This is a genomic window from Raoultibacter timonensis (assembly GCF_900240215.1).
GTDB classification, from domain to species: Bacteria; Actinomycetota; Coriobacteriia; order Coriobacteriales; family Eggerthellaceae; genus Raoultibacter; species Raoultibacter timonensis.
In genome coordinates this window covers 2,270,729-2,386,071 of the sequence record NZ_LT964679.1, presented here as the reverse complement: position 1 = coordinate 2,386,071, position 115,343 = coordinate 2,270,729, and the positions used below count along the sequence as shown (strand labels likewise).

88 protein-coding genes, 1 tRNA gene and 3 pseudogenes (1 of these 92 cut by a window edge) are annotated in these 115,343 nt (G+C 59.4%); 63 read left to right on the top strand and 29 right to left on the bottom strand.

Going from position 1 to position 115,343, the window contains the following annotated elements:
* Window positions 1-1,695, bottom strand: partial view of a molybdopterin-dependent oxidoreductase gene (locus C1722_RS10450; protein ID WP_102379173.1) — the 5' portion only. The gene continues 861 nt to the left of window position 1, outside the view; 1,695 of the gene's 2,556 nt are visible here — the first part of the coding sequence; it begins with the start codon at window positions 1,693-1,695; the stop codon falls past the left edge of the window.
* A 163-nt stretch (window positions 1,696-1,858) separates the two neighbouring features.
* Window positions 1,859-3,343 carry a helix-turn-helix transcriptional regulator gene (locus C1722_RS10445; RefSeq protein WP_102379172.1) on the bottom strand — a complete coding sequence of 495 codons (1,485 nt, stop codon included), beginning with the start codon at window positions 3,341-3,343 and terminating at the stop codon, window positions 1,859-1,861.
* Between the two features lie 223 nt (window positions 3,344-3,566).
* Here C1722_RS10445 and C1722_RS10440 point away from each other — a divergent pair, with 223 nt between their 5' ends.
* Together C1722_RS10440 and C1722_RS10435 are read left to right on the top strand one after the other, a co-directional pair.
* Complete coding sequence (locus C1722_RS10440; protein ID WP_102379171.1) at window positions 3,567-4,205, top strand: DUF6652 family protein; 639 nt, start codon at window positions 3,567-3,569, stop codon at window positions 4,203-4,205.
* A gap of 380 nt (window positions 4,206-4,585) precedes the next feature.
* Entirely contained in the window at window positions 4,586-6,037 is a 1,452-nt protein-coding gene (locus tag C1722_RS10435; protein ID WP_102379170.1) for an APC family permease, read from the top strand.
* A gap of 243 nt (window positions 6,038-6,280) precedes the next feature.
* On the opposite strand, the gene C1722_RS10430 is transcribed toward C1722_RS10435, so the two are convergent.
* The gene (locus C1722_RS10430) at window positions 6,281-7,195 is read right to left on the bottom strand and encodes a DNA/RNA non-specific endonuclease (RefSeq protein WP_102379169.1); all 915 of its coding nucleotides are present in this window, start codon (window positions 7,193-7,195) and stop codon (window positions 6,281-6,283) included.
* 230 nt (window positions 7,196-7,425) lie between these two features.
* On the bottom strand, window positions 7,426-8,337 hold the full coding sequence (locus tag C1722_RS10425; RefSeq protein WP_102379168.1) for a LysR family transcriptional regulator: 912 nt from the start codon (window positions 8,335-8,337) through the stop codon (window positions 7,426-7,428).
* A 245-nt stretch (window positions 8,338-8,582) separates the two neighbouring features.
* On the opposite strand from C1722_RS10425, the gene C1722_RS10420 reads away from it, so the two are divergent.
* Together C1722_RS10420 and C1722_RS10415 are read left to right on the top strand one after the other, a co-directional pair.
* Window positions 8,583-10,304 carry an FAD-binding protein gene (locus C1722_RS10420; RefSeq protein WP_102379167.1) on the top strand — a complete coding sequence of 574 codons (1,722 nt, stop codon included), beginning with the start codon at window positions 8,583-8,585 and terminating at the stop codon, window positions 10,302-10,304.
* A gap of 167 nt (window positions 10,305-10,471) precedes the next feature.
* Complete coding sequence (locus C1722_RS10415; RefSeq protein WP_102379166.1) at window positions 10,472-11,233, top strand: class I SAM-dependent methyltransferase; 762 nt, start codon at window positions 10,472-10,474, stop codon at window positions 11,231-11,233.
* Window positions 11,234-11,434: 201 nt separating this feature from the next.
* Here C1722_RS10415 and C1722_RS10410 read toward each other — a convergent pair whose 3' ends face one another.
* The 7 genes and pseudogenes from C1722_RS10410 to C1722_RS10380 all read right to left on the bottom strand — a co-directional run.
* The gene (locus C1722_RS10410; RefSeq protein WP_102379165.1) at window positions 11,435-11,620 is read right to left on the bottom strand and encodes a hypothetical protein; all 186 of its coding nucleotides are present in this window, start codon (window positions 11,618-11,620) and stop codon (window positions 11,435-11,437) included.
* 193 nt (window positions 11,621-11,813) lie between these two features.
* A complete protein-coding gene (locus C1722_RS10405; protein WP_102379164.1) occupies window positions 11,814-12,989 on the bottom strand; it encodes a helix-turn-helix domain-containing protein in 1,176 nt (391 codons plus the stop codon).
* An 847-nt stretch (window positions 12,990-13,836) separates the two neighbouring features.
* Window positions 13,837-13,912: transfer RNA gene (locus tag C1722_RS10400), tRNA-Thr, on the bottom strand.
* A gap of 299 nt (window positions 13,913-14,211) precedes the next feature.
* On the bottom strand, window positions 14,212-15,081 hold the full coding sequence (locus tag C1722_RS10395) for a dimethyl sulfoxide reductase anchor subunit family protein (RefSeq protein ID WP_102379163.1): 870 nt from the start codon (window positions 15,079-15,081) through the stop codon (window positions 14,212-14,214).
* Window positions 15,081-15,716, bottom strand: a complete 636-nt coding sequence (locus tag C1722_RS10390; protein ID WP_102379162.1) for a 4Fe-4S dicluster domain-containing protein — start codon at window positions 15,714-15,716, stop codon at window positions 15,081-15,083. The genes C1722_RS10395 and C1722_RS10390 overlap by 1 nt, the downstream gene beginning before the upstream one ends.
* 3 nt (window positions 15,717-15,719) lie before the next feature.
* Window positions 15,720-17,030 (bottom strand): annotated as a pseudogene (locus C1722_RS10385) (molybdopterin dinucleotide binding domain-containing protein); the annotation flags it as partial.
* 19 nt (window positions 17,031-17,049) lie between these two features.
* Window positions 17,050-19,587, bottom strand: a pseudogene (locus C1722_RS10380) (molybdopterin-containing oxidoreductase family protein); the annotation flags it as partial.
* 590 nt (window positions 19,588-20,177) lie between these two features.
* Here C1722_RS10380 and C1722_RS10375 point away from each other — a divergent pair.
* From C1722_RS10375 to C1722_RS10325, 10 genes and pseudogenes are all read left to right on the top strand, one after another.
* Window positions 20,178-21,686: a helix-turn-helix transcriptional regulator gene (locus C1722_RS10375; RefSeq protein WP_102379161.1), complete on the top strand. Its 1,509-nt coding sequence runs from the start codon at window positions 20,178-20,180 to the stop codon at window positions 21,684-21,686.
* A gap of 7 nt (window positions 21,687-21,693) precedes the next feature.
* Window positions 21,694-22,269: a LysR family transcriptional regulator gene (locus C1722_RS10370; protein WP_102379160.1), complete on the top strand. Its 576-nt coding sequence runs from the start codon at window positions 21,694-21,696 to the stop codon at window positions 22,267-22,269.
* Between the two features lie 114 nt (window positions 22,270-22,383).
* Complete coding sequence (locus C1722_RS10365; protein WP_102379159.1) at window positions 22,384-24,270, top strand: DEAD/DEAH box helicase; 1,887 nt, start codon at window positions 22,384-22,386, stop codon at window positions 24,268-24,270.
* Between the two features lie 14 nt (window positions 24,271-24,284).
* On the top strand, window positions 24,285-25,100 hold the full coding sequence (locus C1722_RS10360) for a hypothetical protein (protein ID WP_102379158.1): 816 nt from the start codon (window positions 24,285-24,287) through the stop codon (window positions 25,098-25,100).
* 3 nt (window positions 25,101-25,103) lie between these two features.
* Window positions 25,104-25,769, top strand: a pseudogene (locus tag C1722_RS10355) (TorD/DmsD family molecular chaperone); the annotation flags it as partial.
* A 221-nt stretch (window positions 25,770-25,990) separates the two neighbouring features.
* Window positions 25,991-26,635, top strand: coding sequence for a 4Fe-4S dicluster domain-containing protein (locus tag C1722_RS10350; protein WP_180995144.1), 645 nt, complete (start codon window positions 25,991-25,993; stop codon window positions 26,633-26,635).
* Window positions 26,628-27,806, top strand: a complete 1,179-nt coding sequence (locus C1722_RS17435) for a 4Fe-4S binding protein (RefSeq protein ID WP_244902526.1) — start codon at window positions 26,628-26,630, stop codon at window positions 27,804-27,806. The genes C1722_RS10350 and C1722_RS17435 overlap by 8 nt, the downstream gene beginning before the upstream one ends.
* Window positions 27,807-27,810: 4 nt before the next feature.
* Window positions 27,811-29,079 (top strand): 4Fe-4S binding protein, encoded by a 1,269-nt coding sequence (locus C1722_RS10335; RefSeq protein WP_102379157.1) that lies wholly within the window; start codon window positions 27,811-27,813, stop codon window positions 29,077-29,079.
* Window positions 29,080-29,134: 55 nt separating this feature from the next.
* Complete coding sequence (locus tag C1722_RS10330) at window positions 29,135-29,992, top strand: hypothetical protein (protein ID WP_102379156.1); 858 nt, start codon at window positions 29,135-29,137, stop codon at window positions 29,990-29,992.
* Between the two features lie 717 nt (window positions 29,993-30,709).
* Window positions 30,710-31,768 carry a lactonase family protein gene (locus C1722_RS10325; protein ID WP_102379155.1) on the top strand — a complete coding sequence of 353 codons (1,059 nt, stop codon included), beginning with the start codon at window positions 30,710-30,712 and terminating at the stop codon, window positions 31,766-31,768.
* Between the two features lie 613 nt (window positions 31,769-32,381).
* Here C1722_RS10325 and C1722_RS10320 read toward each other — a convergent pair.
* A complete protein-coding gene (locus tag C1722_RS10320; RefSeq protein ID WP_102379154.1) occupies window positions 32,382-33,074 on the bottom strand; it encodes a putative ABC transporter permease in 693 nt (230 codons plus the stop codon).
* Window positions 33,075-33,356: 282 nt separating this feature from the next.
* On the opposite strand from C1722_RS10320, the gene C1722_RS10315 reads away from it, so the two are divergent.
* The 10 genes from C1722_RS10315 (at window position 33,357) to C1722_RS10270 (ending at window position 42,368) form a co-directional block, all read left to right on the top strand.
* Entirely contained in the window at window positions 33,357-34,091 is a 735-nt protein-coding gene (locus C1722_RS10315; RefSeq protein WP_102379153.1) for an EamA family transporter, read from the top strand.
* A 264-nt stretch (window positions 34,092-34,355) separates the two neighbouring features.
* Window positions 34,356-35,297 carry an EamA family transporter RarD gene (gene rarD / locus C1722_RS10310; RefSeq protein ID WP_102379152.1) on the top strand — a complete coding sequence of 314 codons (942 nt, stop codon included), beginning with the start codon at window positions 34,356-34,358 and terminating at the stop codon, window positions 35,295-35,297.
* An 83-nt stretch (window positions 35,298-35,380) separates the two neighbouring features.
* Window positions 35,381-36,568, top strand: a complete 1,188-nt coding sequence (locus tag C1722_RS10305) for an aldo/keto reductase (RefSeq protein ID WP_219724295.1) — start codon at window positions 35,381-35,383, stop codon at window positions 36,566-36,568.
* A 31-nt stretch (window positions 36,569-36,599) separates the two neighbouring features.
* Window positions 36,600-37,331, top strand: a complete 732-nt coding sequence (locus C1722_RS10300; protein WP_102379151.1) for a carboxymuconolactone decarboxylase family protein — start codon at window positions 36,600-36,602, stop codon at window positions 37,329-37,331.
* 22 nt (window positions 37,332-37,353) lie between these two features.
* Window positions 37,354-38,169 (top strand): ATP-dependent sacrificial sulfur transferase LarE, encoded by an 816-nt coding sequence (gene larE, locus C1722_RS10295; protein WP_180995143.1) that lies wholly within the window; start codon window positions 37,354-37,356, stop codon window positions 38,167-38,169.
* A 142-nt stretch (window positions 38,170-38,311) separates the two neighbouring features.
* Window positions 38,312-39,076: a nickel pincer cofactor biosynthesis protein LarB gene (gene larB / locus C1722_RS10290; protein ID WP_102379150.1), complete on the top strand. Its 765-nt coding sequence runs from the start codon at window positions 38,312-38,314 to the stop codon at window positions 39,074-39,076.
* Window positions 39,077-39,628 carry a nickel pincer cofactor biosynthesis protein LarC gene (larC, locus tag C1722_RS10285; RefSeq protein ID WP_102379149.1) on the top strand — a complete coding sequence of 184 codons (552 nt, stop codon included), beginning with the start codon at window positions 39,077-39,079 and terminating at the stop codon, window positions 39,626-39,628.
* 463 nt (window positions 39,629-40,091) lie between these two features.
* Complete coding sequence (locus tag C1722_RS10280; protein ID WP_180995142.1) at window positions 40,092-40,970, top strand: DUF2797 domain-containing protein; 879 nt, start codon at window positions 40,092-40,094, stop codon at window positions 40,968-40,970.
* Between the two features lie 176 nt (window positions 40,971-41,146).
* Entirely contained in the window at window positions 41,147-41,665 is a 519-nt protein-coding gene (locus tag C1722_RS10275; RefSeq protein WP_102379147.1) for a MarR family winged helix-turn-helix transcriptional regulator, read from the top strand.
* 1 nt (window position 41,666) lies between these two features.
* Window positions 41,667-42,368 carry a pirin family protein gene (locus C1722_RS10270; RefSeq protein ID WP_102379146.1) on the top strand — a complete coding sequence of 234 codons (702 nt, stop codon included), beginning with the start codon at window positions 41,667-41,669 and terminating at the stop codon, window positions 42,366-42,368.
* A 319-nt stretch (window positions 42,369-42,687) separates the two neighbouring features.
* Here the strand turns inward: C1722_RS10270 and C1722_RS10265 are convergent, their stop codons facing one another.
* Complete coding sequence (locus tag C1722_RS10265; protein ID WP_102379145.1) at window positions 42,688-44,211, bottom strand: polysaccharide deacetylase family protein; 1,524 nt, start codon at window positions 44,209-44,211, stop codon at window positions 42,688-42,690.
* Window positions 44,212-44,389: 178 nt separating this feature from the next.
* On the opposite strand from C1722_RS10265, the gene C1722_RS17430 reads away from it, so the two are divergent.
* From C1722_RS17430 to C1722_RS17420, 6 genes are all read left to right on the top strand, one after another.
* Window positions 44,390-45,751: a MurT ligase domain-containing protein gene (locus C1722_RS17430; RefSeq protein WP_102379144.1), complete on the top strand. Its 1,362-nt coding sequence runs from the start codon at window positions 44,390-44,392 to the stop codon at window positions 45,749-45,751.
* Between the two features lie 5 nt (window positions 45,752-45,756).
* Window positions 45,757-46,512: a type 1 glutamine amidotransferase gene (locus C1722_RS17425; protein ID WP_102379143.1), complete on the top strand. Its 756-nt coding sequence runs from the start codon at window positions 45,757-45,759 to the stop codon at window positions 46,510-46,512.
* A 512-nt stretch (window positions 46,513-47,024) separates the two neighbouring features.
* The gene (locus C1722_RS10250) at window positions 47,025-48,329 is read left to right on the top strand and encodes an LCP family protein (protein WP_244902525.1); all 1,305 of its coding nucleotides are present in this window, start codon (window positions 47,025-47,027) and stop codon (window positions 48,327-48,329) included.
* An 875-nt stretch (window positions 48,330-49,204) separates the two neighbouring features.
* Window positions 49,205-50,173, top strand: a complete 969-nt coding sequence (locus C1722_RS10245) for a helix-turn-helix transcriptional regulator (RefSeq protein ID WP_102379142.1) — start codon at window positions 49,205-49,207, stop codon at window positions 50,171-50,173.
* A gap of 258 nt (window positions 50,174-50,431) precedes the next feature.
* Window positions 50,432-51,166: an ABC transporter ATP-binding protein gene (locus tag C1722_RS10240; protein WP_102379141.1), complete on the top strand. Its 735-nt coding sequence runs from the start codon at window positions 50,432-50,434 to the stop codon at window positions 51,164-51,166.
* Entirely contained in the window at window positions 51,163-52,914 is a 1,752-nt protein-coding gene (locus C1722_RS17420) for a Type 1 glutamine amidotransferase-like domain-containing protein (protein WP_244902524.1), read from the top strand. The genes C1722_RS10240 and C1722_RS17420 overlap by 4 nt, the downstream gene beginning before the upstream one ends.
* Window positions 52,915-53,082: 168 nt before the next feature.
* Here C1722_RS17420 and C1722_RS10230 read toward each other — a convergent pair whose 3' ends face one another.
* The gene (locus tag C1722_RS10230) at window positions 53,083-54,600 is read right to left on the bottom strand and encodes an FAD-dependent oxidoreductase (RefSeq protein WP_244902523.1); all 1,518 of its coding nucleotides are present in this window, start codon (window positions 54,598-54,600) and stop codon (window positions 53,083-53,085) included.
* 391 nt (window positions 54,601-54,991) lie between these two features.
* Here C1722_RS10230 and C1722_RS10225 point away from each other — a divergent pair, with 391 nt between their 5' ends.
* Window positions 54,992-56,431 (top strand): helix-turn-helix transcriptional regulator, encoded by a 1,440-nt coding sequence (locus C1722_RS10225; RefSeq protein WP_102379140.1) that lies wholly within the window; start codon window positions 54,992-54,994, stop codon window positions 56,429-56,431.
* Entirely contained in the window at window positions 56,431-56,901 is a 471-nt protein-coding gene (gene rlmH / locus C1722_RS10220; RefSeq protein WP_102379623.1) for a 23S rRNA (pseudouridine(1915)-N(3))-methyltransferase RlmH, read from the top strand. The genes C1722_RS10225 and rlmH overlap by 1 nt, the downstream gene beginning before the upstream one ends.
* A 52-nt stretch (window positions 56,902-56,953) precedes the next feature.
* Here the strand turns inward: rlmH and C1722_RS10215 are convergent, their stop codons facing one another.
* Window positions 56,954-58,762, bottom strand: a complete 1,809-nt coding sequence (locus tag C1722_RS10215; protein WP_180995141.1) for a 4Fe-4S binding protein — start codon at window positions 58,760-58,762, stop codon at window positions 56,954-56,956.
* Between the two features lie 146 nt (window positions 58,763-58,908).
* On the opposite strand from C1722_RS10215, the gene C1722_RS10210 reads away from it, so the two are divergent.
* The 4 genes from C1722_RS10210 (at window position 58,909) to C1722_RS10195 (ending at window position 63,759) form a co-directional block, all read left to right on the top strand.
* Window positions 58,909-61,572, top strand: a complete 2,664-nt coding sequence (locus tag C1722_RS10210) for a molybdopterin-dependent oxidoreductase (RefSeq protein WP_102379138.1) — start codon at window positions 58,909-58,911, stop codon at window positions 61,570-61,572.
* 11 nt (window positions 61,573-61,583) lie between these two features.
* Window positions 61,584-62,165 carry a 4Fe-4S dicluster domain-containing protein gene (locus C1722_RS10205; RefSeq protein ID WP_102379137.1) on the top strand — a complete coding sequence of 194 codons (582 nt, stop codon included), beginning with the start codon at window positions 61,584-61,586 and terminating at the stop codon, window positions 62,163-62,165.
* 113 nt (window positions 62,166-62,278) lie between these two features.
* A complete protein-coding gene (locus C1722_RS10200) occupies window positions 62,279-63,037 on the top strand; it encodes a TorD/DmsD family molecular chaperone (protein WP_180995140.1) in 759 nt (252 codons plus the stop codon).
* Between the two features lie 8 nt (window positions 63,038-63,045).
* Window positions 63,046-63,759 (top strand): ferric reductase-like transmembrane domain-containing protein, encoded by a 714-nt coding sequence (locus C1722_RS10195; RefSeq protein WP_180995139.1) that lies wholly within the window; start codon window positions 63,046-63,048, stop codon window positions 63,757-63,759.
* 100 nt (window positions 63,760-63,859) lie between these two features.
* Here the strand turns inward: C1722_RS10195 and C1722_RS10190 are convergent, their stop codons facing one another.
* Window positions 63,860-65,872, bottom strand: a complete 2,013-nt coding sequence (locus C1722_RS10190) for an FAD-dependent oxidoreductase (protein WP_180995138.1) — start codon at window positions 65,870-65,872, stop codon at window positions 63,860-63,862.
* Between the two features lie 825 nt (window positions 65,873-66,697).
* Between C1722_RS10190 and C1722_RS10185 the strand changes: the two genes are divergently transcribed.
* The 4 genes from C1722_RS10185 to C1722_RS10170 all read left to right on the top strand — a co-directional run bounded on the left by C1722_RS10185 (window position 66,698) and on the right by C1722_RS10170 (window position 70,174).
* Window positions 66,698-67,189: a PhzA/PhzB family protein gene (locus C1722_RS10185; protein WP_102379133.1), complete on the top strand. Its 492-nt coding sequence runs from the start codon at window positions 66,698-66,700 to the stop codon at window positions 67,187-67,189.
* 33 nt (window positions 67,190-67,222) lie between these two features.
* Window positions 67,223-68,890, top strand: coding sequence for an FAD-dependent oxidoreductase (locus C1722_RS10180; RefSeq protein ID WP_102379132.1), 1,668 nt, complete (start codon window positions 67,223-67,225; stop codon window positions 68,888-68,890).
* A 102-nt stretch (window positions 68,891-68,992) separates the two neighbouring features.
* Window positions 68,993-69,568: a TetR/AcrR family transcriptional regulator gene (locus C1722_RS10175; protein ID WP_102379131.1), complete on the top strand. Its 576-nt coding sequence runs from the start codon at window positions 68,993-68,995 to the stop codon at window positions 69,566-69,568.
* 90 nt (window positions 69,569-69,658) lie between these two features.
* Entirely contained in the window at window positions 69,659-70,174 is a 516-nt protein-coding gene (locus C1722_RS10170) for a TetR family transcriptional regulator (protein WP_180995136.1), read from the top strand.
* A gap of 114 nt (window positions 70,175-70,288) precedes the next feature.
* Here the strand turns inward: C1722_RS10170 and C1722_RS10165 are convergent, their stop codons facing one another.
* Together C1722_RS10165 and C1722_RS10160 are read right to left on the bottom strand one after the other, a co-directional pair.
* A complete protein-coding gene (locus C1722_RS10165; RefSeq protein ID WP_180995135.1) occupies window positions 70,289-71,944 on the bottom strand; it encodes an FAD-dependent oxidoreductase in 1,656 nt (551 codons plus the stop codon).
* Between the two features lie 160 nt (window positions 71,945-72,104).
* Window positions 72,105-73,547: a LuxR C-terminal-related transcriptional regulator gene (locus C1722_RS10160; RefSeq protein WP_180995134.1), complete on the bottom strand. Its 1,443-nt coding sequence runs from the start codon at window positions 73,545-73,547 to the stop codon at window positions 72,105-72,107.
* 350 nt (window positions 73,548-73,897) lie between these two features.
* On the opposite strand from C1722_RS10160, the gene C1722_RS10155 reads away from it, so the two are divergent.
* Window positions 73,898-75,346: a helix-turn-helix transcriptional regulator gene (locus C1722_RS10155; RefSeq protein ID WP_102379129.1), complete on the top strand. Its 1,449-nt coding sequence runs from the start codon at window positions 73,898-73,900 to the stop codon at window positions 75,344-75,346.
* Window positions 75,347-75,414: 68 nt separating this feature from the next.
* Here C1722_RS10155 and C1722_RS10150 read toward each other — a convergent pair whose 3' ends face one another.
* The 5 genes from C1722_RS10150 to C1722_RS10130 all read right to left on the bottom strand — a co-directional run bounded on the left by C1722_RS10150 (window position 75,415) and on the right by C1722_RS10130 (window position 81,548).
* On the bottom strand, window positions 75,415-76,827 hold the full coding sequence (locus tag C1722_RS10150) for an SLC13 family permease (protein ID WP_102379128.1): 1,413 nt from the start codon (window positions 76,825-76,827) through the stop codon (window positions 75,415-75,417).
* Window positions 76,828-76,930: 103 nt separating this feature from the next.
* Window positions 76,931-77,179 carry a zinc-ribbon domain-containing protein gene (locus C1722_RS17940; protein WP_102379127.1) on the bottom strand — a complete coding sequence of 83 codons (249 nt, stop codon included), beginning with the start codon at window positions 77,177-77,179 and terminating at the stop codon, window positions 76,931-76,933.
* A gap of 66 nt (window positions 77,180-77,245) precedes the next feature.
* Window positions 77,246-77,590 (bottom strand): oxidoreductase, encoded by a 345-nt coding sequence (locus C1722_RS10140; RefSeq protein WP_102379126.1) that lies wholly within the window; start codon window positions 77,588-77,590, stop codon window positions 77,246-77,248.
* Window positions 77,591-77,593: 3 nt separating this feature from the next.
* Entirely contained in the window at window positions 77,594-79,864 is a 2,271-nt protein-coding gene (locus C1722_RS10135) for a molybdopterin-dependent oxidoreductase (RefSeq protein ID WP_102379125.1), read from the bottom strand.
* A 328-nt stretch (window positions 79,865-80,192) separates the two neighbouring features.
* Window positions 80,193-81,548 (bottom strand): GntP family permease, encoded by a 1,356-nt coding sequence (locus C1722_RS10130; protein ID WP_146040648.1) that lies wholly within the window; start codon window positions 81,546-81,548, stop codon window positions 80,193-80,195.
* A gap of 159 nt (window positions 81,549-81,707) precedes the next feature.
* Here C1722_RS10130 and C1722_RS10125 point away from each other — a divergent pair, with 159 nt between their 5' ends.
* The 5 genes from C1722_RS10125 to C1722_RS10105 all read left to right on the top strand — a co-directional run bounded on the left by C1722_RS10125 (window position 81,708) and on the right by C1722_RS10105 (window position 86,823).
* Window positions 81,708-82,592: a LysR family transcriptional regulator gene (locus C1722_RS10125; RefSeq protein WP_180995133.1), complete on the top strand. Its 885-nt coding sequence runs from the start codon at window positions 81,708-81,710 to the stop codon at window positions 82,590-82,592.
* A 229-nt stretch (window positions 82,593-82,821) separates the two neighbouring features.
* On the top strand, window positions 82,822-83,715 hold the full coding sequence (locus tag C1722_RS10120; protein WP_146040647.1) for a radical SAM protein: 894 nt from the start codon (window positions 82,822-82,824) through the stop codon (window positions 83,713-83,715).
* A 40-nt stretch (window positions 83,716-83,755) separates the two neighbouring features.
* Window positions 83,756-84,940 (top strand): ABC transporter substrate-binding protein, encoded by a 1,185-nt coding sequence (locus tag C1722_RS10115; RefSeq protein ID WP_180995132.1) that lies wholly within the window; start codon window positions 83,756-83,758, stop codon window positions 84,938-84,940.
* Window positions 84,941-84,967: 27 nt separating this feature from the next.
* On the top strand, window positions 84,968-86,014 hold the full coding sequence (locus C1722_RS10110; RefSeq protein ID WP_219724294.1) for a FecCD family ABC transporter permease: 1,047 nt from the start codon (window positions 84,968-84,970) through the stop codon (window positions 86,012-86,014).
* Window positions 86,014-86,823 carry an ABC transporter ATP-binding protein gene (locus tag C1722_RS10105; protein ID WP_102379119.1) on the top strand — a complete coding sequence of 270 codons (810 nt, stop codon included), beginning with the start codon at window positions 86,014-86,016 and terminating at the stop codon, window positions 86,821-86,823. Before C1722_RS10110 ends, C1722_RS10105 begins: the two co-directional genes overlap by 1 nt.
* A 79-nt stretch (window positions 86,824-86,902) precedes the next feature.
* On the opposite strand, the gene C1722_RS10100 is transcribed toward C1722_RS10105, so the two are convergent.
* Together C1722_RS10100 and C1722_RS10095 are read right to left on the bottom strand one after the other, a co-directional pair.
* On the bottom strand, window positions 86,903-87,298 hold the full coding sequence (locus C1722_RS10100; protein ID WP_102379118.1) for a molybdenum cofactor biosynthesis protein MoaE: 396 nt from the start codon (window positions 87,296-87,298) through the stop codon (window positions 86,903-86,905).
* 868 nt (window positions 87,299-88,166) lie between these two features.
* Complete coding sequence (locus C1722_RS10095; RefSeq protein ID WP_180995131.1) at window positions 88,167-88,721, bottom strand: TetR/AcrR family transcriptional regulator; 555 nt, start codon at window positions 88,719-88,721, stop codon at window positions 88,167-88,169.
* Window positions 88,722-88,965: 244 nt separating this feature from the next.
* On the opposite strand from C1722_RS10095, the gene C1722_RS10090 reads away from it, so the two are divergent.
* From C1722_RS10090 to C1722_RS10075, 4 genes are all read left to right on the top strand, one after another.
* Window positions 88,966-91,050, top strand: coding sequence for an efflux RND transporter permease subunit (locus C1722_RS10090; protein ID WP_244902522.1), 2,085 nt, complete (start codon window positions 88,966-88,968; stop codon window positions 91,048-91,050).
* Window positions 91,047-92,807, top strand: coding sequence for a hypothetical protein (locus tag C1722_RS10085; protein WP_102379116.1), 1,761 nt, complete (start codon window positions 91,047-91,049; stop codon window positions 92,805-92,807). Before C1722_RS10090 ends, C1722_RS10085 begins: the two co-directional genes overlap by 4 nt.
* Before the next feature lie 68 nt (window positions 92,808-92,875).
* Entirely contained in the window at window positions 92,876-94,234 is a 1,359-nt protein-coding gene (lysA, locus tag C1722_RS10080; RefSeq protein ID WP_102379115.1) for a diaminopimelate decarboxylase, read from the top strand.
* Between the two features lie 13 nt (window positions 94,235-94,247).
* Window positions 94,248-95,531, top strand: a complete 1,284-nt coding sequence (locus C1722_RS10075) for a homoserine dehydrogenase (RefSeq protein ID WP_102379114.1) — start codon at window positions 94,248-94,250, stop codon at window positions 95,529-95,531.
* Between the two features lie 75 nt (window positions 95,532-95,606).
* Here C1722_RS10075 and C1722_RS10070 read toward each other — a convergent pair whose 3' ends face one another.
* Entirely contained in the window at window positions 95,607-97,943 is a 2,337-nt protein-coding gene (locus tag C1722_RS10070; RefSeq protein WP_180995130.1) for an FAD-dependent oxidoreductase, read from the bottom strand.
* Window positions 97,944-98,154: 211 nt separating this feature from the next.
* On the opposite strand from C1722_RS10070, the gene C1722_RS10065 reads away from it, so the two are divergent.
* Entirely contained in the window at window positions 98,155-99,717 is a 1,563-nt protein-coding gene (locus tag C1722_RS10065) for a helix-turn-helix transcriptional regulator (RefSeq protein WP_180995129.1), read from the top strand.
* A 73-nt stretch (window positions 99,718-99,790) separates the two neighbouring features.
* Here C1722_RS10065 and C1722_RS10060 read toward each other — a convergent pair whose 3' ends face one another.
* Window positions 99,791-100,603, bottom strand: a complete 813-nt coding sequence (locus tag C1722_RS10060; protein ID WP_102379618.1) for a transglycosylase domain-containing protein — start codon at window positions 100,601-100,603, stop codon at window positions 99,791-99,793.
* Between the two features lie 233 nt (window positions 100,604-100,836).
* On the opposite strand from C1722_RS10060, the gene C1722_RS10055 reads away from it, so the two are divergent.
* On the top strand, window positions 100,837-101,490 hold the full coding sequence (locus C1722_RS10055) for an HAD family hydrolase (RefSeq protein WP_102379112.1): 654 nt from the start codon (window positions 100,837-100,839) through the stop codon (window positions 101,488-101,490).
* 182 nt (window positions 101,491-101,672) lie between these two features.
* Window positions 101,673-102,890 (top strand): hypothetical protein, encoded by a 1,218-nt coding sequence (locus C1722_RS10050; protein ID WP_102379111.1) that lies wholly within the window; start codon window positions 101,673-101,675, stop codon window positions 102,888-102,890.
* 85 nt (window positions 102,891-102,975) lie between these two features.
* Here the strand turns inward: C1722_RS10050 and C1722_RS10045 are convergent, their stop codons facing one another.
* Window positions 102,976-103,203, bottom strand: coding sequence for a hypothetical protein (locus C1722_RS10045; protein WP_219724293.1), 228 nt, complete (start codon window positions 103,201-103,203; stop codon window positions 102,976-102,978).
* 3 nt (window positions 103,204-103,206) lie between these two features.
* Window positions 103,207-104,133 carry a homoserine O-acetyltransferase MetA gene (gene metA / locus C1722_RS10040; RefSeq protein WP_102379110.1) on the bottom strand — a complete coding sequence of 309 codons (927 nt, stop codon included), beginning with the start codon at window positions 104,131-104,133 and terminating at the stop codon, window positions 103,207-103,209.
* Between the two features lie 334 nt (window positions 104,134-104,467).
* On the opposite strand from metA, the gene C1722_RS10035 reads away from it, so the two are divergent.
* From C1722_RS10035 to C1722_RS09990, 10 genes are all read left to right on the top strand, one after another.
* On the top strand, window positions 104,468-104,941 hold the full coding sequence (locus tag C1722_RS10035; protein ID WP_102379109.1) for a rhodanese-like domain-containing protein: 474 nt from the start codon (window positions 104,468-104,470) through the stop codon (window positions 104,939-104,941).
* Window positions 104,934-105,347, top strand: coding sequence for an RrF2 family transcriptional regulator (locus tag C1722_RS10030; protein WP_102379108.1), 414 nt, complete (start codon window positions 104,934-104,936; stop codon window positions 105,345-105,347). Before C1722_RS10035 ends, C1722_RS10030 begins: the two co-directional genes overlap by 8 nt.
* Window positions 105,348-105,467: 120 nt before the next feature.
* On the top strand, window positions 105,468-106,850 hold the full coding sequence (locus tag C1722_RS10025) for an FAD-dependent oxidoreductase (RefSeq protein WP_244902521.1): 1,383 nt from the start codon (window positions 105,468-105,470) through the stop codon (window positions 106,848-106,850).
* Between the two features lie 161 nt (window positions 106,851-107,011).
* Window positions 107,012-108,292, top strand: a complete 1,281-nt coding sequence (locus tag C1722_RS10020; RefSeq protein ID WP_102379107.1) for an O-acetylhomoserine aminocarboxypropyltransferase/cysteine synthase family protein — start codon at window positions 107,012-107,014, stop codon at window positions 108,290-108,292.
* A gap of 140 nt (window positions 108,293-108,432) precedes the next feature.
* Window positions 108,433-109,044, top strand: coding sequence for a 5'-methylthioadenosine/S-adenosylhomocysteine nucleosidase (locus C1722_RS10015; protein ID WP_425319353.1), 612 nt, complete (start codon window positions 108,433-108,435; stop codon window positions 109,042-109,044).
* Window positions 108,974-110,185 (top strand): ammonia-forming cytochrome c nitrite reductase subunit c552, encoded by a 1,212-nt coding sequence (locus C1722_RS10010; RefSeq protein WP_102379106.1) that lies wholly within the window; start codon window positions 108,974-108,976, stop codon window positions 110,183-110,185. The genes C1722_RS10015 and C1722_RS10010 overlap by 71 nt, the downstream gene beginning before the upstream one ends.
* Before the next feature lie 127 nt (window positions 110,186-110,312).
* Entirely contained in the window at window positions 110,313-112,475 is a 2,163-nt protein-coding gene (locus C1722_RS10005; RefSeq protein WP_102379105.1) for a heme lyase CcmF/NrfE family subunit, read from the top strand.
* 229 nt (window positions 112,476-112,704) lie between these two features.
* A complete protein-coding gene (locus C1722_RS10000) occupies window positions 112,705-114,168 on the top strand; it encodes an ATP-binding protein (RefSeq protein WP_180995128.1) in 1,464 nt (487 codons plus the stop codon).
* A gap of 41 nt (window positions 114,169-114,209) precedes the next feature.
* Window positions 114,210-114,905, top strand: a complete 696-nt coding sequence (locus C1722_RS09995; RefSeq protein WP_102379103.1) for a response regulator transcription factor — start codon at window positions 114,210-114,212, stop codon at window positions 114,903-114,905.
* A gap of 176 nt (window positions 114,906-115,081) precedes the next feature.
* Window positions 115,082-115,343 (top strand): twin-arginine translocation signal domain-containing protein (locus C1722_RS09990; RefSeq protein ID WP_146040679.1); only part of this gene is annotated, 262 nt, incomplete at its 3' end.

Sequence of the window (115,343 nt, the reverse complement as noted above, 5' to 3'; positions counted from 1 at the left end):
GATGGGCTTGATCGTCTGCTGGTGGAAAACGGCGCTGCGCAAGCCCATGCCCGAAGCGCCCATCTGGGCAACGCTGCCCGGCTCCGTGATGTCCTGGTGCTCGAAGGCGGTTGTGATGGGCAAAACGAGATCGGCGTAGCGGCACTCGCGGTCGAACCAGGGCGCGCATATGACGATCGTTTCGATCGAGGCATCGCGGTATGCGATGATATCGCGCTTGTGATCGGGCGGGTTGGTCATCGTGGATCCACGCTGCCAGATGAAGTGCACCGGCGAGCAGCCCTTCGCGGGGTAGGTGGCCTCCTCCCAGAACATTTCGGCGTTGAAGCTGTCCATGTGCCCGCCCCGCCACTGCTGCGGGGGATTCTTCACGCAGTCGTTGAACTTCTGGAACGTGATGAACTGCCTGACGATGTTGGGCGTGTAGTTGTCCATGACCACGTTGATGCCGCCATCGACGTACCCCGTCGGCCCGATCTGGTTCTGCGCATCGTAAGGGCCGCAGAGCGTCAGTACCGATCCGACCGCGTTGACGCCCGGCTTGCCCAAGCCCTGCATGGCAAGCAGGGTTGCCTGCATGCGGGTGTGCTCGTGGGCGTACTGCCGCCGGCAGGTGCCGCTGAACAGCGACCACAGCGAGGTCGGCTTCGACCCCCATTCGCGTGCGAGCGCTTGGATGGTATAGGCGGGGATCCCGCAGATTTCCGCTGCCCATGCGGGCGTCTTTTCGATCCCGTCCTTGTCGAGCCCGAGGATGTAGCTCTTAAACGATGAATTGGCAGGTGCCCCCTCGGGCAGGTGCTCCTCGTCGAAGCCGATGGCGTGGGTGTCGAGATACGCTTGGTCGTACGTGCCCTCGACGATCCACGTGTGTGCGATTGCGGCTGCGAGCGCCGCATCGGTTCCGGGCACGATGCGCAGCCACTTCGCATCGACGGCGAGCCCGGTCTCGTTGTAGAGCGGGTCGATGAGGACGAACGATTTGCCGAGGTCCTTGAAGTACTTGAGCGCGCGAGCCGTGTCGATGCCGCTGTAGATGTTGTGGAACAGCGGCTCGGTACCCCACAAAACGATGAGGTCGCTGTCTTCAGCAACGTCCTGCAGGAGGTCGGTTGAGGGGATGAGGCCCTTCAGCGGCCAGTATCCCCATACGAACGTTGCGCCCGCCGCCCATCCCTCCCATGAGTTGGGGGAGAACTCGCGGTACGTGCCGCCCACCATGTTCCAGAATCGGTAGAGATCGCTGTAGAAGTAGTGCACCTGCCCCCATTCGGGGTGGGCGCAATGCGACCAGCAGAATGCGGACGGTCCGTACGTGTCGATGATGCGCCGCATCTCCCGTTCGAGGATGTCGTACATCTCGTCCCACGATATCCGCTCGTAGCCGCTGATGCCGCGATTTTCGGGCATCCTGTTTCCCAGCGGCTCCCAGTCGACGCGCTTGAGAGGGTGCTTAACGCGGTTCTCGGAGTATATGATCTGTTTCGAGGCCGTTCCCCAAGGGAGCAGCGGTTGGGTGAGCGGAGGTTTGTACGTCTTACCGTTGACTTCGATGTTCCACGATTGCACCTCCTCTGGATCGAAGTGCATCGGTTGCAAACGGACGATGCGGTCGTCTTCGACGTCGACGAACAATGCTCCGGCTGTCGTGCATGTTGTTTTTCGCTCGATGCCCGTCCCTCGTTTTTCCGTCATAGCATGCTACCCCCTTCCAAGCACCCCTTGGTGCTTTGCCGTTGGTCGGAGAATAGGACGGCATGCAAAATAAGTCGTTACGCTTCCTTGATGATTCGCGCTGAAGAAGCGTCGAGGATTTTGCGTATGCGGGCAACGGTGCGCGTACTGAATTCTTCAGTACTCAATCCACCTGCTGTTTTACACCCTCTTCGACGAGGTTGATCAGCTCTTGTTGCGAGGCGATATCGAGCTTGCGGTAAATGCGGTACGTATGGGTTCGGGCGGTATGGATCGAGATGAACAGTTCCTTGCCGATGTATTCGCTGTTCCTTCCTTTGGCGAGGAGGAAGAACACTTCCCGCTCGCGAGGAGTGAGGGAGGCGTGCAGCGCGATGTCGAGGCAGGTTTGCCGCCATGCGCCGATGCGTCGCCGGTCGTTGTCGGCGCGATCCTTCTCGTCGAGCGCGCCGGGCCTCGTCAGCTGATCGAATCCGAAAGGAGTGATGGCAACGGCGAGGGAGAGCAGGACGATGAGGGCTAAAGCGATAAGGTGGGAGGCGGCCGGAAGGGCTGCGGCGAGACCCGGTTCTAAAGAGGCGAAGCCGACAAGCCACCCGATCGAAACGCCGAGCAGAAGCGGGCCGCGTCCCCTTGAGAAATGGTATATCGGCTGAGCGCGGAACAGCGAGGCGAGCGATGCGAGCGTGCCCCATTCGACTGCAAGGTAGAACCCGAACAGCGCGAGGATCGAAAACCGTAGAGCGAGAACGAGGGGATCGCAATCGACAAGAGACGCCACGAGTTCGCAGATAAGCGCAGGATAGAGCACCCTTTGCGCAAGCTGCGCGCTGACGGGCTTCCCTTTTCTGAGAGCGAGGGCGATTGCGAGCAGTGCCGTTCCCGCAAAAATGCCGAATGGCACGAACAGGTTGGGATCGGTAAGCGTGCGGTCGGTAAGCGATTCTTGCAGCACGAGGCCGAAAACGACTCCGTACAGCACGAGAACCGTCTCGGTTCTGCGAAACAGTTCGAGTCGTAGGCGGGATTCCTCGAGGGGTACGATTTCGGGAAGGGTTCTGTCGCGCGAGAAGAGGTAGCAGCACGCGATCGAGACGAGCAGCGTCGCCTCCTGCATGAAAGGGCTGAGCGGCTGATCGATGTTCGCTATCCCGAGATAGATTCCAGCGCCGAGCACAAAGGATACCGCCGTTGTCGGCATCGCTCGCTTCACCGTGAGCATCGCCGAGTATTCGGCCCAGAAACTCGTCAGAAGCGTTCCCGCAAGGCCGATTCCCGCCCAGCTGACGATGATGAGAGCTGCGGGCACCGACCCGAGCCAGTAGCCGGCAAAGCCGATGGCAGGAGCAAGCGAACCCGTAGTGGCTGCGAGGCAGAGAAATCCGAGCCTGAGTTTTCTTGACGAAAGTGCATCGGAGAACCTTCGTATCAGATAATAGCTTGCGCAGAACGAGACCATTCCGACCGGTCTGCAGATCGCATCGACGGGTGAACCCGCGAGAAGCGTATCCGAAAAGAACGAAGCCAAGAGAAAAGCGGTGGTTAGGGCGAGCCCCGCGGCGCCGACTGCATCGGAAGCCCCCCAAGGCTCGTCCGCGAGCGTTTCACCGAAGATATCGCTCGTCTCATCTGTTACGATGTCGTTCATGGGGCCTCCTGTCGAGGATGGCCGTTAGAATTGTACCCCCTTACCTATTGTAGCAAACAAGAGCATGCAAGGGTAAGCGGCCGTCGAATCCGTTCGATTGAGGCGGTACGGCGAAAGAGCGTAAGGCGAGCGGGACGTTATGAGATAATGCTTTCAATGCGGCGATGCTGCAATGCCGTTCGCCCGACGTGCGGCCGAATACGTCTAAAACGATAGGAGCGCGATGAAAACGGCGAGAAGAATCCTTCTGATCGCGTTCGTGGTGTTGGTGAACGCGTTCACGGCCTCGATGGTCCTGCCGTTTATCCTGATAGACTCCGACCTGTTCAACGATACCGACTTTCTTAATTTCGTTATGACAGCGGGGTTCGGTGCGCTTGCGTTGGCCTTTCTCGTATCCATCGCCTGCATCGTGGTGGCCTTTGCGTCGCTCGGATCCCTCACATCGCGCCCCGATCAGCAACGGGGGTTGGGCCTGCAGGTTTTCGTGTGCAAGCTTCTGATGATCCCATATTTCGTGGTTACGTTCGCCTATGCGCTTCTGCTTGCGTTCGCCAGTTCGCTTCTGACGCTCAGCATTCATCTTGCATCGATGGGCTTCATATTCGGAACCATGATGGTCGTTCTCGTTCCGGTCATGAGCTTGGTGAACTACCTGTTCCTCATGGCGACGAGCTCGTTTGCGATATCGAACATCGTCCTCGCGTATCGCAAGGGCCTCATTGTCTTTTCGACGGCGGTCGTATTCGTTATTCTGCAGCTTTTCCCGATCGCCGATGTAGCGAGTTACGGATTCATCGTTCGGCATTTCCGCACGCTGGAGTCTCAAGCGCAATCTCGGGCGAACCCCGGTTCTCTCTGATTCTGCGTATCTGCGCAAAGCCTGCGTTCGCCCGGCTGTTGGGCTGCGGCGGTCTTTCGGTTTATCCTAACTCTTCTGCATGTCCGCACGGTTCGGGAGCGGAACGTTGCCTGCCCCGGCTTTTTCTCGTTTGGGTTGCGCCCGTTTCTCCCTTTTGATCCACTCGCCGCAGGATAGGGAAAAATAGACACTGCGAGCGCAAATTTTATATAAGTGGGAGTATCATTGATTCCACTTTGGCAACGCCTGGGCAACGGTATCCGAACAGTACTGTCTGCCATGGGGATGGATTCCTTTGACCATAACTCGCTCGACAGATTCCAGGTCGGTCGGATGATGTGCTCAAGCGCCCAAACGGAGCAGATAGGAAAGGATTGGATATGGCTCAAGAAACCGATCACTCAACAGAGCTTCGGCATGGCGTTATCGGCACCGTGCCTCTGGCGTTCCTCGTGATCGCAGCAGCAGCGCCTTTGGGGGCATGCGCTGCAAACATCCCGCTCATCATCGGGCTCGGCAACGGCATTGCCGCGCCGATGGACTTCTTGTTCATCGGAGTGCTGCTCATCCTCTTCGCGGTCGGCTACACCGCGATGAGCTCGCACGTTACCAATGCGGGGGCGTTCTACACCTACATCTCGATGGGTCTGGGCAAGCGTCTTGGAGGCGCGGCGGGGTACCTCGCCGTTGCGGCGTACAACTTCCTCACGCTGTACACCGCTGCGGTGGGCGGGTATTTCGGCTCGGACATCTTGAACCTCGAACTGGGAATCCAGGTTCCTTGGTGGATCATCACCATCGTGCTGTACCTGGCCGTGTTCCTGCTCGGGTACTTCGGCATCGAGGGCGGTACGAAGTTTTTGATGGTGTGCCTGGTGTGCGAGGCCTCGATCCTCGTCGTCACCGATGTTTCCGTGCTCATCCAGGCGGGCCCTGCCGCCTACACGCTCGAATCGTTCGATCCGGGCGTGTTCTTCAGCGGCGCTCCGGGGCTGGGCATCGCTTTCGCGTTTCTATGCTTCATCGGCTTCGAGGCCACGGCCATCTTCGGCGAGGAGGCGAAGGACCCGCGTAAAACGGTTCCGCGCGCGACCTTCTTCGCGGTCATCTTCGTCGGCGTCGTGTACGCCCTGACCGCATGGTCGGTCATCGCGGCGATGGGCGGCGACGAGATCGTCGCCATGGCCCAGTCCGACCAGGCGGGCAACATCTTCTACACGGTGGTGACCACCTACCTCGGCCCCGTAGCCGGCCACATCTTCAACTTCTTCTTCATCATGAGCGCCTTCGCCTGCTGGCTGGCCACGCACAACATGGCTTCCCGCTACCTGTACGCCTTCGGGCGCGCGGGCATGCTGCCCAAGGCGCTCGGGCGCACCCATCCCAAGCACAAATCGCCCTACATCGCCTCGATCGTGCAGCTGGTGTTCGGCTTGGCCGTCGTGCTCATCTGCCTCGTGCTCGGGTTCGATCCCTACACCCAGATCGGCGCGATCGCCTCGGCCATCGCCGTCGTCGGCATCATGACGCTCGAGCTTCTGGTGTGCGCATCGGTTATCGGCTACATGCGCAAGCACAACAGCGAAGAGGGTTACCACTACAACATATTCACCACCACTATAGCGCCTTTGCTCGCCCTCGTGGGCCTGTGCTACATCGCGTTCCTCGTCATCAGCAACTTCGCGCTGCTCACGGGCCTGGACAACATGGTGCTCAACATCGTCTTCGCGTGCCTGATGTGGATCATCGGCATTTGCGGGTTCATCGCCTCGGTTGTGAAGGACAAGCGCGGAACGCTCGCCGATCCCACCACCATCGAGGTGGACGAGTAAGCGTATCCGATCGGGGTCGGGAGCGCGTTGCTGCGCGGCCCGGCCCCGTCGATGTGTTGCGGGGCAGCACGGCGAGCGCCGGCTGTCCCGCCTGCGTTTCCGGCTCGCTCCCGGTTCCCCGGGCGATTGTCTCGATTCGGCGCTCAACGGATAGGTAGGTGCGCGGCCCGGGTATGCGGGGCGTGCAAGCATACGAAGGGCGGGGCGTGCGGCACATGCTGAAGCTGCCCGCCCGGTTTCCTGCTACGGGTCGCAGCGGCCGCAGGGTTCGTATCCCTCTTCGAGCAGTTCGGTGCGCGTGCCGGTGAACTCCTGTTTGTTGTGCTCGGCCATGTCGGCAACCGATTTGCAGTCGGGCTCGTGGAACTTCATGGACCGGGTATTGAGTACGTAGGTTGATTCTTCCGCATCGGCGTCGGTTTCTCCGGCGCCGATTTCGCGGTTGTTCCCGGTGAGGTAGTCGATTTCGACGTTCGGCTGCACGTTGTAGCAGTATTCGTTGAAACGCACGCCCGCTCCGCCGTCTTCGACCGACAGGGCTTCGAGCTGTACGCCGCGGGCGATCAGCTCGTCGTTGTTGAAGATCGGCGTTGCGCGGAAGAGCACGTGGTTGCCCGTCTCTTCGACGTAGTCGGCGACGTCGTTTTCGAGGGGGAGCATGCCCTGGGTGTTCAGGTAGCGCGTGCCGGTGATGAGGTTTCGTTCGTTGGCGTTTTCTCCCGTCAGCTGGAATCCGACAAGGTGGCAGCGGTTGTAGAGATATCTGCCGTCGATGAAGTCGTAGGTGGATATCTGCCAGCCGGAAGGTTTTACCATGCCGATGCCTTCGCGCTTTTCGGTCGGCATGGTTTCGGGGCCTACGAGTACGAAGGCGGCTCCGCAGCGGCCGATTGCATCGAGGTCGCTGTACGATTCGATGCCGCCCGCTTTGGCGGCATCGATGTCCTCGTCGGTGAAGCCGGGTTGACCGCCGTCGATTGCGACGGAAGGCTCGCCTGCATACTCGGGGATTTCCGAGAGTGCGAAGGATTCGGCGCGCTCAAGGCCTTGCGCTTGGTCGGGGGAGACGGGGGTCTGGGAGCAACCTGTAAGGGCGAGCGCCGCGGCAAGGGCGAGTGCGAGCGCGGATGCAAGAAATTGTCGTGCGAGATTCGGCATGGGAGGATTATCTCACACCTGCGTAACGGGCGTGCTCGTGGCCGAGCCGATGTGCCGTCGGTGCTGAGGCGAGCGGTCGGGGACGCGCCGATGGTCGAACCAATTGTCGGCCGAAAAACACGTTTTTCCCGTCAAAACCGTGTTTTTCGGCCGACAATCTGTCGATGGGGACGACGTTAGTCGGTACGCATGCTCAAGGCTCATCCATTCCCGAAACGGAAACGCGGATATCAGCGGGATCGGTGCTTCTTGGAAAACCCCGCAGCGCAATTGGCAACGTAGGCGATGAAGTCCTTTTCGCGCTGGCAAAGGCTCCTTGAGCTGAGATGCGATACGCCGAACCCCCAGGTAAGCCCCTCGACAGGCAGGGCGACGATATCGCTGTTCGCGCTGAACACTTCGAGTTTCGCCAAGTGCGGCAACGTGAACCCCACGCCGCCGCCGTGCAAGACGAACTCGTATATCCAGAATATCTCGGAATGCTCAACGACGTTCGGCTGGCCGAGTCCCTCCTCTTCGAATCGCAGGCGCAGCTGCTGAAAGCACTTGAATTCTCGCCCCGGCGTGGCGATGCGCCGACCGGCGAGATCTCGGATGCTGATGGAGTCCTGCTCGGCGAGCGGGTTGTCCCGTCTCACCCAGTACAGTACCGGCGAAGAGTATATCTCCTGCGTGGTGAAATCTTCGCCGGCAGGCGAGATGGTGAGCGCGAGATCGTAGAGTCCGTCGCGAACAACCGCTTCGCAGAGCGAGTCGGGCAGTTCGTTGAGGGCGACCGAAGCGTCGGGGCAGTCGACGGCAAACCCGTGGGGGAATTCCGGGCCGAGAAGCCCCGGTATGCCGAGCGCCGAAGCTACGCGAATCTCCGCGTAGCCGCTCGACGATATGCGCTCGAAGGCGCTTTCTAGAAGGTTGCGCTCCGTCTGGACGTGTTTGGCGTATTCGTAGAATTCGGTCGCGTAGGGCGTCGGCCGCCTCGTGCCATCGCTATCGGAAGCGAACAGCGGAACCCCGAGTTCGCGTTCCAGGTTGTGGATGGCCTTGGTGAACCCTTGGGGAGACATGGGAACCCTCGCCGCAGCTGCGCTGAAGCTCGGCGAGTCGTAGGCGAGAATGAAGTAGTCGCACTTGTCGCTGTACATTCTGGACCTCCCTCTGTCCATTCCTGCGCATCCGTGCATCCCTACCATTATACGCGCTCCGCTTGTTCTTTCCTTGTATCTAAACGGTTCAGCGTGCAGCTTTTAGCTCAATCTCAAAGCATTGCGGTCAGCCTGTTTCGCGGCCCATACTACGCTCAAGCCGCAAGGGCGGCCATCCGCGGTACATGCCGACAAGGGATGCGGCACTCGTAAGGGACGCGGGTTTTTCGTCAAGGAGGTTTCTCATGTTCGAAAGCACACAGAATCTGAGCAGGCGTTCGTTTTTGGTAGGAGCGGGAGCGCTCACGGCAGGTATCGCAGGCAGTGCGCTTGTTGGATGCTCGCCGAAAGAGACCGAACCGGCGGCGGGGGCAGCCGAGCCTTCTGCTGAAAATACAGCTGCAGCGACGCAGGGCGCCGATGCGGCCGATCCCATCTGGTCGATCCCCGAGCTCGGCGAGCCGTCGGAAACCATCGAAGCCGACGTGTGCATCGTGGGCGCGGGCGGTACGGGAACGGCCGCTGCCATCCAGGCCATCGACCTCGGCCTCAAGCCTGTCGTCATCGAGCGGCTAGACGGATACGGTGGTTCCTTCATCGGTACCGAGGGCATGACGGGCCTTGAAACTCATTTCACCGAAGCGGACGGCGGCGTTTCCTTCGCAGGAGCCTACAACCCCGATGCTCCCTATGGCGTAAAGAACGCCATGAACACCTGCCTGAACTACCATCACTGGATTCCCCAGCACAAGCTCTACGAGAACTTCTTCAGCCAGACCGCCGAAACCATCGATTGGCTTGAGGGTCATGGCATCGTGTTCGAGGGTAACATCTCCATCGGTTCGGGCCCCAAGGTGTGGCACGTGTACGATAAGGGCGATAACGCGAGTCCCGGCGGCTACTTCATGCAGTGCTTCGGAGCGGAGGCCGAGAAGCTCGGAGTCGAAGCGCGTTTCAAGACGTTCGGCCGCAAGATCATCATCGAGGACGGCAAGGTGGCAGGTCTTTTGGCTCAAACGGAGAAAGGCGACGTTATCGAGGTGAAGGCCCCGGTTGTCGTTGTGGGAACGGGCGGTTACGCGAACAACTCCGACATGCTCTACAGCGTATCGGAGACCAAAAACGCCAACATCCAGGCGCTCGGCATGGATTGCCGAGACGGAGATGGCTTGAAGATGGCGAAAGACGCCGGTGCCGATTTCGCCGAGGGTCTGGGCACGGTTATGTGGTGCGGTCCCGTTACCATCGGAGCGGTTTCGGCGACATGGACAACAGACGCGTACTCGGCGGGCGTCCAGCCTACGCTGTGGCTCAACGAAAAAGGGGAGCGCTTCTGCAAAGAGGATCTCTGGATCGATGACTTTGCGGGCGCCGGCATTTGCGTACGCAACCAAGAGAAGACGTTCGCGCTGTTCACGGAAGCCGATATGAAGCGCTGGGAAGAGCGGGGCCCCGACGGCCAGGTGTTCTCGTTCGGAACTCCGGGCACGCCGCTTTCCGAGGCGCGCGCGGTGCTCGAAAAGGCCGAGGGCTGCCATGTGGGCGATACGTTGGAAGCCGTATGCAAGGAAGCGGGATTGGACGCCGATGCCGTCAAGGCGACGGTCGAACAGTACAACGGTTACTGCGATGCTGCTGCGGGTCTTGACGGCGACGATACGAGTGCCGACGAGGAATTCGGCAAGCGGGCGAAGTATCTGCACAAGATGGACGAGGGCCCGTACTGGCTCTGCGAGACCGCCGACGGCTTCTATACAACGTGCGGTGGAATCCGCGTCAACGAGAAGACCCAGGTGCTGGATGCCGAGGGGCAGGTTATCGGCGGCCTGTACGCGGGCGGCTCCGACGCGGGCGGGTTGTACGGTGATTCCTACGACGTGAAGTTCGCTCCCGGATCGCAAGCTGCGTGGGCTGTCAATTCGGGGCGGTTGGCCATGAAGGATGCCAAGGAGTACCTCGGCAAGTAGCCCAGAATCCGATCGCGGCGAGCACGAACCTCCTCCCGTGCCCGTCGCAGCCGAATATCGCCCTGATCGCCGTAGTGCCGACGATCGGGGCGACACCGTTTTGGCTGGTTGTTCGGGTGCGAGCGGCTGGCGCTATGGTATGCTTGGCGAAAAGGAGGATGCGTTCTATGGAAAACAAGCAACCGTCGATACTGGATCTGCTGATCGAAGCCCATGTGGGATTAGAGAGGCAGGGTCCTGGCAGCGCCGAGACGACGTGCAAGGCGCTCGGATTCCTCGGCGACCTCGCGCAAATCTCGCATGCGGCAGATTTGGGATGCGGAAGCGGACCGCAAACGCTGGAGCTCGCCCGCCATGTGCCCGGTAGCATCGTCGGTCTGGACATGTTCCCCGATTTCATCGACGTCCTCAACGAGAACGCCGGCAAGCAGGGCCTCGGGGGCAGGGTGAAGGGAATCGTCGGTTCGATGGATGACCTTCCCTTCGACGGGGAGTCGCTCGACCTGATCTGGTCGGAGGGTGCGATCGACAACATCGGCTTCGAAGAGGGGATCGCTCATTGGCGCGGCTTCCTCAAAAAGGGCGGCTACCTTGCCGTAACCTGCCCCTCGTGGCTGACAGCCGAGCACCCCGAGGTCATCGAGAGGTTCTGGTCGGATGCTGGAAGCGGGTTGGATTCGGTCGAGCACAACGTTGCCGCTTTGCAGGCATGCGGGTATCGGTTCGTCGCATCCTTCGCGCTGCCTGAATACTGCTGGACGGAGAAGTACTTCGCTCCGCGCGAGGCGGCGCTCCAAGGGCTTTTGAAGAAGTACCCCGACAGCGAAACCGTGGAAGCGTTCGTTGCGGAGAATCGGCACGAGGTAAAGCTGTACTCGGAATACAAACGGCACTACGGATACGTTTTCTATATCGGCCAGAAGCGGTAGCAGGCCGATTCGGGCTTTTGGCGCACGCGGCTGGCGCAGGGGGCCTTTGCGGCTCTGAAGAAAGAAGCAGGTCAATCTGGTTTCTCAGACTGACCTGCTTCTTTCTTCAGAAGGCAACGAACGGATTCGAATCGCTGAACTGCGCATTGCAGCTGCATAAACGGATCAGGCGGCGTTCTTAGGGGCGGTCGAGGTACGGAGCTATCCCACCTGGTAGATGGTTTCGAGGGCGTCGCTGGCGACGAGGGTGCACAGCGCATTGCTGGCCTGCTCCTCCTCGATGCCCATGTGCTCGAAGCGCTTCGCAAGCTTGAGGCAGTACGACAGATCGCCCGACTCCAACGACAGCAAGGCGCTTGTGGCCTGTTCGTTCAAATTCCCAAACATGACGTTCTCCTTTCTATTCGGTGCAACCAGCTTACGCGTCGAAAGGGCAGGAGCTTTGAGACGATTGGAAAAGTTCGGCCGTCCGTTTTGGCCGATCGGACAAAACGGGATGAGAGGTGTCGGAGATGCCGGGTCGATGCGCGGCAGGAAAACGGCGTGCCGCACCTTCCGGAAATGCCGTTTCCGTACCGTTCTAGGGTTGAACCAGGGGGTTCGTGTGGTCGAGGAAGACGAGCCCCAGCAAGAACGCGAACTCCCGATCGGGGGAATCGGTCATGCCCAAAACGCTTTTGGCCTTGCGCAGGCGGTAGCGAACGGTGTTCGGATGCTGATGGAGGGCCTCGGCGGCAAGGCGCAGGTCGCCGTATGCGCGCGCCACAGCCTCGCAGGTTGCCGACAGCTCCGTGCCTTGTGCGTCATCGTGCTCTTCGAGCAGGGCGCGATGCAAAGCTGCCGTGCGCCAGAACAGGCGCCCTTCGGATGCGGCAGCGCGGAAGGCGTCGTGGTGCAGATCGGCCCAGCGAACGATGTTGGCTCCTTCGATCTGTGCGGTTTTGAGCGCGGCAAGCGCCTCGCGTATGCTCATGTCGCCGTCGGAGAGAGGTGTTTCTTCGCCCACTCCCAATGAGACCGGGCCGGTGGCGAGCACTCGAGCAACGAGATCGCCCTCTGATCGCGAACGCATGCCCGCAGGCGGCTGCGTATACGATACGAGCGAAAGCAGCGTGCCATGGTAGCGGAAGGCGAACACGGCATCCACCACATCCCAATCGCGTTTGAAGTCCGCGAGTACGGCGGTGAGCGCATCGAGCGTCGCGTACAGCGAGCATTCGTCGAGCGCGCGTGGGGCGACGGCGATGCACTGCACGGTCGATCCTGTGGCTCCTGCAAGCTCGAAGAGCGCGGCGCGCGTGGCCAGCGGGTCGTGACCCGAAAGCAGATTGTCCAGGATCTGGCCCTTGTTGGACTGCTCGCTATCGCGGTGAATGAGGTCGAGCGCCTGGTACGCCACCACTTCGTGATAAGCGCCATCGTAGAAGTACAGGGGCACGCCCGCATCTTCGCTCGCCGCGCGGACGCGTTCGTTCACGATGGGGGTGTACACCTTCTTCAAAGCTATAGCTGACACGCCGCGTTCGATCAGCACCAGCAACGACCGTTCGGACAGCTCGGCGTCGTCTCGCGCAAACCCCAGGTTCGTCACGATGAACTCCCCGGGGATGTACGACAGGTACCCGTCGTCTTTGTCGGGCGAGCAATCGAGAATCCCCACGTTGCGAACCTCGCGCGCTTCGGCGCCAGGGCACCGCACGATGGGCTGCACCCATTCGAAGGCGGGAAGAGCGAGTATGTCCGCAACCGTGATCATGCGGGTTCCTTCCGGGCTATCGGGAGTCAACGATAGCTATCCATCATAGCGAAAATCCGGCTGTTGTGCGCCGTTGCTGTGCCGATGTGCCGAGAACACCGCCATGCGGGACGGCGCTGCAAAGCATTCCAAGAAGCGAATCCGAGGTCGGGGCGCTTTTCCCGAAAGGTAGAAACCTGCGCGTAAAACCCTTCCGAGGCTTTGAGGTCAAAGGTTTTGAAACGGTGATCGGCACCATGATGGCTTAGTCGGAGACTCTTCTTGTTCGAAGGCAAGATCCTCAACCGTAGCAACGAAATGCGAAGCCAGCGGCGAACATAGCAGACGACGATGCGTTGTTGTCGTATGGGACATCCTGCTAGCCTGCCGCCGCGAGTATTAAACTGCAAAAGCGGGCGTCGATGTGGATGCAGTCATCAGGAAGGTAAGCCTGGTAGAGATAGACCAGGCAGACTGGGATAATCCTCGGTCCGACCTTTCATTGCCTCTTGACAATGTTCTGCTCATATTAAATAAAGAAAGCGTCGGAGGAAGTGAAATGCTCACCATTCGGGCGCTTTACTAGTCCATGCTTTAACACGCGTCACTTGATGATGCGAATTCCGACGCGTCGATAACGCTCAACTGGTACGCTCATGCGGTGCCCGAGAACGACGAGAAGGCGGCGAAGCTGATCGGCGATCTGTTCGCGAGCGAGCCGGACGAGCCGCGCATCATCGAAGTGAGAACGGCATGATTTTGCAGGGTATTGTTTGCATTTGCGGAAGATTTGCGGGTGAGTAGCAAATTCGGGCACCTAGAACAGAAACAGGTCACCAGGTTTTACCCCGATGACCTGCACTTTTTCTGGAGCCAACGAGCGGATTCGAACCGCTGACCTACGCATTACGAGTGCGTTGCTCTACCAGCTGAGCCACGTTGGCGCACCGCTTCACAAGTGAAGCGCGAACAAGAAGTATAGCGAAACAACCTTTCGTCTGCAAGCGGTTATTGCAGCGTATTCGGCGCGGAAGGCTTCCTGCGCGGTGCCTGCTCGTATCGCAGTATGCGAGCTCGACGGTAGCGGGACGAGCAGAGTAGTGGGGAGGGTCCCGCTACCGTCGAGCTGCACGTTGTGCGGTGGGGCCGGCCCCCGCAGGCGGCAGCTGCCTGCGGGGTTGGCCTCGGCGGTCGCGCTGAGCGGCAAGCCCTGCGACCTCGGCACCGAAGTGCCGCTCGTGCGTCAGTACAGAAGCACCATTGCAAAGCCGAGCTGGTAGAACAGTACGCGGAACAGGATCGAGGAGGCGATCGCCACGATCACCGCGATGATCATGTAGGGCTTGGACGCCCCGACCTTCTTCTTCGCCGCGATGGCGCACACGAGGGCCACGACGGCGCAGGCGATGGAGCACCAGAACATGAGCGCGCCGTCGCCGGATACCATGATCGCAAGCAGGCTGTCCACGTGCGTGGGGGCGGTGGTCATCGACGTCGGGTCCGCGTAGAAGCCGAAGTCGGCGAACTTGGTCATGGAGCAGGCGATCGTGTAGACGGCCATGGCCGCGAGCTGCACGACGGAGCCGACGAGCGCGAACTGGATGCTCGATCCTTCGGACGCCTCGTCCTTCTTCATGATCGAGATGAGCCACATCGCAACCGCGCCGAGCAGGCAGGCGTTCGCCACGTAGAACACGATGAGCGCGATACCCCATGCCGGGCGTGCGGGCATCAGGTAGGAATGCCCGGTGGCAACCAGCATGAGCACGGCCACCGCGAGGGTGATCCAGGCAAGCGCCTTCGGGATCTCCTTGCCGCCGCGCAGTACGACGAACCAGGCGACGATGATGACGGCGAGCGCCACGCATCCGATCAGCTCTTGGGTGATGCCCGAGGTGATGTGGCCGAAGCCGTTGAAGATGCGTTCCCAATGCTCAAGGTGCAAAAAGGCTCCGAACCCGCCGATCGCAAGCGATACCGTCGCGGAGATAAGCGAGGTGAACTGCAGCTGCCTTCCCTGGCCTTTCAGGGCCAGGATCGACATGGCTCCGAAAATTCCGCAGGTCAAGCAAACGAACAGGGTGAAGATAATAAGAGGCCACTGCGCTTCCATTATTCATCGCCTCCTTCCCAGTGATGATCTCGAAGGATGTAGGAAAACGAGGGCTTGTTCCCCACATCGGGCAGCTTGTGCATATCCGAATCGGAGAATGGCTCGATGAACTCGATCATCTTGCGCTGTTCGCCGGCGGAATCGAACGATCCGACGAAGCTGTCGAGCCCCTGCTCCATATCGCCCACCCAGCGGGCGTTGCCGCCGCATTGGCTGACGCACTGGGGCAGTTCCCCTTGGTTGAGCTTCTGCTCGCACAGCGTGCACTTCTCGACGACCTTCTCTTCCTCGTTGAGGTAGCGAACGCCGTAGGGGCAGCTCATGGCGCAGAACTGGCAGCCGATGCACTTCTCTTTATCCACTTGGACGGTGCCGTCTTCGGCGATGTGGGATGCCTCGGTCGGGCATACCTTCACGCACTCGGGGTTCTCGCAGTGCTGGCAGCTGATGGGCAGAAAGTACATGTACACGTCGGGGAAATCCCCCGAGCCGCCGGGGATCGGGTTCGGTCCCACGCGGACGACCTTGTTCCAGTAATTGCCGATCGGCACGTTGTTGACGGCCTTGCAGGCAACCGAGCAGGCGAGGCAGCCCACGCAGCGGTTCGCATCGGTGATGATGGACATCTGGGTCATGGTTTACTCCCTCCCCTCGTAGGTCGGCAGCCATTCCTTCAGACGGGGGTCGTCGGAGGTATGGATGATGGGCGTGCCGTTGCTGTCGCAGGGCACGGGGTTTCCGTACGGCGAGTTATCGGGCGTCGCCTTGTAGATCTTCACCTGGTAGGCGCGCAGGTTCGAGGTTCCCGAGTGCGGGTCTTGCGCATCGTGGTCGATAAGCTGGTTGACCTGAGAGAACTGCCAACCGTGACCGGCGTCCTTCACCTCGGGGTACCACCAGGTGTGCTCGAGGTTGATCACGTCTTCCTTGACGCCGTAGTACAGATCGGCCACTTCGCGGATCTTGCCCCACTCGGTCTCGATCCACACCCAGTCGCCCTGTTCGATGCCGTACTCGGCTGCGGTTTTCGGGTTGATCTCGACGCGCGGCACGGGCCAGAGCTCGCGGCACCAGGGAAGCTGGCGGTGCTCGGAGTGGAAGTACACCGGAATGCGGCGGCCGGTGGTAGCGGTCAGCGGGTACTCCTTGATGCGGTCGCCGTCTTTCGGGCCGTGCGGGGGTTCGACCCAACTGGGCAGCCACCAGTCGCGGTTCTCGGGGTGGTGCGTTTCCATGACGGTCGACCAGATCTCCTGCTTCATGGTGGGAGTGAACCAGCCGGGCTTCCAGTCGCCGATGCCCTTGCCGGCCGTATAGTCGAGGCGGGCCCACACGCGGTCGCGTGCGCGCATCGCGCCGGTCTGGTAACGGCGGTACGTGCCCCAGTTGCGCGGCTCGATATCCTTGGCCTGCCACCAGCCGTGCTCCTGGAAGGCGGCAACGTACTCGTCCCAGGTCTTGTACTTGGGGGTTACCTCGTCCATGGGAACGCCATGGCGCTCGAAGGTCGGAACGCCGTTCTCGACGTGCCACGTGGTGTAGGTGAGTTCGTCGTCGGTCAAAAGCTTGATCGAATCGTCGAGTTGCCAATTGATGTCGGGCCACTCGTTGCCGGGCTCGCTCGTCCACTGCCAGTTCATGCGCTTGGCGAGGTCCATGACGATCTCGGGATCGTATTTCGCTTCGGCGGGAGGCTGCACGCACTTGACGGTAGCGCCCATGGCGCCTGCGGATCCTTGGCTCGCGCGCGGCGAGTTGAGCTCGATCCAGTGTGCGACGGGCAGGATGATGTCGGCGGTGTCGTTCTGCGGCGTGTGCCACAGGTTGAGGTCGACGAAGAAGTCGAGCGAAAGGAGCGCTTCCCATGCGGTCGTGGAGTTCGACTGGCTCATGAAGTTGCCTGACTCGTTCCACAGGGCGCGTACCGGGTAGGGGTCGTTGGTGAGCACGNTCGGGGTACCACCAGGTGTGCTCGAGGTTGATCACGTCTTCCTTGACGCCGTAGTACAGATCGGCCACTTCGCGGATCTTGCCCCACTCGGTCTCGATCCACACCCAGTCGCCCTGTTCGATGCCGTACTCGGCTGCGGTTTTCGGGTTGATCTCGACGCGCGGCACGGGCCAGAGCTCGCGGCACCAGGGAAGCTGGCGGTGCTCGGAGTGGAAGTACACCGGAATGCGGCGGCCGGTGGTAGCGGTCAGCGGGTACTCCTTGATGCGGTCGCCGTCTTTCGGGCCGTGCGGGGGTTCGACCCAACTGGGCAGCCACCAGTCGCGGTTCTCGGGGTGGTGCGTTTCCATGACGGTCGACCAGATCTCCTGCTTCATGGTGGGAGTGAACCAGCCGGGCTTCCAGTCGCCGATGCCCTTGCCGGCCGTATAGTCGAGGCGGGCCCACACGCGGTCGCGTGCGCGCATCGCGCCGGTCTGGTAACGGCGGTACGTGCCCCAGTTGCGCGGCTCGATATCCTTGGCCTGCCACCAGCCGTGCTCCTGGAAGGCGGCAACGTACTCGTCCCAGGTCTTGTACTTGGGGGTTACCTCGTCCATGGGAACGCCATGGCGCTCGAAGGTCGGAACGCCGTTCTCGACGTGCCACGTGGTGTAGGTGAGTTCGTCGTCGGTCAAAAGCTTGATCGAATCGTCGAGTTGCCAATTGATGTCGGGCCACTCGTTGCCGGGCTCGCTCGTCCACTGCCAGTTCATGCGCTTGGCGAGGTCCATGACGATCTCGGGATCGTATTTCGCTTCGGCGGGAGGCTGCACGCACTTGACGGTAGCGCCCATGGCGCCTGCGGATCCTTGGCTCGCGCGCGGCGAGTTGAGCTCGATCCAGTGTGCGACGGGCAGGATGATGTCGGCGGTGTCGTTCTGCGGCGTGTGCCACAGGTTGAGGTCGACGAAGAAGTCGAGCGAAAGGAGCGCTTCCCATGCGGTCGTGGAGTTCGACTGGCTCATGAAGTTGCCTGACTCGTTCCACAGGGCGCGTACCGGGTAGGGGTCGTTGGTGAGCACGGCGGTCCACAGCGAATGACTGTCGCACCAGTACTGCCACCAGCTCAAAAGCGGGAACTTCTTGGCACCGATCTGCTTCTCGTTCACCTCGGCCGGGGGCGTGGAGGCGCCGGGCGCCCAGGCGCTGAAGCCCTGCAGGTCGCCGTCGATCGGCACGATTGTCGGGCCGCGGTTGCCGCCCGGGGTGTCCATGTTGCCGGTGATGCCCACGAGGTTGTCGAACGCGCGGCAGTTCTGAATGGCGTTGCAGCCGTGCTCGACGGCCAGCATGTACTGGATGCCGCCGTTGCCGTAGCCGCTCGACGGATCGAGGCGGTCGCCGTAGGCGGTGGCTGCGGCCTCGATTTCGGATGCGGGGATGCCCGTGATCTCCTCGGCGGTAGCCAGATCGTACTCGGCTGCGCGCGCCTTGTAGTACTCCCATACGGGCTTGACCTTCACGGTCTTGCCGTCTTTGAGCTCGATTTCAAACTCACCTTCGAGCGCCGGATCGATGGCCGGATCGAACGGCATCGGATCGGGAAGCCATCCCTGCGTCTGGCCGGGCAGCAGGTGATCCTGGCTCGCCTCGCGGCCTTCGCGCGCCTTCTCGGAATCGTAGTTCTCGCCTTCCCAGAAGCCGCCCGTATCGTCGATGTTGCCCTCTTGATCAGCGTTGAACCAGGTGAATGCGCCGTACTGATGCTCGACGCCCTCGTCTTTGAGCTTCTCCCAGTTGTTGTCGTACACGAGGAACTTGTAGGGGCTGCCGCCTTCGACGATATCGCTTTCCTTGAGCAGGATCGTCTGCACGTCCCAGTAGGAGCCGTCGGTGCGAACCGTCGGGAAGCCCGAAGGCTCGATATCCTCGCAGACGAGGAACGGCGCGTTGGTCCATTTCTTCACGTACAGATCGTCGTAGAGCTTCTTCTCGATGATGACGTTCGTCCACGCGAGTGCGAGCGCGCCGTCGGTGCCGGGGCGCAGATGCTGCCAGTAATCGGCTTCTTTGCCCATGTTGGCCATACGCGGATCGCAGCTGATATGGATGTCGGCGCGCGAAGCGACGTCGACGGTGGTGCGGCACGAATCGTCGTAGTTCGAAAGCTCCGAAGCGCCGCCCCATTGCACGTACACGCGCGGACGCGTGATGGTTTCCATCCACGACATGGCGAACTGCGATACCATCGTGGTGGCGAAGTGGCGCGGACCCTTGCAGATCTGCCATGCTTCGACGTTGTTCGGGGTCTCGAGCATGTTCTTCAGGATGGATTCCGAATGCATGCACCAGATGCGCGAGGTGCCTACCTGGCAGGCGATCGCTTCGCCGCCGTGCTTGGCCTTGATCTCCAGGAAGTTGTCGACGATGGTCTGCATCGCCTCGTCCCAGCTGATGCGCTGCCAACCGGGCTCCTCGCCCTTGGGGTTCGTGCGTTTCATGGGGTAGTGCAGACGGTCGGGATGATACGCCGCTTGAACCGACGACTGCGACTTCGTGCAGCAGTTGCCCATGGACTGGAACGCGCCCTCATCGCCCTCGATGCGGATCGCGCGGCCGTTCTGCACGATGACCTTGACGCCGCATTCCATCTTGCCGCAACCGCGGCAGCACGACTTCACTTCGACGGTGTCGTTGCCCGATACCACGCTGTACGTATCTTCGGCGAGCGCGGTGTGCGTTGAAGCGCCGAACGCGGCAACCGCAGCACCGGTGATAGCCGCTGTCTTGACGAACGAGCGTCGTGACATGGTCAGGTTACCCATACTCCTCCTCCTTGCTTCTCGTCTCGTTTTCGTCTTGTGCCGACTTCGAGCGCACAGGCTCGGCCGACGAAGCAACCATACGGATCCGATGGGGCCTCGTACATCGGGCAAAGCCTGGGAGACGGGGATGGACCGCATCATAAATTCTTATGATTTTCGTATCATGAGAATTCTTGACCCGCCTTTGAACAGGAAAAACAATAGATAACTACTTCAATTATTCTTAAATTAGAATAGTACAGGCCGTATCATGGTCGGTGCGCTATTCCCTATAATCGACCTATCCGATAAGGGGTCGGAAAGGCTTGTTTTCGCATGACTCAGGGGAGAATGAGGGCATGGGCGGTCTGCAAACGACATGGGGCGAGACTTGGGGCCGGGGCGTCTCGCTGAAACGCGTGGCCGGGTTCTCGCTCAACTGGGTTTGGGTGCTCATGGTCTTCTACAGTATCGTTCCCTATCTTTCTTCTTCCGATGTGCGAGGATCGCTCTATATCAACCTGTTCGTATCGCTGTGCGCCATGGTAGTCACGATGCTGTTCATCGCCATCCTCGTGCCCCGGGACGAACGCGTGGGGTCGAGCCGCTACGTGGTCGTTGGAGCGGCGCTCATCATGTGCGCGGGCAGTGTGCTCACCATGTTCTCCGATCTGACCACCACGACGGGCATGCTCATGCTCGGCATCAGCAGCATCATGACCGGCACGAGCTCCGCGGTGCTCTTCCTCGCCTGGATCGAGGTGTTTTCCGGGGGAGGAGGTCGCCTCGCCCTCATCGAGATATCATGCGCCATGTGCGCGGCGTTCGTGATCGCGTTCGCGTTGACGATCGTGCCGCCGCTCGCGGCCGATGTCGCCATCGTGCTGCTGCCGCCCGCATCGGCGCTGCTGTTGCTCAGGCTCAAGCGAAACGAGCATCAGGCTCCTTCCGCGCCGCGCGGTGTCATCTCCCGCCAGACGATCGGCCTGTTCGTGAAGGCTCTGCTCGGAGCCGCCCTGTTCGGGGCGATCGAGGGGTTCTTCGACGTTCTCTCGGGCTATCAGACCTACGCGGTGCAGGACATATACGGAACGTATTTGTTCTTGGCGGGCTTTTTGGCCGCTCTTGCAACGGCGCTCATCGCGGTGTTTCTGTTCCGAGACAGCGTTTCGTACACGTATCGCCTCGCCATGCTCCTCTTGTGCGCGGGGTGTCTGTTCACGCCGTTCATGGGCGATAACAGCACGTATTCGACTGCATTCATATTCGGAGGCTACGGATGCTTCACCGCGGCGCTGTGCGTCGTGTGCATCAACGTGTCGCGCAGCTTCAACGTGGGTCCGACCCGCGCTATCGGGCTCGGGTTCGTGGCCCTGTACGGCGGCGAAGTGCTCGGAGCTCTGTGCGCTCATACGATCGAAGCGGTCGGCGTTTCTGAATTCAACCTCGCGGTGCTCACAGTCGTGGCGGTGCTCGTGCTGCTCGTATCCCATCTGTTCCTGTTCACCGAGATCGATCTGATCCGCGTCGGCATCGGGGAACTCGATGCCGTGGTGGTTGCCGACGGCCTCGAGCGTGTGTCTGCGACGGGCGAAGGAGCGGGCGAGGCGGAAGGCGGACCCGATCCGATCGATCCGGGCGCGCTCATTGCCGAACGCTACGGGCTCTCGCCGCGCGAGACCGAAGTGCTGCAGCTGCTCTTGCAGGGCAGGACCATATCGCGCATTCAGGAAAGTTTGTTTATTTCGGCCGGTACGGTGAGCACTCATATTCGCCATATCTACCATAAAGTGGGCGTGGAGAACCGCCAGGGATTGATCGATCTTGTGGAAGAGCTGTTCGATGCGCCGGAGCGGACGAGGGACTGAGCGGGCGATGGAGACGACGTACCTGCAGGAATATGTGCGGGTTGCCGACAGGGGCAGCTTCACGGCGGCTGCACGCGAGCTGCATCTGACCCAGTCGACGCTGAGCAAGCATGTGGCGGTGCTCGAGCGCGAGTTCGGTGCCGAGCTGTTCGTGCGCGACCGGTCGGGCATCTCGATGACCGCGGCGGGAAAGCTTCTCTACGCCCAAGCCCTGCGATTCGCAAACCTGCTTGCGGAAACCGAGGCGCTCGTGCGCAGCGCCCACGAAGGGGTCGAGCCCGCGTCGGCGTCGCGCGCGTCCCGTGCAGGATCGGGTTTCACGGAGCACGCCCAGGGCATGCCCGTTCGGCGCGATACGGCCCTGCGGTGCGCGTGCCGGAGGATGGCGAGCAAGTACGCGCTCGATGAGCGCGAGGTCGGCGCATTGGTTCTCTACCTCGAGGAAAGCGGCTTCGAGGCGATTCAAGCCGAACTCGGCCTATCGCGCGACGAGGTGGCCGAGCTGCTCGGCCGCGTGTACCGTAAGATCGGGGTAGGCGGCAAGCAGGAAGCGCTCGATTTGGTCTATTCCGTTTCGGAATGATCGTAGACGCCCCTCGACGGGTCGGGCATACTGGCAGCATTGAAAGCACGAACATGAAGCTGGGGAGCTTCGGAGCAGAGGGCTTCATCCGATTGTTTAGGATGGAGACCGCAAATGAGTGCTTATCCAATCACGTCAGTCGAAGAGCTGACGCAAGCCTTGCTTGAGCAGGAAGACGGCGCATGCCTGTGCGTCGAACGCGGTGCGTCCGACGACGTAATCAGCGCCCTCATCGCAAAGGCATCCCACCTCGTTCACAACGGTACGCCCGCTCGCATCGTGTGCCCCGATGACGTATCTGCTGCTCGTTACCGCGCGGCGCTTGCCTCGCATCATGGGCTCGGCGGCGATGCGGTGGCGACCGCCCGCGAGCTTGGCGGCGATGCGGTGGTGACCGCCCGCGAATTCGCCCTCGAAGCCATGGCCGACCCGCGCGTGCAGAGTGCCGTCGGACGCAGTGCGCGGGTGCTCGACGAAAACGAGCACGACGTGCTCATGGAAGACGTGAAAGTGAGCGGGCTCAAGCCGGGCCGGCTGCGCGAGATGCTCAAATTCTTCTACAAGAGCATAAGCGATACGGCCGATGAGGACGACGGCTGGCTCGTTACTTCCGAGGAGCAGACCGTGCACGCGATCCTCCTCGAAAACCTCGATGTGCGCCAAGCGCTTCTTCCCTGCGAGGTACCGTCGATGGCGTATCGCGGGCTTGTCGGTGCGGGTATCGAGCCCGAATCCGTTGCGCTCATCGTCGACGATTACGGTTCTCTGAGCAAGGCAACGCAGCGCCTTATCCGCTACCTTGCCACGTCGGGCCTCGTCGCCGTGCGAAGCGCGTTGCCCGTCGCGAACGCCGAGGAGCCGTATCCTCATTTCGATGGTTTCGACGAGCTTGCGGCATCGTGCGATGCGTCGTTTGTGCTCGAAACCGAGAGACGGGTTGCGCCGCGAAAGAGCGTCGTGCTCGATAGCCCCGAAGCGGAATTCGCTTTCGTTGCCCGGGCGGTACGGAAGCGCCTCGCTACCGGCACCCCTCCGGGCGATGTGCTCGTCGCCGTGCCGAACCCCACGTGGGGAAGCCAGATCAAAGCCGCTTTGGCCGAGATCGGTGTGCCGTCGAACTTCGAGCGCGGCTCGGTGAAGATCAAGGGCGATCCGCGTGCCGAGGGCCGCAACGGTGAAATCAAGCTGGCGACGTTTCTCAAGCTCTACCTCGATCCGCACGATATCACCGCGCTGCGCTCGTGGCTCGGATTGGGCGATTGGCTGCTGCGCTCCGATGCGTTCCTCGAGCTGATGGCGTATGCGCGCGATCGCAACTGCACGGTGGCTGAGGCTCTTGCCTCGTTGCGCGCCGTGTCCGATGACGAACGGGCGACCACGGTGTTCGGCAAGTTCGATGCGCCGCTCGACGAGCTCGAAGAGCTCCGCGCCGCCTGCTCGTCGATCGGGCGGGACGAAGCGGTTGAACTGTTCGCGGCGCACAACATGCCGCTTGGGCCATCCGCGGTCGAGCTGCTCGGCAGCGATGCCGCGCATGCCGATATCGAGCGTCTTGCCCGCTGCGCATTCGGCGTTTCGGACGACATCCGTCCGTGCGGCTCCGTGACGATTGCCCCATACCGGTACTGCCATGGCCGCAGCGCTGCCGTCACGTTCGTTACGGGGCTCGTGAACGGGTTTCTTCCTGCGCTCGATGCGGTTGACGACAAGCATACGGTCGACCACCGCCGGGTGGCGTTGGCTCGCGAACGGCTGCTGTTCGTCGATCTGCTCCAGACAGCTCGCGACGAGACGGTCTGTTCGCGCTTCACCCGTGATCGCCTTGAAAATGCGAGCGTGCTTTCCATGCAAACCTCTCGCGTTTACGTCAAGGACGGCGTTCGTTGCGCCGCCGTGACCCCTTCGGAGTTCGCCGATGTGTCCGATGAGGCGCTCGTCGTGCCCGAAGATGCTCCGCGCGAACTCGAAACCCGTGTTCTCTACGCTTCGACGACCCTGTGAAAGGACTGGTTACCATGAGCGATCTTGACGTGTTTGTAATCGACGACGACTTCGATCCGCTGGCTGATCTCGAGCTGGCGGGCGAAGATGAGCAACCCGAAACCGACTACCTGCCGCCCATTCCCGATGCCGAGCTTTCCCGCGTGCCCGAGCGTGTAGAGCTGCCGGCGGCGGTGCGCATCGACAAGCTGCTCAAGGGCATTCCCGGGCAGCAGTTCCGTATCCTGCGTGCCGTCGAATGCTGCGCCGACGAACCGAAGGACATGGATACGGTCGTCGCCGATGTCGAGGCGGCGTACCCCACCAAGACGAGAGTATACGACGTCCCCCAGATCGTACAGCTGCTCGTGCGCGCGGGAGCGCTCGAGCGCTTGGGAGCGGAAGCGGACGCTTCGGTCGAGGGCGAACCTGTTTCGGGAGACACCGGGGTACAGGGAGCCGCTTTTGAATCCGCCACGGCTGCGGACGACTATATCGTGGTGAAGCCCGCGCCGCCTTCGCTCTACCGGGCAACGCGCGAGGGTCTCGATGTCGTTGCTGCACGCAAGAGCGAGAAACTCATCGTGCAGACGATCACCGAGGAGGAACGCTACTTGCCGCTTTACGAACGCATCTTCGAGCTTGCGGGGCGCGAGGGCGGCTGCCCTACCAAGGAGCTCGACCAGGCGATCGACCACGATCCGCTCTGCGAGGAGCCGCGCCGGTTCTGCGGCTACTTCCTCGGCAGGCTCGAGGAGACAGGCGCTGTGCGCTGGCGGGATGCCTGGGTCGTCACCGACCTGGGCCGCGCCGTACTTGAATCGGGCGTTTTCGAAGCGAAAAGGAGCTAACTCATGACACATGTTCAAGACATCGATCTTTCCCCTGTACTGCAGGGCCGCATGGCCACCTACCAGTTCCTCTCGCGGTTATTCCGCTCGGAGGTCGACCAGGAGCTCTACGACACGCTCGTAGCTATGCGCTTTCCGGCGAACACCGGCAACGATCTCGTCGACGAAGGCTATCGGATGATCTGCACGTATCTGAGCCAGGCCGATGGCACGGTGCTCACCGAGCTCGCGGTCGACTTCGTGCGCGCGTTCATCGGATCGGGCAACGACGGCTACTCAGCGGCCTATCCCTTCGAATCGGTGTACACGAGCCCCAAGCGCCTCATGATGCAGGATGCGCGCGACGAGGTGCTCGTGCTGTACCACGCCGCCGGTCTCGACAAGCAGGAAGACTGGAAGGAAGGGGAGGATCACATCGCCCTCGAGCTCGAGTTCGAGCAGATCCTCGCCGAACGTGCGCTCAAGGCGTACGAAGCGGGCGACGAGGATGCATGCGCGCAGCATCTTCTGCAACAGAAGAACTTCCTCGAAGATCATCTGCTCGCATGGTATCCCATGATGGCCGACGATATGCAGAAGTTCCCTCGGACCGATTTCTATCGGGGCCTCGGTAAGCTGACAAGCGGATTTCTGCAAAACGATCTGGAGTTCTTGGACGATGTGCTGTCCGGTAGGGACGAGAGCGAGAAAGCGGTTGGCGCGGACGCCGCAGACCTCAATGCCGCAGACGTCGCTCAGGTGGATGCCCCGGACGTCGCAGACGTCGTTCAGGCGGATGCCCCGGACGCCGCCAGCGTCGCTCAGGTGGATGTCCCGGACGCGGCGGATTCCTATCGCTCGGATGCTTCCGGCTCCCCTGAAGAGAAGAGCCTGGTAGAAGGGATCGCGTGATGAGCGAGCGCGTGGCGAAAGAAAAGCGCACGGGCAAGGCGACGGGTATGTCGCGCCGCACGTTCGCGATCGGCGCCGTAGGCGCGTGTGCGCTCGTGGGTCTCGGCGGCGCGAAGTACCTGCCGAGCAAGACGTTGCTTCGCCCGCCGGGAGGCCAGGACGAAGCGCACCTGGTGAGCGGTTGCTTGCACTGCGAGAAATGCCGCGAGGTGTGCCCGAAAAACGCGATCGCCCCCGGGCACATCGAGCATGGGGTACTCAACGCCCGCACGCCGCGCATGAACTTCAAGGGCGGCTGGTGCGATTTCTGCGAGATGGAACCGGGCGGCCCGAAGTGCATCGCCGCATGTCCCACGCATGCGCTCGAAGAGGTCGATTCGGCACAGGTGATCATTGGGAAAGCGGTGCTCAACCGCGATTGGTGCTTGGCGGCCAAGGGCATGGGGTGCCACGAGTGCGTCGATGCGTGTCAGTACGAGGCGCTCGATCTCGGTGCCGATCACGTGCCCATCGTCGATACGGAGGCGTGCAACGGCTGCGGCGCGTGCGAGTTCGTGTGCATATCGCTGTCAGCGGGATCGATCACGGCGGGTGCGACCGATCGCGCCATCATCGTCGTGCCGACCGAGGAAGCGGGTGAATAGAGCCGTGAAGAGAAAAACGAGTTTGCGGATTCGGCTGGTCGTGATGCTCGGAGTGCTCGCCGTTGTGGCAGTGGGCTACTTCACCTCTGCGGGCATCGGCAACCTGAGCGGCATCGGATTCGGGTCCATCACGCTGCTGTGCCCGCTCGGAGCGCTGCTGGTCATGTTGTCCGAGAAGACGCTCATCCCGCTCGCCGCAATCAGCGTCATCGTCGTGCTCGTCGTGTGCATCGTGCTCGGCAAGGTGTTCTGCTCGTGGGTGTGCCCCGTGCACTTCATGGCGGGGCTCAAGCGCAAGGAAAAGCGTGCGAAGCGAAACGTCGGCGAAGGTGCGGCGAAGCACGACGGCGCAGTGGGCGATGCCCCCGAGCGGGATGGCGTATGCGCTACGAGCAAAAGCCAGCGTGATGCAAGGCTTGCGGGTACCGAAAGCTTGCAGGATTCGACGCTCGCGCCTGCCGAAGGATCGCAGGCAGCGGTGGACGTCGGTACTGCCGAGTCGCGGGGCGCAGGCGGCGAAGCCGAAAAGCCCATCGGGCGCACGGGATGCGCCACGTGCAAGACGCCGTGCGGCATGGCCAAGGGCATCAAGATCGACAGCCGCCACGGCATCCTCGCTGCGGCGCTCGGCTCCACGCTCGTCTTCGGCTTCCCGGCGTTCTGCCTCGTGTGCCCCGTGGGACTGACGTTTGCGACGGTGCTGCTCGGGATGCGCCTGTTCGCCTTCGGCGAAACCACGTGGACGATCGTGGTCTTCGCTGCCATCATCGTAGCGGAGATCGTGTTTCTGCCGAAGTGGTGCCAGCGCTTCTGCCCGCTCGGCGCGCTGCTTTCGCTGTTCAGCGGCCCGAACAAGATGTTTCGTCCGCAGGTGGATGCGAGCACGTGTTTGAAGGAGTCGCAGGGCAAAGCGTGCAGCCTGTGCGAGAAGGCATGTCCCGAAGGCATCAACCTGCACGACATCGCCGCAGGTGAAACCACGCTCAACGATTGCAGCAAGTGCCGCGCATGCGCCGATGCATGTCCCGAGCGCTCGATTGCATTCCCGCTGATTCCGAGCAAGAACCTGCGTCCGGGCAGCGTCGTGTTGGTGCAAGGCGGGGCTTCCGGTTCGGGCGAGTCTGTCGAGCCTGCGGTGCTCCGTGATCCGACGCTGGAAGAAACGAGGTAGCGCCATGTCGATTATCGAAAGCTTGGTAGCCGTGCTCGGCTCGATCGAGAGCGACAAGATCGCCGTTCACGAGGAGCGCTGCATAACGGTGCGCAACCGCAACGCCGACTGCCTGCGTTGCGTGGACGCCTGCACCTCGGGAGCGCTTGCGTACTGCGGCAACGAGCTCGCGGTCGAACCCGACCGCTGCATCGGCTGCGGCACGTGTGCAACGGCTTGTCCCACCTGCGCAATCGAGATCCGCACGCCGACGGATGAGGAGCTCACGGCATCGATCAAGCGGGCGATCGCGGGCTCGAAGGGACATCCCGTCATCGTCTGTGAAGCCGCGCTGGCCGCTGCATCGGCTCGAGCGGCGAAAGGCGGGACGGACTCCGAACGTCGCCGGGTGCAGCGTGGAGCCGTTGTCGATGCCGGCCAGATAGTCGAGGTTGTCTGCCTCGGTCGTATCGACGAGTCGGCGCTTGCGGGCATCGCGGCGTACAGGGCCCACGATACGACGCTCGTGTGCGGCACCTGCGAAAGCTGCCCGCATGGGCCGGGAGGCGAGATGGCTCGCTCCGTGGTCGAAAGCGCGCACAACCTGCTGGCGGCTTTCGGCAGCGCGATGCCGATTTCGCTGGTCGACGAACTGCCCGAGCGCGTGATGGTTGAAGGTGCCAGGCGGACGGATGCATCGTGCGGTGCGACGGAAGGAGGTGTTTCGCGGCGTGATTTTCTCCGCGCGGCCAAGGACGGGTCGAAAGAGGCGGCAACGGATGCGGTCTCGCACGAGATCGCATCTCGGTTGGGCGAGGTCGATGCTGCGGCTCCCGTGGCGTATCGCAAGGTCGGCGCCGACGGCGCGCTCTCGCACTTCATCCCCTCGCGGCGCGTTCGCCTGTACAATTACCTCAAACATGTGGGCGAGCCGGTTGCCGACACGGTGGATTCGCGGGTCATCGGCGCGATGGCGATCGATACCGAACGGTGCAGTTCGTGCAGGATGTGCGCGGTGTTCTGCCCGACGGGCGCCATCGCCAAACTCGACGAGGATGACGCGTTCGGCATCGTACACCGCCCGAGTGTTTGCGTGCAGTGCCGCCTGTGCGAGGGCATTTGCCCGGTGAATGCCATTGAGGTGAGCGGCTGCGTTCCCATTGCACAGTTCATGGGAAGGCAAGCGGTGTGCTACGCGATGAAGAAGCCCGATTGGGAACCGAGCCGGCCTGCATCGGCATTCGACAAGGTGCATGCGATGCTGGGCGACGATCTGGAAATGTGCATGTTCTAACCTCGGGAGTCGGTCAGCCGGCCGCCTGAGACGGATGCGACGAGGAGTGCTGAGCATGATGAAATACACGCTACCGGATTTCACGGTGGGTTTGGGGCTGAACCTGTTCTTCATTCGGTTGATCGAACAGCAGCCCGCCTGTTTTCAGGACGGTGTTGCCATCGACAGCGTGTACGGCTGCTTTCCCGGGTGCGCCTTGAACGGCGGGCGCGCCTTCATCCGCGAGCGCTTCACGCCGTCGCAAATGGAGGAGACGTTCTCACTGCTCGCCGAACACGGCGTAAAAGCGCGGCTGACGCTCACGAATATGCTCGCGAGCGAGGACGATCTTGCCGATGGGTACCTCAATGTCATGCTGCAGGCAGCGAGTCGCTACGGCGGCGAGGCGATCGTGTATTCCGATGATGTTGGCGACTATGTGCGCAACCGCTACGGGATGCGGTGCGTGCTTTCTACGACCCGTGCGATCGACGACATCGATGAGATCAATTGCATGACCAAGCGCTACGACTACGTGGTGCTCAACTATAACCGCAACAAAGACCGTGCGTTCATCGATACCATCGAGGACAAGGATAAGGTCGAGATTATGGTCAATGAGTTCTGCGCGTATCGGTGCCCACATCGCCAGGAACACTATCTGCACAACAGCGAAGATCAGAAAAGCGGCCGGATGCGCCCGTTCGAGTGCGTGGCGAGCAAAGCCGATTTCTTCGACCATGAGTCCGGGCACCCCGTTATCTTCACCGACGACGAAGTGCGAATGCTCCACGGGGAGACGGGCATCGGGTACTTCAAGATCGTCGGTCGCGGCGTGGCATTCCAAACCGTGCTCGAGGCGTATGCGTACTATCTGATTCGGCCTCAATATCGTGACGAGGTTAAGCGCATGGTCATGCGCGCAGCGGGTTGAAGCCGCTCAGCCTCGGCGGGTGCCGCCGGACTCTGCTGAACTCTGCAGCATTCGAAACGCCGATTTCTGCTGAACCCGAAACGCCGATCCCTGCTGAACCCGATACACCGAACCCGGTACACCGAATCCGAAACGCCGAATCCCCATCAGGCGACATGGGGGCGTGCCGATGGCAGTCTTGCGACAGCTCATTTACGTGTTTTTGTCCTTTGTGTTGCGTTTGGAGCCCATTTCACGCTCGATTTCGACCGGACGGCTGAGGTCGTTTAGGCGGCTTTCACGTAAGCCCAGCTCAGCGCGTCGAGCGTTTGAACGCCTAAGCTTCAGGTACAACACAACGAGCAAAAACACGTAAAAACAGGTCTCTGGGCTCATGTGTGCAGCACTGCCCGGGAGTCGGGCAGTGGATACTCCACGTCTCCCGCGTTTGCATTCCGCATTCGACCTCCTTGCCCTGCGCATGTCCCCGCATGTCCCCCCCCCTCGCCCCCGCGTGCCTTCGCGCCCACCCGGACTCTGTGCCCGGCGTGCCCCCACGTGCCCGCGTGTTCCGCCCCTCATCCCGCGTGCTCTGCGTTGGCTCTGCGGCTCGCTGGGCTGCCTAGCTCCCATAACGTGCCAATGACCAAACGGTAAAGCCCTCGTTTCGGTTTTTCGCCGGGGTCGGCGACGAGCGTATGCTTGTCCGATCATCGGTGAGCGAAACGAGGGCGAGGAATGCAAAAGCACAGCGATTGTCGGCTGTACGTCGGCTCATACACATCGGCCGATAAACCCGAGGGAATCTATCTGCTCGCGCTCGATCCCGGACGCGGTTTGTGCTCGGCCGTTCAAGCCAATGCAGAAACGGAGAACCCGTCGTACCTGCTCTTGGACGGCCGGCGCCTGTTTGCTGCCAACGAGCGATCCGATTGTGCTTGCCTGTCCGCGTTCGCCGTAGAAGAAGACGGGTCCGTGAAGCTTGCCGGCACGTATTGCGCTGAGGGCGCCGGCACCTGCCAGGTGACACTTGATCCGACGGGAGCGTTTGTGTACGGAGCCAATTACGAGAGCGGGTCGATCGCTGGATGCCGCGTTCTGCCCGACGGATCTCTCGGGGCGGGCATTTCTCCTATTGCGCATGAAGGTTCGAGCGCCGATCCCGAGCGCCAGGAAAACCCGCATGTTCATATGGTGGGCTTTGCGCCCGAGTCAAGTTTGCTCATCGCCGTCGATCTCGGCATCGATGAGCTTGTGGCCTACACGGTCGAGGAGGACGGGGAGCTTCGCGAGAATCCTGAACGCGTGTTGCCCGTTTTTGCAGGCGAAGGACCACGCATGGTGGCATACCATCCCGCGCTTCCGCTGGCTGCGCTCATCACCGAACTCGGCAACCACGTGATCGTGTACCGGCTCGGCGAGACGGGCTTGGCGTCTTGGGAGCCGTTGGCTGCATATCCGCTTGTGGCAAGCGGATATGCGGGCGAAGCGCTTGCTGCGCACGTTCAGTTTTCTCCCGATGGGCGCTATCTCTACGCTTCGGTTCGCGGCCCTAACGAGGTCTGCGTTTTTTCTGTCGCCGAATCGGGCGCACTTGAATTGCGCGGTGCATTTCCATCCGGTGGTTCGTGGCCCCGCCATATGGAGCTCTCGCCCGATGGCACCATGCTCGCCGTTGCGAACGAGCGCAGCGACGAGGTGGTGGTGTTCGGGATCGATCGAGATAGCGGAGCGCTCTCATCCGAGGTGGCGCGGTGCGGCGTGTCCAGCCCGACCTGCGTTGTATGGCAGAGGTAACGCAGAATGAGAGTGCCCTTGCGGGCCTTTCATCCACTGCGGCAACGATCTGATCGGGCGCGAAACTCCAGAGGCTTTATTGGCGAATCGTCAACGCTGCCCCGAGTCGGGTTTGTTGCAGCGGATACGCGGGGCGGCTTCGCTTCCGCTCTGTGCTGGCGGGCGCTTCGGCCCTTGCGGCTTTGCGCTCAGCGCGGTCTTCTTTTTTGCGCTTCGATGTCCGCCAACCGCCTTCGTGCGACGTTTTGGGAGCGTATTCAGGCTACCCGATTCTTGCGATCAGGCAAAGGGAAGCTAGCATCTATTCTACCCGCCGCTTTTTCCTCGCACGGAGGCGGTTGGCGGACATCGGACGTCAACCCTCGGACATCGGACGTCAACCCTCGGACATCGGACGTCAACCCTCGGACATCGGACATTAGCCGTCAGCTGTCAGCCATCGGTTGTCAAGCATCGGGAGCCAGGCGTCGGGCGTCGGGTGCCTGGCATCGGCCCGCGGCGCATCGAACTTCGAGTACCAGGTGTTCGACCTGCGTCTACTTAACCGGAGAGGTTCGGAGAAAAGGGGCTTCGCATCGGGCCGGCGTTCTCTTCCTGCGGGCGTTTATCAGCATCAGCGCAGGTTGGAGCCGTATATGCTCATGTTCTCGAAGCGCTCCTGCATCCACGTCGAAGGAAACTGCTCGTCGAGAAAGTGATCGATCGGGGTTGCGGGGGGCAGGTCGTCGGCCCGGGCGCCTTCGCGCGCGAAGGCCTGGATGGTCAGGGCCACGTTGAGCACCATGAAGATGGCGCTCGCTATGCTCAGTACGCGAACCGCCGAACCCTCCCAATCGATTTTGCCCGCAACGCGATCGATGAGGGGCATGACGAGGCGGGTCCAAACGAGTCCGAGCGTCCCCCACATGACGGCGAACATGAGGTTCACCCGTCCGTCGATGTTGCCGAACGTATCGCTGTAGTCCCATGCGACGGCGCCGAACAAAACCTCCATGAGCCAACTCGTGGCGAACTCGACGCCCGAGCCGACCAATGCCGAAACGAGGAATACGGCTACGGCGTTCACGCGGGTAAAACGGTTGGCCATGATGGTGAGCGCAACGGCTCCCGTGCCGTAGATGGGGGAGAACGGCCCCCAGACGAGGCCCGCCCGGCTTTCGTATCCGCCGAAGACGACCGCATGGTAGACGGTTTCGATCGCGAGTCCCGCGATCGAGCCGACGACGAACAGCCAGAAGAGAAGCGGCAGGTTGAGAGACGATGCGGGGGCTGCCTCGGCTTGTCTGATTGTCGCGGTGGCTTCCATGGTGCACTCCTTGCATGATGGTTCGATTAACGGCATGCAACTATGATCCAAAATCGGTATTCGGAAAACGTCAAGGCAGTATTAGGAAATCGTAAAGATTGCCTTTCGCGCGCGATCGAATGGGCGGCCATGCCCGATCGATGCGGGTTTGGTCCGTCTGTTCTGCAGCCGATCGATTAATACGCTCGATCGGCGTGCATTGAGATTTCGAGGTTTGTTAAGAATTGCGAAAACGGGTATGCTGTCTGCTTCGATCGTCGATGAACCAGGGGTGCGGCAGCGGTGGTGCAAGAAGAACAGCATACCGATAGAACAGGTTTTCTCGAAGCCTTGTTCTGCCATGTCATCTGGGGACTCATGCCGATTTACTGGAAGCTCGTCTCGGGCGTGCCCGCATTTCAGGTGCTTGCTTGGCGCATGGTGTGGGCGGCGGTGTTCATCTTGGCGCTTTGCGTGCTGGTGAAGCGCGTCAAGTTCCTGTACCTCGCCCATGAGGGCCGCGCGTTGCGAACGTTTTTCGCATCAGGGCTTATCGTCTCGCTGAACTGGGGTATATACGTGTGGGCGGTCAATAGCGGCCACGTGCTCGAAACGAGCATCGGCTACTACCTGTGCCCCTTGGCGAACATCTTCTGCGGCATCGTGGTGTTCAAGGAGCGTCTGACGCCGGGGCAGAAGGTGGCAACCGCCCTTGCTGCGGCAGGGGTCGTGTTCTTCATCGTGGCCCATGGAGGCGCGATCTGGATTTCGTTCGCCCTCGCGATCACGTTCAGCATATACGGAACCGTCAAGAAGCGGGGCGGTTATCCGGCTCTGCCCGGCATNCCCCCAGACGAGGCCCGCCCGGCTTTCGTATCCGCCGAAGACGACCGCATGGTAGACGGTTTCGATCGCGAGTCCCGCGATCGAGCCGACGACGAACAGCCAGAAGAGAAGCGGCAGGTTGAGAGACGATGCGGGGGCTGCCTCGGCTTGTCTGATTGTCGCGGTGGCTTCCATGGTGCACTCCTTGCATGATGGTTCGATTAACGGCATGCAACTATGATCCAAAATCGGTATTCGGAAAACGTCAAGGCAGTATTAGGAAATCGTAAAGATTGCCTTTCGCGCGCGATCGAATGGGCGGCCATGCCCGATCGATGCGGGTTTGGTCCGTCTGTTCTGCAGCCGATCGATTAATACGCTCGATCGGCGTGCATTGAGATTTCGAGGTTTGTTAAGAATTGCGAAAACGGGTATGCTGTCTGCTTCGATCGTCGATGAACCAGGGGTGCGGCAGCGGTGGTGCAAGAAGAACAGCATACCGATAGAACAGGTTTTCTCGAAGCCTTGTTCTGCCATGTCATCTGGGGACTCATGCCGATTTACTGGAAGCTCGTCTCGGGCGTGCCCGCATTTCAGGTGCTTGCTTGGCGCATGGTGTGGGCGGCGGTGTTCATCTTGGCGCTTTGCGTGCTGGTGAAGCGCGTCAAGTTCCTGTACCTCGCCCATGAGGGCCGCGCGTTGCGAACGTTTTTCGCATCAGGGCTTATCGTCTCGCTGAACTGGGGTATATACGTGTGGGCGGTCAATAGCGGCCACGTGCTCGAAACGAGCATCGGCTACTACCTGTGCCCCTTGGCGAACATCTTCTGCGGCATCGTGGTGTTCAAGGAGCGTCTGACGCCGGGGCAGAAGGTGGCAACCGCCCTTGCTGCGGCAGGGGTCGTGTTCTTCATCGTGGCCCATGGAGGCGCGATCTGGATTTCGTTCGCCCTCGCGATCACGTTCAGCATATACGGAACCGTCAAGAAGCGGGGCGGTTATCCGGCTCTGCCCGGCATGGCGCTCGAATCGCTGATCACGGGCATCATCGGCATCGGCATTCTCGCGCTGGGCTTCGCGTTTCCCGCCATCTGGCAGCTGACGCCGGCCATGCCCTCCGCGATGGCGGCAACCGACCCCGCGGTTGTGGCGGCGCTGCTCGCAGGTGCGGGCGTGCTCACCGCCGTGCCGTTGTTGCTTTTCTCGGCGGCGGCAAACCGCGTGTCGATGACGATTCTCGGATTCATGCAGTACATCGGTCCCACGCTCGCGCTCGTTGCGGCCGTGTTTCTGTTCGGGGAGGAGTTCACGCTTGCGCACGCGGCGTGTTTCGGCTTGGTCTGGCTCGGCATCGCCATTGTGAGTCTCGAGCCGTTCGTGCGCAAGGCGAAACGTGCGGCAAGCGGGAGCGCCAAATAGCTCGACTGCCTCCGTGGCCTGCCGTGCTTTCCCGAAGTTTCTTCTCGAATCCTCTTGACTTGGAGTGCGCTCCAAGGGTTTCAATGGGTGCAGACGATTCAGCGAAGACGAAAGACGAGGATATGGAAAAGCGAGTACTGGGAAGAACGGGCATCGAGGTAAGCGTTGTCGGGATCGGCGGCGAGGGCTTCGAGAACAAGCCCTACGAGGCATGCGAGGCGATCATCGACCGCGCACTTGAGGGCGGCATCAACTTCGTGGACATCTACAATTCGAACCCCGACGTGCGCAGCAACGTGGGACGGGCTCTCGCGCGCTACCCGCGCGAGAGCTTCGTGGTCGAGGGCCACATCGGCTCGGCGTGGAAGGACGGCCAATACTACCGCACACGCGACATGGATGTGTGCCGTGCGTCGTTTGCCGATTTCCTCGAGCGCATGCAGCTCGAGTACGTCGATGTCGGCATGATCCATTACGTTGACGAGCAGGCTGACTTCGACGCGGTGTTCGACGGCCCGCTCATCGCGTACGCGAAAAAGCTCAAGGACCAGGGTACCGTCCGGTCGATCGGCCTGTCCACGCACAACACCGATATCGCAATCGAGGTGGCGAAGACCGGAATCGTCGACGTGATCCTGTTCAGTGTGAACCCCGCCTACGACATGCTGCCCGCAACCGACGATGTGAACACCTTCTTCACCGAAGAGGCCTACGACCGTGATTTCACGGGCATCGACCCGAAGCGCGAGGAGTTCTACCGGCTTTGCGAGACGAGCGGCGTGGCGGTTACCGTCATGAAGGCGCTCGGAGCGGGCATGCTGCTCGACGGCGCGCGTTCGCCGTTCGGCCGGGCCATGACGCCCGTGCAGTGCATCCACTACTGCTTGACGCGTCCTGCGGTTGCAACGGTGCCGGTGGGGCTCGCCTCGATCGAGCAGGTCGATGCGGTGCTCGCGTACGCTCAGGCAACCGATGGGGAGAAAGACTACAGCGAGATCATCGCGGGCGGTCCGCGCAGCTCGATCCAGGGAAGCTGCATGTACTGCGGGCACTGTGCGCCCTGTACGAGCGGCATCGACATCGCCCAGGTGAACAAGTTCGTCGATCTGGCTCTTCCGCAGGAAACCGTGCCCGATACGCTGCGCGACCATTACCAGTTGCTCGAACACAGGGCGAGCGAGTGCGTCGAATGCGGCGCATGCGAGCCCAACTGCCCGTTCGGGGTGGACATCATCGGAAAAATGCATGCGGCCGAAGAGCTGTTCGAGTAAAGCCGTGCAAGCGAGGGAAGGAGATAGGCCCATGGGCTGCATTTCGAATCTGTTCTCTGAAACGAGCGGCGATCTTGCTCGAACCGATCCCGAACTCGTGCAGTTGTTCGAGAGGTTCGCGTTCGGGGATGCGCGCGCGGAAAGCGGTCTCGACGAAAAGACGCGCTACCTCGTGCTGCTCCCGGCGCTCATAGCCTGCCAGTCGGTCACGGTGTACAAGGCGATGCTCTCCGATGCGCTCGATGCGGGCATGACGCCTGTTGAAGCCAAGGAGATCTCGTATCACGCGATCGCGTACGTCGGGATGGCGAAGGCCTACGACTACATCGTCGCCGCAAACGAGGTGTTCGCCGAACGGGGTATCGAGCTGCCGCTTGCCGGCCAGGCGACGACCGATGCCGAAACGCGTTTCGACGAGGGGTTGGCCGTACAGAGGGGCATCTTCGGCCCGGCGATCGATGCGGCCTACGAAAGCGCTCCCGCCGACCAGCTCCACATCCAGCGGTTCCTCTCGGCGAACTGCTTCGGCGATTACTACACCCGCGGCGGGCTCGATGTGGCCGAACGCGAACTGGTTACCTTTGCGCTCATCCTTGCGCTCGGCGGTTGCGAACCGCAGCTTACGGGGCACGCGAGGGGCAACCTCGCCGTGGGGAACGGCCGCTCGGTGCTCGTGGGAGCGGTGACGGAACTCGTTCCTTTCGTCGGATATCCCCGCTCGCTCAATGCGCTGCGTTGCATCACAGAGGTGACTTCGGAATAATGATGGTATGGAGAATTCTCGTATGACAAACGGAGCAATTGGCAAGGTGGGCATGGTGCCCGCGGCGGGGCGCGCATCCGACTCGGCGGATGCGGTTCCAGGCGTTTCGCCGGCAGCGGCTAACGTTGCTGGCAAAGCGGGCGCGTTGTCTTTCGACCTTGGGGCTCGCTACGGCCTCGCGTTTTCTGGTGGCTGCGATTCGTCGTATCTGCTTGCCGAGATGGTGGCTGCGGGCGTCGATGTAAAAGCCTACATGGTCAAGACGGCGTTTCAGGCGACGTTCGAGGTCGATGATGCGCGCCGCATCGTTGCCGAGACGGGGGCCGAGTTCGAGCTGATCGAAGCAGATGTGCTCTCGCATGGCGAAATCTGTGCGAATCCGTGGGATCGCTGCTATCTCTGCAAGCGGTTCATCTTCGGGACGGTGCTCGACCACATGGCCCGCGACGGCAGAGCGGTGCTCGTCGACGGCACGAATGCGAGCGACGACCCCTCGCGCAGGCCTGGGTTCAGGGCGCTCGATGAGCTCGGCGTGGTGTCGCCATTGCGCGAAGCGGGGCTCGCGAAAGAAGAGGTGCGGGTGCGCTCGCGTGCGATCGGGCTTTCGACAGCCGATAAACCGAATTTCTCGTGCTACGCCACGAAGGTGCCTGAAGGCGTGCTCATTACGCAAGAAGAGCTCGATCGAGTGGCGCACGGTCTGGGCCATATCGCGTCGGGGTACGACGAGGCGAGGTGCGGCGAGGCGGAACGCGGCGGAGCAGTGCGCATCGAGGCGAGGCGCGGCGAAACGGAGCGTGACGGGATGGAAGCAGCGGGGCGGATCGAAGCGGGATGAGGTGCGGCGAAAACGAGTGCAGCGGTATAGAGCGCACGGGAACGGTGCCCGCCACCGGGGATAATCGCCCCGCACGATAGGAAAACAGCGGGTTGCGGGGGCGCACGGCGCGTTTCGCAATCCTGGAAGAAGGCGGTTGCATATGGAACAAAAGGATATGGTGCGACTCTTGGAGCGGGTTGCCGAAGGCAGCGTTACCCCGGGCGACGCCGCTCGCGTGCTCAAGGTTGCGCCGGTGACGGAGCTCGGGTACGCCTCGGTCGACAACCATCGGGGTATTCGCCAGGGCGTTTCTGAGGTGATATACGGCGAGGGTAAAACCGCCGAGCAGATTATCGGCATCTGCGAAGCGATGATCGAGGCGGGGCAGAGCCGCATTCTCATCACCAGGCTCGACGAGGAAAAGGCGAACGCGGTTGACGCCGCGCTCGTGCCGACGCTGGATTATCGCGCCATCGCGCGCATCGGCATCGTGGGTACGGCGCCCGATTCCGACGGCAACGGCTCGGTAGTCGTGGCGGCGGCAGGTACAAGCGATCTTTTCGTCGCCGAAGAAGCTGCCATCACCGCCGAGATGCTCGGAAACGCCGTCGTGCGCCTCTACGACGTTGGGGTGGCGGGGATTCACCGCCTGCTTTCCCATGCTGAAGAAATTGCCGATGCGAACGTGATTGTGGCGGTGGCGGGCATGGAGGGAGCGCTCGCAAGCGTGATTGGCGGCATGGCATCGTGCCCGGTCATCGCTGTGCCCACGAGCGTCGGATACGGCGCGAGCTTCGGCGGTGTCGCTGCATTGCTCGCCATGCTCAACTCGTGCGCGAGCGGAATCTCGGTCGTCAACATCGACAACGGCTTCGGCGCTGGATACCAGGCGCATATGATCAATCACGTGAAAGCGAGAGCATAGATGGGCGAACTTCATTTCGATTTTACCAAGACGGCGCGCAGACGGGATATTCTCAGCGACCTGCTCGGACGCCTGCCGCTCGAAAGCCGCACCGTGATCACCGAGCGTGCCGATCGGGCGGGCGTTCCCGATAAGCACCATCACGATCTTGCCGAAGTGCTTGCGACGATCGACGGCCTTGCGGTGAGCGAGCACGTCAAGCAGGATATGCGCGCGGTCTACCGAATCCTCGCCGAGGCGGAGGCGACCGCGCATGGCTGCGCGGTCGAGCAAACCCATTTCCACGAGGTGGGTAACGGCGAAGCAGTCAAAAACGTGCTCGCCATAGCGCTTGCCATCGAGGCGCTCGATCCCGATACAATCACGGCAACGCCCGTACAGACCGGCAGCGGGAAGGTGCGGTGCGCTCACGGTGAGCTCGACATCCCCGCACCCGCAACGGCGGCGATCATCGCTCGCGGCATCCCCGTATGCGGCGAGCTGCTCGAGGGCGAGCTCTGCACACCCACATCCGCAGCGGTCATCTGGCATTTCGTGGATCGGTTCGAGTAGGCTGGATTCGGGCGTAAGACGGAGTCGTTTAGTCATCGGTTCTCGCTGCGCGGCGCAGCTTCGCCGGGTGCGGTTTGCCTACCGTTTTGCCTACCGCTATCTGCCGTTTGCGGGGTGCTCGCTGCTGGTTGACCGCAGCCTCGCAGCGGGAAAGGCCAATCATTTCAATGCACGGGCGTCGGCTGAGTTTCCTTGCGGGCGCAGTCTCGAGAAATGGCGGCAGCAGGCACGCGGTTCTCATGATGGTTTCATGATTGGCGAGCGTAAAGGCGATGAATTAGCTATCATATAGCTAAAAGTAAACTTTGGATTACTAAGTGGGCGCTGCCTGGTCATCGGACGAACCGACGGCTCGGTTTGCCGGTCGTTTGCCGAATCGGCTTGCGGATCGATGCTGTTTCGGTTGCCGACACTGCTGCAGCTGCGGCGCCGCTTTAGGTTACCCGTTCGGAAAGGATATGCTTTGGGAAGGCACATGCTCTCGTGGCTCGGCGTCGGGTTCGACGGACCCCGCATCGCGCTTGACGATCTCGATGAGGGAACGCGTACGATGCACTCTATCGAGGGGGAAACGTTCACGATCGTCAAGCACCCTGAACGGTTTTGCGTAGGCGCCTACAACCTCATGACGCAGGAACGCGAGATGTGCGAGCGTCGCCAGGAGCTTCCCGACGGTTACAAAGAAACGTCTTGCCCGGCCTGCGCCGACAAAACCGGCTTTAATCCGTCGTTCTACAACGGCGGCGGCATATCCGCTCAGCAACGCGCCTACAACGATACCCCGCATATCGTCTACCTTGCCTATTTCTCTCCCCGGCATTTGAAGGTCGGTATCACGTCGGCGGCCCGCGGTAAGCTCCGGCTGCTCGAACAGGGTGCCCGTTCTGCGATGATCCTCAAGGAATGCGAAAGCGCGTATGCCGCCCGGGAGTGGGAGGCGAAGCTCTGCTCGACGCAGGGAATCTACGAGAGCTTGCTGCCGAGCGTGAAATACCGCCTGCTCACCACCCAGACCCATGATCATGCCGAAGCTTCGGCCATCATGCGCAAGACGGTACGCGATACGTTTGGCTTGGAGCCGACCGATCCCATCGATCTTGATCGGTACTACAGTCGCGACGAGTCCGTACTTGCCGGATCGATCAACGAACCCGACAATCCGTCGTCCACGATGGTGGCGGGCGAATGCGTCGGCATGGTTGGAACCTTCGCGCTCATGCGCCAACAGGGCAGAGTGTACGCTGCCTCTTTGAAGGACTATGTATCGCATCTCGTCGACTATCGTTTTGGGGAAGTGCTCTACGAGTACTCGGCGCCTCCCGAGCAGGGTTCCCTCTTTTAAAACTTCTCTTAAACTCGCTTCGAAGCATAGTCGGAGCTCTGAATAGCGATTGTTCGACCTGCTTCTATGTGTGTGGCGTGTTGCCTCTATGACGTAAATGTAACGGCATTAGTATCAATATAGACTATTAGTACTAATTAGTGATAAATTGTTTCCAGCGCAAAAAGGAAGTTCCAATGGAAGGCAAACGAAAGGCGGAATCGATGGAAGAGGCGAGAGTCCGGCACGACGCGCCGCCGCAGGGTTTATCGGCCAAGCGGGAACGGCTCGATGGAGCGCTGGTAATCGCCTTGAGCAGAAGCTACGAGATCGCCCACCGCGAAAGCAGGAGGCTCGTTGCTGAATACGGACTCACGTTTACGCAGTTCGAGGTGATGGAGGCGCTCCTGCACAAAGGCCCGCTTACGGTGAACGGAATTATCGAAGCGGTGTTGTCGACGGGGGGCAATATCACGGTCGTGGTGCGCAACCTCGAGAAGAGAGGCTACGCAACGCGCTTGGCGAATCCCGAAGACGGCAGATCGTTCATCGTCGAGCTTACCGACGAGGGGCGAACGGTTATCGAAGAGGTGTTTCCCCGCCATATGAGGCTGCTCGACAAAGCCCTGGCTGCTTTGAGCGACGACGACATCGAAACCATCGTCGGGTTGCTGCACAAAGTCGGGCATGCGGGCGGCATTGAAAGGAAGGCATGACATGATTAAGGTTATCGATCATAACAAGATGGGCAAAAGCGAGCGGGGTTGGCTGCACAGTCTGTTCCACTTCTCGTTTGCCGAGTACTACAATCCCGACAACATCCAGTTCGGTGCACTGCGCGTCGTGAACGACGATGTGTTCGATCCGCAAGGCGGGTTCCCGACCCATCCTCATAACGATATGGAGATCATCAGCTACGTGGTCGACGGCGAGCTCACCCATAAGGACAGTTTGGGAAACGGCAGAACGCTCACCAAGGGCCAGGTTCAGTACATGAGCGCGGGCAAGGGCATCCTGCACAGCGAGTTCAACCGCACCGACAAGCCCCTGCGCTTTTTGCAGATATGGATTCTGCCCGATGCTGCGGGCTACGAGCCGAACTACGGCGACTACGACTTCAAGTGGGAGGACCGCGAGAATACGTGGCTCCAGATCGCTTCGGGGCAGAACGGCTCCGCGCCGGTCAAGATCAATCAGGACATGAATGTCTCGGTGATCAGTCTTGATGCGGGCAAGGAAGCGGCTTATGAGATCGCGCGCGGTCGTCAGGCCTACCTCATCCAAATCGAAGGCATGGGTTCGGTGAACGGCAACGAGCTCCAAGAGCGCGATGCGGCCGAAATCACGGGCGAAAGCCAGATCGTGCTTACGGCTTCGAGGGATTCGCATTACATCCTGTTCGATATGAAGCAGGAGTAAACCCGACGCGCTGCCGCTGTATGGCGGCAGCGTGCCATGGCGGCGCGGGTTGGCAGCCACAAGCCCAATGCCGCACCGCCATGGCACGCTGAGCGTGCAAAGAAAGCTTACTCGATCGACGCCTCTGCTCTTTAGGGTTCTTACGTCACTGTTGCTATCCTCCTCTGGTTCGAGTAGGCATGGCGTCGATAGGCAGGCCTCCGATCCGTCATGCGGGTCGGAGGCTTTTCCGTCTTCGGCTTTCCGCTTTGGTCACGAAACGTCCTTGATTGCGAAACATCCTTGGTTATGAAGCGCCTTTGGCTACAAAGCTACGAAGCTACGAAACGTCTTTTGCGGGGTATTCCAGCATTTCGTCGATCGTGATGAACGTATAGCCCTGTTCTTTCAGATAGGGGATGGCCTCTCGGATGGCTGCGACGGTCTGCGAGCGATCGCCGCCCCCGTCATGGCAGAGGATGATGGCGCCGGGCCATGCGCTTTTGAGCTGCTCGGCTATCGCGTCGGCTCCCGGCAGACGCCAGTCGCCGCTGTCGATGGTCCATCCGATTTCGGAGGAGATGTGGGGGCTGAGGTTCTTCTGGACGTCGGCGCCGAAGTTTCCGCCGGGGGTGCGAATGACCGTACTCGGATCCGTACCGAGCGCATCGCGTATCGCGTCGTAGCCTTTGGTGACCTCTTCGATCTGCTGCTCAGCGGACATGAGGCCCAGGTCGACGCCCTTTCCGTCGCCGCTTGCGTGGTCGAACGTATGGGTGCAGATCTGATGCCCTTCGTCGTGCGCTCGCTTGACGAGGGCTTTACCGTTCTCGTTGATGCGATCGCCGACGGTGAAGAACGTGGCCTTCACGTCGTTTTCGGCGAGGATATCGAGAACCTGCTCGGTGTAGTCGGGCCAGGGGCCGTCATCGAACGTGAGGGCGATTACCTTTTCGCCGCCGGTATCGGGGTAATAGTAGCGGCAAACGGGATTTTTCGGTTCGTTTTCCTCGACGAAGGTTTTGCCCGAGATGTCGCCGACCTTCGTAACCTTGCTGCCATCGGCGCCTTCGCCGTCAATCACGTGGAGCGGCCCGCTCCCTTCCTGAACCACTTCGAACGGAATAGGCTCGACGGTATCCTGCGAAGGTTCTACGGTGTTGGCGCCGTCGGCGATGGTCACTGCATCGCCGGCCTTGAGTCCCGTTTTCGCATCGTCGACCTTCTGGCTGTTCACGTAAGCGGTGAACGCTTCGCCTTTGCCCGCTTCGAGCACCTCGCCGTCGACGGCAACGAAATCACCGGTTTTGGGAGTTGCGTAGCCGGCCTCTATGATGGCGGCTATATCCTTGCTGCCGCCCAGCTCAAGCTGTTCTCCGTTGACGGTTATCGCGATGGGTCTCGTTTGGATGAAGAAGAAAACGCCGCCGACGATGCATGCGAAGGCGATGGCTGCAATGAGTGCAGGCTTCCAGGGAAACCCCGATCCTGCGCGCGGTGCTTTCGCGCGGTAGCGATCATCGTCTCGATAGGAGGCGTGCGATCGCGCTGCGCGCTGGGCGTTTGCCGGAGCGGGTTGTCTTTCGGATCGTCCCGTATTGCCGCGTGGGTCGGGGCGAGAGGTGCGGTCGGCCTGCACGCGTCTGCGGTAGGCGTCGGCGTCGCGACCGTAGGGAGCGGCCTCGCGGGGGGAATGCGCCGATCGCGATTGCCGTGTCGCGTTTGCCGAACGGTCGGCTGCACTGCCCGCTCGGCGTTCGGGACGCCCGTCGACGGTGAAGCGCGCCGTTTCAGAGGAACGGGGATTCCGACCACGCCCCTGCTGGGGACGGTCGTTTGAGCGGTTGTGTGGCGTTTCCGGCATCGTTTCGGCTCGTTCCTGACGAACAGCTCGGCGAGCATGTGCATTGTTCAAGTACGGATAACTGATTGGCGCAGGGCTGTACCTGCCTCTTTCCCATTCTACCTGAAAATTGTATGAAGGTCGCGAGCACTTCAACGAACCGTTTATACTTGATGCTCCGAACGAGAAAGGAACCGGTATGGGGTTGCAGCTTACGGTCGCGCGCGGGATCAGCGCATTGAGCACTTGGGGGCTCAAAAACGTGTTCAAGCGCCCAGCGGCTAACTTTCCCGGCAAGATCGCGCTGTACGTCGACCCCCGTCTCATCGCCGACCTTTCGCACAAACTCGATCGCGGGTCGGTCGTCGTGTGCGGCACGAACGGCAAGACCACGGTAACGAATCTGCTCGCCGATGCGCTCGAAACCGCGGGCATGCGGGTCATCTGCAATCGCACGGGCGCAAACCTCGACAGCGGTGTCGCCACGGCGCTGCTCCACGGCGACCAATCCGATTGGGCGGTGTTCGAGAGCGACGAGCTTTGGCTTGCAAAGGTTCTGCCTCAGCTGAAATCCGACTACCTCGTGCTGTTGAATCTGTTTCGCGATCAGCTCGACCGCGTGGGAGAGATCGATCGCATCCAAGAGAGCATCGCAGGTGCGCTCGCCGCCTCCCCGAATACGGTGATCGTGTACAACGCCGACGATCCGCTCTGCGAGGCCATAGTCCGAAAGGCGAAGAACAAGGCAATCGCCTTCGGCGTGGCGGAAGACATGGGACTGGCTCAGAATACCGTTGCCGACGCCCAGATGTGCCAGATGTGCTCGACCATGCTCGAATACGCGTATCGGCAATACGGGCAGCTCGGCGAATACCGGTGCCCGCAGTGCGGCTTCGCCCGCCCTGTGCTCGATCACGCGGCTCGAAACGTGCGCTTCGGGCGTGACGGCATCGTTTTTTCTGCCGGAACCGACGACAGGACGTCGATCGACGTACGAACCTCGGCAACCGGTGCCTACATGGTGTACAACCTGCTTGCGACGTTTACGGCGGCCAATCTGCTCGGGTGCCCGCCCGATGCGTTCCAACGCGCGCTCGATGCGTTCGATCCGCAGAACGGCAGGCTTGAGAACCTTGAGGCAGCAGGCCGCCCGATCCTGCTCAACCTCGCAAAGAATCCGACGGGCTTCAACCAGAACCTCAAGATCATCGCGCAGGATGCCGGGCCGCGCGCGGTGGCGTTCTTCGTCAACGACAAGGAGGGCGATGGGCGCGATGTCTCGTGGATATGGGACATCGATTTCGAAGAGCTTGCCGAAGCGGACGATCTGGTCGTGTTCGTCGGGGGCATCAGGAGAAACGATCTGCAGGTACGTCTGAAGTACGCGGGGATTGCCGCCGAACTCATCGACGGGCCCGCCGACATGCTCGAAAAGACCGCGGGGCTTTCGCCCGACTACCGGTTCTATCTGATAGCCAACTACACGGCGTTGCCCGTTGTGCGCGGCGAGCTTGTGAGGCTGATTGCGCAGGATGGCGGCAGCGACGGGAAAGGGGCGTAGGAGCCATGGAGTCTTTGAGGATAGCGCATCTGTTCCCGGATCTGCTCAACCTGTACGGCGACGGCGGCAATGTGAAATGTTTGGCGAAGCGCATCGAATGGCGGGGGATGCCTGTTGAAATCGTCTCCGTCAACCACGGCGAAACGATCGACCTTTCTGCGGTCGACATTGTGTTTCTCGGTGGGGGCCCAGATCGCGAGCAGCGGCTTGCCTCCGAGCAGCTGCTCCGCATGCGCGATGATCTGTCGGCTTACGTCGAGGCCGACGGGGTATTGCTCGCCATCTGCGGCGGCTATCAGATACTCGGAAGCGAATGGCTCTTGGGCGACGAGAGCGTCGAGGGTCTGGGCATCGTCGATATGGTTACGAAGCGCGCCGACGGATCGCGTGACCGCCTCATCGACAATGTCGTGCTGCGCTCTCCGATCGCCGAGCGGCCGGTTGTCGGGTACGAAAACCATGCGGGAAGAACGTTTCTCGGGCAGGGGCTCACGCCCCTCGGCGCAGTGGTATCGTCTGGCGGCCATGGCAACAACGATACCGACAAGAGCGACGGCGTGCTATACCGCAACGTGGTGGGAACGTACTTGCACGGGCCTCTGCTGGGTAAGAACCCCGAGATCGCCGATCACCTCATCGCCCGGGCGCTTGAGGTTCGGGCGGCTCGGATGGGCATCGAGGCCGAACCGCTCCGCCCACTCGACGACGCGGTTGAAATCGCTGCCAACGACTACATGGTCAAGCGGTTGGGCGTACGCTAGATAACGGCTTCCCAACAGGGCTGCCCACCCCCCCGATGTTGTGCGCATTTCATGTATCGGAAGTGCTGCTGCGCAAGGAGCATTAGCGGCGGCAAACGATGGCTTCGATTTTGAAAATCACCTGCTCAATCGGCTGATCAGCTTGAAAGGCAACGGATTGTTCGACCGCTCGAACCTGTGGCGTTTTCCTAAAAACAGCCGATTCACCTTGCATGCACCAACGGGTCTCAGGCACAATGATTGGCATGATGGATAGGAAAAGCAACGCACGGCGCAGAGCCGCTTCCGCCGATCCCGATCAGCGGGGGACTGCACGCCGCAGCACACGTGGCGGATCGTCCCGTTACGATAGTTTTGATCCCTCCGCTTATGGAAGGCAGCCTTCCTATAGCCAGTATTCCCGCACGTCCGAATCCGATGGGGATGATGCACGGGGTTCAGGCGGCGGTTACAGCCGCCGTGTATCCCAGGCCGAGTACACCCGCCAGCGCAAGAAACGCAAGCGACGGAAGGTGGTCGCCCTCGTTGCGGCGGCGATTCTCGTCGTGTGCCTCGGGGGAGCCGGGGTGGCGTTTGCCTATCTGAACAACATCACGTCGAATTTTTCCGATGGCATCGACGGCGATCTTCGCGCTCAGCTTGTGGAAACCGATCTTGCGAACGAGCCGTTCTACATGCTGCTCATGGGCACTGACGGCTCTGCGGAGCGAGCCGAGTCGGCCGAATACGCGGGCGATCCGACTCGTTCCGACAGCATCATCCTTGCGCGCATCGACGCGCGCAACCATAAGGTCACGCTCGTGTCGCTCCATCGCGATACGCTCATCGACATGGGCGAGTACGGGCAGAACAAGCTCAACGCCGCCTATGCGATCGGCGGTCCGGCCATGGCGGTTGAAACCGTATCCAAGCTGGCCGGTGTGCCTATTTCCCACTACGCCGAAATCAACTTCGACGGCTTCAAAGACATCGTGAACGCTTTGGGCGGCGTCGAGGTTGACGTTCCCATGGAGATCAACGACGAAGACGCGGGCGGCCATCTCGACGCGGGTCTGCAGACGCTCGACGGCTACCAGGCGCTTATCCTGTGCCGCGCGCGCCATGCGTACGACGATTACGGCGACGGCGACTCCTATCGCGCGGCGAATCAGCGCCTCGTGCTCGGTGCGATCGCGAAGAAGATCCTCGCGTCGGACATCGGTACGATGGCAAGCACCGTGGAAGCCTTGTCGGAGTACGTCACCACCGATTTGAGCGTATTCGACATCATCGGTCTTGCCCAGGCGATGCAGGGGCTCGATCCTTCGACGGACCTGTATTCGGCGATGGAGCCGACTACCTCGGCCTACGTTGACGGCGGATGGTACGAATACACGAACATGACAGCCTGGAAAGAGATGATGAGCCGCGTCGACCAGGGCTTGCCGCCCACGACCGAGGATGTGGTCGACGAGCTGTCGGGTACCGTGCTCGCATCGACGGGTAGCGGAGAAACCGGGGGCGGCACCGATTCGTCGGGCGGTCAGACGATCACCGACCCGAAGACTGGCAACATCGCCATCAGGAACGGCAACGGCATCGCTGGCGCTGCTTCGGAGGCGGCTGCCAAGCTCGAGGACGTCGGCTACACGGTGGATACGGGCAACGCCGACGGGTTCGACTACTCGCAGACCATCGTTATCTACAACTATGCGAACCAGGCCAACGAGGCCAAGGATATAGCTACGACGATCGGTGTCGGCAAAGCCCAGCTCAATGATGGAACCTATGCGTTTGAGGGCGACTTCCTCGTTGTATTAGGGGCCGACTGGGGCTAGAGGCTCTCTCGGGCGTCAGAGCGCGCCTTCCGATTTTCGGCATGAAGCAGGAAATCGGCATCTACATGCATCGGCGCCTGCGGTCATCGGCTCCTGCGCCCATCGGCGCCCGCGTGCTTTCAGATTCGATACACGCGCCTTGCGTCGGCGTTGTACGCGCCGAAATGCGATGCGGGCTTGCTGGAATCGGCTGAACGTGGCAGAAAAACGACCCTATTCGTCATCGTTCGACACCCGTTTCGCGACCGGTTTTGGATCCGATTCGCTGAGCTGGGAGGACTCTTCGACCCGAAAGCGGAGCCCCCCAGCTTCACGGCGTTCGGCCCTTCGATCGACGAATAACTTCGTTTTTCTGCCAGCTTCGAGCGACCTTGCCCTCAAGCAAGCCGGAGCCCGCCGATTTTGGTCTAGCGGGACGAGTGCGATTCGCGCGCGATGATAAACAGCCGCAGCTGCGGCGCATCGCCGGCATTCGGAGTCGGGTTCGTGAAACTCGAGGCCGGCTGCGCAGGGCTCCGGGCGACTCCGCCGGCTGCGCAGGGCTGCTTTCCTCTTGGGCTGCCTTCCGCTTATGGGATGCCGCCCGCGCACGGGGAATGCCCTCCCTGGAAAAAGTTTTGACCAGATGCGGTATGCTACGCTCCGACCTGCGGTTTGCAACCGCAGAGTAGCAGAGGTTTTGTAAAAAAGCAGCCGCAAGTTGGTTGAGCCGGGGTCGTCCTATCGCCATGATGGGGTTCGGCAAACACACCGCCTTTCGGGATGACGATCCCGAAATCCTCGTTCGATGGCGTATCATTACATCGCAGAATGCAGATGCGGGCGAGTGCAAGGCTTGCCGTTCGGATAATCGAGCGCCGCAAAAGGATGGACCTATGAGCTTTCGCGACAACCTACAACATCTGCGTGCAACGCGCAACATGACCCAAGAGCAGCTTGCCATGCTGCTTGGCGTGAGTCGGCAATCCGTTTCCAAATGGGAGGCCGAGCGCGCGTATCCCGAGATGGACAAGCTGATCAGGCTATGCGAGCTGTTCGAGTGCACGCTCGACGAACTGGTGCTCGGCGACATGACCGCCCGTCCGGCAAATCCCGCTGCGAGCATGCCGCCTCGCGCCGCGCCGCAGGACGTGACGGGATACGATCAGGCGATGCGCACCTTCGCTTGGAAGCTCCCGCTGGGGATCGCGGTGATCGTTGCGGGTGCGGCGCTGTCGGTGCTGTTTGCAGGCCTTACGCTGGTGCCCGGATCGGCGTATCAGAGCTACTCGAGCGCGCTCATGCTGGTGGGCGCCGCCGTCGGGATCGCCCTCATCGTGCCGGCACTGTTCGCGCGCAGGGAGTTTCGCCGGTCGCATCCCTTTGTGGAGGATTTCTACGCGGCTGAACAGAAGAGCCAGGCACGCAAGGCCTTCTCGACGGGGCTTGTGGCCGGTATCGCCCTCGTTATGGCAGGGCTGGCTTCAACCATCGTGCTGCAGCCGTTCCCGTGGCTTGCGGGGTCGGTCCCCCTGTTCTTTGCAGCGCTCGGGGTGTTCTTCATCGTGCACGGCTATCTCGTGAAATCGTGCTGCGACGTCGGGCGGTACAACGAGAAATCGCTGCGCGGCATGAACGAGGCGCAGATCGGCGCCCTGGACGATGATCTCGCATCGCGCGCTCGCCAGGCGAAGCGCACGTACGGCATGTATGCCCTCATCATGGGCTTGTCTACGGTTGTCGGCCTCGTTCTGTTGTTCGTGCCGGCCCTGAACGCACGGTGGTGGTTCTGGCTGGCGTGGCCGATCGGCGGCATCTTCTGCGGCGTTGTCAAAGCCTATCGCTCGGTGCGAAGCGGCAAATAGGCGTTCGGTTGCGCACGGGAACTTGCGTGCGCGGTTAGTCCGCTTGAGCGGATTCGGTAAGAAAAATCTATCAGTATGCATAGGGGTTCGGCGGCGTTTCGACGCGAGTAGAGCTTCGTCGCAGTCGCATGGCATTCGTGCGGGCGCAGCCATGTCTGGTTTGCCGTCCCGAGCGCACCCCCGCGTTTCGGCTGCGCAGCGGCGCCCGGGCATCGCCATGCCGACCGCCGCCGCCCGATGTGGTTCAAAGGAGAAAACATGAGCAGCACCATCGTTGCACAAAACGTGAAGAAGTCGTTCAGCACGGGGGGAGGGAGAAAACGGCGGGTGACCGAGGTTTTGCGAGGTGTCAGCCTTTCCCTTGAGGCGGGCGAGATGGTGAGCATCGTAGGGCCGAGCGGTTCGGGCAAATCGACGCTTTTGTACTGCCTGTCGGGGCTGGAGGCCGCGGATTCGGGGTCGATCGAGGTGATGGGCACGCAGGTTGTCCGTGCGAGTCGAAACTCCCTGTTCAAGATGCGCAGAGATCATGTGGGCTTCATCTTCCAATCGTACAACCTCATTCCGTCGCTGAGCGCTGGCGAGAACGTTTCGCTACCTGCGCGCCTAGCGGGTCGGCCGCTTGCGAAGAAGCAGGTTGAATCGGTGCTGGAAAGCGTAGGGCTCAGGGGGCGGGAGAAGAGCCGCCCCGGCGATCTGTCGGGCGGCGAGCAGCAGCGCGTGGCCATTGCCCGCGTTCTCGCAGCGCGCCCCGACGTGGTGTTTGCCGACGAGCCGACCGGCGCACTCGATTCCAAGAACGGCCGCGAAGTGCTCGGTATGCTGCGCAAAATAGCCGACGACCCCCGGCGATCGGTGGTTGTGGTAACCCACGATCTTGAGGCGGCATCGTTGGCGGATCGTATTCTCGTACTGAAGGACGGGCAGGTCGTCAGGGTTATGGGCCGCTCTACTGCGGCTCAGATACTCGAGGCGATGGGAGGCTCTCAATGATCGGACTCGTGTTCTCGGATCTGCGCGACCATGCAACGACGTGGGTCGGTGCCTTTTTGGTGGCGGTTGCCTGCGGCTTGATCGGCGGCTGGGCTGCGTCGTTTCAGGCGACTGCGAACTTCTATGCAGGCGATGAGCTTCTGTTCAAGGGCCTGCAGCAAACCGTTCCCGTCGTCGTCTCGTTTTCGTCGGTTGCGGCGGTAGCCGTGCTCGCGTCGGCGGCAAACCTGACGGTTTCCGCGCAACGGCAGAGCTATGCGCTGTGGCAGCTGGCGAACGTGAGGCCGCGCCTGGTGAGCGCAGCAGTGCTCATCCAGATGGCCGTGGTGGCGGTGCTCGGTGCCGCGTGCGGCACGGTGCTTGCGGCTGCCACGTTTGGACCGATCTTCGCTGTTCTAACCGGTTCGCAGGAGGCCTTCTTCGGTGTGGCGCCCCAGGTCGATGCATCTCTGATGCCCGTGGTGTGGCTTGTGGTGGCGGGTGTGTTTCTGCTCGGGGGCCTGCGCGGCGCACGGAGCGCAGGGAAAACGCCTCCGCTTGTCGCCCTGCGCGACCCGGAGCCGAAGCGCGCAGGGATGACGTGGATGCGCGTCATCCTGTTCGCGGGGCTCGCGGCCTGCACCTGCTGGTTCGTTTCCTTCATGATCGAATCGGGTCCGGACGAGGCCATGAACTGGTCGCTTTTCATGCCCCTTTTCGTAGTGGCTACGCTTGCTCCCCTAGCGCCCGCGCTCTTTTCGGCGCTGCTCGAAGCATGGACGCGGCTTGTTCCGCAGAAGCGCTGGAACGCCTGGTATCTGGCCCGGCACACCGCCCGGCACGGCCTTGCGGCTTCGACGTCGGTTGAGACGCCCATCATGGTGGGATTCGGGCTGGTTGCGGGCATCTTCTCCGTTTTAGGGCTGTTCACGGGGTATCTGCAAAGCCAGGGCATAGCCGACATCAACGGGCTCAGCCTCGAGGCAGCCCNTGCCGCCGCCGGGTGGTCGGGCGCCGAGCGGCTGGCGGCTGTCTGGCTGTTGCAGCTGCTTTGCGAGGTCGGACGGACTTCTCGATTGCCGCGCCGCCTTTCTTTCGGGCGCGTATACTGGTGCCCGGAGGTTGCTATGAAAAGAATGCTCTTGGTTTCCATGTTTCAGAACGTGTCAAAAACGCTGAGGACGGCCGAACCCGACCTCGAGGGCAAAACCGTTGCGTTCGTTCCCACGGCAAGCAAGGCGGAGCGCTTGGGCTTTTTCGCCAAGATAAGCAAGTGGGTGCTGAGGAGCATGGGGCTTGCCGTTGGCGAGCTGGATGTCGCGACGGTTTCGTACGAGACCGCAAAGACTCAGTTGGAAGCGGCCGACATCATATACGTTTCGGGTGGCAACACGTTCTACCTGCTGCAGGAGCTGCGCAGAACCGGCACTGACGAACTGCTGGTCCGCGAGATCGACAAGGGAAAGCTCTACGTTGGCGAATCGGCGGGTGCCATCGTCGTCGCGCCCGACATCGGGTACTCTGCCGCAATGGACAGCGTCGAGAAGGCGCCCGGCTTGGACGACTATACCGGTTTGGGCCTTGTCGACTTCTTCGTGGTGCCGCATTGCGGAAACTGGGAGATGGGCAAAGCTGCCGAGGAGATACTCGCCGCGCATGCGGACGGCCTTCCTTTGCGGGCTATCGATGACAACCAGGCGATTCTCGTGCGAGGCGAGGCGGTCGAGATCCTCGGGAAAGACGGAATGCCGCTCGAGAAACCCCGCTAAGTAAAGCCAGCTTTAGTTACGGGCGTTTTCGGGCGTGCTAACGAAGGAAGTTGGGCAAAAACAAGCCCCGAAGCCTGGGAGAAAGGGTGGCTTCGGGGCTTTGAGCATGCCGTCCTCAAGCATGTGAGGGAAAAGAGTCGCTTACAGACGGCTTCGGGTAAGGCAGTGTTACGCCTGGGTTGTCGCCTCGATCTCCTTGCCGGCGGCGTTCATGCCCGCAAGGCGTCCGAAGGAGAGCGCGGTGCCGAGCGAGATGCCCGCGACGGTAACCGGGTACTCGACGAGGTAGCGGCCGCCCTGCACGTTGCCGGTGGCGTAGAGACCCTCGATCGGCTCGCCCGCTTCGTTGAGCGGCTGGAGCTTCTTGTTGACCTCGAGGCCGCCCATGAGGACGAGCATGCCGGCGCTGCCGAACGGGTACGCGTAGAACGGCGGTTCGGACACGGGGAACAGGCGACGCGAATCCTTGCCGAAATCGCTGTCGTGGCCGGCGGCGCACATCTCGTTGTAGCGATCGATGGAGGCCTTCACCGTTGCGGCGTCGAGTCCCATCTGGCTTGCGAGATCCTCGATCGTGTCGGCTTTGATGAGTCCTTGGGTTCCCTCGACCATTTCCTTGGTGGTGTAGCCCAAGCCGAAGCCTGCGAGCACGGTTTGGTACTGGTCGATCTGATCCTCGGGGACGAAGTGGTTCACGTAGCCGTGACCGTCGGGCATATGCGCGATCTCGTCGGGCCACTTGCTGTCGAAGATCTGCCAGGAGCGCAGGCCCTCGGGACCCTCGGGAACACGCGAGAGCTGGTCGGCGATGTTCTGGCCGGGGATGTCTTCATTCATGAAGCGGTTGCCGTTGATGTCGAGCTGCAGGTACCCGTCGACGCCGAGAGGGCCGCCCATGTGATGGGTCATCGGGGCATGGGGACCGAGCTCCATGTGGCTGCCGGCCCAAAGCCCCATGAGGTGGCCGTCGCCGGTGTTGCCGATGGTGCCTGCCGCGTCCATCGTGGTGTAGAAGCTCACGAACTCGTTAGCCCACGGGATGAAGTAGTCGCGCATGTCTTGGTTGTTGCCCCAGTCGCCGGTGGCGAGCACGACGGACTTCGCGTTGATCTGCGTGTAGTTGCCGTCGGCGTCATGCACGTAGGCTCCGGTGACCTTGCCGTCCTCTACGATGAGCTGCTCGCCCCACGTGGAGTAGATGAGCTCGGCACCCATTTCCTCGGCTTTCGCCGCGCCTGCGTCGAGCGTCCACTGCATGTTCGGGTTCGTGGTGATGGTGCCGTGGAAGTACGGGTAGTACTCGGTTTTGTAGTCGTAGCCCTCAAGCGCGGGGAAGCACTTCGGGCGGATGTAGTTGGGCTTGTCGGTCTGCTGGTCGGCAGCGGTGCTCGTGAGCACCTCGAAATCAGCGCCCTCGACGAGCCAGTCGAAGTCCTCGCCCGAATGGTCGTACCAATAGCCGAGGAAGTCGGGGGTCGGGCGGTAGCACATGTCTTTCATGAGCTGGTTGACGATGACGTCTTTGCCAGCCCATTCGATGCCGAGATCCTTCTGGATCTGCGAGCCGACGACGCCGAAATCGCCTGCCATCGAAACGGCGGTAAGCTGAGCAGCCTTTTCGACGCCGATGACCTTCGCGCCTTCTTCGGCGGCGGCTTTNGTCCGCCTTGCCCGAGTCGGCGGCATCGGATGCTGGAGCGCATCCTACGAGGCCTGCAGCGCCGGCGGCAACCGCCGCGGTGGCACCCAGTCCGATAAATGCACGTCGGCTTAATCTTGCGTTGTCCATATGTCTCCCTCCAGATACAGTATGGGTCGTGGAAGTCCTCTTTTCGGCTTCCGGGTATCGTGTACAGTACGGAAGAAGCGCTCCCGTTTCATCACCAGTTCGCTGGTGATTTTTTCTCGAACAGGGAAAATGCTTCCCACCTGATTCTGGTGAGGCAGTCCTTTTATAAGCATTGAACAGGTATAATGCAGAATGCAGTGGGAAATTCGCCCGGAAACCCGTTTCCAGGTTGCAATGTGCGGGAGGCTTGCGAACCTATATACTATCCCCATGGGAGAAAGGAATCCGATGGGGTATGTGGCCGATATTGCCAAGAGCCTGCGTGCGCGCGATGCGGTGTTCTTCGGCGGATACGCCCTGTATCTCGCATTCAGCTACATGATGTTCCATTCTGCGACCGTGCTTACGTCGGCCGGACCGCTAGGGTACGGCATCGAGGTCATGTTCTCCATTGGCGCCATGGGCGCCCGCATCGTCGTATACCTTATCTGCGCGCTGGTGGTGCGCCGTCTTCCGAAGACTTCGAATTCCATTACCGCCCTCATGACCATCGGCGTCGCCATGGTCGGGTTTTTGGTTGCCGGGATGGTGTTTCAGTTCTCGTCGGCCGTGTCTGTCGATATGTTTGCGCCGTGGCTTTTGCTCGCAGGCGTTCTGCTCGGCGCAGGTGATGCGCTGATCACGCTTTTGTGGGCGCGGTTCTCTTCGACGCTCACGTTGCGCGCGGTCTATCTGTTCGTGGTGCTCTGCAACGCGGTAAGCCTCGTGCTCTACTTCGCGGCGACGCTCGTTCCCTCGCCAGCGGCTCTTCCTGTGGCGGCATTGCTGTTCGCCTTTTCGGCGCTGTTCGCCAAAAAAGCCCTCGATGCGCGTCCGACGGTCGAGCCGGAGTATTCGGGGCCGGTATTCAGCGGGGCGGTTAAGGGGCTCTGGCATCCGGTGCTCGGCACCGTGATCCTCTGCTTCATGAGCGGTCTTATGCTCCAGATTTCCGGGCAGCACGAGATCCCCCTCGAATCGTTTCAGCAAACCTCGTTGTTCACGAGCGCCATTGCGGTGGTCTGTCTGCTTTTGCCGGCGCTTCTCATCAAGAAGCCCTTCAATGTGGGAAGGATCTACTCGGTTGCGCTGCCGCTTTCGGCAGCTGGTTTTCTGCTTCTGCCGATCATCTGGAACGCAGCTGGCGGTATCGTCAACGCGTTCGCCCAGTTGGGTGCTATGGTTGCGGGCATCATTCTCTGGTGCATGATCGCCGATTCGGCAAACGACACCAAGCTTCCCTCGACGTTGCTGTTCGGCTTGGCGCTCGCCTGCACGAATGCGGCGCAGCTTGCGGGGACGGCTATCGGGTTTCTCAATGCGGAGACCCTGAAGCAGGGCGATCTTGTACTCACCACCGTGGCGCTGGTTTCGGTGTATCTGCTGCTGATGGCGGCGTTGTTGCTGTTCAAAGACAAGCGCCTGGCAAGCGACGATGACGAGCCGGCGGCGCAGCTGACGCCCGAGGAGGCGCTCGCGTCGCGCTGCGATGAGATTGCGGCTGATCATCAGTTCACCCCGCGCGAGACGGAGATATTCAAGCTGCTCGCCCAGGGCTACACCATGCCCGTCATATCGGAAAAGCTGTTCGTTTCGGAGAACACGGTTAAATCCCATGTGAAGAGCATCTATCAGAAGCTCGGCATCCACGTGCGCTCGGAGCTCATCGATTTGGTGAACCGCCCATGATCAGGATCACGGTGGTTGCGGTTGGCAAGCTCAAAGAGCGCTTTTGGGCCGATGCCTGCGCCGAGTACCTCAAGCGCCTCAAGGCCTACGCGAAGGTCGAGGTGAAGGAAATCGCCGATATCGACCCGGCCAAAGCCGGGGGAGTCGATGCCGCCCGCGATAGGGAGGGCTCGGCCGTTCTGGCGGCGATTCCCGAGCAGAGCCATGCGATTCTGCTCGCCATCGAGGGCAAAGAGCGATCAAGTGAAGATTTGGCTCGTCGGCTTGACAGCCTGGCGCTTGCCGGCACAAGCGATCTGACGTTCATCGTCGGGGGCTCGGACGGCGTGAGCGACGCTGTGCGGGCACGTGCCAACGAGCAGCTTTCGTTCGGCCCGATCACGCTGCCGCACAACCTCGCGCGCGTCGTGTTGTTCGAGCAGGTGTACCGCGCGTTCAAGATCTCGCGGGGCGAGCCGTATCACAAGTAGGCAATGCGCCGGATGGGTGCGGCTTGCGCGCTCGGGTGCCTGGCGAAACCGTTTACGATTCGCTGCGCTCGTATATGACGGCGGTCTGTCGATCGTGGGCATTGTGCGTGAATTCGAGCGGCTTGATGCGGATCGCATCGTTGCGGCAAACCTGCTCGCAGCATCGGCATCGCGCGCAGAGAAACGGTTCGACCTCGAAAGCGAACAGCGTTTTCTTCTTGCGGTAATTGAAACGCTCGATTTTCTTAATTGCTCCTGTTTCGCAGAACATCGCGCAAAGCCCGCATTGCTGACAGCGGTTTTTATCGAACGTCGGAATACCCCAGAACCGCATGGCGGGCAGCTCTTCGGGGGCGGAGCCGATCGTGCACAGTTTATCGAAAACTCGCTTGGGTCGAGGCGAGGGGTGGTAGGCGAGCGCTCCGTTTCTCGCTCGAATCTTCGAAACGATGGAGCGGGGGTTTTCGCTCTCGGGCGTGGCGGTTTCCGCACCGGGGTACGTTGACGGTTGGCCGGGTGTGCGGGAAGCCCGTTCGACGCTCGATGCGGAGGTCGGGGCTTTGACTCCCTTCGAGGGCTTCGTGGTGCGCGTGAGCGCATAGGCTTCCGTTGGCATCTTATCGGTATATCGGAGATTGATTTCGCCCTCCCAGGCAAACAGCGCTGCCTGCGCGGCTTGGAAGCAGCGTCGTGCTTGCGCTCCCGATGTGCTGCGGGGGCAATCTCTGCAACTACCGTGAACGAGCGTCATGCTTTCGAGTTCCATACCGGCAATCGTTGCGTAGAAATCCTCGTCAAGGCGACCGAGGCAGTTAAGGCGAACGACGTGGGGGGTATAGGTGCCCATGAGATCCGCATGGGTGTGGCCGCATACAACGATGGGGTTGCCGTCGGTTATCTCGGCGCTTTTCCGAACGAGTTCGGCGAGTCCGTTCGCCGTTGGGTTGTGGGCGCTGAAAACGTCAAACGGGCACGAGGCAACGCAAGCGCCGCACAGCAGGCAGCGATCAGGATGCACGGTCACGTTGAGGCCTTCGATCGATATGGCATTGCCGGGACAGATGTTCATGCAGGCGCCGCAGCTGACGTTTCTATTGCGTACTTGCAGGCATCGCTCGGGATTCGTGTGAATATCGATATCGGAGAGGTAGTTGAGGACTTTCTTGAGAAGGGGAAGCTTACCCTTCTCTTCTGGTGGCTGGTTTTCGAGAACGAAATATTTCGCCGGTCGTTCGGTCGCACTCGCGTAGCGGGCCCAGAGTTCGGGTTCTCGTTTTTTGATGGCGCCGATTGCTTTGGTGACCGAGGTGCGATTATGGGTGGTGATATCGGCGATTTGCTGGTGAGTGAGGACAACTCCTTTGTCCGACAGGAAGAACAAAAGCCATTTGACGCTTTGATATACGTCATAAGAGCGCAAGGTGGCCGCGAACATGCTTGCATGAGCTGAGGTGGTCATATTGTTCAGAAGAACGCTGCGGGCAAAGGCGGGATCCGAGTTGAACATGCCGAGCATGGTGTCATGATCGAATCGCGCGAGGATGCAGTCGGTTAAACAGGTAAGGCCGTTGTAGGAAAACTGATCGGGTATTTTGCGCATGAATACTGCTTCGATGGGAAACAACAACCCTTGAGTCATGAGGAAGAACACGGGAATGTCGTACTCTTCCTGGATGATGCCGTCGTCAAAGGTGGTGTTCGTGACCATTGCGCCGGAAATAACGAGATTCGTCTTAAGGGAAAAGTCTTCCGAAAGAATGGTTGACCCGGCGGTAAGCGTGCGCTTGGAGCAGTGCCTACATAGTTCGTCCCTCGTTTCTGGGGCGAGCGAAGAGCAGAATAGGTTGTTTTCACACAGCATACGGACCTCCAGGGAGTCATGTTGCGAAGTATACATCACTATGTTGCATAAAATACATGGCTCTGAGTACCGCGCCCTAAAATGACAAAAGACGTCATGCGCATGACCGTTGGTTTGAAATTGGGCATAGACGAGAAGGAGGGAATATGAATATCGATGCTATTGCGAAGAAAGATATAGATCGGCGCGCGTTTGTTGCGGCGAGCGCTGCCGCAACGGCAACGCTCGCGGGACTTTCTCTTGCGGGGTGCAGTGAAAATAATCTCCAAGAAACCGAAACGGCATCTTCGGAATCGGGACCTTTGGAGGAGGGTGCCGAATGGATACCGGTAAGCTGCTGGCACAATTGCGGTGGACGCTGCTTGAACAAGGTGCTTGTGAAAGATGGCGTGGTTCTGCGTCAGAAGACCGATGATACGCACGAGGATAGCTGGGACTGGCCGCAATCGCGCGGCTGCATCCGTGGACGATCGGTCCAGCAGCAGGTTTTCGGCGCGGATCGCTTGAAATACCCCATGAAGCGTAAGCATTGGGAGCCGTTGACCGGAGGCGATAAGAGTCTGCGTGGCCGTGACGAGTGGGAACGCATTAGCTGGGACGAAGCGCTCGACTACATCGCTGCGGAGTTGAAGAATGCGAAAGAGAAATACGGTAACAGCTCCATTCTCTATCTGGATGCTGGCCTTGAGGGATACATGGGCGGTGTGTTGAATGCTTTCGGCGGATTCACCAAGCAGACTGGCTGTCAATCCGATGGGACGTTCGAGTACTATGCAGAAGGTCTGTTCGGCGTAACGTATGGTCAGCTTAACGATCGCTATGACATTCTCAACTCGGATTATCTTGTAATGTGGGGCAATAATCCCGCATGGGCCGCATTTGGAAATCCCTCGTATTACATCAAGAATTTCAAGCAGGCAGGTGTTAAGTTCGTTTTCGTTGGACCCGATTACAACGCATCTGCTGGGTTCACCGATGCCGAATGGATCCCCGTGCGTCCTGGTGGCGATACGGCGCTGCTTCTTGCCGTGGCGTATTCCATGATTACGCGCGATGAGGGAGGATCCCTCATAGACTGGGATTTTCTGAACAACTGTACCGTGGGGTTCGACTCTGAGCACATGCCCGATGATGCCAAGATGAGCGAAAACTTCCGCGATTATGTTTTAGGCCTCTACGATGGGGTGGAGAAGACGCCCGAATGGGCAAGCGAGCTTTGCGGTACGCCGGTGGAAAAAATCGAGCGCCTCGCCGATATACTCGGTTGCGAAAACGATTGTTTCATCTCGAGCAACGGTGCGCCTGCACGTGCTAAGGGAGCAGAGAATTTCCCCCATGCCCTCATGGCTGTATCTGCGATGGGTGGCCATTTCGGGAAACCGGGAAATGCTAGCGGCCTCGATCATAACTATTCGACGCTTAACCGCGGCGCTACGCTTGTTTCGCTTGCAGGCTCTTACGTGCCCCCGTATCAGGGCGCGGGGGCGGTCAATCCTGTGGACAATACCATTCCGTGGAGCGAGCTATGGAATGCTGTTGTGACGGGGAAGTACTACGACGTAGGTGTTCTTCGCGGCGAGCTTCATGCTCCCGAAGAGCGCGATATCGATATTCATGTTATTGTCAGCGAGCAGAAAAACGTGTTGCAGACTCAGATGGATGTTAATACGGGCATTGAGGCGTACCGCAAGGTCGATTTCGCATGCGCCCAGGTGTACACCATGAAAACCGACGCGCGTTACTCCGATATCGTTCTGCCCATCTGCACACGTTGGGAATACAACACCACCACATATTACGATGTTGCCACCGATAAAGAGAATACGTTCGCGCGTAATAAGGCCGTTGACCCTTTGTTCGAGAGTAAAACCGATTGGGAAATTGCCGAGGCGGTGGCGAGCCGTCTTGACGTTGACTTCGCTGAAATCATGCCCAAAACCGATCAGCAGCAATGGATGGATGCTATGGTCGGCGCTACGGTGGTGAAGGAGGACGGTTCCGGCTACGAGCCCCTGCTTTCCATTGCTGAGGACGATTTTACGAAGTACGGTGTCGAAGGCGCACCTCAAGTGGGGCGCATTCCTCTCGAGCAGTTCCTCAGGGATGGCGTATATCGCGTGAAGCGTTCCGCGGACGATCCGTTCGTGTACATTGCGCTCAAAGAGTTCCGCGACGATCCCGAGACCAATCCCCTCCCTACGACGGCAAGCGGCAAGCTGGAAATATATTGCCAGGCCAAAGGTGATTTGTTCGCAATGATGAAGGGCGATGTCGAGCGGATCATCGATCCTTCTCCTTTGCCCAAATATATGGATCAGCATGAAGGATTTACCGATACGTTCATCGACTGGGAAAACAAGGTCCGCGGGCCGTATCCGTTCCAGCTGACGCACGTGCACTATCTGCGTCGCGCACATTCGGATATGGATAATTTGCCGTGGTTGCGTGAGGCTATGACCAATCCCGTGTTCATCAACAAAAGCGATGCAGAAGAAAAGGGCATCGAAGACGGCGATATCATTCTCGTGCATAACGACAACGGAGCGTTTATCCGCCCCGCATCGGTGTCACGCACGGTTATGCCCGGCGTTATCGCGATTCCTCATGGCGCAGCGGTTTGCATCGACGAGGCTACGGGAATCGATACGGCTGGCGCCGACAACGTTTTGACCAGCTCCTGCAACGAGACGGCTTTCTTGTCAAACGGTTGGAACGGCACGCTTGTCGACTACGAGAAATACACCGGCGATATCGAGCTTCTGCCCGACTGCGATTGGCCGCTCGACATTCCGCTGCCGGATGAGGAATAGGGGGAATCGAGATGGGACAGATAGGGTTTTACTTCGATGCGGACAACTGCATCGGATGCCATGCTTGCCAAGTGGCATGCAAGGATGTTAATCGACTCGAGGTTGGCGTTGATTTCCGCCATGTGACAAGCTGGTGTGCGGGATCGGGATACGACGTGCACATGTACCACGTCTCCATGGCGTGCAACCACTGTTTCAGCCCCGCCTGCTTCGCCGAATGCGCAACGGGGGCGATCTCCAAGCTCGAAGACGGGACCGTCGTCATTGACGAAGAACTGTGCATCGGTTGCGGAACCTGCGTGGTTGCCTGCCCGTACGGCGAGCCGGTGCTTATCGAGGAAAAGGGTATCGCCATGAAGTGCGATGGGTGCGTTTCCCTGCGCGAAAAGGGTGAGCAACCCGCATGCGTGGCGGCTTGCCCGCAGCGCGTGCTCGAATTCGGCGATATCGACGAGCTCAAGGCCGCCCATGCGGGCGAGGATCTCGTTGCCGACTGCGCCGTCATGCCCGATTCGTCGAAGACCGTACCCAACTTGGCCATGGTCATCAAGGAGTGCATGCTCGACGAAGACGTCGACCAGCTTATTCTGTAAGAAGGGGCCGAGGCAGGCTATCGGTCGAACTCGACCGTCCGGGATCGGACGCGGCGCCCGGCGAGCTCTTTCGCCGGATGGCGCCTGCGTCCGATCCGCTAAGGAGGATTTTCATGGAACCTTTGACTCGCGATGATGCGCGGCTTTTGCTGACTGCTCGCGCCTACCTATACGAACTCGCTCATACGGTGTTCAGCGGCGAACCCGACGAACGTTTGATCGGGGCGATTGCCAACGACTTTACCGATGGGGCGTTGCGGCTTGCGACAGACGAGCCGAACGACGCCTACGATCGCCTGAGGGTTTACCTTGCAGACCGGGCGCCTGTCTTTACGGAAGGAAACCGTCTTGACGAGTTGAAGTCTTCCTATATGCGATTGGTCGAAGGCCCCGATTTGAACGACGCCTATCCGTGGGAGTCGATGTATGTGAGCCATCGACGTTTGCTGTTTCAGAAAAGCACACTCGAAGTGCGCGAGGCGTACCGCGAGTTCGGCTACGAGCTTCAGGAGCGCGGAAAGGTGCCCGATGACCATCTCTCGCTCGAGTGCGCTTTCATGGCGAAGATGGCGGAAAAAACGCTCGAGGTATGGGATGTTGTTTTCCCCGGGCAAGAAGACGGAGCCAGCAAAAGCGCATCCGAAGATGCCTTTGCCCCGTTCGAGGAGTTGCGGCGTTTGCTCGATGGTCAGGAGCGGTTTTTGAACGATCACGCAACGCGGTGGTTTTCCCTGTATGCAGCCGATTTGGGCAAAAACGACGAGGGGAGCATGTACGCGCTGGTTGCCAATATGATTGCCGCGTTCGTGCGCGATGATCTATCCGCCATTGCGGCGGTTCGCTCGTGTGCATGCGGGGGGCGCACGCAATGATGCTCGCAGTGACCTTTCTCGTTACGACGGCGTTCGTTTTCACGTTTCGCACTTTGGTTAAGCGGCTCCCTCTGCTCTTCTATCTTCTTGCGGCGGCCATGGCGCTGGCGTTTGCGGTATCCGATTCAGCGCTTCTGCCCCCGGCGGTTGTTGCCGCGTTCGTTATCCCCATGGGCCGTTGCTACATTGCCTTTTCGCTCTTCGCCATCGTTATGTTCACAGGGGTGCTTGGCGAGGGGTCTCGGATGCGCGGATGTCTTGCTCCGATTCGTGCAGAGCTGTCCATCGCTGCGGCTATTCTCGTGTGCGCTCATGTTGTTCGCTACGCGTCGGCGTACCTTGTGCGCCTGTTCGATGGAGCGGCGGCGGTTGCGACGAACCTGTACCTTGCGTTTGCGATCGCCGCCGTGGTCTCCGTTTTGCTCGGGGTGCTTACCGTTACGTCTTTCCGGGTGGTGAAGAGTCGTATGCCCGCACGCGCATGGAAGGCCGTACAAAGACTCGCCTACCCGTTTTTTGCGCTCGTGTGCATGCACGCGATTGTGGCGCTTGCGCCTTCGGCGCTCGGCGGGTCGACTGCTTCCGCGGTGGCCGTTGCTCAGTACTTCGGCGTCCTTGCCCTCTATGGGGTTTTGCGCGTGCGGCGGGAGCGCGTCGATAAAGCGCGACGTCGTGAATCGGTAGGTGGGATCGCCGATGCGCAGGCGTCGTGCGCCGTTTAGGTGGGTGATGGAATGCTCTGACGGCAATAAGCAGAGCCGGCCTTTGCGGTGAAGGCCGGCTCTTGGTTTTGCCGATGCTCTGACGAAGCGGGTTCTACGTCTACCCGAACAGCGCCTGGGCGATCGCGTAACCCTCGCCCTGAACGCCGATGCCGCAGCTGCCGAGCGTGGTTTCGCCGATGGCGTGCAGGCCTTCGATGCGGTTGCCGTTTTCGCCGATGACGGTGTAGTCAGTTGCGGAATCCACGACGAGGCCGCCGACGGTGATGTGCATGGCCCACGTGCGCGGCGATGCGTAGAACGGGGGGTTCTCGATGGGGCTGTGCTCGGTGAAGTTCGTGCGGCCGAAATCGGGATCCTCGCCTTGGCGGGCGTACTCGTTGTACTGCTCGATCGTTTCGACGAACGTGCCGGCGTCGACGCCCATGAGCGCGGCGAGCTCTTCGAGTGTGTCGGCGCGGAAAAGCTGCCCTTGGTTGATGAGATTCTCGACGTTGCGGCCGTAGCGGTTGACTTCGCCGTCGATCCAGCAGGTGTCCTTGTCGGAGATCATGAACATCATCTGGTCGGGCTGCGCCATGATGTGCTCGGTCATGGTGAAGCGGTCGAGCACTTCGTTCATGAAGCGCTTGCCTTCCTTGTTGACGATTGGGCAGTCGATGTCGTCGCCGACGGTCGTTTCGTCGGTGGAGTTCTTGCAGTCCGCGAACGGGAAGGGCATCTGCGTATCCATGGCCGCCGTTGCGCCGCCGAGGGCGAGCGCCATCTCGATGCCGTCGCCCGTATGGCCGAAGGCGTTGGTTGTGGGGATGATCTGCTTGGGATCCCAGTCCCAGCGCGTATTGTACTCGCGCAGCATATCGGGATTGCCCGAGAAGCCGCCGGTTGCGAGGATGACGCCCTTCTCGGCGGGGACGCGGTAGGTCGTGCCGTCGGCGCCTTGGGCGACGACGCCCGTGACGGTGCCGCCGTCGGTGATGAGCTCGCGCGCCGGGGTGTTGAGGTAGATTTCCACCGGGTAGTCGTTCTCGTCGATCATGGAGGTGTAGAACTCGAAGTACCCCTGGCCGCAGGTGCCGTTGACCGATGAGGTCCAGCGAGGCCACGAGTATCCGACGATGCCGACGAGCGGCTTGAACTCGAACCCGCTCGTCGCGAGCCAATCGTCGAGTTCGGCGATGTGCTGGCCGGAGATCAGCATGTCGGCGTAGGCTCCTTCGCCCTGAATCGCATACTGGAGCGCATGGAGCTCCACCGAGTCGAACACCTTGGTCGAGCCCGACGCCTTCCAGGCCTCGATGTCGGCCTTGAGCTTTTCGAGATCGGCGGCGGGCATGATATCGGCCGCTGCGGCAACATTAGCCTCGAGCTCGACGGTGTAATTGTCGGTCATCTCCTCGCGCAGATCCTCGGGTGCATGCACGTATTCGAGGTAGCCGCCGCTGACGAGCGCGTTGCCTCCCACGTTGCAGCTCTTCTCGAGCACGACGACTTTCTTCGCACCGAGGCGCGCTGCGTTTACAGCGGCAACGGTTCCGCTTGCGCCTGCGCCGACGATGACGATGTCGGCTTCGAGCTCGACGACCTCGGTCGAAGGAGCCGGCTTCTCGTAGTTGCCCTTGAGCTTGCTCGCGCTGCCGCCCGCTTGCTTGACGCAGTCTTCGCACGCTGCGATGATGGCCGTGCTCGTGAGCGTAGCGCCGGCGATCGTGTCGACGCCGAGCGATTGGTGCTCGACGATTGCGGCGGGAATCGTTTCGAGCGCGGTATCGGAGATGTACTTGGTCTCCTCGTGATCGATCACGTTTACGCTCTCGATGCTCGACTCCCCGAACGTGACCTCTACAGTGATGGGTGCGAATTTGCCTTGGCCGATCCCGGTGTACGTTCCCGCTTTGAATTGGCCGTTCTCGCCGCCGGCCGATGCGCTTGGCGCGCAGCCCGACAGGCCGAACAGCGCGATGTTCACGCCCGCGATGGCGGCGCCTGCGATAAACCCGCGGCGCGTGATCCCCTGTGCGCTTGCTGCACCCGACGCGCCCGACCGTGCGATGCCCGACGCACCCGACGCGCCCGACGCGTTCGCTCTTGCAGTGTCCAGCTTCTCATTCATCCTCATATCGAACCTTTCCCTCGTGGTTTCGGATGCGATCGAGTATGCCGCGACGGTGCTTTGTGCGAATCTCCCCCCAGCGAAGTTGCGGGGTAACTTTGTAACCCGTCGTGTAACCTTGGAGCCCGTCGCTCACCATGATTGCGAGCTGGCGCCTGCTCGTGGCAGAAAAGCGGAGTTATTCGTCTCCAAAATCCCCTCCGCACGGCAAAACGCTCAGCTTTTGTAACGGGCCGCTTTGTTTCACCAGTTCAGAAAGGCGACCGAAAAACCGGCTGTGCCAGAGGTCTCTTTTGGCGACGAATAACTCCGTTTTTCTGCCACGAACTCGGAATCTGACGCACGGCCAAACTCAGCATGCCCGTGCGGGTGCCCGACAAGCGGCTTCTCGTGCGTCAGGTGCGGGAGGCATTGTCGAGTTGCGCTTATCGATGCAGAGAATCTCGAGAAAACGTTCGAGCGTCTTACCGAACTGCACGAGAAGGGCGTGAGCAAAGACTGGGTGGCGATCCTGCGCTCGATGCGCTGGGCAGACGCGTGTCGATGGCGGTATGTAGCTGCGGATCTCGAGGTTTGTGCGGGAAGCGGGTATGGCACCTGAGCCGGCAGACCAGCTACCGTGAAGCCCCTTACCCAATCATTGACAAACCGTCGCAAGTGTAAAGCAAACCGCATCACGTGCCTTCCTATACTAAAGCTCAGGGCAAAAGGGAGATTGCCCGAGACCTACTGAGGGAAGGGGCTGGATAACGTGACGCATGAAAGCAAAGCGAGTCAAAGCATGTCGCGAAGGTCTTTTGCGACCGTACTGGGGGGGGTGGTGTTCTGGGCGCTTCCCTTGTTGCGACCGGCGGTCTTGTCGGTTGCTCGGACGGCGACAGTCAGAGAGAAAAGAACCGAGCATGCTTGGACGAATGGTTTGCCCACACGGGGGAAGATAGGCTTGAGCCCCGCATGGCTTGCTGGAACCAGACGGACGATACGCTGTTTTCCGTACCGCTGTACTTCGGAGGAGAGTCCCTGATCGTCGAAGGCTACGACGCCATCTACGAGCAGGAAAGGCTCAACGTCGAGCACTACAGCACGTGGGCGTTCAACATTGTCGGATCCTTTGAGTGCGTTGATCCGAACCAGTATTGGTTCAAAGTCAAAGGGGAGGGAATCCTGAGTGCAGGCGACGACGACACGCCCATCACGCTCGATCCCATGATCCTCTTCTTTGAAATGAAGGACGGCAAGATCCAAGTATGGGAGGAGTACTTCAATCCACTCTCGATCTACGTCCAGTCGGGGATCACGTTGCCCGAGATGTACTAGTCGTTTGTCTTACGTATACCAAGGAGGAGTACCATGGATAATGCAAAGAGGGAAGCAATCGAGAATGCCCTTTCGCGTCGATCGTTTATTACCGGTGTTGGGGCGGCAGCGCTTGGGGTTGCGGGCGCCGGGATGCTGGCATCCTGCGCTCCCGGGGGAAATGGTGAAGCACCCGAGAAAACGGGCGACGGCTCGGCGGAGCCAGCCGCTTCCGATGCTGCGGCGAAAACAAGCCCCTACGATGGGTTCGAGCTTTACGAGTTCGTAACGGCGGATGAAACCGTCGAAGCCGACGTCGTCGTCATAGGCAGCGGCACCGGGGGACTGGTTCCTGCTATCAACTTGGCCGAGGAAGGCTATTCTGTTGTGCTCCTTGAAAAGATGAGCATGTGGGGCGGCAATACCAATTTCGCCGAAGGATGCTTTGGCGTTGGAACGGAGATGCAGAAAGAGCAGGGCATCGAATTCGATTGGCACGAGCTTCTGCTGCAGGAGCTGAACTTCCAGAACTTCAACTCCAATCCGAAGATATGGGAGCTCTATATCAAGCACTCGGCTGAAGACTTCAAATGGTTCACCGATCACGGGGTCAAATTCGAGGGAGTTTTCGGACCGGGCGGTGGAGCTGAAACGTGGCACCTGTTCGAGGGACATCACGGCGATTCGGCCGTTGCGGCAATGATTCCCGCTGCGGAAGCCGCAGGTGTCGATTTGCGCCAAGAGGTGAAGGCTCTGGGCCTTCTGATGGAAGACGGGGTCTGCGTCGGCGTCCAAGCTCAGGATAAGAGGGGCAGCATCATCGACTTCAAAGCGAAGGAGACCATCGTTGCGACGGGCGGAACCTCGGAGAATCACGATGGGCTGATGCAGACGACTAACCGCAACATCGATAGGACGAGCTATCAGGGCGGTACCGGGCATGACGGCGATGGCCTGGGTATGGTCGCTCAAGCGCTTGACGAAACGCCGAAGGACGTCATGATGGCGCTCATCGGATCGACCATTGCCGGCGCGCGCATCAGCTCCCATTTGGGTCTCGCCGCCGGCTGCGAGCCGAAGGTGCTCTGGGTTAACCACAATGCCGAGCGCTTTATCGACGAGACCATGTCGGCCTTGCAGCTGACGGCCGTCAACAACGCGCTGCTTACCCAATCGGATGCGTTTGCAATCATGGACCAGGCACTATGGACTTCGCTTGAGACGGAAGGTGTCACCTTCGGCCTCGGTGCCTACTTGACGGCTGGCGAGCCGGCAACAAAAATGCAGGAACAATGGGATGCCCTTGAGCCGGAGGGCAACTGCTTCAAAGCCGACACCATCGAAGATCTTGCTGAGCAGATGGAGGTCGATCCTGCGATGCTCAAGCAAACGATCGACACCTACAACGGCTACTGCGACGCGGGAAGCGATGAGGGCTATCGCAAAGATCCTGCCTATCTGATTCCGTGCGAGACCCCGCCGTTCTACGGATTCAGGCTCGCGGCTCTCCACATCAACACGATGGGCGGTATTCGAATCGATCAAGACTGCCATGTCATCAATAAGAACTACGAAGTGATCGAGGGTCTTTGGGCTTCGGGTGTCGATTGTTCGGGCTTTGCCGGCGAGACGTACGGAATCGTCCTTCCCGGTTCCAATCAAGGAGTCGCCCTGTTCACGGGACGGCAGTGCGCTCGCGCCATCTTGGATAAAAACGCCTGATTGACGGATTATCACTCCCGGGAGAAGCTGTCGTTGACAGCTTCTCCCTGTTATCATGAGATTGTCGGGGGGGGGCTTTCATCGATACCATGGGAGCGGGCCATGCATTCACACAATGAAGATGCGTCGGAAAAAGCCGAGATCCCTTTTGCTATCCTCGGGGCTTTGGAGCGGCTCCTCTGTACATCGTCGCTCTCGGAGATATCGGTTACTGCCATTTGCGAAGAGGCCCATATCTCACGCGCAGCGTTCTATCAGCATTTTTCCGATAAGCGGGAGGTGGGTAAATGGCACTACGGATTGCTGTGCGCCCAGCATCTCGACAACGTGGGATCGATGGGATACCGCCAAGCGAACCTGGCCATGCTCGAGGGGTTTTCTCGCTATCGCTCCTATTACAGCAATGCGTTTGTCGAGCAAGGCGAACAGTCGCTTTTCCAGTATGCGCTCTACGAGCGCGAGAAGAAGCTCGAGCAGATCATTTTCGAGGATAAGGGAGTTGCCTACAGCGTCGCCTTTTCCTATCAGATCGCTGCGTTCAACGCCGCTGCCGTGCAGGCGGTTGTCACCTGGATTCAGCAGGATATGCGCATGCCGCATGCCCGGATGGCCGAGTTGCTCGATGTGATCATTCCCCCAAAGATACGAGAGGCGCTCGAGGGCTGTGAGTCGGGATAAGCGAAGAAACGAGGGGCTGCGATGCGAATAGGGGAGAGGGACGAGGGAGTAGCAAGCGGTCGTGAAATGTGCATGCATATCACGGCATGCATGAACGACCTTCTGGAGAGCGAGAGCATCGAGAATCTTTCGGTCAAGGCGATTTGCGAAGCGGCCGACATCAGCAGAACGACGTTCTACAACCATTTCTGCGATAAATACGCGTGCTATCAGTGGCACCTCGATCACCTCTATGAGGATATTCTTTCCCAGGCGGGGAGGACATGCACGTTTCGCGAAGCGAACTGCAGAATGCTATCCGAAGTCAAGCGTTTGAAGCATCTCTATGTTGCTGCGGCGAAGCTTTCGAGCAGCCAGTCGCTGGCGCTTTTTGCGCAAGGGAGGCGGGAACGCGATTTGACTGAAACGCTCGTATACCATCGGGGGATTGCGATTTCGGACAGGATAAGCTTTCAGATCAGGGCGCTTGTCGCAATGGAGGTCACCTATGTTTTGCGATGGTTCAAGGAAGGCATGCCCCTCTCGGTTGACGAAATGGCCGACGGACTCGACGAGATCGTTCCCCCCGACCTGAAAGCGGTCTTGAATACCTTCCCGAGAAGTTAGCGGAAGCCGAATGAAGGGCGACGCCTCGGCTTTGAAGAGAAACGTATGCGGCACTCGGGTAACCTGCCGAGTGCCGCATTGCGGGAGGGGCTTTTCGAAGGCATGCCCCGTATTCTACGAGAGGTGCGTTTCGCACGCATGCTCAGCGGCTGTGAGCCCTGAGTAGATCGCGTAGCTTACCAAGCCCCCGGACATCGCGTAATTGTAGGTCTCCTTGTAGAGCTTGTTGCCGTCGACTCCCACGCAATACAAACCGGGAACTGGATCTCCGTCGGTATTGATAACCTGGTTGTTGTAGTCCACGTCCAGCCCGCCGATCGTGTTGGTGACACTGGGATCAAGCCGCACTGCGTAGAACGGGCCTGCTTCGACGGGCGTAAGGTACGCAGCGTCCTTGAGGTAGTCTTCATCCGTGCCGGCAGCACAGAACTCGTTGTATCGCTTAATGCTTTCGCTCATGGTTTTGGTATCGATGCCGACGGCTTTCGCAAGATCCTCTACTGTATCGGCGACGAATGCGTTGCCGATATCCCGGTTGATGCACTCGTCGATTTGAGCCTGGAAGTCCTCGATATTCGATCCGACGGTAAATGCCCTCCATGCGCTGAAAATTCCGTCGCCGCTTTCGAACCGATCAACGATTGCCTGATCGAAAACGCAGTAACACCGCTTCTGGCTCATGATCGCGTTTACGAAGAGTGCTTTATGGGCGCGAATAAAAAGGCTTTCGTCCATGCAGCGGTTTCCATCTTGATTCAGGAACAGCAGGGGCTGATTGCAGCATCCGATGACAATGGGGTCGGCTGTCGCGTATCCGTAGACATGTATGGCGGGCAGGATCGCGGTCATGTACGTTCCCGCTCCTACGTTCTCAGCCATGATGACGGCATCGCCTGTGCCGGTGGCCGTTGAGTTTGCGTACGTCATATCCCAATCGGTCAGTTGCTCGATAAGGGCTGGGTTAGCCGCGTAGCCGCCGCACCCGGCGATGACCGCCTTTGCGGATATATCGAGATACGTGTTGTTCGCGGTGTCGTGTGCGTACACTCCCGCAACGGCTCCCTGATCGGTTTTGAGGCAAACGGCAGGTGTTTGCGTGAGAATTTCCGCTCCCTGCTCTTTGGCACGTTCGGCCAGAAAGTCGATGAGGGTTTGCCCGGATTCGTCTGCCCACCAATGGAAGCACTTGAACGAGCTTACCGCTTTCTTGTAGATGTCGACGCGATCGAACTGGTAGCCTTCGTCCATGAGCCAATCGGCAGATCGCCCGGACGATGATATGAACTTGTTCCAGAGAACCGCGTCGCAGCGATAATTGGTGTACACGTTCTCTTCGTCTACGAGTTCGGCCACTGACGAAAGCTCGATGCCGTTTTCGCTTTGGAGCTTGCTTCCCCAGCCGAACATTCCCTCGGTTCCAATCGTGCTGCCGCCGAGGGAAGATCCTTTCTCGAGTACGATCACGCGCGCTCCCAGTTCGGACGCCCGTACGGCTGCGCTGAGCCCGCTTCCGCCGGAGCCGAGGATTACGATGTCGCATTCGCGGGTTTCCGTGACTTTCGAGGAAACCTCGGATTCCGATTCGACGATGGATGCTGCGAGCGCTCTTTCGTTTTTAGCAGTCGGCGAAGAGGGCTCGGTAGCCTGCGCGGTTTTATCGCCGTTCCCCTCAGCTGGCGAACAGCCGCTCATAAGGCCAGCAGAAGCCAATCCGGCAAGAGCTCCCGCTGCCGCTGCGCCTTTTAAAAAGTTCCTACGATCGAGTTCCATGAACATCCTCCTTATGCGTTCGTTTACAGCAGGATGACCGTATGCGGTTTCGACGTGTCTTCAAACACACGAATGCGGTAGATATGCGATCCAACATGTTTTATGTAGGTATGAAAAATGCGATAGGTTCCGTATGGGAGCGCGAAACCGCCGTATGGGTCTACTCCGCTTCGAACAGGTCGATGAGCTCTTGCTTGCTGTGAACACCGGCTTTGAGGTAGATATTCTTCATATGGAACCGGACGGTGTTTTCGGAGATGGTCAGCTCGTCGCTTATGAACGATACGCTCCTGCCTTTCAGGATCAGGCGGACGATGTCCGATTCGCGTTCGGTGAAAGAAAAGCGTTCGATGAAGGTGCTATCCAGGTCCAAGGCGGGATGAGCGCGGCCGCTCTTCCTTTTTCGGAAGGCGTGGATGAAGCCGAGGACGGAGAGCCCGTATATGATCAGCAAGGCAACAACAAGCTTCTGCGTGGTTCCCAGAAGGCTCGCCGTGTCGGGGCATATAACGGGGCCTGCCAAGTAACCGAGCATCTGCATGAGGTAAAACGGCCCGAGGACTCCGCAGTAGATGATCGCGGGATGGATGGAGCGAGCGCGCGCAGCATCATTGCAGGAGAGCATGAGGACGATTGACGAGAGACCGAACACCACGTAGAACATCTCCGCGAGTATGAAGAAGTAATCATGTTCGATAAGCGGCATCAAAAGGACGGCTGTGACGCAGACGGGCAACGCGATTTTCGCAAGGATATCCATACTCGGATACGAACGAAACCGAACTATATACGCGGCTGCCAGCAGTCCCGAGATTATGCGTCCGAAAGAAAACAGGTTGCCGAGAAACGAATTGTCTGAAACCACCAGCGTCAGTGCGTAAAAGAGCCCCCAAGCGAAGCCCATGGAGGCTATGATGAGTATTGCCGACCAGCTTTCCCTGAGGAATAGCACGAACCGTTTCCCGCTTTGCTGCAGAAACGTTTTCGGGGGATGCCTATCGTCCTCGGTATTCAAATAGAGCAGGATACTCGCCGACAAGGGGAGAAAGACAAAGATGCTCGACAGGAGCACCGCAACGTCGGGTAGCCACCTGACTGCGAAGTACAGAACACCGGCAATAACCGTCCCGCTCACCTGTACTATCATCGCGTTTCGGGAACCGAGGCGATAAAGCGCTTGCTGCCAGAGAAAAATGCCTATTGCGCAGCCCATGCCGATACATACGCCAAACAGGCTCACTAACACGGACTCGCTTGCAAACGAAAGCAACGATGTGGATACGGCAAGCACTATGCCGACGACAAAGCATGCGAGCATCAATCGCACGAAGTTTCTTGTGGAGAATGCGTTTTTGTGTCCAAGAAATCGATATGCGACGCCCAGGAGGATGATGGCAAGGGGGAACACGATGTTGCTTGCGATGGTTGGAAGCGAGCGCAGGCTTATGTCATCTGCGCCGACGAGGGTTAGCAGGGAGAATTGCCAGAAAAGAAACGGCTGGAGGATCATATGGGAGGTAAACCCGATAATGCAGATCGCCCGAAGCTGGCCAGTTGCCAGTTTCTTAGGTAAGGGAAGCATTTTTTCTCGTGTCTTTGCCATTTGCGATAATCTACTTCCATGTATGGATAGGAGTTCGGGAAATGATCCACGCGCACCCGTTCCCGCAATGCCGGGAACGCGATTTCGATTACCAGGGCGGCAAGCACCGTGTTTGTTGCCGTCCGAGGCACCGTACAACCCACCCTTGTTGCAACAGCACCAGCCTATGTAGAATACCATAAAGCTTAAGACCTTAAGGTAAAGGCGCAGAAGGACGTAACACGAATCGGCTCCGAGCGCGCAATGCCGGGCTTTCGGGGATCCGTTTCCGAAGCGGGGCGTTCTTTCACGGATTACAGCCTCGCGAAAGAACATATATTCGGTTTGTTTGCTCTTGCTATAATGAGCCGATGACCGGCAGGACAACATACGAAAACGCGGTTCGGGGCGTCGCGTACGACAAAGCAGGCAGGGAGACTTCCTCGCCGCTAGGCCTCGGGGCGTGGTCGTTCTGCTTCTTCGGGTTCGCGTTCGCGCGCGCCTGGCTCGAAATCGTCACCTACCGAACGACCACCCTGTTCGCCTACGATGCTTGGGTCGGAGAAGATCTGTTCACGGTGGCGATGGCGCTCTCGTTCATCCCCTTTGCGCTGTTCGCACGCAAGCTTGCACCGCTCAACCCTAAACGGTACATGGCGACGCTCTGCACCGTTTCGATGATCGTTTCGGGGCTTGCCTTCATGGCGGCGAGCGTGGTTCCCTCCGTTGCGATCCCCATGGGCATCGTGGCCATCGTCGGGGGAGGGCTCGGGTCGGCGTTGTCGATCCTTTTGTGGGCCGAGCTGCACAGCTGCTTCGAGCCGTTGCGGGTCGTGCTCTACATCGCGGGCGCGTTTCTGCTCGGGTCGTTCATGGCGTGGGTGCTGCTCGATCTCGACATCGTGCGGCTCACGATCGTCCTCGTGCTGCTTCCCGTACTTTCGCAGGTAACGCTGCGAGCGGCGTTTCGCCTTGTTCCGAAGGTCGATCTGCCGAAAAAGACGTGGGGAAAATTGCATTTCCCCTGGCGGCTTCTTGTGGTGCTCGGCATCTACCAGTTCGTGTACGGCGCGAAAGGCGAGGCGAGCATCCCCTCGAGCGAGCCGTTTCTGCTCGGTACGATCGCCGCGTCGGCCGCCGTGCTCGCCATCGCGCTCTTCGCAGCGAAGCGCTTCGATTTCACGCTCTTGTACCGCACGCCCTTCGTTCTGATGATGTGCGGGCTGGTGATGACGTTCCTGTCGTTTTCGGGAACGAGTCTCGTCGCGGGCTTCTTCATCGCGGCGGGATACTCGCTCATGTTTCTGGTGCTCACCATCCTCCTGTGCGACATCTCTCATACCTACGGGGTGTCGGTGCTCGTTTTATGCGGCATACAAGAGGTGACGTTGATCGCGATTCCCGCAGGTCACATGATGTCGCGCGCCTTCATGGGGGAGCATGCGCTCGTGGCTGCGGATTCTGCCCTTGTCACCGCCGTGCTCACGATTCTCGTGGTGATGGCAACCGTCGCGCTGTTCTCTGAAAAGGGCGGATTGCGCACGTGGGGCGTGGCGTTTTTCGGTGCGGGAGGAATCGCCGAGGAAGATGCGAAGGCGAAGCTCGTCGTCCGGTGTGCCGAGGCCAGCGCATCGTTCGGGCTGAGCCCACGCGAGGCGGAAGTACTCGAGATGATCGCGCTCGGCAAGAATTCGGCGGTTATCGAACGCGAGCTGTGCATTGCGAACGGGACGCTCAAATCCCATACGCGGAGGATATACCAGAAGCTCGGCGTGCACAGCCGCGAAGAGCTGCGCGATCTGCTTTCCGCTGGAGAATAAGACCGCGCGGACGACTTCGGTTTCGCCGTCCGCGCGGCCGAGCGCTGTTTGGAGCCAGCGTCCCGACGTCAATGGATGCCGAGAATTCCCCCCATTGCATACGACCAGGCTACGGCGATAACGACGAATGCGATCGAGGTGAACCAGCCCGCTTTGGCGGTATCCGAGAACTTGTACCAGCCGGTATCGAAGGTCATGTTGAGGGCTGGGCAGAGCGGCACGAGGTAGCTTCCGGCAATCAGGCATACGATCAAGAACGCGGGAAGAAACGGCGGTATGCCCACGACGGTCGCATACGTCATCATCGGGGGCAAGAAGATGGCCACCCACGACGGCGAGATCGGGCAGAAGGTATGCAGCAGATAGAGAAACGCTGCGATGGCGAGCAGTGCGGCGAACACGGGCATCTCGGTGATTCCCGATTGCAAGAACAGCGTTGCGATGAAATCAGCTGCACCTGTGGATGCGATGGCGGCGCCGATGCTCAGAACGCCTCCGAAGAACATGAACAGGTTCCACGAGGTTGCCCGCTCGAATTCCGACCACGTAACGATGCTGATTCCTGGGAAGAATAGAAGCAGCATGCCTGCCAACGCAACGGTTGTCGCGTTGAACAGCGGAATCCAATTGCCGAGAATCCACAAGGTTGGGAGGATGATGAGCAACGCAAGGCATTTCTTATCGAGTGCGTTCATCGGTCCCGTCTCGAACTTGGATCCGAGTACCTCTTGTACGGCGTCTTCGGTAATATGCTCGGGAGGGAACGCCTTGATAAGGGCGAACCATGCAATGGGCAGAATCGCGACGCAGATCGGGATGCCGTAGCTCATCCAGGATAGGAAGTTGATCTGCAAACCCGTTGCCTGGGTGTAGAGACCTGCAGCCAGCACGTTCAGGCTGTGCCCGATAGGCGTGGTGAACCCGCCGAAGAGCGCGCCGAACGAAACGCCCAGCAAGAGGCATCGCCCCAGGTTTGAAGAGCCCTTCTTCGCTCCCAGGGTGTCGAGCAGAGGTAGGGCGAAGCTCATCATCAGGGCGACGGCGCCGGTGTCGGTCATGAACGACGATATGACCGCAGCGGCTGCCATGAGCATTAAGACGAGCCTTTTCGAATCGCCTTTCGCCAAGACGATGAATCGTTTGGTCAGCCTCAGGCCCAAGGTGCTTTTCTGCATGAGGAGCGTCATGCAGAAAACGCCGAGGACGAACCATGTTGTCGTGGTGATAAACCCTGAAAAGGCATCGCCAAACGTGGGCACAACCCCTAAGACCAGCAGCAGAAAACAGGCGAGAACCCCCGTCATGCCGGTAGACATGCTGCCGCAGAACCACATGAATATTGCGCCAGCCAGGATGGCAAGGGCCAAGATGCCCTCGTGGCCGAGCATGTCGCTGCCGGGAATCAGCATTCCCGCGGCGACGCAGACGAACATAGCGACGAAACCGAATACTTGCTTTGCGTGCATCGTTACCCCGTTCATGCACTACCCCCTTACCTGCTTCGGTGTTTCTTCGCTCTTGGAGGCTTCCGTTCTCTTGGAAGCCTCCAATACGCTTCAGAAAGAGTTGTTGATTGCGCTTTGCCTATACGGTGCGTTCCTGTGCGTCGGGAGCTTTGGGCGCACCAGGTGCACCGGGCACTTTGGGCGCTCCGGGAGCACCCGGCGCTTTGGGTGCACCGGGTGCTCCCGGAGCACCGGGCATTCCCGGCATTGCGGGCTCCGCAGGCAATTCGGCGCCGCACTGCGGGCAGGCGGTGTCGGTTACGGATGCGGTCGCTCCGCATTGGGGACAGGTCTTATCTGCGCTCAGGGATGCGGGTCTGAAACACATGGGATATATCCTTTCGTTGTTAGCATTGAACTACGGCGCGCGGCGTTTTCCGACAGCTGCCCTGCGCTATCCCTCTTCCTTGAGGGCGTACAGCGTCTGCTTCGGTTTCGCTGCGAGGTCTTTTGTCAGGTCTTCGACATCGCCGATTTTCAGAACGTTTGCCTGGCAATGGTGCACGCACATAGGTACGCCGTCGTGCGCTTTCGTGCCGCATTCGCAAAGGTCGCATACGTCGGTAAATACGGGAAGGTACGTGTCTTGCCATGCGTCTTTTGCTATTTCCCATGCGCCTTCGTGGTGGACCACGACGCCTGCGCGGTTGTTGGGCAGGTCGTGGGATACGGCGCAAGCGATCTCGCAGGTGTGGCATCCCGTGCAGAACTCGTAGTCGACCAAAATTCCTCGTACCATCGCTTACTCCTCAATCTTATCGATCGTCACCAGCATGTTCTTGTAGTCGCAGCCGAAGCCTGCTTTGCCTTGGTCGAATTTGAACAGGGTGTTGCAGTTGTACTCCAGCGCACCGAACAAGCCGTCTTCTTCCGAGCGGCCTTCGCTTTCGGGGAACCACCAGCCGTGGTCGGTGCTGGCGATCCCGGGGGCCATGGTCTGGTCGATGACCACCTTGCGCTTGCATGATCCGAACTGGTTGCGCAGCACGACCCATTCGCCGTCTGCGAGATTGAATTTCTCGGCGATATCGGCGGGCACGAGTACCGTCGGATCGGGATGCAGCGCGCGCATGCGCGGAATCTGACGATGCTCGCTGTGGAAGAGGCTCCAGTTGCGCGATCCCGTGGTTAGCACGACGGGGAATTGCTCGTACTCTTCGGGGGTCCGATAGGGGCTGTGGGTGGGCTCTTCGTACACCGGCAGCGGGTCGAGTCCGTAGCCGTTGTAGAGCGTGCACCACAGCTCTATGCGGCCGGTGCGGGTGTTGAACCCGACCTGTCCGTCGGGGCGCAGCTTCCCGGTTTTATATTTGTGGTATTCAAACGGCAGGTACACGGGCGCTTGCTCGCGCACTTCCTCGAACCGCATGCCCGTTTCCGCAAAGATGCTCGAGAACATATCTTCCTCGTTGTCCCACGGATAGGCGTCGGGGTTGAATCGTTTGCCCAGTTCCCGATTCACCTGCATGTCGCTACGCACGTCTATTCCCTCGCTACGCCGATCGACTGCGCGGTTGATGGTTTCGGCGCGCTGTACGCCGTCACCGATACGGATGCCCTGGCGCTCGGGGAACGATGCCGCGGGGAGCACCACGTCGGCCAGCTCCATGATGGTGGGTGTCATGAACAGGTCGATGGCCGCTACGAACTCGAGTTTGTGGAACGCTTCGATGAGGTACTCGGGGTCGGGTGCGGTATTCACGAGGAAGTTCGTGGTTTGGATCCAGGCGCCTTTCATGGGGTGATCTTCGCCCTTTTCGTTTTTGCCCGTCATGATGGTGTTGTACACCTCGTCGGCATCGGCTTTGGAATAGGCGTCTGCCACCATGGGGAATTTGGAATCGCCGATGCGGTTCTTCCTTTTTTCTGGGTCGAGCAGCTCGCGACCCCAGCCGCTGAAGTACATGAGGATGTAATCGGGGCATATCATACCGCCCGGGTTGTCTACGTTGCCGGTGATCGCTTGGATGCAGGTAATGGCGTGGCCTGCGGCTACGGCGTTCTTCTGCATGTCGACGGCTACGCCCCATTGGAATATGCAGCCATCAGCTGCGGCGATGATGCGAGCGGCTTGCCTGATCTTGTCGGCCGGTACCCAGGTTACCTCTTCGGCCTTTTCAGGCGTCCATTCCTGAACATGGGCGGCAAGCTCGTCGAAGCCGTAAGTCCAAGAATCAACGAACTCGTGATCGTACAGATCTTCGTTGATGATAACGTTGAGCATGGCCATGGCCATGGCTGCATCGGTGCCCGGCCTGATCGGCAGATGTACTTCCGCCTTGTTTGCCAGCCAGATGCGCTGCGGATCGATCGTGATAATCTTCGAACCGCGTTTCATGCAATCGACGACCCAATGGCCGTACAGGCCGTCGGAATTCGATTTCAGCGGATTGTTGCCCCATACCACGATGACTTCGGGTACCTTCCAGTTGGGGTCGTCGTAGCGGTCGACGAACTGCTGGGAGTAGTCGCCCACCCAGAACGATCCCGTAACGCACATGGCGCCGGCAACGCGCGGGCCGTAGCAGGAATTGCCGGACATGCCGAACACGTTGTTCGGGCTGCCGAACGACCAGGCAAAACGGGTGATCCACGGTGCGATGTCTCGTCCGGTCCCCTGGAAGAAAGCAACGCTCTCGGGGCCGTATTCCTCGCGGAAGCCGTTGAACTTCTCGTAGATGAGGTCGTACGCTTCATCCCAGGTGATAGGCGTCCAAGCATCTTTGCCGCGATCCTTCGGATCCCTTTTCATGGGGGTGGTCAAGCGATCTTCGTGGTAGACGGCCTCCATGGCATCGAGGCAGCGCACGCACAGGCGGCCCTTGTTGAACGGATTTTCGGGATCTCCCTCGATCTTGACGAGCTTTCCGTCTTTGTCGGTGTAGAGCAGAATGCCGCAACCGAGGTGGCATCCCGGACCCGACCAGGCGCTTCCGCGGGTGACGGTGAGGCCGTCTTCCGTAACGTACCTCCATGGTTTTTCATGCTCTATGGTTTGAAACTTCTTTTCCATTGTTTCCCTCTCGCTTTGTCCTTTGTCTTGCAGAAACAGTTTCATCGGGCGCGTCGGGCGGCATTCCTGCCAAAGATGCCGATGGGGAACGCCCTGGTGGCTTGGGAAGAGGCATGCCGCAGACTTCGCAGGTGCGCGCACGGGGAGGATTGGAATGCAGACACTTGGGGCAGAGGCCCTCGGGTATCGGATCGCGTACGCTCCCGGTGCATTTTCCGCAGTTACAGCAGCAGTAGCACATCGGTTCACCTCCGTTTGCTCGGACGCCGACTGTTTGCCGGATCCGTGTTTCATGGGATCCGGCAAACGCAGCGGTGGCCGGGGCTGGCTAGAAAACCAATCCCACCGAGGCCAAGCCTGCGCAGATGGCGCAGAGCACGATGGCCGGAATGGCGCATGCTATGAACTGCTGCGGCCAGACGTGCTTCATCTTGCAGCCGGTCACATCGAGGTTTACGAAAAGGCCGCCCGAATAGGGAACCGTAGAGCAGCCTGCGGCGCCGATCGAGACGATTCGGGTTAGGGCATCGGCGTTTACGCCGGGGATGGCGAGCCATTGTGCGCCGAACGTGTTGCAGACCGCCGTCGATGTCGCACCGGCCGATCCGCAGATTACGCCGAGCAGCTGGGTTGCGATGAAGCCTTGGAAGTACGGGTTGCCGGCGGACCCCATTGCAATGTCCACAAGCGATTGGAATGCGGGCGTTGCGGAGAGCACCGAAGCGAATGCAACCATGCAGAACATCGCGGATGCCGGGCTCAGTCCGCTCATGAGGCCGTCGAATACGCTCTTCTTCATGCCTTCGCCGACCGAAAGGCCGTTCTCCTTATTCTCGTAAAACTTGAAGTTCAGGGCTAGGCAGATGATCGTGGCGATGACGTTCGCCGTAACGACGGCGGTTGTCGCGCTCATCTTCGGGATCGGGCCGAAACCGTTGCCCAAGATAACGAAGAGGGCGAGCAGGACGACGATCGGGATGATCGAGCGCACCATGCTCGGGCAGGTCTCGATCGAGCGCGATTTGATGGGAAGGCCGACGCCTTCCTCGAAGGTGTGGTTGCGCTTTGCCGCCCAGCGATCAAGGCGGTAGATGAACCACACGTCGAATGCGAACCACAGAACGGTGGCGATGATGCCCCAGCCCGGCGCTGCCGTGACGGACGTCCCCAGGATTTGCGCAGCGGCGACGTTGCCGGTTTGCGGAGATCCCGGCATGGCCATGTTCGCCCCGCCCAGAAGACCCATGTACATGATGGTCAGGAAAATGTAGCGGGGTTTGTTCATCGCGCGAGCGATGGGGATGGCGAGCGGCCAGAACACGAAGACGATGACCAGGGCGTTAATACCGCCGTATGTGAGAATCATGCAGATCAGGATAAGAACCGGGTAGATGAACTTCTCTCCTGCTTTGTCCAGAACCCATTGAGCGATGCGGTCTGCCGCACCGCTGTCTCCTATCACCTTCGCATACATGGCCGAGGTAAGGAACATGAGAATGAAGGTGGTAACCCAGTTGCCCGCAGCGGGCAAAAAGTAGTCGGTAAGGGTCCCCCAAATGCCAAATCCGTTGAAAACGCCGATGATCAGTGTGGCGATCAGCGCACACACGATGGCATTCCATCGCCGCCACGCTAAAACGACAAGCGCGGCAATTGCCAGAAGAATACCTAAAACACCCAACACAAGCATCACCCCTAACTGGAAACGTTTCAGATACAATTGCGACGATCCTGCGAGCTCTACAGAATCCTTCGGGGAAAAATATAGAGCGCCTAAGGGTGGAGTGGTATTGTATGGTCTGCATGGCTTATGCAGTTTTTGCACAAGGCGATCGGGGGAGCAATGCAAATCGAGTACCTGAAAGAGTTCCTTCTCCTTGCGAGCAACATGAGTTTCACGAAGACATCCGCTGAAACCTATCAGACCCAATCGACGCTCAGCCGTCACATAGCTGCCATCGAAGAAGAGATCGGGGCCAAGCTCTTTATTCGAGACACCCATCATGTTCGCCTGACGGAGATAGGGAAGGCGTTTTACGAAGACTCGCAGATCACCGTCGAGGATTTCGATCGCTCGATGCGGCATGTCGAAAGCCTGAAGAAGCGGGGCGAGATACTGCGCATCGGGTATCTCTACGATGCAGCACGCGGGCTTTTGCCCCTGATCAGCGAAGCTATTCTGAGATCGAACAGCAATATCGTTCCCGAGTATCAGGCGCTCGAGTACGGCGATCTGATGCAGCGGCTCCGGCAGCGTCAGATCGATCTGTGCGTAACGCTCGATATCGACCCCGATCTCGGCGATTCGTTCTGCCGCGTCTACATCGGCAGGGACACCTACTACGCGACCATGCCGAAGGACCACGAACTGGCTGGCAGGGAATCCGTCACCCTCGAAGACCTGTCGAAACAGCCGATCATATTCCCCGATCCCAAAGCGATGGGTGCCATCAACGCGTACTATCGGCGCGCTCTCAAGGCGAGCGAATACGGCATTGAACCGGCGGCCTACTACAAGGATATTCCTTCGTTGGCGTATCAGGTGGAATGCGGCATGGGGCTGGCGCTTGTTTTCAGGCATCATCAGGAACGCTACGGCGATCGCATCGCGTTCGTTCCCATCGCCGATCTAGCTCAGTCGTGCCGGGTCTGCATCATGTGGGATAAGCGCATCGAGAACGTCGTTCAAGGTTCGTGGGTACAAGAGCTGAGGGCTTTGGAGAAGTAGCGAGCGCGCTGTTCGGCACGTTTTTGCCGGGGGTCCGGCGCATGCGATTGCGGAAAACCATCGCGTCTCGCGCAAACGTGAATAATCCCTGCCTCGTTAAGCTGCTAGCGCATGGGCTCCCGACACTCTATTTATTTCTAATATAGAATATATATCTATTAAAATATATCCATATAAGTATAATAGACGAAGTGGCAATGGGGCTGATTGGCGATTTACGGACGGAAGCATGCGGGAAACAATGGGGATAGATGCCAGCGAAACGAGGTCGCTGTTCAAAGAGGCCGATGATGCGCTGTTCTTCGCAGCGTGTGAGGCGAGCCAGCAAGTCCTTTCCCATGCGGGCGTGCCCGCTTCCGTCAAGGCGTCGCCGCTTATCCTTACAGGTGATTGCAGAACTCGGCCTATCTGCCGGCACTGCAAATGGGAGTACTTCAAGGCCGAATCGTACGACTCGTTCGTGCTCGACCGCCCGCTTTCGGAAATCGTCGACCATGCGCACTATCTTGCTGATCTTGGCATCGACCGCGCCTTTACCGCCACAGGGTGGATGGGGTACCGTCTGCCGAACGAATACCTTGATGCCGTTGCGGCCATTCACGACGCCGAGCCGCGCCTGCAGCTGTTCGGGCTGTTCGGCGCGCTCGACCGCCAAAGCCACTTCGACCTCGCATCGGTGGGTCTAGCGGGCATGCTTACGAGCTTGGAATCGCCCAGCGACGAGGTGTACCGCTCTTTCAGACCAGGAGGAGATTCGCTCGACGATCGGCTTCGCGCGCTCGAATACACGCGTGAGGCGGGGATGTCGATATGGACGGGCTTTCTCGTGGGCCTCGGTGAAACCGAAGACGACGCCGCATGGGGAATCGAGGCGATCGCGCGGTTCGAACCCGAATCGGTATCGATTCTTCCGTTCGTGCCGTTTCCCGATACGCCGATGGCAAACCATCCTGCAGCCGATCCGCTCTGGCTTGCGCGGGTGAACGCCGTTGCGCGTACGCGCCTCGATCGCACGCCGTATTTCTTTTCTGACCACGACCAAAAGTTCGATCGGCTGTATGCCGAGCGCATCGGCATCAACGGGTCCTACGAAACGGGCATCGCAGCGCGCGCCCGATCGTAACCATAGAAAAGAAGAACCAGCAACCTTGAGGGAGGAAGCAATGAAGAAGCAAGATCATTCGACCACCGAAAACCTCGGCCAACCCCCGCGCATGCTCTCACGCCGTTCGTTTATCGGACTGTCCGGCTGCGTAGCGTTCACGGCTCTCGCCGGAGGCGGGTTGTTGGCGGGGTGCGCATCTGAGGAGAGTAAGGACGATTCTGCTGCATCCGAACCGGCCGAGCAGCCGACTGAAGAGCCTAAGGGCGATCGCACCGTAACCAACCTCGACGGCTCCACGATCACCGTGCCCGCCGAGGTTACAAGCGTAGCCGCCGTCTTCGGGCCATCCTACGAGAAGCTCGTCGCCATCGGCGCCGAGGACCGCATCACCTGCGACGGCGACTTTCATATCAGCGGATGGCCGTGGTCGAACGTTATCTACCGGCACATCAACGACGTCCCCGGCATTCCCAACGCGCATTCCGATCTCAACGTCGAAGACCTCGTGGCCCAGGGCGTGCAGGTCGTGTTCTGCTTCCCGAACCCCGAACAGGCAGAATCCATCAACAACGCCGGTATGGCCGCTGTGCCGATGACCTCTACCGGCGCCTTCCGCGATGTAGCCGACACGCTGACGCTCTACGCCGACGTGATGGGCGACGAGAAGGCGGCGGCGCAGGCCAAGGCGTACTCAGAATACTTCGACGAGAAGGTTGCCATGGTGAAGGAGCGCACGAAGGGCGTCGCCGAGCGTCCGAGCGTATACCTTGCCTACACCGACATGCTGCACGGGTACGGTGACAAGTCCGATATGGTCGAGGTCATCGAGCTCGCGGGCGGCGAGCTTGCCAGCAAGACGCTTTCGGGGTCGTCGAACATCGAGGTGACGAGCGAGCAGCTGCTCGAGTGGAATCCCGATTACATTTTCTTGGACCACGCAGGTTCTTCGGGCAACGCGACTGCCGAGGACGCGATCAACGAAGCCCTGTCGACAGGCGATTTCAACAGCATCACCGCCGTTAAGGAAAATCAGGTGGTTGCCACGCCGACGGGCGTGTTCTTCTGGGATTCGGGCGTTCAGAAGATCCTCTATCTCATCTACATTGCGAAGACGATCCATCCCGATCTGTTCGAAGACGTCGATATGAAGGAGCTTCTCATCGATTTCTATCAGCAGTTCTTCGACTATAAACTGACCGATGACGAGGCGAATCGCATCCTCAACCACCAGGATCCCGCGTAGGGCTGACGGGATACGATGGTGCCGAAGGTGAGGGAAAAAAAGAGCCGCGCTCCGTTCGGACGCGTTGGGCTCATCGTGCTGGCCGTGGCGACCGTGATCGTCGCTGCAGCTTCGCTCGCGGTCGGGAGATTCAGCATCGACATTGGGCTGCTTGCGTCGACGCTGGCCCATGCTCCCGATGCGGTCTTTGCGCTCGTTTCGGGCGGTGACCTCACGAGTGAGGAACTCGTTGTATTTAAAATGCGACTTCCGCGCATCATCGGGGCGCTCCTTGTCGGTGGCGCGCTCGGTATGGCGGGTGCGGCGTTTCAGGGGATGTTTCGCAACCCGATGGTGTCGCCCGACCTGCTCGGAGCATCGGCGGGCGCAGGCTTCGGCGCTGCATGCGCGATGCTCGCGGCGGCTCCCGTTGCCGTGATATCGGGTTCGGCGTTCGTCGGCGGCCTCATTGCGGTGTTTCTCACCTACCTCATCAGCATAGCAGTGGGGAAGGGGCCGTCAAACGTTATCGTGCTCGTCTTGGCGGGCGTGGTTATCAAAGCGATGTTCGAGGCGCTGATTTCGGTAACGAAGTACGTAGCCGATCCGTACAGCCAGCTTCCGGGCATCACGTTCTTCCTTATGGGCGGGCTTTCAAGCCTCACTTGGTCGGATATCGGAATGCTGTGCGTGCCGGTGCTTGTGTGCGGAATCGTGCTTTACGGGCTTCGATGGCGTATCAACATCCTCTCGCTCGACGATGACGAGTCCCGCGCTCTCGGCGTAGAGGCGGGTCGCATCCGCGTGGTCGTCATCGTATGCGCCACGCTCATGACAGCGGTAAGTGTGGCTGTGACGGGCATCATCGGGTGGGTGGGCCTTGTGATCCCGCACTTCATGCGGATGCTGTTCGGCCCCGATTCCCGCCGTCTTTTGCCCGCCTCGTTTCTCGGAGGTGCGTTCTACCTGGTGCTTATGGACAACATTGCGCGCGGCCTGTTTCCCATGGAGATACCCATCGGCATCCTGACGGCGCTTATCGGTGCGCCGGTTTTCGTGACCCTCCTGATCAAGTACAAAGGGGGGTGGAAGTGATGGCGCTCGTAGTTGACGACGTTTCGTGCGGATACGGCGGCAGGCCGGTACTCGAACACGTGGGATTTCAGCTTGAGCCGGGAAGCGTTACGGCAATTCTCGGGCCTAACGGCGTGGGCAAGACGACGCTGTTCAAGGCGGCGCTCGGGTTTTTGCCGCTTGAGACGGGGTCGGTGACGATCGACGGCGGCAAAATCGCCGACATGAGTCGAAGCGAGATAGCTCGCGCGATTGCGTATGTGCCTCAGATCCAAAACATTCCCTTCGCCTATACGGTGGAAGAGGCCGTGCTCATGGGCAGAGCGCCCCACCTGAAGCTTCTGCAGCAACCAGGTCCCGAGGATCGTCGGATCGCTCGCGAAGCGCTCGAAACGATGGGTATCGCTCGTTTAGCGAAGAAGACCTGCACCGAAGTTTCGGGCGGAGAGCTGCAGATGGTGTCGATCGCTCGTGCGCTCGCTCAGCAGCCGCGCTATCTTGTTATGGACGAGCCGACGGCAAGCCTTGATTTCGGGAATCAGATCCATGTGCTCGAGCGCGTCATCGAGCTAACCGAGGGCGGTATCGGCGTGCTTATGACTACGCACGACCCCGAGCAAGCGTTCTCGCTCAAGTCCGATGTGGTGCTGCTACAGCGTGGCCGCGCTTGCCGTTGCGGCTACTACCGTGATGTACTCACCGAGGAGGCGCTTGCTGAGACGTACGGCGTCGACGTACTGATTCGGCCGATTCCCTACGGTGGCAAGAGCATCGAATGCTGCATGGCGCTCATCAAGGAGACGGGTCATCGGCATAGGGAAAGCCGGTAAATCGCGTGGGCGCAACGAAAGGCCTCCGTCATGCGGTCGGAGGCCTTTCGTCTGCTTGCATGAATCGGAGAACTCTTGCTTATGCGTAGATCTCCTTTTCGACTACGAGATCGTTCTTGATCTTGCCGACGAGTTTTTGCAAAGCGTCGATGGCGTTGGGGCGGATATCGGCGCCGATCAGCACGTACATGATCGAATCGCCCACGTCGAGAGCACCCTCGTTGAGCCATACGCGCACGTAGTACACGCCCGGCCAGGTGAGCGCGTCGGCGACGGCGGCGTCGACGCCCGCTGCGTCGTAGGAGAACTCGACCTGCGCAACGTCGCCGAGACCTTCGACGCCCTCGCGCACCTGCGCTTTGGGCGTTACGCGGACGGTGCCGTTATGGGTGAGGAACATGCCGCACTGCGCGGCCTTCGGATCGGCTTTCGCCTCTTTGAGCCACTGATCGATTGACGGTTCCGGTTTTGCCATGGTGCCCCTCGTTTCGTTTTCCCATCCGATTGCTCGGAAATCCTAGTGTATCAATGGGGTTAAGTATACCGCATCGTCACGGTCATTCTCGGATGAGAATGACTTTTGGCGAAGGAAAAGCCCCTTTGTTCAGGGGCGTGCCGCATGCGCTGCCCCGGTCTCGGGGCCTATGCCGGTGCACGATGGCTTCGCACGAGCTTGGCGTCAACGAGTAAAACCGCCCGAACTGCTGGATTTTGCTCGTTGTGTTGCGTTTGGGGCCCGTTTCGGGCGGCTTTTCGCGCGATCGGCCGAGACCGATTGATGCCCTTTCGCATAAGCGCAGGTCAAAATTTCGAGCATTGTCGCGGCCGTATTCCGAACGCAACACAACGAGCAAAAACATGCAAAAAAGGCGAGAGGTTCTTGGAGCCGAAGGGCCCCGTCTGCGTGCAGCTTCTGAGAGCGGTTTGGCGTTTTGAGGTCCGGATAGGCACATGCTGATTCCGGATTCACAGCGGATTCCCGGGTTTGCGGCAGAAAAACGAAGATATTCGTCGTCTGGACCCCTTCCGTGCGGCAAAATGTACGACTACTGTATCGAGTAACTCCATCGCACCTGATCAGGAAGGGGTTAGGAGTCGACTGTAAAAAAAGGACTCTGATGGAGACGAAAAACTTCGTATTTCTGTCGTGAGTGCGCCTTCGGACTGCCGAGCTCGTGTTACGTCGATCTTCGGTGCCAAGCGGCGAAAAGTTCGAAAGCGCCTCTCGTCCCGCACGCTGCCACCCAATCTGCGCAGCTCACCCGCGCAGCTCACCCGCACAGCACGCTCGCACAGCTCCATTCCCTGGGGTCTGCACTGCAAGCCTTCCAGCTCATCTCGCCCTACAGCGCCGCCAAGCCGCTGTCAGCCATCTTTTCGATGAAGCGCGCAACGTCTTCAGCGCTTTCTTTCATGCCCGATTGTACCCATGAGCGGATAATCGCGAGGCAGCCGTTCGCCATGAACGTGTAGAAGCGATCGAGCTCCGAGCTTGCGAGGTCGGGCCTTGTTCGGTTCCACATGGCGATGCTTCTTTCCCTGAATCTGTCGACGATGCGCAGGAGCATGTCGGGATCGCTGTATTCGCCGAAGAACGCCATGCAGAGTTTTTCGTTCTGCGCGATGATGGTGCAGATGTCTTTGCTGAACGCTTCGAGCGAGCCGCCGTTGATCGTCGTGCTCAGCGAGTGCATGATGGTCTGCGCAAGGTCGCGCTCTATCTCCTCGTACAGTGCGTAGATGTCGGTGTAGTGGGAGTAGAAGGTCGCCCGGTTGACGCCCGCTTTGTCGCACAGCTCTTTGACGGTGATCTTGCCGACGGGCTTTTCCTGCATGAGATCGAAAAAGCTGTCGCGCAGCATCATTTTCGTAAGGCGCACGCGGTGATCTTGTTTCATGGAGCTCCTCGCCTTCGCGTTTTCGGGTTGTGCGTTTTTCGTTTGAAAGGCAACAGATCGGGGCCGGATGTCGGTTTGCTGACACTTCCGCAGCATTTATCGGTTGAAGAATAACCATGATGCAATATAACAGTAAGTGAGAAAGATAATCAACACTGTGTTGCCAACAAGTCGCAGATCTTCCGGGCCGAATTTCGAGCAGCGGGCGTTTGCCTTGTTGGCGGCGGTAAAGGATGCAGTTGCTGTGGACCGATTCGCTACGTTCGTCATCGACCATAAAAAGCCGATCGTCTGGCTGACGCTCGCGCTTGCCGTCATCGGTACGGTGATGACGTTCCTCGTGCCGATCAACTACAACCTCTCCGAATACCTTCCCGAAACCACCGAGTCGATGCGTGCGGTGGATACGATGGAAGAAGAGTTCGGCATGGCGGTTCCCAACGCGCGCGTCATGGTCGACGATGTGGGTGTGACCGAGGCGCTCGAATATAAGGAGCGGCTTGAGGCGGCGGCGGGCGTCGATGACGTCATGTGGCTCGACGATGTCGCCGACCTGAGCATTCCCCTCGAAATGCTCGATGCCGATACGGTGTCGGCGTACTACAAGGATGGTCACGCGCTTTTCGACGTGACCATCGCGTCGGGCGCGGAATCGGAGGCGATGGACGCCATCTACGGCATCATCGGCGAGGGCGGTCACGCGTCGGGCCAGTCGGTCAGTACCGCCGAGATGAAATCGATGACCATCACCGAGGTGATCAACGGCATCCTCATCCTCGTGCCGCTCATCCTCCTCGTTCTCGTTCTGTCGACCACTTCGTGGGTGGAGCCAATCCTCTTTTTGCTTGCCATCGGCGTATCGGTGCTCATGAACATGGGATCGAACCTCTTTATGGGCGAGGTATCCTTCATCGCGTTCATGGTCGCTCCTGTGCTGCAGCTTGCGGTATCGCTCGACTACGCTATATTCCTGCTCCATGCGTTCCAGCGGTTCAGGGAAACCGAACCCGATGTGGAATCGGCCATGCGCGCTGCCATGAAAAAGAGCTTCTCCTCGATCGCTGCTTCGGCTGCGACAACGTTTTTCGGATTTGCGGCTCTGTGCTTCATGCAGTTCCAAATCGGCACGGATCTCGGTCTCGCGCTCGTGAAAGGCATCGTGCTGTCGTTTCTCTGCGTCGTGATCTTTCTGCCTGCGTTCACGCTCATGGCTTACAAGCTCATCGACAAGACGCGCCATCGCCGTTTGCTCCCGACGTTTCGCGGTGCGGGCAAGTACCTGGCCCCGCTGCGCATACCCGTGTTCCTCATCGTGATCGCGCTCATCGTTCCGTGCTTCCTCGCTCAGTCGAACACCCAGTTCACTTACGGTATGGGTTCGGTTGAGGGAAGCCAGACGCGTGCTTCGCTCGATGCCGAGGCGATCGAGGATACCTTCGGGCAATCGGAGGCGACCGTGATCCTCATCCCCAACGACGACAGGGCGCGCGAGGCTGAGCTGGTGGCCGAGTTGGAGCAGATACCCCACGTCACTTCGGTTATCTCGTACACGAACGCCGTCGGCATGGCGATTCCCGTCGAATTTCTCGACGAGAGCATAACGAGCCAGTTCTATTCGGATAACTACGCGCGCGTCATCGTGTACGCCGATACGGAGAACGAGGGCGATGTGGCGTTCGGCGTGGTGGAGCAGATCCGAGAAAAGGCGGGCGCCCTCTACGGCGACGAGAGCATGTCGGCGGGGTACGCGACGAGCCTCTATGACATGCGCGCTGTGGTGACGGTGGATAACCAGACGACGAACCTCATCGCCATCTGCGCGATCATCCTCGTGCTGCTGCTGACGTTCAAATCGGCGACGCTGCCCGTAATCTTGCTCGCCACCATCGAATCGGCCATCTTCATCAACCTCGCCGTGCCGTACCTGACGGGCGATTCGCTCAACTACCTGGGATTTCTTGTCATCAATACCGTGCAGCTCGGCGCGACGGTCGACTACGCCATCCTGTTTACCGACAACTACCGCAAGAATCGCCAGGCCATGGCCGTACGTCCCGCGCTTTCGCGCACGCTCGGCGATACGTTTTTCAGCATCCTCGTTTCGGCGAGCATCCTCTCGATGACCGGTGCCGTGCTCTGGCTCACGTCGAGCAACAACATCGTATCGGTTCTCGGCCTGCTTCTGTGCCGGGGAACGCTGCTTTCGTTCTTGCTCGTGGTCACGTTTTTGCCCGGAGCGCTGCTCATCTTCGACAGGATCATCAAAAAGACTACCTGGCGTGCGAACTTCTTCGATCCGCGCGCCTCGCATAAGGAGGAATTGTCATGAACGACGTAACGCCATCGAATCGTATGCTGCGGATCGCGCTTGCGGCAACGCTTGCGGGAACCCTCTCCCTCGGAGCGCTCGGCGCATCGTCGCTGCAGAGCGCGAACGCCGAAGAGCGGGACGGAACGGCGAGCGCCGCCCAAGGGTCTTCTTCGGACGGCGGGTCCGCCTCGTCGACCGAGCGACATGCCGAGAACGCAACGCCCAAAGACGAGGTCGTATATGCAACACTTGACGGATCTGGCGCGGTGAACAGCATCTACGTGGTCAACGTGCTCAACCCCGAAAAGCCGGGAGCGGTGACCGACTACGGCGACTACTCTTCGGTGACGAACCTTACCGACACCGCGCAGATCGAGCAGGAAGGCGATGCCGTGACGGTCGATGTGGGCGCGGGGGAGAGCTTTCGCTACCAGGGCGATCTCGCTTCGAAGAACCTTCCTTGGGATGTGGCGGTAACGTACAAGCTCGACGGAAAAGCGATCGATGCGTCGGAGCTTGGCGGCAAGAGCGGCTTACTCGAGATGGAGATCGCCACCAAGCGCAATGATGCCGTGGATGCGACGTTCTTCGATAACTACCTGCTGCAGATCTCGCTCGTGTTCGCTTCCGACAAATCGAGCAATGTGGCTGCGCCCGACGGGCAGATAGCGCTTTCGGGATCGAACACGCAGGTGACCTTCACGGGCATGCCCGGCAAGGACGGAACCTTTTCGGTGAGTGCCGACGTAACCGATTTCGAGATGGACGGTGCGAGCTTTGCCGCCGTGCCGTTTTCCATGGTGATCGACTCGCCCGACAAAGACGGATTGCTTTCGGGTTTCGTGCAGCTGTCCGACGGCGTAGGACAGCTATCCGATGGCGCTTCGCAGTTGGCGAGCGGCGCCCAGAGCCTATCGTCGGGTGCAGACGAGATGGCCTCGGGCATAGCGGGCATTGCGGATGGCACCGCGGGTATCGCTTCGGGCGCTGATGGGCTCGCGTCGGGCGCATCGTCGCTTGCCGAGGGGCTCGAAGCCTATCAGGGCGCCTTGAACGGTCAGGCGCAGCAAGCGCAGGGGTCGGTGATCGATTCGAGCGCCCAGCAGCAAGCCTACCAGACGGCACTGCAAACCTACGTCGCCGCGTTCGCGATGGCGTATCATGCGTCCGATCCCGACGCCGACCAGGGCGCCGCCATGGCGGCTGCGCAGCAGGCCACAGCTGCGCAGGCAGCCGACTTGCAGCAGGCGTTCCAAACGCTCGTGACCGTCGAGGCTGCCAATGCCGCCTACGGCGCCGTTGCGCAAACGCTTACGGCCGCCGCTTCGGGTCTCGGCTCGGCGGGCGACGGGAACAGTCTCGTCGGTGGTATCGAAGCCCTCGCGTCGGGCGCTTCGTCGCTCGCATCGGGGGCAAACGAGCTTGCGGGCGGCGCTACCAGCGCGGCCTCGGGTGCAAACTCGCTCTCGTCGGGTGCGGGCGACTTGGCCAGCGGTGCAGGCGAACTTGCCGACGGAACCGGTAGCCTTTATACGGAGATTCAGGCGATGCCCGATACGGTGAGCGAAGAAATTGATAAGATGATCGCCGAATACAGTAAGAGCGATTTTAAGCCGATAAGTTTTACCAGTTCGAAAAACACCGATGTTACACTGGTGCAGTTCGTGATGGCCACCGAGCCTATCGTCGCACCGGAGAAGATCGAACCCGAACCCGAGCAGGAGCAGGGTTCGTTCTGGGACCGCCTTCTGGCGCTGTTCGGCATCGGGAGCTAGACAGGTAGCGGTCGGCGTCGCTTGCAGTGCAGTATGCGTTTCACCGACCGAATGGAAAGAGGAACCCCATGGCTCTACCCGCAGCCGACCTGAACAAAAAGGCCGACAACCTGACGACTATGGAGCTCGGGCACGTGCTGCCCCTGACCGCCGAGGTCAAAGACGACCACCTCTTCGTCGGCGGCATCGACATGGTCGAACTCGCCCGCGATCAGGGTACGGCCCTGTACGTGATGGACGAGGCCGATATGCGCCATCGCATGGAAACCTACCTCGGCGCATTTCGCGGCCGCTACGAGAACTCCGATGTGGTGTTTGCGAGCAAGGCGTTTCTCAACAAGGCGGCGGCGAAGATCGTTGCAGAAGAGGGCCTGTGCCTCGACGTGTCGGGCGGCGGAGAGCTTGCGGTGGCCCGCGCCGCGGGATTTCCGATGGATCGGGTTTTCGTGCACGGCAACAACAAGACGCCCGTCGAACTGACCGAGGCCATCGAAGCCGGCGTCGGCTGCATCGTGATCGACTCGCGCATCGAGCTCGACCGCGTGTCGAAGATCGCAGGGGAGCAGGGGCGCGTGCAGAATATCTACATGCGCATCACGCCGGGCGTTGAGGCCGACACCCACGAATATATCCGCACGGGCTGCGAAGATTCGAAGTTCGGCTTTACCATGCGCGACGATTGGGCGTTCAACTGCGTGAAAGACGTGCTGGCCGCCCCCAACGTCCGCCTTGCGGGCTTGCATATGCACATCGGGTCGCAGATTTTCGCCCTGCATTCGTTCAAGGAGGCCATCAAGGTGATGGTCGACCTCATCGCGCGCATCAAGGCCGAATACGGTTACGAGATCGACGAACTCGACGTGGGCGGCGGCTTGGGCGTGGCGTACACGGCTGACGACAAGCCCTCCACCATAGAAGACTTCGCCGAGTGCGTAACCTCCGCCGTGAAAGAGTACTGCGTCGAGTTCGACGTGAAGCTCCCGCGCCTGCTCACCGAGCCGGGCCGCAGCCTCGTGGCGAATGCGGGCATAACGCTCTACACCGTAGGCATCCTGAAAACGCTCCCGGGCATCCGCAAGTACGTTGCCGTCGACGGCGGCATGTCGGACAACATCCGCACGGCGCTCTACCATGCCGAGTACGAGCCGATTATCGCCAACAAAGCGGGCCAGCCCCGCACCGAGATCGTCACGCTTGCCGGCAAGCATTGCGAGAGCGGCGATGCGGTGGTCATCGACATGCCCATCCAGCATCCCGACCTCGGCGACATCGTGTGCGTGTTCGGAACGGGCGCTTACTGCTACACTATGTCGAACAACTACAACGGGCAGCCGCGCCCCGCGATCGTATTCGTGAAAGACGGCGAGGCTCGCGTGACCACGCGGCGCGAGACCTACGAAGATCTGATGGCGTGCGATCTGGATTAAGGGAGACAACGACATGGCTGTAAAACTCGGATTGGTTGGCACCGGCACCGTCGGCGGCGGCTGCATCGAGATACTCAAGAATCACAAGCAGGCGTTTTTGCGCCACTACGGCATCGACGTGGAACTCGTCCGCGTGTGCTCGCGCAATCCCGAGCAGGCCATCGAGCATGGCGTGGAGGACATCTTCACGCAGGATTACACCGACATCGTGAACGATCCCTCGATCGACATCGTCATCGAGCTCATCGGCGGCACGACCGTTGCCAAGAACGTGGTGCTGGAATCGCTGCGCGCCGGCAAGAACGTGGTTACGGCCAACAAGGCGCTCATGGCCACCTACGGCGAAGAGGTTATGGCTGCTGCCGCAGAGGCGAACAGGGAGATCGCGTTCGAGGCGAGCGTGGGCGGCGGCATCCCGATCATCGATCCGATGAAGCACTCGCTTATCGCGAACCGCATCGATACCGTGATGGGCATCGTGAACGGCACGACCAACTACATGCTCACCCGTATGGCCGAAGACGATATGCCTTATGACGAGGTGCTCGCCGAGGCGCAGGCCAAGGGCTTTGCCGAAGCCGATCCGACGGCCGATGTCGATGGGCTCGACGCCGCGGCCAAGATCGCCATCCTCGCATCGATTGCCTTCAACTCGCGTGTGACCATCAACGACGTGCATACCGAGGGAATTCGTAACATCACGCCGCTCGATCTCGAAATCGCGAAGGACATGGGTTACAGCGTGAAACTCCTGGCCCATGCGCATCGCACCGACGAGGGCATCGACGTGCGCGTGCATCCCACTATGTTGCCCCTCGACCACCAGCTTTCAACGGTGAACGGTGTGTTCAACGCGATCTACGTGGTGGGCGATGCGGTGGGCGAGACCATGTTCTTCGGCGAAGGTGCGGGTTCGGGTCCTGCGGCGAGCGCCGTCATGGGCGATGTGCTGGAGGTTGCGCGTCACATTCAGGCGGGCATTCCCCCGATCGTGGGTTGCACCTGCACCGATACGCTTCCCATCGTGCCGATGGAGAACCTCAAGACCAAGTACTACATCCGTTTCGCCGTCGCCGACCGTTCGGGCGTGCTGGCCGCTATGGCGGGCGTGTTCGCCGATCACAACGTGAGCGTCCACTCGGTTATCCAGCGCGGCAAGAAAGATGCGAACAGCGTCGATTTGACTTACGTTACCCATACCGCTCGTGAGAAGAGCGTCCGCGCCGTGCTTGCCGACATCGCGAGTCTCGATGACGTGCTGCGCGAGGAACCCTCGGTCATTCGCGTGGAGGATTAGACGTTTTCCTCGAAAAGATAAGACACGAAACGGCCCGGAAGATGCTTCCGGGCCGTTTCGCTTGCAGGTTGCGGGCTATTTGCTGAGGTACTCCTTGATATATTCAATCGACATCATTCCGCTTGTGAGGGCATATCCGCAGGTTGCTCCCACGTAATCTGTGTAGGGATACGAGAAGTAGCCGCCGCTGTCTTGTCCTGCTACAAACAATCCTGCGGGCGCTGGCTTGTTTTCTTCTCCGATGGCCTGCAGGTGGTCGTTGACCTTTATGCCGTTGTAAGTGCCGTCGATGGGCGATATCACCCGGACTGCATAGAACGGCCCTTGGTCGAGAGGATGCAGGAGCTCGGGCCTTTTCCCGAATAACGTGTCTTCGCCCGAAGCGATAACCTCTTGATAATCGACTATGGTTCTTGTGTACGTGCTGGCATCGAATCCCGCTAATTCGCCGAGTTCTTCAAGCGTATCGGCTTTCCAGGCCTGATTGTGGTTTAGCGCGGCGTCCATCTCGTCTTGGAGGGTGTAGTAGGAAGGAACGAGAATCCTCTCGCGCATCTTGTATTCCGCGATAATGCTTTCTCCGAGCACATCGTGAACCCCGCTGTTGAGCAGCTTGTCGAAATCGTTCTGGGTAAAGATTATGTAGCTGGATCCGACCCTGCGCATTGCTGAAGCGCCTCGTGCGAGAGCATGGGTTATGCAGAACGTTTCGTTCATGTAGCGCGCTCCGGCGGAATCGACCATGAGGAATCCGGTTTGGTTGAGAAATTTCATGTATCCCGCATAGAAGTCCAATACATCGTTGCTGCAGAACTCGGCAAGATGAGGAGAGACTTCGGTCGACAATACGGCACCGGCCGTTCGGCACATTTCGATTCCATCCCCCGTATTGGTTGCTACTCCGTTGAGGTAAAAGTCCGATGAACCGAGAATCTCGTTCTGCATGCTTTTGTTGCCGCCGAATCCCCCTGTGCAGATGAGCACTGTCGGGGAGCTGACGCGTATCGCTGTTCCATCTTGTTTCGTCGCAGAGACGCCTTGCACGGTGTCGCTTTCAACGATGAGCTCTTCAGCTTTCGTGTTGAGCAAAAGCGTTGCTCCCCCGGGGATGATGTAGTTATCCCAAAGCAGCTGGAACTTTTCGGTGCCCTTTCCGTAGTCGTGCGCAATGCTTGTCCCCGACGTCTCCTTGGGAGCTGAAAACCCTTTGTGGCCGCATTCGTCCCAATGGGCCTGAAGCCAATCGACCATTTCGCCGGAATGATCAAGGATGTTGTAGACAAGACTTGCATCGCTTTTCCAGTAGCAGTAGTCCATCATATTGGAGAATACTTCCTCCACGGTAACGTGGTTGCCAACCTGCTCGTCGAGCTTGCTTCCTACGGCTAGAGCGCCGGTTGCGCAGGATCCCTCGCCGGATATTCGAGCGGTTTTCTCGATGATTACCACTCGCAGGCCTTCTTCGATAGCTTTGAGGGCGGCGGTTGTTCCGGCAGTGCCGCCGCCCACTATGCAGAGATCAGCCTTGTAGGATTCTTCTTTTGGCTCATGATTGGTTGCCTTGGCGAATCCGGCTAAGTCGGCACCGGCTTCTTCGAGCGCCTTCGCCGTTGCTGCCGTGAGGGCGGCCGCCGTTAGGGTAGAGCCTGTGACGGTGTCGATAAGCAGAGACTGTTGTTCGATAACGTTTTGAGGGATTCTTTCGGTTGCGGGTTCGAAGAACCCCGGTGTATCCGAGCACGAAGAGACTTCGATGGAAACGATGCTCGTTTCATCGACGGTTACTTTAACCTGGGTCGGTTCGATGGTAGCAGGACATCCGAATCGCTCGCCCTCGATGCTTCCCTTCTTCCATTTTCCGTAAGCTTCTCCGGTATAGGTTCCCGGGGTCATCGACTGGACGATGCTTTGCGGATCGAACGCTTTGAGCTGATTGGGATTTGCTCCGGCCTGCTTGATCGCATCCGTAACTCCGGCAATGACGGCTTGGGAAGACAGGGTGGCTCCCGATACGGTATCGATGTCAATTGATTGAGTGTTGATGATCACCTGCGGAAGAACGTTGAGCGGGATGTAGCTGATATCCTCTGTTTCGGAATGGCTCACTACCTCGATGCTGTCGATTCGGTTTTCGGAGAACGAGACTGCCAGCTCGATAGGCCCATGCTTTCCTTCGGCTTGCGCTTTGTACGTGCCCGGTGTATAGCTTACGTTTCCTGTTTTGGTTTCAGCTTGAGGCGAGGAACATCCCGCAAGCCCTGCCAAACCGCCCATGCTGAGTAATCCGAAACCCGCTACCCCTGCGGCCCCTTTGAGAAACTCTCTTCTACCGAAGCAGATCGACTCGGGTACATCTTGCTCGGACGCAAATGCATTGTCGGATAATTCTTCCATCTCGTTTTGTAGGCTCATAGCCTCCTCCTTAGAACCGTGTGTGGACGAGGCTTTTGATTGTTGTGCGCTGAAGGTGAAGAATCTTCCCATGCGAGTGGTGGGATTCCTTTTTCTCTCACCATTTATATGTTATTTTCGGTTCCTGGGCATGGTTTGCTTGGTCAAAACCGATTGCTTTTGCTGCGATTTTGCTATACCGTGCCTAGTGAAAAGGGCGGGGGTTCTCGATATGGTTAATCTCAAATCGACTTCGCGGGATGCGCAGGCGAATTTGCAGGTTCAGCCTCTTAAGTCGGCTGGTTTTCCGATTCAGGTACTTGTTTGCGTAGTAGTTGGGATGGCGTTTTTTTGGCAGTTTTTCAGGCATGCTAACCTCGCAAATCTTTTTAGCTTGCAGGCGTTGAGCCTTTCAGCTGAGGTTGGGTTCTGGGTTCCCGCTTATTACGGAGCGTTGCTTCTTTTAGCCATTGCGGCGTTGAGCTCGGTCGCCATGCGAAAGAGCAGAAAGCGGTACTCTGCGTTCGCTATTTCGGCTTTAGCGTCAGTCGCAGCTGGAATGCTATTGGTTTTCAAGTTTGCCTCGACGATGGATGGCGGGCTTCTTTCAGGATTAGGATTTGTTGCGGAAGCGGTTTTTGCCGCATCGTTTGTTGCGTTGGCTGTTGCTTGGTTCGACTGTTGTCGAAGCCTCGCGCAGCTCGATATAAAAAGCGTCGTGTACTGCTTGTGCGTTTCGTCGTTGGTGAGCTTGGTGATTTCGTTCGGGCTCTTTTCCCTTTCGCCCGTTCCCGAGATTTTTCCTGTTATGGTGCCTTTGGCGTCGGCTGTGCCTCTCGTGTGCGCGCAGAGGGCAATGGTTGCTTCGTCGATAGCGGCGGTTCGAGGAGAAGCGAGTCGCGAAAACAAGCGGAAGAGTCTAGCGATGGCACCGAGAGGACTTATTCCCGTATTGGTCGTTCTCTTGTTTATCGCCGTTTGCGTGAAAGGGATGTATGACACGCTTGTTGCGAATGGCTCCGAATCGGGGTTGTATCTCAAGCATTTCATCACCATCGTCGAACTTGCCTGCATCATGGCAATCTGCTTGTTTGCGGTCAAGATGGAAAAGGTTGCTTTTCTCGGTTGGTTCGTTTTAGTCGGTGGTTTGGTCTCTGGACTTGTAATGGTCTCTCTTTCCGATTCGGACTTGTTTTTGCAAGTGGGCTTGGGAACCATTACCGCCGCGCGCACATGTTTCGAAGTTTTTGTTTTCAGCTTAGTTGTGGGAGCGATGGGCAAGTACGGCTCCGCCCGGGCGGTGCTTCTTCTCCTTATTATTCCGGAGTCCGTATCGTGCTTGCTCGGTTACTTCGTTGTTCCGGAAGTTCTTTTGACGGCGCAATTTTCGGTGCTTCCGACGGTCGGCTTCATTTCCTTGGGATTGGGGATTGCGGTCGCTATATGTTCGTTTCTTGTTGCGAGTTTTTTTGCACTCAAAGGCCTCGATGCCGTTGCTTCCGACTCGGTTAAGGATGAGCATAAGTCAGAGAAGGTTGAACCGCACTCGGAAGATCGGCTCGACCGCATAGCCGAAGAGCACGGATTGACTCGAAGGGAGAGGGAGATCGCTGGTTACGTATTTCGGGGCTATAGCGCAAAACGAATTGCGGAGCTCCAATACCTTTCTCTCAATACCGTGCAGAGCCATACGAGAAATCTGTATCGCAAGATCGATATACACTCCCGTCAAGAGCTTATTGACTTGGTCGATATGGGGAAAGATGGCGACGTTAATCCCGCAGACCAAAAATGAATGCGGGATTAACGCTTCTGAATCAAGGGCATTGCGGTTTCGGCAGGGTATCGCTTGGCATCCGGGTTTCGCCCTACGCCGCTCGGGCGATTTCCTGCGATTCTTCCGCTGTGATCATCTTGTATTCGACCATCTGGCGAAGCACCTGCTGCTGTCGCTCCGCCGCCAGCTCGGGGCTTGCGGTGGGTGCGTAGGCGGAGGGGGCGTTGGGCACGCCTGCGAGCAGCGTCGCTTCGTAATCGGTGAGCTCCGAGGGCTCTTTGCCGAAGTAGCCGATGCTCGCATCGTGGATGCCGTAGTAGCCGTTTCCGAAATAGATCGAGTTCACATAGAGCTCGAGTATCTTATCCTTCGAAAGGCTCCTTTCGAAGTTGAACGCCATGAACACCTCGGCGACCTTGCGATCGAGCTCGCGGTCTTGCGTGAAGTACTGGTTTTTCGCAAGCTGCTGGGTGATGGTGCTTCCGCCCTCGACGAACGCCCCTGCTTTCAGGTCGTTGATGAGGGCGCGTCCGGTTGCGATGACATCGAAGCCCGGATGCAGGTAGAAGCGGTGGTCCTCCACGGCGACAACAGCGTCGAGGTAGCGTTGGGGCAGCTCCTCGACAGGCGTGTAACCCGGTGCGGCTTCGATCTGCTCGACCATGGTATCGAGGCTCGTTGCGGCAAGCGCTTCGCTGTACATCGAGTATCCGCGAGAGACGTAGAACGCTACGGCGCAGAGGGCGAGCGCGGCGATGATGGCGAAAAGCTTTCCGAGAACCGAGCTGATGGATCTATCCTCATGCCGAGGTGCTACGGCTACGCGGCGATAGTACGTATTGCCAGGATGGGAAACGGGGGAGCGGTATACGGTTGGCTGGGTTCTGCTATGCGCGCTGTTCATGATGTTCACCTGCCTCGTCGAAGCCTGTTTTCGTTGCTACCAGCATAGCGCGCCTTCCTTGCGCCTACCTTACAGGGCGCTTATGGGCGTCTTACACTTTTGTAAGGAGCTTCGCTGTTCGGGCTGGGCAAGCGGTTTGCGGGACGTATTTCGTTTCTCTTGCGGATAATCGGGGCGCGGTGCTGTCGGTTTGGTATCCTAGGTTGCGACAGCAACTTGGGAAGGGGTTCTCTATGGCGATCGGTGCGGTATTCGACTGTGACGGAACGCTCCTCGATTCGATGGAGGCATGGCATATCGTGCAGAGCGATCTCGCGAAACGTGCGGGAATCGTATCGACCGACGAGTTGACGGTTGAGCTCGGTCCCATGACGATTCCCGAGGCAGGAGCCCACCTTCACGCGAAATACGGCGTTGGCGTCGATGCGGACGACGTGGTTTCCATGATCGACGAGGGAATGCTCGAGTACTATCGAAACCACGCAGAGCCGCGCCCGGGTGCACTCGAGTTCGTCGAAGCCCTCAACGAACTCGGCGTGAGCTGCAGTGTGGCGTCGTCGAGCCCTCAATCGTATCTGCAAGCCGGGCTTGCTCGCGCGGGGTTCACCCCGTACCTCGACGCCATCGTATCGGTTGACGATGTGGGCGCATCGAAGCGCGATCCGGCGGTGTTCAACCAAGCATGCAAGCTCATGGGTACGCGTATCGACGAAACGTGGGGATTCGAAGACTCCCTGTACGCCCTTCTTACGCTTAAGCGCGCGGGGTATAAAACGGTCGGGATCTACGATTCCGATTTGGCCGGCACGTTCGATCAGCTTGCCGAGGTCGCCGACGTGGCGGTGAGGGCATTCAACGAGCTGGATCCCCGAACGTTCGCCGAGTAGCCTGCGACGGTGCAAACCGCCCGTATTGAGCGCTGCCTCAATTTTCCGACATAGTTTAATAATGTTCAACCTGTTCAGTTTTGTGTTTGCTATACTGAACAAATCCTAGCTGGTGGATATCATTAACGACGATGGATCTGCAAATACATGACCAACGGTCGCATACTTGCCGAGGAGGAACGATGACCGAAGAGAACAACGCTAACCCGAACGGGGTGCCCGATCAGCAGCCAGCTGCATCCGGCGCTTCCGCTCCCGATCAAGCCCCTGCGGCATCGCAGCAATCGGAAACGCAGCCTTTTGCGGCAGAGCCGTATGTGGCCCCCGAGCCTCCCGCTCCCGGTGAAACCGCCCAATACTCGGCCGCCCAGCAACCGGGCGCTACCCCCGAGCCGCCGACGCCCGGCTATGCCGCACCGCAGCAGCCCACCCAAGCCATGCCGAACGGCTATCAGACGCAGCCCAGTCAGCAGCCTCCGATGGGGTACGGTTACCAGGGAGGCTACGGTGCGCCCCAGCCTCCGACTGCGGCCCCGACGGGCCCCGGAAGCGGTAAAGCGCTCGGTTCGCTCATCTGCGGCATCTGCGCCATCGTGTTCTCCGGAACCGTGATCATCAGCATTATTCTGGGCGTCATCGCCATCGTGCTCGCTTCGCAGTACGTCAAGTCGTTCGGTAAAGACGGCAAGGCGACGGGTGGTAAGGTGTGCGGCGTCATCGGCATCGTCTTCTCGATCCTCATGCTGATCATCTACATCTTCTCGGGCATCTTCCTTGCTGCCGTGTTCAACGAGTACAGCAGCTCGCCCAGCTCGTCGTACTCCTATTCGTACGATAGCGGATCTTCGTCGAGCGATAGCGATTCCAGCTCTACGCTGCCGACTGACGCTGACGAGCAGGCTGCCATCGATGCCGCAAGCGCCATCCTCGACGAGCTGAAGAACCCCACCGATGCCGACATCAGCGCTTTGGCATCGGGCCTCGACGAGGGCTTTGCGCAGGAATCGGGTCTTGAGAGCCTGAGCGATCTCGGCATCGAATCCCGCGAATTCGCCGAGTGGTTGCTCTCCGATCTGACCTACGAGATCGACGATGCATTCGTGTACAGCGATGGTACCGGCACCGTGTACGCCGATGTGACGACGAAAGACTACTACGAGTTCATGTACATCTTCTCCGACAACATCGATACGTTCGTTGCAAGCGATGAGGCGGCCACCATCACCGACGATGCTGCCGCCAACGCCAAGATCGGCGAGTTGCTGAGGGATGCCATGGCCAAGACTCCGACCACGGTGAATTACGCTTCTATCGAAGTGAAGAAGGTCGGCGGAACCTGGGTTGTCGACGATGAGTCGCTCGAGGAGCTCGCCCAGAGCATCTTCGGCATCTATTACTAAGGCTTGACCCCATCCGCATGGCGGTGGGGCGCAGAGCAGAAAGAAGCGACCCCTTGGGGTCGCTTCTTCGCAATCGGGATCATTTTTAGCGCCAGGGATCCTCTTCGTAGGGGCTTTCGCGCACGATGCGGTCGGAATACGGGTCGTAGCCGTCGTCATCTTCGTTGGCGGCGCGCAGAAACGGATCGTGTTTGACGTTCGCGCGCTTCTGCTTCTCCTGCAAGGCGGCTTCCGCGCGTCTTTGGGCTTCGGCGCGCTCGTTCGCTTCGAGGGGCATGTGCGCAGCTTCTGCGCGATCTTCCTCTTGCGACACGGCCTACTCCTCTTCCCCGATCGAACCGATATCGTATGGTGTTGTCTGATAGACGTAGTAGTTGAGCCAGTTCGTGTACAGCAGCTGCGCTTGCGCCCGCCAGGTCGCGAGCGGCGCGCGCGTGGGATCGTTGTCGGGATAGTAGTTCACCGGCAGGGCAACATCGGGTTCTTTACCCAGATCGCGCTCGTATTCACGGCCAAGCGTTTCGGTGTCGTACTCGGGGTGGCCGAATACGAAGAAGTGATGGCTGTCCGTGCTCTTGGCGATGTAGACGCCCGCAACGTCGGACACGGCTATCAGCTCGAGCGCGGGGTTCGCCTCGATGTCTTCGGCATGCACTTCGGTGTAGCGCGAATGCGGAGCCATGAACGCATCGTCGAATCCGCGCACGAGCGGGGAAGAAGGTTTCACGAGCTTGTGCTCGAACACGCCGAACAGCTTTTCGGGCAGCTCGTACTTCGGCACCCCGTAGTGGTAGTAGATGCCCGCTTGGGCGCCCCAGCAGATGTGCAGTACGCTGTGCACGTTGGTGCGCGACCATTCCATGATGTTCGAAAGCTCGTCCCAGTAGTCGACGTCTTCGAAGTCGAGTCGCTCGACGGGCGCGCCGGTGATGATCATGCCGTCGAAGTGCTCGTTCTTGATATCGTCGAACGAGGTGTAGAACGTTTCGAGGTGCTCTTCGGAAACGTTCTTCGATTCGTGGCTGATGGTTTGCAGCAGCTCCACATCGATCTGCAGCGGCGTGTTGGAGAGCTTTCGCATGATCTGCGTTTCGGTGACGATTTTTGTGGGCATGAGGTTCAAAAGCAGCAGCTTCAGGGGACGGATGTCCTGATGCATGGCGCGGTATTCGGTCATTACGAAGATGTTTTCGCTTTCGAGAATCTCGGTTGCTGGAAGCGAATCGGGAATCCTGATCGGCATAACGCGTCCTTTCTGCTTGCCGCATTATCAACATTTGTCCAGATGGGTATGCGGCTTGCGCCCATCCGGATCGGGGAGGTATCGCCCCGCGAAACAAACACGCCCTATGATACCAGCGAGTGAAACCAAGCGCTAAGGCAATCAAGGTTTCGCCATATTGGGAGGATCCCTCGCCCTCGGCCTCGTCGAGCAGGTCGTGCTGCAATGCGCGAAGCCCCGCTGTCCGACGGGGCTTCGCCGTGTTTCCCCCGAATCTCTGCTTGACACCCTTATATATAATCTGTACAGTAGCAATTAATAACTGTACATTTGAAATATACAGATAGGGGCTCGCATGGTATCGAAAAAAGGTGTGGTAGCGGTGATCGCCGCTTGCGCGGTTGCCGTTCTCGTTCTCGCGTCTTGCCAGGCCGACAACGGTTCATCCGCCAAAGCGGCGGGTGGCGATTCGCCGAAAACGCCTTCCGCCGACTCTTTGCAAGAGGGTGCCTATCACAAGATAGACGCCGAGGAGGGCAAGCGGATGATGGATGCGGGCGGCGTGATCGTTGTCGATGTTCGTACCCCGTCGGAATATGCAGAGGGGCACATCCCCGGAGCCGTCAACGTTCCCAACGAGGATATCGGCTCGCAACAACCTGACGGTCTCGAGGATCTCGACGCGACGCTGATCGTGTACTGCCGTACGGGGGTGCGCAGCAAGCAGGCTGCCGATAAGCTTGTCGAGCTGGGCTACCAGAGCGTCTACGACATGGGCGGCATCGTCGATTGGCCCTACGATACGGTTTCCGGGGACGGCAATGAATAGCGATTTTTCCATTGCGGTTCACGCGCTCGTCTTCCTCAACCACAAGCAAACGGCCCTTACGAGCGACGAGCTGGCGGAGAACATCTGCACGAACTCCGCACGCGTACGCAAGGCGCTGGCTCCGCTCAAGCGGGCGGGTATGCTTGTTGCGAAAGAGGGTGCCAAGGGCGGGTATGCGCTTGCGGCTGAGGCTGAAACGATAACGCTGCAAGACGTTGCGGACGCCCTCGGCACGCGGTTCGTCGAGGCGGGATGGAAAAGCGGCGATGCCGATATGGAGTGCCTGATCGCATCGGGCATGGCGGGCATCATGGACGGCATCTGCGCCGATTTGGATGCGGTATGCAAAGAGCGTCTTGCCCGCACGACCGTTGCGGATATCGATCGGATCATTTTCCCCGAGTAAGGATGCGCTTGCGCATAGAGCGAAACCAAGAGGTCGAGGTACGGGCGGCTTCTTGAGACGATCGGTGCGAAATCGATAGGGTTCAACAATGCAAGCCTACGGGCGAAAGGAGCTACAGCCATGGATGCAGCTATGGATAAGGTGGATGCGGCCATCATCGGTTTTGGCAAAGGAGGAAAGACGCTTGCGGGGGCGCTTGCCGCAGCGGGAAAAACCGTGGCGCTCGTCGAGCAGTCGAGCGGTATGTACGGCGGTACGTGCATCAACGTGGCGTGCATTCCCACCAAGTCGCTCGTCAAAAGCGCAGCGCTCTCGGCCGAGCTGGGCGGCTCGTTCGAGGAACGGGCGCAGCGCTACGCCGAGGCGGTCGCAGAAAAGGATCGGGTTGTATCGATGCTGCGCGAAAAGAACTATCGCAAACTCGCGGATAATCAAGCTGTGCGGGTGGTCGACGGCAAGGCGTCGTTTGTCGATGCCCATCGCATTCGCATCGAGCGCGACGGCGCATCCCAGGTGATCGAGGCCGATTCCGTGTTCGTCAACACCGGTGCGCGACCGTTCGTGCCGAATATCGCCGGCTTATCCGAGAGCTCGCGCGTGTTTGTGAGCGAAACCATGCTTGACCTCGCAGAGCTTCCCGAAACGCTCGTGATCGTCGGCGGGGGTTACATCAGCCTCGAGTTCGCTTCCCTGTACGCAAATTTCGGATCGAAGGTTACCGTCGTGCAAGATGGCAGCGCGTTCATCCCCCGCGAAGACGCTGAAATAGCTGCGGCGGTGCTTGCGAGCCTTGAGGCGCGCGGCATACGTGTGATTCGGTCGGCCGTGGTCGAATCGGTGCGCGATGCCGAGGAATCGACCGTGGTGACGGTTTCGGTCGGCGAAAACCGAGAAGAGCTTGCGGCATCCGCTGTTTTGGTGGCAACCGGGCGCAGGCCCAACGTCGACGGCCTGAATCTCGAAGCGGCGGGGGTCGGGCTGACCGCGCGCGGCGCCATCGACACCGACGGGCATCTGCGTACGACCGCCCAGCATATCTGGGCGATGGGCGATGTTGTCGGCGGCTTGCAGTTTACCTACATCTCGCTCGATGATTACCGCATCGTCGCTTCCGACGTGCTCGGCGACGGTTCGCGTACGACGGAAAACCGCGGCGAGGTGCCTTATAGCGTGTTCGTGGATCCGCCGTTTTCTCGCGTTGGCATGACCGAGCAGGAAGCGCGCGAGCGAGGCTATGCCGTCAAGGTGGGAACGCTTCCCGCTGCCGCGATCCCGAAAGCGCAGCTGCTGCGCAAGCCGACGGGGCTGCTCAAGGTCATCGTCGACGCAGCGACCGAGCGCATACTGGGGGTTCATCTGTTCTGCGAAGAGTCGCACGAGATGATCAACACCGTTAAGCTTGCGATGGATGCCGGGGTTTCCTATACGACGCTGCGCGATGCCGTCTACACGCATCCGACGATGACCGAAGCCTTCAACGACCTGTTTGCGGCGGTGCGGTAGCGGTTTGCCTTCGGCGGCATCGGCTCTTTCGTGGAGCCGATGCCGCCGATGCGGGCATAACCTGTGAATCTCGGGGTTTGCCAACTGCGAAACCCATCTGCAATGCGCGGCGGTATATAATGCAGCCACCAAAAAGAGCACCGAACAGCAAGGAGCAACACGTGAGTGAATCGATCAGCACCGTCTGCGTTCAGGGTGGGTACACGCCGGGCAACGGAGAGCCGCGCCAGATCCCCATCATCCAGTCCACGACGTTCAAGTACGATACGAGCGAGCATATGGGCAAGCTGTTCGATCTGGAGGAGTCGGGCTACTTCTACACGCGCTTGCAGAACCCCACCAACGATCACGTTGCTGCGAAGATCTGCGAGCTCGAGGGCGGTACGGCGGCAATGCTCACCTCGTCGGGCCAGGCAGCGAACTTCTTCGCCGTGTTCAACATCGCTTCTGCCGGCGATCACGTGGTGTCCTCCTCGTCGATCTACGGCGGCACGTACAATCTGTTCGCCGTAACCATGAAGCGCATGGGCATCGAGTTTACGTTCGTTTCGCCTGATTGCACGGACGATGAGCTTGCGGCGGCGTTCCAGCCCAACACCAAGGCGGTGTTCGGCGAAACGATCGCCAACCCCGCGCTCTCGGTGCTCGATATCGAGCGCTTCGCGAGCGCCGCGCATGAGCACGGCGTGCCGCTCATCGTGGACAACACGTTTCCCACGCCGATCAACTGCCGTCCCTTCGAGTGGGGCGCCGACATCGTCACGCATTCTACGACCAAGTACATGGACGGGCACGGCGTTGGCGTGGGCGGCTGCATCGTCGATTCGGGCACGTTCGACTGGTGCGCGCATGCCGATAAGTTCCCCGGCCTCACCACTCCCGACGACAGCTATCACGGCGTTACCTACACCGAGCGCTTCGGACTCGAGGGCGCTTTTATCACAAAAGCAACTGCCCAGCTCATGCGCGATTTCGGGGCGATACAGGCGCCGCAGAACGCGTTTTATTTGAACCTCGGCCTCGAGAGCCTGCATTTGCGTATGGCGCAGCACTGCAAGAACGGTCTCGCGATGGCCGAGTACCTCAAGGCACACCCCAAGATCGCCTGGGTGCGCTACCCATCGCTCGAAGGCGACGAGTATTCCGAGCAGGCGAAGAAGTACCTGCCCAACGGATCGTGCGGCGTGGTGAGCTTCGGCGTGGTCGGCGGGCGTGCTGCGGCTGAAACGTTCATGAAGAACCTCAAGCTTGCCCAGATTGCCACGCATGTTGCCGATGCTCGCACGTGCGTACTCCATCCGGCGAATGCGACGCACCGTCAGATGAACGATGCCGAGCTGGCTGCGGCGGGCATTTCGCCCGACCTTATTCGCCTGTCGTGCGGCATCGAGGGCACCGAGGATCTCATCGCCGACGTCGAGCAGGCGCTGGCCTGCGTGTAGGCTATCTTTTTTCATGCAGGGCCTCGTCCGATCGGACGAGGCCCTTTTTAAAGGTGCAGGTCGGCCGCGATGCGGCTTGCATGCCTGCAAAGCACGCGTTTCCGTAAAAACGAAACGGTTTCTTCGACGAACGGATTTGAATGCAATCGATGGAAAGAGTGGGTATCGTCTGCGCGAGCGATACAGAATTGGCTCCCTTTTTGGAGCGCATGGAAAAGGGCGAAACCGTGGAAAGGGCGATGCTGGAGTTCCGCGAGGGTGCGATCGGTAAGACGAGGGTGGTTGCGGTGTACAGCGGCGTATGCAAGGTAAACGCCACCATCGCAACGCAGCTGCTCGTTGACGTGTTCCAGGTAGATGCGGTGGTCAATGCGGGGACGGCGGGCGGCATGCGCGAGGACGTGAGGCTGTTCGACACGATCGTTGCGGAACGGACCGCCTACCACGACGTTGCCGATGACGTGCTGACGGAATTCCATCCATGGATGCCGTCGGTGTACTTTCAGGCTGACGAGCGGCTGCTCGATGCCGCTAAAGGCTATGGCCGTGCGTCAAAATACCCAGTGCTGTTCGGCTCGATCGTGACNTGCCGGATGCTCGCCGCAGGTTTCTCAGTCGGGAGCGTCGAACGCTTCGGAGTCGCAGGCGACTGGGGAGACGAATGCGGGTGGCGAAAAGACCATGCAGGAATGGGGCGAATTATATCCGCTTCAATACAATTCATATGCGACGCTGAACTACAAACAGGTTGATTTCGGTGCGGAAGACGGATTGGGCCTTTATGAGGACAAGACAGAACGCCCTCATGGACATTTTGCAACGCTGGCGATGGAAGTGGGTCCGCTTGCTCGTGACAGCGAAGGAAACTTACTGTTCACAGACGATGCACGCTTTGGCGTGGACTCGCTTGAATACAATAGCGAAACGGGCCAGTGGTATGTTGACGATAGCAACTGGGTTGAAGTAATCAACGATGCTGGGTACACCAAAGGCTGCTATGCATGCCGAAGCTCGAAGTTTGATGTAGCGTATGAACAAGAAGGCGCCGAGGTGTACGGTGAACCTGTTGATCAGGAGTTCGCCGACCTCCTGAACGGCCAGTTATGGGATTGCGCCATCTGCCACGAAGAGACGCCCGGGGACGAGCCCGATGCGACGCTTACGATGTTTACGCAGCTTTCTGGAGATGCGTTTGACCAGTTCGATCCAGAAGAAAGAGCATGTGGACAATGTCACAACACCTTCAATCATCGGAAGTTTATTACCGATCAGGAGACGATGGACAGCTTCGATCCCTACAAATACGGTACTGATATCGATTCATTGCTCCAAGCGGAACTCGAGGATGGCATCTACGATGTCGATGAGGATACGGGCATAAAGATCGGCTGCTTCGATGAGCCTGAGCTCGAGATGACTCAGGGAAGCCCCATGAACGAACTCGGCGTAACGTGCATCGATTGCCATATGCCCAAAGTGACGGATCCCGAAACCGGTGAAACGTATACCGATCACAACGCTTCGGGCTCTCCTCTTGCAAGGGAAGAATCGCTCGAATACTGCCTGACTTGCCATAAATCTCAAGGTATCGAAACGACTGATGATATGGTTGAGATGGTTCGGAGCAAGCAACGCGAGGCTCGTGAAGCGCTTGGCAGCGCCCAAGCCAGGATGGACGAAGCATATGAGCTTATCAAGGCAGCCGTTCAAGATGGAAGTGTTGATGAGAACACGCTAAACCAGGTCCGCGACGACTATACGCGCGTGGACGCATACCTCCACATTACCAATGGCGATAGCAACGGGCGCGTGGTTCACAACAACGATAAGCTGAATGATTACCTTGCTCGAGCGAATAATCTGCTCGATGGCATTATGGAAAAACTTGCATAACCGAATATAACGAAAGGCGCCTTTAAGATGTCTTTCCAAACATCATAAAGGCGCCGTGCGACACCGTTTCATCTCGCCTTTCGCTTGTCGGACGGCTACCTTATTTCAACTTCTTTCGGGGGGGGGCATGTCGGTTCTTGGATCAACAGCTCTTTGCGTGGCACTAGCGTGTGGTGCGTTGTCGACGGTCTGCCTGTTCGTCGGAAGTCGGCTTTCTGAGAGGCGCGGGAGGATTCGCTTCGCCTTAAACGCGGGAGGGTACGGAGCGGTTTTTGCTGCGTTGCTCGCCTTGTCATTCAGTTTGCTCCTGCTGGCCTTTTGCTTTACAACGGGAGACATCTCTCTCGAGTACGTTGTATTCTACCGATCCGATTCAACAAGCGACCTAGCGTGGCTATACAAGCTTTCCGGAATTTGGGGAGGAAGGGAGGGCTCGCTTCTTGTCTGGGCATGGTTGTTGGCCGCGTACAATTCTGCTGTCGCTGCAAAAAGCGCCAAGGCAAAAAGGAGTTTGGACGGCGTTGCTTTGTCAGTCCTGTCGTTGATCCTCACGGCTTTTATCAGCGTGCTGGTTTTTTCGGAAGACAATAGCCTCTTTGCGGCGCTCGACCCCGTTTTTGTTGATAGCGCAGGTCAGCTTACGGGACTTGCTTCCAAATGGGGCATGAGTTCCTTGCTGGAGCATTGGGCTATGGCCATTCACCCGCCTATGCTGTTTATCGGCTACGCTGGTCTCACGGTTCCCTTTGCCTATGCGATTGCAGCGCTTGTGACGAACGACCCATCGAGTATATGGGTAAGTCGATGCTCCCGCATTGCCTTGTTTTCCTGGGTGTTCCTCGGCCTCGGTATTGGGGTGGGAGCGGCTTGGGCTTACTCGGTTCTTGGTTGGGGTGGCTACTGGGGCTGGGATCCTGTAGAAAATGCAAGCTTGCTGCCGTGGTTGGCAGGAGTGGCCCTTATCCATAGTTTCATCATTTTTCGCAAGCGAGGAACATTTCGATGCTGGACGGTGCTGTGTGCCTGCATTGTTTTTTCGTTCGTTTCGCTGGGCGCATTTGTTACGCGTTCGGGTATTATTGGTTCGGTTCACGCTTTCGACGGTGACCCCTCATCTTTCGCGCTGTTTCTTTTCCTGTCGATAGCTCCTGTTGCGCTCGGCGCTATGGGGCTTGTGCTACGACGAAAGAGCTTCTCTTTCGGTAACGAGAAGGGATGCGTTGCGGAAAGCATTTTTTCTCGTGACGTTGCGTTTTATTTCAATAACCTCATTACCGTGGCATTTTCTTTTCTTCTTGGGTATATGACGTTGGCTGCAGCAATGCCTTCATGGATGCCGTTCGGGGGGCAAACTGTCTCGGCTGAAACGTATAATGCGATAGCGGCTCCCTTGGGTATCGTATATTGTGCGGTTATTGCGGTGTGCCCGCTTTTGTCTTGGTGTAAAACCGGATGGCGACAGTTCTTGAGAAGAGCTCGCGTCCCCGGTATCTGCGCCACTGTGCTTTTTGCTGCGCTTATGGCCTATCATGTATCGAATCTGATTCCGAGCTACGAAGCTGCCTTATCCGGGGGCGGAGCCGTCGCTGAAGCGCTCGCCGCACGTGGGCCGTCTTGGTACTACAACGGTCTGTCGGCAGTAGGTTTTCTTGTCGCGAGTCTGCTTTTTTTCAACTCCATCTTTGCGTTGCGTAAGCGTTCTGAGTACGGCGGGGGATGCCAGGGCGGAGCCTCTCGGGCTGCTCGCGCGCTTGCGGTTGCGCGGGAGCGTGCAGCGACGTATGGTGGTTTTGCCGCCCATGCCTCGATGGCCCTTATTCTTGCGGGCCTCATTGGGTCTTCCATGTACGTGACCGAAAAGATTGCCTACCTGGATTACGATGCCGAAAAAGATGAGGTTGCGCAGGGCTTCCAGATCGAAGATTACACGCTGGAGTACAAGGGGAAGCTTGTAACGGTCGAGTCGAACCAGACGGATCTCTTCAATACGGTTTATTTTGATGTATACGAAGGCGACAAGCTTTTAGCGACGGTCGACCCATCTGTTCAGATGGTTGCAACAACGCAACAGCAGCACTATCATGCTTCGATCGTCCATCAACCTCTTGAAGATTTGTTCGTTGTGTACAAAGGGGTTGATTCAGGTGACGGCTGGTCGTTTGCTCTCGATGTACGGGTAAACCCTCTCGTTTCCTTTCTCTGGGCGGGTTTTGCGCTTCTCGTTGCCGGGTCGTCGATTGCCATTTTCGGACATCGTGGGGTTTCGCTGCCCAAAACAACAGTTCGCTGACGATCCTGCGGTTTTCGTTGCCCGAAGCGAATGGTGTCTCGCGAGTGCTGGCGGCTTTCTTTTCGCTTAAAATGCCCAGTGTTCGTTTCGAGCGATTGCGAAATCGCAATCGTTTTCGGCTTGTATTGAATTGAAACCAAGCGCATTCGTTGGTAGAGTTGCGCGTGGGGTAAGGTTCGATCCGAAGCTACTTCATGGCTTTGGACTACGGAATATGACGGGAAGCGATATGAGGGATGATCGTGGGGCTTTAGCTACTCGATTAGCCGTGAGGCTTGTGGTGCTGGTGACCATAGTCATCGCCATTGCGGCGGTCCTCTACCTTATTTGGAGCCAGGCCGCTCAGGAGGCAGCCGTGGACAGCAAGGTGCTTGCCGAGGCGAGAACGCTCAATACCGAGATGCAGGCTGTATGGGACTATATCGACGATTCTCAAGCAGCCATAAACTACAACTCGGACGGCTCCTACGACTTCAAAGGGATTTACTGCTCGGTTGCAGGCAAGGGGATCGCCAAACGCTTTACAAGACAAACCGATGGCTATCTGATTCGGTATGTTCGAGAAAATCCCCGATCAGGCACCGATGTTCCCGATGCGTTCGAAGCGGAGGCCCTTGAGCGGTTTGCGGCTGGCGTGGACACAGAGCATTACGGCATGGCGGATTTTGAGGGCAGAACGGTGTTTCGATATACTTCTGCTCTTACCATTAAGCGCAATTGCCTTGCTTGTCATGGCGAACCTGCGGGAGAACCGGACGAAACGGGGTTCTTGCGAGAAGGCATGCAGATGAACGATCTTGCCGGTGCGGTAAGCATCGTTATTCCCATTGACGCATACGAAAAAGAGGCACGGTCAAGTCTAGCGGGATCGGTCGGGTTCTTTCTCGTTCTTGCCGTAGCTATCGCGATTATTGTATGCATCGCACTCAAGAGATGGGTTGCCAAACCGCTTGAGCAGGCAAACGCGCAGCTCCAAAACGAGAGCGAAGAGAAATCAAACTTTCTGGCCATAATGAGTCACGAACTGCGTACGCCGCTGGCTTCCATTATCGCCTATACGGATATTTGGGAAAAAACCGTCCATTCGAAGACATCGAACGAAGAAAAGATCGTGCGTGAGATAAAGGAGAACAGCGTTGCTCTGCTCAGCATGGTAAACAATACAATCGACGTGGCCCGCCTTGAAGCGGGCAGCTTCGAGGTGCAATACGACGATGTCGATCTGGTCGATGTGATCAATGCGGTGTTTTCGGTAGCGGAGCCTTTGGCCATCAAGCAAAGTATTGCGCTCACTAAAGCTATCGATCCGAAGATTCCAATTATGCGCTCCGATTGGGAAGCTCTGCGCAAGATTGTTTTGAACCTAACGAGCAATGCTCTGAAATTCACCGAGCGGGGTGGGTCGGTAAGCGTGTCCGCTCATTACGAAGTCGATGAAGAGATCGTTGCCATTGTAGTGCGTGATACGGGGACGGGTATCGCCTCCGAAGATTTTGAGAGAATATTCAATCGCTTCACCCAAGCGGGACCTGCGAGTCCCAGTGAATCCGACGGTAGTGGTCTCGGTCTCTTCCTCGTGAAGAGCCTTGTAGCGAAGCTCGGGGGCGCAGTTACCGTTGAAAGCACGGTGGGAGAAGGCAGTGCATTTACGGTTTTCGTACCGGTTGACCAATCCGACAGACGAAAATCGTGAGCAATGCGGTAGATGTAGAGATGTGATTATGGGGTGTTGCTATGAAGATCATGCTTGCCGATGACGAACTTAGCCTTTGCGATGCGCTCGAGATCATTCTCGACGATGCCGGATATGAAGTCTGCATTGCCCATGATGGCGCGCAGGCAATTGAGTTGTTTAGACGGGAGCAGCCCGATCTGGTGGTTCTCGATGTGATGATGCCGAAATACGATGGGTTCGAGGTATGCGAGGTTGTCAGGGGGACCAATCCCGATGTACCGCTTCTCATGCTTTCGGCCAAAGGCGATATCGTTGATAAGAAAAGCGGATTCAAGGCAGGTGCCGACGATTATCTTGTCAAACCGTTTAACGATGAGGAGCTGTTGCTGCGCATAGAGGCTCTTATGCGACGGCGCTCTCGAGGAGAGAGCCAAGGCGAGCTGAAGAAGCTAACCCAGACGGTTCAGATAGGGGATTTGGTCATTGACCCTCTCCGATACGAAGTCACGGTTGCTGATCGCGTGATAAGCCTTACGCCCAAGGAGTTTCAGATACTTGCCCTTATGGCCGATCATCCAGGAAAAGTATTTACCAGGGAAGATCTGATCGAAAACATCTGGGGAAAAGAGTACGAAGCTGGAGCGATTAGCATCCCCGTGTACGTGCGCAGGATTCGCGAGAAAATCGAGGAAGACCCGTCGAGCCCGAAATATCTCCAAACTGTTTGGCGCTTTGGGTACAGGCTGGGGGATTGATCATTTTGTGAGCACTGCCTTATGCGTTCCGGCCTGTAAGAATTCAGCAAGATTTTAGTCATACACTGAAAGAAGCGGTTTATGGCTATTACTTCTTCCCGTGCGTATTGTTGGTGACACAAGGAGCAAACAAAGACGAGGCTCCGGTGTGCGGGATGGAATAAGGAGGAATATCTATGGCTGGCTATCTCGAGAGAGCTACGAACGCTCGTATCAGTCGTCGCAGTTTCATGCAAGCAAGCGCTGCAACGGCGGCGGCGTTGGCCGTTTCCGGCGGACTTGGAGGATGCGCTAATTCGGTGCAGCCTGTCACAGAAGCCGAAAAGGGCGTTTCGGAAGAAAAGTGGGTTCCGGTAGCGTGTTGGCACGGTTGCAGTACGCGAATGTGCGTCAATAAAGCCTTGGTCAAAGACGGTGTGGTAATAAGGCAGAAGTCTG

Excerpts from the sequence above, each read along its gene's own strand:
- C1722_RS10065 (WP_180995129.1), top strand. The coding sequence starts at position 98,155 with ATGGTTAATCTCAAATCGACTTCGCGGGATGCGCAGGCGAATTTGCAG.
- C1722_RS10215 (WP_180995141.1), bottom strand. The coding sequence starts at position 58,762 with ATGCTGTGTGAAAACAACCTATTCTGCTCTTCGCTCGCCCCAGAAACG.
- C1722_RS10435 (WP_102379170.1), top strand. The coding sequence starts at position 4,586 with ATGGCTCAAGAAACCGATCACTCAACAGAGCTTCGGCATGGCGTTATC.
- larC (WP_102379149.1), top strand. The coding sequence starts at position 39,077 with ATGGGCGAACTTCATTTCGATTTTACCAAGACGGCGCGCAGACGGGAT.
- C1722_RS10360 (WP_102379158.1), top strand. The coding sequence starts at position 24,285 with ATGAGCGATCTTGACGTGTTTGTAATCGACGACGACTTCGATCCGCTG.
- C1722_RS10060 (WP_102379618.1), bottom strand. The coding sequence starts at position 100,603 with ATGAACAGCGCGCATAGCAGAACCCAGCCAACCGTATACCGCTCCCCC.
- C1722_RS10165 (WP_180995135.1), bottom strand. The coding sequence starts at position 71,944 with ATGGAACTCGATCGTAGGAACTTTTTAAAAGGCGCAGCGGCAGCGGGA.
- C1722_RS10155 (WP_102379129.1), top strand. The coding sequence starts at position 73,898 with ATGACCGGCAGGACAACATACGAAAACGCGGTTCGGGGCGTCGCGTAC.
- metA (WP_102379110.1), bottom strand. The coding sequence starts at position 104,133 with ATGCCGATCAGGATTCCCGATTCGCTTCCAGCAACCGAGATTCTCGAA.
- C1722_RS10100 (WP_102379118.1), bottom strand. The coding sequence starts at position 87,298 with ATGGCAAAACCGGAACCGTCAATCGATCAGTGGCTCAAAGAGGCGAAA.
- C1722_RS10415 (WP_102379166.1), top strand. The coding sequence starts at position 10,472 with ATGGAAAACAAGCAACCGTCGATACTGGATCTGCTGATCGAAGCCCAT.
- C1722_RS10240 (WP_102379141.1), top strand. The coding sequence starts at position 50,432 with ATGAGCAGCACCATCGTTGCACAAAACGTGAAGAAGTCGTTCAGCACG.
- C1722_RS10160 (WP_180995134.1), bottom strand. The coding sequence starts at position 73,547 with ATGGCAAAGACACGAGAAAAAATGCTTCCCTTACCTAAGAAACTGGCA.
- C1722_RS10300 (WP_102379151.1), top strand. The coding sequence starts at position 36,600 with ATGGGCTGCATTTCGAATCTGTTCTCTGAAACGAGCGGCGATCTTGCT.
- C1722_RS10000 (WP_180995128.1), top strand. The coding sequence starts at position 112,705 with ATGAGGGATGATCGTGGGGCTTTAGCTACTCGATTAGCCGTGAGGCTT.
- C1722_RS17940 (WP_102379127.1), bottom strand. The coding sequence starts at position 77,179 with ATGTGTTTCAGACCCGCATCCCTGAGCGCAGATAAGACCTGTCCCCAA.
- C1722_RS10200 (WP_180995140.1), top strand. The coding sequence starts at position 62,279 with ATGGAACCTTTGACTCGCGATGATGCGCGGCTTTTGCTGACTGCTCGC.
- C1722_RS10225 (WP_102379140.1), top strand. The coding sequence starts at position 54,992 with ATGGGGTATGTGGCCGATATTGCCAAGAGCCTGCGTGCGCGCGATGCG.
- C1722_RS10270 (WP_102379146.1), top strand. The coding sequence starts at position 41,667 with ATGATTAAGGTTATCGATCATAACAAGATGGGCAAAAGCGAGCGGGGT.
- C1722_RS10035 (WP_102379109.1), top strand. The coding sequence starts at position 104,468 with ATGGTATCGAAAAAAGGTGTGGTAGCGGTGATCGCCGCTTGCGCGGTT.
- C1722_RS17430 (WP_102379144.1), top strand. The coding sequence starts at position 44,390 with ATGGGGTTGCAGCTTACGGTCGCGCGCGGGATCAGCGCATTGAGCACT.
- C1722_RS10430 (WP_102379169.1), bottom strand. The coding sequence starts at position 7,195 with ATGCCGAATCTCGCACGACAATTTCTTGCATCCGCGCTCGCACTCGCC.
- C1722_RS10005 (WP_102379105.1), top strand. The coding sequence starts at position 110,313 with ATGTCGGTTCTTGGATCAACAGCTCTTTGCGTGGCACTAGCGTGTGGT.
- C1722_RS10010 (WP_102379106.1), top strand. The coding sequence starts at position 108,974 with ATGCAGGAATGGGGCGAATTATATCCGCTTCAATACAATTCATATGCG.
- lysA (WP_102379115.1), top strand. The coding sequence starts at position 92,876 with ATGGCTCTACCCGCAGCCGACCTGAACAAAAAGGCCGACAACCTGACG.
- C1722_RS10445 (WP_102379172.1), bottom strand. The coding sequence starts at position 3,343 with ATGAACGACATCGTAACAGATGAGACGAGCGATATCTTCGGTGAAACG.
- C1722_RS10320 (WP_102379154.1), bottom strand. The coding sequence starts at position 33,074 with ATGGAAGCCACCGCGACAATCAGACAAGCCGAGGCAGCCCCCGCATCG.
- C1722_RS10175 (WP_102379131.1), top strand. The coding sequence starts at position 68,993 with ATGCATTCACACAATGAAGATGCGTCGGAAAAAGCCGAGATCCCTTTT.
- C1722_RS10405 (WP_102379164.1), bottom strand. The coding sequence starts at position 12,989 with ATGATCACGGTTGCGGACATACTCGCTCTTCCCGCCTTCGAATGGGTG.
- C1722_RS10075 (WP_102379114.1), top strand. The coding sequence starts at position 94,248 with ATGGCTGTAAAACTCGGATTGGTTGGCACCGGCACCGTCGGCGGCGGC.
- C1722_RS10425 (WP_102379168.1), bottom strand. The coding sequence starts at position 8,337 with ATGTACAGCGACAAGTGCGACTACTTCATTCTCGCCTACGACTCGCCG.
- C1722_RS10170 (WP_180995136.1), top strand. The coding sequence starts at position 69,659 with ATGAACGACCTTCTGGAGAGCGAGAGCATCGAGAATCTTTCGGTCAAG.
- C1722_RS10140 (WP_102379126.1), bottom strand. The coding sequence starts at position 77,590 with ATGGTACGAGGAATTTTGGTCGACTACGAGTTCTGCACGGGATGCCAC.
- C1722_RS10350 (WP_180995144.1), top strand. The coding sequence starts at position 25,991 with ATGAGCGAGCGCGTGGCGAAAGAAAAGCGCACGGGCAAGGCGACGGGT.
- C1722_RS10265 (WP_102379145.1), bottom strand. The coding sequence starts at position 44,211 with ATGCCGGAAACGCCACACAACCGCTCAAACGACCGTCCCCAGCAGGGG.
- C1722_RS10085 (WP_102379116.1), top strand. The coding sequence starts at position 91,047 with ATGAACGACGTAACGCCATCGAATCGTATGCTGCGGATCGCGCTTGCG.
- C1722_RS17425 (WP_102379143.1), top strand. The coding sequence starts at position 45,757 with ATGGAGTCTTTGAGGATAGCGCATCTGTTCCCGGATCTGCTCAACCTG.
- C1722_RS10125 (WP_180995133.1), top strand. The coding sequence starts at position 81,708 with ATGCAAATCGAGTACCTGAAAGAGTTCCTTCTCCTTGCGAGCAACATG.
- C1722_RS10395 (WP_102379163.1), bottom strand. The coding sequence starts at position 15,081 with ATGGAAGCGCAGTGGCCTCTTATTATCTTCACCCTGTTCGTTTGCTTG.
- C1722_RS10070 (WP_180995130.1), bottom strand. The coding sequence starts at position 97,943 with ATGAGCCTACAAAACGAGATGGAAGAATTATCCGACAATGCATTTGCG.
- C1722_RS10330 (WP_102379156.1), top strand. The coding sequence starts at position 29,135 with ATGATGAAATACACGCTACCGGATTTCACGGTGGGTTTGGGGCTGAAC.
- larB (WP_102379150.1), top strand. The coding sequence starts at position 38,312 with ATGGAACAAAAGGATATGGTGCGACTCTTGGAGCGGGTTGCCGAAGGC.
- larE (WP_180995143.1), top strand. The coding sequence starts at position 37,354 with ATGACAAACGGAGCAATTGGCAAGGTGGGCATGGTGCCCGCGGCGGGG.
- C1722_RS10190 (WP_180995138.1), bottom strand. The coding sequence starts at position 65,872 with ATGAATGAGAAGCTGGACACTGCAAGAGCGAACGCGTCGGGCGCGTCG.
- C1722_RS10180 (WP_102379132.1), top strand. The coding sequence starts at position 67,223 with ATGGATAATGCAAAGAGGGAAGCAATCGAGAATGCCCTTTCGCGTCGA.
- C1722_RS10370 (WP_102379160.1), top strand. The coding sequence starts at position 21,694 with ATGGAGACGACGTACCTGCAGGAATATGTGCGGGTTGCCGACAGGGGC.
- C1722_RS10365 (WP_102379159.1), top strand. The coding sequence starts at position 22,384 with ATGAGTGCTTATCCAATCACGTCAGTCGAAGAGCTGACGCAAGCCTTG.
- C1722_RS10325 (WP_102379155.1), top strand. The coding sequence starts at position 30,710 with ATGCAAAAGCACAGCGATTGTCGGCTGTACGTCGGCTCATACACATCG.
- C1722_RS10420 (WP_102379167.1), top strand. The coding sequence starts at position 8,583 with ATGTTCGAAAGCACACAGAATCTGAGCAGGCGTTCGTTTTTGGTAGGA.
- C1722_RS10095 (WP_180995131.1), bottom strand. The coding sequence starts at position 88,721 with ATGAAACAAGATCACCGCGTGCGCCTTACGAAAATGATGCTGCGCGAC.
- C1722_RS10120 (WP_146040647.1), top strand. The coding sequence starts at position 82,822 with ATGCGGGAAACAATGGGGATAGATGCCAGCGAAACGAGGTCGCTGTTC.
- C1722_RS10150 (WP_102379128.1), bottom strand. The coding sequence starts at position 76,827 with ATGAACGGGGTAACGATGCACGCAAAGCAAGTATTCGGTTTCGTCGCT.
- C1722_RS10050 (WP_102379111.1), top strand. The coding sequence starts at position 101,673 with ATGACCGAAGAGAACAACGCTAACCCGAACGGGGTGCCCGATCAGCAG.
- C1722_RS10440 (WP_102379171.1), top strand. The coding sequence starts at position 3,567 with ATGAAAACGGCGAGAAGAATCCTTCTGATCGCGTTCGTGGTGTTGGTG.
- C1722_RS10210 (WP_102379138.1), top strand. The coding sequence starts at position 58,909 with ATGAATATCGATGCTATTGCGAAGAAAGATATAGATCGGCGCGCGTTT.
- C1722_RS10135 (WP_102379125.1), bottom strand. The coding sequence starts at position 79,864 with ATGGAAAAGAAGTTTCAAACCATAGAGCATGAAAAACCATGGAGGTAC.
- C1722_RS10390 (WP_102379162.1), bottom strand. The coding sequence starts at position 15,716 with ATGACCCAGATGTCCATCATCACCGATGCGAACCGCTGCGTGGGCTGC.
- C1722_RS10305 (WP_219724295.1), top strand. The coding sequence starts at position 35,381 with ATGGGTGCAGACGATTCAGCGAAGACGAAAGACGAGGATATGGAAAAG.
- C1722_RS10205 (WP_102379137.1), top strand. The coding sequence starts at position 61,584 with ATGGGACAGATAGGGTTTTACTTCGATGCGGACAACTGCATCGGATGC.
- C1722_RS10335 (WP_102379157.1), top strand. The coding sequence starts at position 27,811 with ATGTCGATTATCGAAAGCTTGGTAGCCGTGCTCGGCTCGATCGAGAGC.
- C1722_RS10245 (WP_102379142.1), top strand. The coding sequence starts at position 49,205 with ATGAGCTTTCGCGACAACCTACAACATCTGCGTGCAACGCGCAACATG.
- C1722_RS10105 (WP_102379119.1), top strand. The coding sequence starts at position 86,014 with ATGGCGCTCGTAGTTGACGACGTTTCGTGCGGATACGGCGGCAGGCCG.
- C1722_RS09995 (WP_102379103.1), top strand. The coding sequence starts at position 114,210 with ATGAAGATCATGCTTGCCGATGACGAACTTAGCCTTTGCGATGCGCTC.
- C1722_RS10055 (WP_102379112.1), top strand. The coding sequence starts at position 100,837 with ATGGCGATCGGTGCGGTATTCGACTGTGACGGAACGCTCCTCGATTCG.
- C1722_RS10275 (WP_102379147.1), top strand. The coding sequence starts at position 41,147 with ATGGAAGGCAAACGAAAGGCGGAATCGATGGAAGAGGCGAGAGTCCGG.
- C1722_RS10030 (WP_102379108.1), top strand. The coding sequence starts at position 104,934 with ATGAATAGCGATTTTTCCATTGCGGTTCACGCGCTCGTCTTCCTCAAC.
- C1722_RS10115 (WP_180995132.1), top strand. The coding sequence starts at position 83,756 with ATGAAGAAGCAAGATCATTCGACCACCGAAAACCTCGGCCAACCCCCG.
- C1722_RS10410 (WP_102379165.1), bottom strand. The coding sequence starts at position 11,620 with ATGTTTGGGAATTTGAACGAACAGGCCACAAGCGCCTTGCTGTCGTTG.
- C1722_RS10025 (WP_244902521.1), top strand. The coding sequence starts at position 105,468 with ATGGATGCAGCTATGGATAAGGTGGATGCGGCCATCATCGGTTTTGGC.
- C1722_RS10375 (WP_102379161.1), top strand. The coding sequence starts at position 20,178 with ATGGGCGGTCTGCAAACGACATGGGGCGAGACTTGGGGCCGGGGCGTC.